This window comes from Flavobacterium sp. RSB2_4_14, from assembly GCF_051547085.1.
GTDB lineage: Bacteria > Bacteroidota > Bacteroidia > Flavobacteriales > Flavobacteriaceae > Flavobacterium.
On the sequence record NZ_JBPTTL010000009.1, the window covers coordinates 1 to 107,947 of the forward strand.

Consider the following 107,947-nt stretch of genomic DNA (forward strand, 5'->3'; position numbering starts at 1 on the left):
ATTTAAACCCAATAGTTTTTGATTGAAATGAGAAAGGGAAAATCCCGAAAGTGCAAGTCGAAGTGAAATAATAAGTTACTTTTTTGACGCTTTTTCATGCCAAAAATCAGTAAGTTCATCTATATCTAACGGATTAGCAGATTTTTGAGCAACGAGTCTTCCCCTATTGAAAGCTCTATCTAAAATGCTTTCTATTAAAAAATCCTCGTTTACTTCATATGGAAGGTACTTTGTTTTAAGATTTATATCAAAAAGCTTAGCTGTATTGTTTGACCAAAACGCTTTCCATCCATTTTTATAATCTTTAATAAGATCGTAAGTAGTAAAACCTGTTTGGCGGTGTATTAGTTTAACTAATATTTGTCCTTGTTTGCGTGAAAGTTTTTTTAGTTGACCTGTAAATTCATTCTCCATGTAATCTTCAACTATTTTAAAGTATTTCTTTTTTTCTTTATTTGTTTTTAACTTATCCATGTTCTTGTTCATTATGGTAAGCCTTTCTGCTGCAGTCTTTGCAAAAGGGTAAACTTTATAAACTCTATTTTGAAGAAGAAGGAATTGTTTTTTTTCTTCGGGAGTTAATTTCTCTTTATATACAATGACTTCTTCTAATTGGATTGGTTCGTCAAGAATGGTATCACTCTCTTCAACACTTAGCTCTTTTTTTTGAATAGAATCTTTCGCAATTTGTGCATTTGAATAAGATGAAATCAGAAATAACGAAATATAAAAAAACAACTTTTTCATGTAAAATAATTTTATGGTAAAAATATAGAATATCCTTAACAACTGTAATGCCAAATTTATATTTTAGCAAAAAAAAATTTATGGCAACAAAATCAATACTTACTAAAACATCATTATCATTTTTAGAAAATTATTTAAATAATGCATCACCTACTGGCTACGAGTCTGCTGGACAAAAACTATGGATGAACTATTTAAAACCATATGTAGATACATTTATTACAGATACATATGGTACCGCAGTTGGAGTTATAAATCCTGAAGCCAAATTCAAAGTAGCAATAGAAGGTCATTCCGATGAAATTTCATGGTATGTGAATTATATAACTGCTGAAGGATTAATATATGTTATAAGAAATGGTGGCTCAGATCATCAAATTGCACCTTCAAAAAGAGTAAATATTCATACCAAAAATGGAATTGTAAAAGGCGTTTTTGGTTGGCCAGCTATCCATACCCGAAATCGGGGCAAGGAAGAAAATGCTTCTTTACATAATATATTTATTGACTGTGGTTGTTCGACTAAAGAAGAGGTTGAGAAATTAGGCATTCATGTTGGCTGTGTGATAACGTATCCTGATGAATTTATGATTTTAAATGAAAATAAATTTGTTTGTCGAGCTATCGATAACAGAATGGGTGGCTTCATGATTGCTGAAGTGGCACGTTTATTAAAAGAAAATAAAAAGAAATTACCGTTTGGTCTTTACATAGTTAATTCTGTTCAAGAAGAAATTGGTCTTCGTGGTGCCGAAATGATTACCCAAACTATAAAACCAAATGTCGCCATTGTCACTGATGTTTGTCATGATACAACAACACCAATGATTGAAAAGAAAATCGAGGGCGATTTACAAATGGGTAAAGGACCAGTTATAGCTTATGCTCCAGCCGTTCATAATACATTAAGAGACTTAATTGTTGAAACTGCCGAAAAAAATAAAATTCCTTTTCAACGACATGCAACTTCCCGCGTAACAGGAACAGATACTGATGCTTTTGCTTATAGTAATGGCGGTGTTCCATCATCATTAATTTCACTACCTCTTCGTTATATGCATACCACAGTTGAAATGGTTCACCGTGATGATGTTGAAAATGTGATTACATTAATTTATGAGAGTTTATTGAGAATTGAAACAGACCATAATTTTTCTTATTTCAAATAACAGAAAAAGAAAAAAGCATCCCGATTTAGTTGGGATGCTTTTTGCTATTTTAGTTTTCTATTAAATTTCAATAATCTAAACTTATAACTTTAAATCTATTATAATTGTTGCGTTGTTATTTGAAACTTTAACACATTGAATTGAACGATTGATTTTTTCAAAGTCTAAAGGATAAACCTCATTTGTATCATTACTTTCAATAATTTGATTGTATTCATAAATATCATCTTCAAGTGTTCTTTCTAATGAAATTGGTTGAAATATTTCTTTTTTTGCTTCAGTAATCAAGTTGTTTTCTTCAATAACGTCTTCAACTCTAATTTTATAAGACGAACTTATAACCGTATTTGGATCAAAAATAGCCGATTCGTTTGAATTACTCTCATCAAAATTGTATAGAATTTGCTGTTCTGAAGTGTCTTTTTTACTTTCTAGAAGTATATTTTCATAAACCTCAGTCTTAAATTCTTTTTGCTGATTAAACTCTTGTTCTTTTAATTCATTAGCCACTATTGTTTGATTAAAACTTAAAGCAACTAGTCCTAAATAAATAAATGTTGTTTTCATGATGATTAATTTTTATTGTTGATTATATTTTTATACTTATTAATATTCTATGCAAATATATATCTATAAACATGTATCTTGTATTGCATAGTACTTAATTTTAACATAAATTTAACTTTTAAAACAAAATACCCTAATAAAGATATTTATGTCTATAAGACTATTAAAAGTTTCATTAGTTTCATTAATAATCAACAATTAACGTATTTTTAACAAACAAAAAAAAACCACGCTTACACGTGGTTCTTATTTTTTTGGACTAGGAACTGTCTTATGATTTCAAAAATTGCAATACATTGTGTTCAATACGTTCATAAATATTTGAAATATCTGCTTTTATGAATTTTTCTCCAAGTATTTTTTCATACAATTCAATGTAACGCTCTGAAACTGTTTCTATGTATTCATCTGTCATATTAGGAATATCTTGTCCTTCTTTTCCTTGAAAACCATTTTCAATAAGCCAACGACGAACAAACTCTTTTGATAATTGTTTTTGTTCTTCTCCTTTATCCTGTCTTTCCTTATAACCTTCTGCGTAGAAATAACGAGAAGAATCTGGCGTATGAATTTCATCGATTAATACTATAACACCGTCTTTGGTTTTTCCAAATTCATATTTAGTATCTACCAAAATCAAACCTCTACTAGCTGCTATTTCAGTTCCTCTTTGATACAAAGCTCTAGTGTATTTTTCTAAAACTAAATAATCTTCTTCTGAAACAATTCCTTTTGTTAAAATTTCTTCACGAGAAATATCTTCATCGTGAGAACCATTATCAGCTTTTGTAGTTGGAGTAATTATTGGTGTTGGAAATTTGTCATTTTCTTTTAATCCTTCAGGCATATTTACTCCACAAATGGTTCTTTTACCTAAAGCATATTCACGAGCAGCATGACCTGAAAGATATCCTCTAATAACCATTTCTACTTTAAATGGTTGACAAAGATGTCCTACAGCAACATTTGGATCGGGAGTTGCGATGAGCCAATTGGGTACAATATCAGCCGTAAGATGCATGAACTTGGTAGCGATTTGGTTTAAGATTTGTCCTTTATAAGGAATTCCTTTTGGCATTACGACATCAAAAGCAGAAAGTCTATCAGTCGCTATCATAACTAACAACTCATCATTGATGTTATAGACTTCACGGACTTTGCCACGATAAACAGATTTTTGATTTGGAAAATGAAAATTAGTAGTTGTAATTGTGTTCATTATAATGTGTTGTTGTGGATGCAAAAATAGGAATTTGAGATTACTTTTTTAGTCATCAATTCAAAATAAAAAAAGAAACCCTATCAAATTATACTTGATAGGGTTTCACTTTCGATATTACTAGAAACTAATAATCATTATTTTCTATGCTCTTATACGCATCAATTACTTTTTTAACTAATCTGTGTCGTACAATATCTTTATCGTCTAGGTAAATGATACCAATACCTTCAATATCCTTCAAAACCAAAATTGCTTCTTTTAAACCCGAAATAGTTCGGCGTGGTAAATCTACTTGTCCTGGATCACCGGTGATGATAAACTTCGCATTTTTACCCATACGCGTTAAAAACATTTTCATTTGCGAATGTGTCGTATTCTGTGCTTCATCCAAGATTACAAAAGCGTTATCCAACGTTCGACCACGCATGAACGCTAACGGAGCAATCTGAATGATACCTTTTAAAATATAATCTTCCAAAGTTTGCGGAGGCAACATATCTCGCAAAGCATCATATAAAGGTTGCATGTAAGGATCTAATTTTTCTTTCATATCACCAGGAAGAAAACCTAAATTCTCGCCAGCTTCAACCGCAGGACGCGTTAAAACAATTCTTTTTACCTGCTTTTCTTTCAGTGCTTTTACCGCTAAGGCAACTCCTGTATAGGTTTTCCCCGTTCCGGCTGGACCAACAGCAAACATCATGTCATTTTTTTGAATGATATCTACCATTTTTTGTTGATTAGGTGTCATAGCTTTGATAAGCTTTCCTCCTATTCCATGTACCAAAATTTTATCGCTATCAGGCATACGTTGCTCTTCATGTGAATTGCTATGTATCACTCTTTCAATGACATTGTCATCAATATTATTATAGCGTGTAAAATGCAACATCAAGCGATTGAAGCGATTTTCAAACTCATCAAGTTCTTCTTTTTCGCCAAATGCTTTCAGAGTTGTACCTCGTGCTACAATTTTGAGTTTTGGATAGTACCTTTTAATCGTTTCAAGATGTGCATCTTGAGCGCCCCAAAATTCTTTTGGTGCGATGTCGTGTAATTCAATGATACGTTCGTTCAAAAGCGGTAGTATTAAATTAAAATAATTCGCTAGATAATTATTAGCTTTGCATTCAAATTTAATTAAATAAAAGAATAGGTTTTACAATTTTGAAATCCTATTTCCACCAAGTTATAAACAATTTATGTCAATAATTACCTTAACGACCGATTATGGATTAAAAGACCACTTTGTAGGTGCTTTAAAAGGTAAATTGTTATCAGAGTTTCGTGAAGCTACAATTATTGATATTTCACATAATATAGATGCTTTTAATGTTGCAGAAGCTGCCTACATAATAGGTGCAGCTTACAGTAGTTTTCCAAAAGGAACTGTTCACTTAATTGGTGTTGACATTGAATTAAATTCCGAAAACCAACACATTGCCATGCAATGGAACGACCATTACTTCATTTGTGCTGATAATGGAATTTTAAGTATGTTAATTCAAAAAATTATTCCACAAAAATTGGTTACCATTACTATTCATGACAGATTACCCAGTGATGCAACTGATTTGGATGTATTTGTAAAAGTGGCATGCCATTTGGCTAAAGGAGGTTTACTGAATGTTATTGGCAAAGAAATAAAAATGATAAAAGAAGTCACCGAATTACAAGCAATAGTTCAGGATAACCAAATAAAGGGTTATGTTATTTACAGTGATCATTTGGGCAATGCCGTGACTAATATATCTAAGAAATTATTTTTAGAAATAAGTAAAAGTCGACCTTATGAAATCCAATTTAAGAACAAAACCATAAAAACCATTTTACCAAAATACTCAGATATTGGCATATCTGATAAATATCCTATAAAACATTTTGAGGGAGAAAAACTTGCTATATTTAATGAAGCAGGTTTTCTGGAAATTGCTATTTTCAAAAGCAACCCTAACACGGTGGGTTCTGCAAATAGTTTATTGGGATTAAGTTATAGAGATGTAGTGACAATAGATTTTAAAAATTAGATAAAAATATGTTCATCAGAATAGTAAAAATGAGCTTTCACGAAGAAAATATTCCGAAGTTTTTGGAAAATTTCGATAGTATCAAAGAAAAAATAAGAGGTGCAGAAGGGAATCGTTTATTAGAATTATACCAAGACCAAAACAATCCTTGTATTTTCTTTACCTATAGTTATTGGGAAACTGAAGCTGATTTGGAGAATTACAGAAAATCGGCGTTATTTGATGAAGTTTGGACATTTACCAAAAAATTATTCAATGACAAACCCGAAGCGTGGAGTGTAAATAAATTAGTTTCTTTGGTTTAAAGTTTAACGTTCCAAGTTAAAAAACCTGAAACTTTAAACCTGAAACTTTAAATAATTATAATTTAAATGAAATCAATCGCATTACGAGAAATAAAATCCTTCTTTGGTTCGCCTATTGGATATATGGTTATTGCCGTTTTTCTTTTGCTCAACGGCTTGTTCCTTTGGGTTTTTGATGGAGAATACAACATTTTACAAAGCGGTTTTGCTGATTTAAGTCCGTTTTTCACTTTAGCACCATGGATATTGATTTTTCTCATTCCAGCGGTAACGATGCGCAGTTTTTCGGATGAAAAAAAACAAGGTACTATTGAGTTATTGTTGACCAAACCATTATCAATTTGGCAAATTGTAAACGGAAAGTTTTTAGGTTCGTTTCTATTAATTGTCATTGCTTTAGTACCAACGTTGGTTTATGTTTACGTTATATCGAGCTTAGGATTACCCGAAGGAAATATTGACTTAGGAAGCACAATGGGTTCCTATTTTGGCTTATTATTTTTAGTCGCTGCCTACACCGCTATTGGGATTTTTACTTCAACACTTTCAGAAAATCAAATTGTAGCTTTCTTACTTTCGGTGTTTTTGTGTTTTATTTTTTATTATGGTTTTGAAGGAATTGCAAACTATGTCAAAGGTTTTGAAGATGCCATTGCTAGAATTGGAATGGATTATCACTTCAAAAGTATGTCGCGAGGTGTAATTGATACAAGAGATGTTTTGTATTTTATCAGTGTGGCATTTTTGTTTTTATCATTCACTGTTTTTAAATTAAAATCCTTAAAATCGTAATGAGCGCTACTAAAAATAACTTTAAAAAAATTCTAACTACAGTTGCACTAATTGTGGTCTTGAACTTGGCAGGTCATTTTGTTTTCAAACGATTTGATTTGACCGCAGATAAAAGATATACATTATCTCAAACCTCATTAAACATCGTTAAAGAAGTAAAAGAACCTCTTTACGTTGATGTTTTTTTAGAAGGAGAATTTCCGGGTGAATTCAAGAAATTACAAACCGAAACCCAACAATTACTAGAGGAATTCAAAGCCGAAAATCCGAATATCATCTTCCAATTTGTAAATCCATTAGAAGAGGAAGACGAGAAAGAAGCAACCATGCAATCCTTTATTGAACGTGGTTTAACACCTGTGAATGTTACTGTAAATGACAAAGGCCAACAAACTCAAGAAGTTGTTTTTCCATGGGCAGTGGCCACTTGTGCAAACCGTTCTGTGAAAGTACCCCTTCTTAAAAATATGATGGGTGCTTCAACCGCAGAAAAAGTAGTAAGTTCTGTGCAACATCTTGAATATGCTTTTGCAAATGCAATTAACACTGTAGCCAAAGCAAAGCAAAAGAAAGTAGTGATTATGAACGGAAACGGTGAACTTCCTGATCGTTATATCGCTGATTTTATTCGTTCTGTAAAAGACAATTATTATATTGGACCATTTACATTGGACTCTGTAGCCAAAAGTCCGAATGAAACTTTAAAATACCTAAAAAAATATGATTTGGCTATAATTGCCAAACCAACAGAAACCTTTACCGATGAAGAGAAACAAGTCTTGGATCAATTTATCATTAACGGCGGAAAAACACTCTGGCTTGTTGACCAAGTCAATATGGAAATGGACAGTTTGTATAATGAAACTGGTTCCAATTTGGCTTTTCCGAGAGATTTGAATTTGAACGACATGTTCTTCAAATATGGCGTTAGAATGCGACCAGATTTGATTTTTGATTTACAAAATACCCCAATCGCTTTGGCTACTGGAGAACAAGGAAGTGCTACACAATACACCCAATATCCTTGGTTTTTTTCGCCAATGATTTATCCAACAACAAACAATCCAATAGTGAGTAATCTAGATGGAATAAAATTTGAATTTGCAAGTCCGATTGAACCGTTGAAAAACGATATTAAAAAAACTATTTTATTACAATCGTCAAAATATTCAAAATTGATGGGAACACCATCGGAAGTCAATTTGAAAATGGTAACTGCAAGACCAGAACCAAAGGATTTCGTCAATCAAGGAAACTTTCCAGTGGCTGTTTTATTAGAAGGAAAATTTCGTTCCATGTATGAAAATAGAGTGTTACCTTTTAAAGATGATACTTTTAAAAACAAAGGAAAGAGCAATAAAATGGTTGTGATTTCTGACGGTGACGTAATTAAAAATCAATTGGATAAAAATGGCCAACCCTTGGAATTGGGTTATGACAAATGGACTAATAATTTATATGCCAATAAAGAGTTTTTGATGAATTGCGTCAATTATCTCTTGGATGATAATGGACTTATTAACATTCGCAGTAAAGAAGTTGATTTACCTATTTTGGACAAACAAAAAGTGTATGACAATTATACTCATTCGCAAGTCATAACTGTTGCAGTTCCAATAGTTATTCTGTTGCTTTTTGGTGTAGTTTTTACCCTTTTGCGCAAGAGAAAATACAGCAAGTAATGTTAATAAAAAACTTTTTGAAATCTCTTTGTTTAAGATATATTTGTAAAAATTAAATTTATATGAAATGCGTAGCATTCCATCATTAAAAAAATAAATAAAAATTCAGATGAAACGTTCACGTTCCATCTTCCATTAAGAAACAAATAAAAACCACGGATGAAATTTATAGTATCGAGTTCCTACTTATTAAAACAACTACAAGTTCTAGGTAGCGTTATCAATAGCAGCAATACTTTGCCTATTTTAGATAATTTTCTATTCGAATTGGATAGCAAAACGTTAACAGTATCAGCTTCTGATTTAGAGACAACCATGTCGGCTACATTGGAAATTGATTCTACTAGCAAAGGAAGTGTTGCTGTTCCTGCAAAATTATTATTGGATATTCTAAAAACATTTCCAGAGCAACCATTGACTTTCACTGTTGAAGAAAACAGTACTATCGAAATTAGTTCTAATTCAGGGAAATATGCCATTGCTTATGCTCCAGGAGAAGAATTTCCAAAATCAGTAAGTCTAGACAATCCGTCTTCTACTGTTGTTCCTTCAGATGTTTTAGCAACTGCCATTAGCAAAACTATTTTTGCTGCCGGAAATGATGATTTACGTCCTGTAATGAGCGGTGTCTTTTTTCAATTTTCTCCCGAAGGTTTAATTTTTGTAGCCACAGATGCTCACAAATTAGTGAAATATGCTCGTACAGATGTAAAAGCTTCTGAAGTGGCTGATTTCATAATGCCTAAGAAACCTTTGAATATTTTGAAAAGCATTTTAGGAACTTCTGAATCTGATATTACCATTGAATACAATGATTCGAATGCTACTTTCAATTTTGATAGTTATGTATTGACTTGTCGTTTAATTGATGGGAAATATCCAAACTACGAAGCGGTAATTCCAAAAGAAAATCCAAACAAATTAATGATTAACAGAGTTTTATTATTGAATTCTGTGCGTCGTGTTGCCATTTTCTCTAACAAAACTACACACCAAATTCGTTTGAAAATTGCTGGAGCTGAATTGAATATTTCTGCCGAAGATATTGATTATTCGAACAAAGCTGAAGAGCGTTTGACTTGTGATTATCAAGGTGATGATATGCAAATTGGGTTCAACTCTCGTTTTCTTTCGGAAATGTTGACCAATTTAACTTCAGATGAAATTATGCTAGAAATGTCAATGCCAAACCGCGCTGGAATTTTAACTCCAATAGACGGTCTTGATGAAGGAGAAACCGTTACTATGCTTGTAATGCCAGTAATGTTGAATAACTAAATAAACTAACCGAAATAAAACCAGAAAGCGTTTCAATTTATATTTGAGACGCTTTTTTTATTCTGTTGGATGTAGAAACTCCATTTTAACTTTTGGATCTGTTTTCATTCTCTCTTGAGCACTTCTATGGTTTTCTTCGAAAGTTTCTAAATCAGTTCCTTTACAAATTCCATAGGAATAATGATATTTTAATAACTCAATATCCTTTTCAGTTAATTCCTTATCTACTGAAAAACAAGTAGAAAAATAACTTTTACAATCCGAATTTTGTATACTATAAAAATTACCTAATGAAAATAGAAAATCTTTCTTTAATGTAGTAATCTGTTGCTTTTGGTTAAATATTTTTTGAGTGTCTAGTTTCAATGTACCATTGTATATTCTCTGTTTTCCATCCCAATATATATAATATCCATTCGTAGGTTTTATTCTCTCTTCCCAATTAATATCAGTTGGTTTATTCATGAAATAAATAAAATAATTTGATTTTGATTTAGCATTCACAACCGAAATTTTAAGAGAATCTATTTCTTCATCTAAGTATTTAAAAAATTTAATTAACTCTCTTTTATTTGTATAAGTTACTGTTGAGTCAAAATAAACTTTTATTTCAGTTTTCCAATGTCTCATATAGACTTTTCTTGTTGGAATTAGCTTTTGATTGTTTCTATTATAAACCAACTTCTTATATTCGTTCAAAAAGATACTGTCTTTGTATTCATAAGGGACACTTACACCTTTTCTATCCAATGGAGTAATCTCAACTAATGTATCATTATTAAATATCCTAAAACCCAAGGAGTCAATATTAACTTCTTTCTTCTCTTTTAACCTTTTATAATCATCATATCTCAAAAAAGAATTTTTCGAAATTGTGGAATGCTGCGCTGATAATAAAAACGAAAAAACAAAGAAAAAAAAAGAGAGTAATAACTTCATTTGACTAACTATTAGTTTAACAAATATAATTAATTTATTAAAACCAATAATTTTCTTTTATTTAGATAGATTATTCGTGAAATGCTAATATTGGTGTTTTTAAATGATAAGATAATTTTTGAGTGGTAGTATTGGTGAAAAGCTCCACAAAAAAGTTTCTTTTATAGGTAAGCATTGCCAATAAATCAATATCTTGAGTGACTAGAAAATCTTCAATCGTTTCATTTACTTCATCACTAGGAATTATAAAAAATTGCAAGTTTTCCTCATCTTCAAAATGAGATTTCCATCTATTGATAGTATCGGTATTCACATCTGAATCAGAAGTTTTAACGTGTAAACATTTCACTTTAGCATGAAGTTTTTTGGCCATCAATACTACTTTAACCAAAGCTTCGATGTCTTTTTTTCTAAAACGTGTGGTAAAAGCAATGTTTTCAAATTTACTGAACTTAGCACCAATTGGAACACTCAATACAGGAACTGAAACATCTGAAATAACAGAACCTGTATTCGTTCCAAGGAAAGAGTCTAACCAACCTTCGGCGCCTTTAGTTCCCATTACTACAAAATCGATATTTTCTTGTTTGACCACTTTTTTAATATTATAAACCAAATCGCCGTCCATTAAAATATGACTCATTGCGATATGACTCAAATTTCTTTGCTCTGCAATAGTGTGTAATTTCGGCATTTTCTCTTTAAAATGATCAAAATTAGTCAACTCAATGGTTTCATAAATCATAGCATAATTCAAAGGAAGCGATTGACTATCAACTATCGGCAACTCAAACGTATGCAATAAAACCAACTCGGCTTTGAATATTTTAGCCATTTCAAGAGCATATACAAAGGCATTATCTGAAGTTTCAGAAAAATCTATTGGTAAAAGAATTTTTTTCATGGTGATAGAATTTATGTACTCTCAAATTTACGATTATTATAAGGAATTAAAAATGATAATTATCAGATAATAAATTATTTACCAAAATTGTAGTTGTTGTTTTTTAATTAAATCAATACTTATTTAGTTTTAGTAACTTTGACAAAAATTTAAAAATGATTTCACAAGAAACTATTGTTGCCCTTGCTTCACCTTCTGGTGCTGGAGCTATTGCTGTAATTCGAATTTCGGGTGTAGCTGCTCTAACCATTGCAGAGCAAGTATTCCAATCGGTTTCTGGAAAATCTATTGCCAAACAAAAAACGCATACTATTCATCTTGGACATATTGTTGAAAATTCAAAAGTATATGACCAAGTTTTACTTTCAATTTTCAAAAATCCACATTCTTATACTGGTGAAGATGTAATTGAAATTTCCTGTCATGGTTCAACTTACATTCAGCAACAAATTATACAATTATTATTGCGAAAAGGTTGTAGAATGGCACAAGCTGGAGAATTTACTTTACGTGCTTTCTTGAACGGAAAACTTGATTTATCACAAGCAGAAGCTGTTGCCGATTTAATTTCTTCGGATAATGAAGCTAGTCATCAAATAGCAATGCAACAAATGCGAGGTGGTTTCAGTAATGAAATTGCTAGATTGAGAGAAGAACTGTTGAATTTCGCATCGCTTATCGAATTGGAATTAGATTTTGCCGAAGAAGATGTTGAGTTTGCAGACAGAACACAATTCGCAGCTTTATTAAACCGAATTGAGTTTGTTTTAAAACGATTGATAGACTCTTTTGCCGTTGGAAATGTTATAAAAAACGGAATTCCTGTAGCCATTGTTGGCGAACCCAATGTTGGGAAATCCACGTTGTTAAATGCTTTATTAAATGAAGAACGCGCCATAGTTTCCGAAATTGCAGGAACTACACGCGATACTATTGAGGATGAATTGGTCATCAATGGTATAGGATTTCGTTTTATTGATACAGCGGGAATCAGGGAAACGATAGATGTTGTAGAAAGTATTGGTATCAAAAAAACCTTTGAAAAAATCGAACAAGCGCAAGTAGTCATTTACTTAATTGATAGTTCTCAATTGACCTTGGACAATGAAAATTTGAAAGAAGTTCAAGTTGAACTGGAAAAAATAAAAAATCAGTTTCCATTAAAGGCACTAATTGTTATTGGCAATAAATCAGACAAACTTTCGAAGAAAGAAGTATTAAATCTTACCACTCAAATTCCAAATATTTTATTGCTTTCTGCTAAAGAAAAACAAGGAATTGAAGATTTAAAAAACCAATTATTTTCGTTTGTAAATACTGGTGCTTTGCGCAATAATGAAACGATAGTTACCAACACACGTCACTACGATTCACTTTTAAAAGCATTGGAAGAAATTCAAAAAGTGAAATTTGGACTAAACAGCGGATTACCTTCAGATTTAATGGCAATAGATATTAAACAAGCATTGTATTACTTCGGCGAAATTACGGGAGAAGTGACCAATGATGAACTTTTAGGAAATATTTTTGCTAACTTTTGTATCGGAAAGTAAAACTAATGTGGAGAAAATTAATTTTATGACCTTGGCTTATTGATTCCTCTATCATAAAGCACTATACTTCCTGCAACAGAAACATTTAAACTTTTCTCTGATTTAAATTTTACTAAAAAATGACATTTTTCAATAGCTTGTTTACTTAATCCATTATCTTCAGCACCTAGTAAATAAACACATCTTCTTGGATGTTGAAAAGTTTCTAAATCTTCGGCAGTTTCATCTAATTCTACACCAACTAGCCTTGCACCTTTTGGTAAATTTTTAAAAAAATCCTCAAAATCTTCATAATGAAAATACGGTATTGATTTCACCGCATTATGTGTGTCCGAAGCTTGTTTGGCATATCTGTTTCCAATAGTAAAAATAAAACTTGCTCCAAAATTTTGAGCTGATCGCCACAAAACACCAAGGTTTTCAGGAGTTTTTCCATTTTGGATTCCTATTCCAAAAAATTCATTTAGGAAATTATCGTTCATATTGCAAGAATACATTTTTTTTCAATGGATAATTGTCCATAATTACTCCACGATAATTTTCCTAACAATTGATTTAGAATCAGATGATATTTTAGCAAAATAAATTCCTGAAGCAACATCAAGTGCAAAAGTCTGTTGTGAGTTAAACTTAGTTTCTAAGACTTTCGCTCCTAAGCTATTGAAAATTTGTATAGTGCTTTCAGTATCAACTCCAGAAATCGTAAATGAATTCCCTACAGGATTTGGATAAAGAACAATTTTACTTTCATCGAAACTAGTATTGGATAAAGTTGAAAACCATGGTTGACCAAAATTAGCTCCAAAAACATAATCGGCCAAGTTTGGATAATCAATAAACGGATTTCTATTCACTTGCCAAGTATAGATGTAATTATTTCTATTCATTTCAAAATCATCTCTTGGATCAGTTTGATTCCATTGCAATAGTAAGGCTAAATCCCCAATTTGTCCCACTGTAGTATTAGCAGGATTTCCATTCACAACACTCAAGGCATTGTAACGAACTGCCATATAAAAAAGTGCTCTTGCAACATCACCACGCCAACTTCCTTGTGTACCAACTGGACCAAGATATTCACCATAATCTCTATTTCCTCGTAAACTGTTTTCAGCACCATCTTCAACTCGTAAGTGATGTGCATCGGCATGACCAGCAAGAATATCATCAGCGTTAGTTGGCAACCAAACATTTATTCCATCAGGAATAGAAGAAGTTCCATCGGTAAATCCACCGCGTGATTGAGGATAAATATGTTCTCTGTTCCATTTTCCTGTATTGATACCTGTTTCTTGAAAATCTAGTTTAGATCGAGGTTGTTCAACATACATTAACCAAACTTGATTACTGTTTAAAGGGTTTTGATCTGCTTTTTTCAAAATAGTTTCAATATCACCATAATTATGTGCTCGAACCACACTTGGATTGGCTATAATATCTTGAATGGCTTGTTTTAAAACACTACCTGATTTTCCTTCTAATGATGAATAATAACCAGTAGGTGCTGTACTTGTTACTATTCCATAAGTTGGATTTAAAGGTGTTCCCCAAGCTGCAACAGTAAAATCATTATCTATAATTCTAATTTCAATATTATCATTACGTCTGTTGTATCCAGATGGCAATGTTCCAAATTTTATTTTGGCTATTTCGTCTCCTTCATCATTTGTATCATCAACTAATTGTATTGTTGCTGTATAACTATTGGAACCAACAGGGATGGAAACAGCTACACTTCCTGTGTAATCCGAAGTATTAAAATTACCGCTTGAAAGTGAGAAATTAAAATTAAGATTACTTCCAGTTACATTAGTTTGAGTAATAAAAGTAATTGTAAATAATTGTCCTTCATTGAACTGGGTTGCTGTTGTGGAAATAGTAATTCCATTATAAACAAAACCACTACCATCATTATTTGTTCCTGGTGTTGGAGTTTTGGCTTCCCAAGTTCCATCATTTTTTCTCTGAATAGATTGTGTTGTTTGTGCACCGTTTGCATTTTCGTCTATTTGAATGGTTACTCCCAATGCAGCCATTAATGCAGTTGCATCTGGATCGGTAGTTTCATAGACAATTGCGTCAATTATATTGGTTGTTGTAGCTGGAGAAAGATTTGGGAAATCTGTTGAATTTCCTATATATAAACCAACACCATCGGGACCATTTTGGAAAATATTATCGGGTAAAAGCCTAGTTGGAACTGGAGAAACTAAATTATTTCCAATGACTACTATACCATTAACATCGGTTGTTAGACCATCTAAATCAATGACATAATAACTCAAATTAGCTTGGCTTCCTGAACCATTAAATAACACTAAAACATAACCATCAAGGGGAAAATTGGGAATTGTAGATTTTAATTCTATGAATTCTTTGTCATCAGTACTTGGCGTATCGGAGTCTAATTCATTGATGAAAACTTGAGCATTTGAAATTGAAAAAACAAGAACTAAAAGGAACGAAAGTAAATTTTTAAACATTGTGGTATTTATTAAGCATCAAATATATTTACATGTCTACCAAAACTAACAAAACGAACTATAAATTAACAATTAATTGCTATTTAGTAAAGAAAAAACTTTAAGAAAAGTGATTTCGTAATAAATAATTCAAATAAAATAAAGTCTTCTTCTGAAACAATTATGTTATTTTTACACTATGATTTTTACACTAAATTAATGTTAGAAATTTTAGGTTTCTTTGGTGCGTTTTTAATTGGAATTGTTTTAGGAATTACTGGTGGTGGCGGTTCAATATTAACCGTTCCTGTTTTAGTTTATATTTTAAATTTAAATCCAATAATTGCCACAGCTTATTCTTTATTTATAGTTGGAACCACTTCCGCTTTTGGAAGCATTCAAAATTTTAGAAAAAAATTAATCGCACCAAAAACGGCCATTCAATTTGCCTTTCCTTCTGTAATTGGTGTATATCTTACTAGAAAATTTATAGTCCCAAAAATACCCGATACTATCTTCTATTTTGGTTCTTTTCAATTATCAAAAGAGACTTTTTTGATGTTATTGTTTGCCATAGTAATGTTTATGGCAGCTTATTCTATGCTAAAAGACAAAAAAGAAACTACTGCTATTGAAGAAAAAAACAAATCCAAAATTGCAGTTTTTGTTGAATTATTTTTTGTTGGAATACTTATAGGTTTGATTGGTGCTGGTGGCGGATTTTTGATAATTCCTGCGCTCATAAAGCTGGCAAAATTACCCATGAAAAAAGCCATTGGAACATCACTTTTAATTATCACAATAAATTCATTGATTGGCTTTCTTGGTGATGTTCAAAATACAACTATGGATTGGTCGTTTCTATTATTTTTTACTACAATAGCCGTTGTTGGAATTTTCACTGGACTTTATATTCAAAAATATATTAATGAAAAATTACTAAAAAAAATATTTGGCATCTTCGTTTTAGTGATGTCTCTGATTATTCTTTACAAGGAAATTTTTTCATAAAGTATTCTAAAAATCTTTAATTCTAGTCATCTTATCTTTAAATTTGTATAAAATTTACAACTATGAAAATAGAACAAATATACACCGGTTGCATTGCCCAAGCTGCTTATTATTTAGAGAATAACGGTGAAGCGGCAATATTTGATCCACTTCGAGAAGTTCAACCTTATATTGATAGAGCTCAAAAAGATAACGCCAAAATAAAATATATTTTTGAAACCCATTTCCATGCCGATTTTGTTTCTGGTCATTTAGATTTAGCACAAAAAAGTGGTGGGAAAATTGTTTACGGACCAACTGCTAATCCTGAATTTGATGCTATTATCGCTACTGATAATCAAGAATTTAAAGTAGGTAATTACACTATAAAAGCAATCCATACACCAGGACACACACTCGAAAGCACTTGTTATCTTTTGACTGATGAAAATGGCAAACAACATGGAATTATAACTGGAGATACTCTTTTCATAGGCGATGTTGGTCGCCCAGATTTAGCGCAAGCATTGACTGAAGAATTAACCCAAGAAAAATTGGCTTCCTATCTTTTTGACTCATTACGTAACAAAATCATGCCTTTATCGGATGATTTAATTGTTTACCCAAGTCATGGAGCAGGAAGTGCCTGTGGCAAAAACATGAGCAAAGAGACTACCGATACTTTGGGCAATCAAAAGAAAACCAATTATGCCCTTCGTGCCGATATGACCAAAGAAGAATTCACTAAAGAATTACTGGATGGTTTAGGACTTCCACCTGCCTATTTCCCTCAAAATGTAATGTTAAACATCAAAGGGTATGATAGTTTAGATTCTATAATTAACAAAAGTAATATTGGCTTATCACCAACTGAATTTGAAACTGTTGCCAATCAAGATGATGTAGTCGTTTTAGATGTTAGACACGAAAATGATTTTGTAAAAGCGCATATTCCAAACTCAATTTTTATAGGAATTCAAGGAAATTTTGCTCCTTGGGTTGGTTCATTGCTTAGAGATGTAAATCAAAAACTACTATTGATTATTCCTGAAGGAAAAGAAGAAGAAACCATTACAAGATTATCTCGAGTTGGTTTTGATCATGTTTTGGGGTATTTAAAAGGTGGAATTGCCGAATGGAAAAAAGCAGGTTTTGAAACTGACTCAATAGATTCAATAACACCAGAAGATTTTTCAAAACAATTAACTAAAAACAGTATTATTGTTGATGCCCGAAAACCTAGTGAATTTGAGGCAGAGCATGTAGAAAACGCGATCAACATTCCACTTGATAGCATAAATGAAAACTTTCAAACCGTGCCAAAAGACAAAAATTTCTTTTTGCATTGCGCTGGAGGTTATCGTTCCGTAATCATGGCTTCTATCTTAAAATCAAGAGGGATTCACAATTTAATCAATATAGAAAAAGGGATGAGTGGCATCAAACAAACGGATGTACCTTGCACCAAATTTGTTTGTCCTTCAACCTTAAAATAAATCTTTAAAAAAATCATTAAAAATTTATTTAAAACACTGCAATTTAAATACATTTGCAATCTTTAAAAATTTAAATCAAAAAAATGAAAAAAATTATTCTTTTAGTAACCATTGCTGTAGTTTTATTTTCTTGTAATAAACTTGCTGAAGGTGAATATATTATTACAGGAACCGTAAAAGGTATGAAAACAGGTCTTGTTTATCTAGAAAAACAAAGTCCAATGGGAATGGGAATTACAGCTCTCGATACAGTTAAAATAGTAGATGGAAAGTTTGAAATTAAAGGAAAAACTGGTGAGCCAGAAATTCATTTTATTCAAGTTGATAAACTCAATGGAAAAGTACCAGTAATTCTTGAAGGTGGAGAAATAACCGTTGAAGTTGATAAAGACAGTGTTTTCAAATCAAAAATGGGTGGAACTTATAATAATGATGAGTTTTCTAAATTTGGTATAGAATCAAACAAAATCCAGAAAAAACTACAAAAAAGTGTGATGGACTTTCAAATCAAAAACAAAACTATCATTGAAGAAGCACAAAAAACCAATGATACTGTTGTTATGAACAAGTTGAAAAAAGAGTATGATATCATTCAAAAAGAAATGACTGATTATACTTTCAATTATCCTAAAACACATCCAAAATCTTTCATTAGTGTGTTGATTACACAAGCAATGTTCAACAATAGAAACTTTACTGAAAAAGACGTAGAAAAAGTATTCAATTCATTGGATGAGTCATTGAAAAATACTAAACCAGGTAAATCTATTAAACAAAACCTTGCTCTTTTAAAAAAAAAACCAGTCCTAAAGTAAGCATTACTATTGGTGATATTGCACCAAATTTTAAAGCACCAACTCCCAATGGAAAATTAATTTCTTTAAAAGAAAGTCTGGGTAAAGTTACTTTAATTGATTTTTGGGCATCTTGGTGTCAACCTTGTAGAGAAGCAAATCCAGAAGTTGTCAGTCTTTACAATGAATTTAATAAGAAAGGCTTAAACATTATAAGTGTTTCTCTTGATGATAATGCCGAGAATTGGAAAAGTGCAATTGCAAAAGATGGATTAACTTGGACGCAAGTATCAAATTTGAAAGAGATGAAAGATCCAATTGCATTACAATATGGAATAACTCAAATTCCAACAACTTTTTTACTAGATTCTAATGGAAAAATAATTGCAATAGATTTGAATGGAGAAAGTTTAAAATCAAAAATCAATGAACTTTTATCAAAAAAATAAGGTATTTCAAAAAATATAAATCAAATCTCCCTCGGGAGATTTTTTTATTTCACTCAAAACCAAAAGATTAAAAAAAGAGTGAACGAAATAAGTTTATTTTGTTTGTGAACATCAAAAGTGTTTTTATATTTGCAGTCGCTGTTAGCGATGGGGAGATACTCAAGCGGCCAACGAGGGCGGACTGTAAATCCGCTGATTACATCTTCGCAGGTTCGAATCCTGCTCTCCCCACAAATAAATATTATAATAAGGAAAAACGCTAAATTCATTTGAGCGTTTTTTTTGTTTTAAAATGAATGAACTCATTTTTAGTGAATTTGTTCTTTTGTTTAAAAAAGTTATATTTGATAAAAAAAATATATATGAAATCAAAACTTGTCTTTAATTCGCTAGTATTATTTGCTATTCTATTCATTTCTTGTAAAAAAGAAGAAGAAACTGTGAGTGACTCTCCAAGTAATACACCAAAAGAAATAATTATTCCGAGAGTACAGGCTATTCCTGCTCAGGCAAACATGCAACAAGCTGTTTCACAAAATGTGGCTCCAGTTCAAAATCAAAATGCGCCGCAAAATATTCAAACAGTTACACCAAATCCTGTGGTCACTAAACCAGGAATGAATCCACCACACGGACAAGCTGGACATCGATGTGACATAGCGGTTGGTGCTCCACTAAATTCCCCAGTAAGTAAACCAAAGCCTGGAGCAACTATTACGCAACAGCCTACATTTACAACTTCGACAACTACAAATGCACAAACAACGCCAGCATCAGCTCCTGCTATTTTAAATCCAAATGCGGCAACTACAGTTACAGCACCAGGAATGAATCCACCTCACGGTCAGGCTGGCCATGATTGTGCGGTTGCCGTTGGTGCACCATTACCTAAAAAATAAAGTTTTCCTATAAAAAAAATTCCCTTTTTGAATATTCAAAAAGGGAATTTTCATAAGTTGTTGTTTGACTTATTCCAAAGCAAAAGTCACGCTTACATTAGTATTTATTTCTATTTCACCTACTGCTAAAGTTTCTCTTGGTGCACTTTTATCTTCAGCCATAGCCATCATATTTCCTTTGTACATCGGCTGTGGAATATAAACTTGCGAATTATCTGTTATCAATAAAGCTTTGCCCACTTTTTGTCCTAGCACAGAAACATAATCAGCTGCTTTTTGTTTGGCATTGATCATGGCTTTTTTTCTAGCCTCTTTTTCATACTCTTCCATTTTGGATGATTTGAATTCTACACCTTGAATAGAATTCACTCCAGCATCATTCAAACCCATCATGATATCATCATATTTTGTCAAATCTTTAAGTGTTATACTCAACGTTTGATTAGCTTGAAAGTTGTATTTCTTTTTTTCGTAATCATAACTTTTATTTAAGCTAACAGTATTTGTTTTATAGTCAGTAGCTGGAATGCCGCTTTTTTTAAGAAACTTAATTACTTTGTCAACTACTTCATCATTTAATGTTTTTACCTCTTTGGCATCTTTGCCTGAGTTTTGAAAACCGACGGTAACAATGGCTTGGTCAGGAATTACTTTTACTTTACCCTCACCTGTAACAGAGATTTGAGGAACTTGAGGTCTTTGCTCTTGGGCTTGAACTGCCAAAGCAAAAAATACTGCGATCATTACAACTGCTTTCTTCATGACTTTTTATGTTTTTTGATTATAGATTACTAATTTCAAAAGTTGTGCCATTTACAATTTTCCCATTTTAGCCATTACAAAAAGAATAACTATAGGAATGGCTAACAAAATAACCATCAATAAATTATCTTGTAGAAGAGACGGCATTTTTAACAATGTTATAACATATCCACCAACAGCACCACCGAAATGAGCCGTGTGACCAATGTTATCATTTTTGGCTTTCATTCCGTAGATGGAATATAACAGATACAATATTCCAAAAAGATAGGCCGGAATAGGAATGATAAAAAAGATACCTAACATCATGTCAGGTTGCAACAATATAGCGGAATATAAAACACCTGTCACTGCTCCAGAGGCGCCAACAGCGCTGTAACTATAATCATCTTTATGAAACAACATGGTCAACAAACTACCAAAAATTAAACTTCCAAAATAAACCAACACAAATGAAAAATTGCCTAAAAAACTATAAACTACAGGCGCAAAAAACCATAATGTCAGCATGTTAAAAGCTAAATGGACAACATCAACATGAAGAAATGCCGAAGAAATCATCCTAATTTGTTCACCAGCTCGAATACTACCTACATGAAATTGGTATTTTCTAAAAAAGGAAACATCATTAAATCCTTTCATACTGAAAAGTACATTGGCCAAAATTATAGCCAATAAAAAAAGGTTATCCATATTGATATATTTTTTACTTCGTACAGTTCGACCTAAAGGTCTCGAGTGTAAAAATAACAATACTTCTTTAGGTTTTGTTAATGTTAAAGTATTAAAATAACAATTAACTTTATATTTGCATAAATATATTCCAATGCAATTCATCGCTTTCATTTTATTGTATCCCATAATCTGGCTAATATCCATTTTGCCTTTCAGATTATTATATTTTTTTTCAGATACTGTCTATTTCTTAGTTTATTATATCATAGGGTATAGAAAAAAAGTCGTTCGCAACAATATTGCCATGGCATTGCCTCATTTATCTGAAAAAGAACGATTAGAAATAGAGAAGAAATCATACCATCACTTGTGTGATATGTTTCTTGAAATGATAAAAACCTTGTCAATTTCAAGAAAAGAAATTGAAAAGAGGTATTTATTTACCAATATGAATCTGTATTTAGATTTAGAGAAAAAAGGAAAAAGTATTGCCGTGATGATGGCTCATTATGCTAGTTATGAATGGGCAATATCTATGAATTATCATATCCAATTTCAAGGATATGGAATTTATAAAAAAATAGCCAATTCGTATTTTGATAAATTAGTAAAAGATATTCGAGGAAAATTCAAAGCTACTTTAATTACCACCAGAGAAACAATTCCTGTAATTCAAGAAAATGCAAGATTAGGACATCTTGGCGTATATGGGTTTGCAAGTGATCAATCACCTCAGTTAAGCAAAACCTATCATTGGACAGCATTTATGGGAATAGAAACACCTGTTCATACTGGTGCTGAAATGCTTGCCAAGCGATTTGACATGAATGTTGTATTCCTAAGAGTTAAGAAAGTAAAACGAGGTTATTATGAAGCTACTTTTGAACTTATGTGTGACAATCCCAAAGATGTTCCTAACTATGAAATCTCAGATGAGTTTTTGAGAAGAGTGGAAAAACAAATTTACGAAGTTCCTGAATATTATTTGTGGACACACAAACGATGGAAACACAGAAAGCCAATTACGACTTAAACCAACTTTTCACCATTACTTCTTCGCTGTTTTTGGCATCTTTATGAACAAACTCATTTGTTTTTGAATTGTATTCATAGTCTTTTGCCCAAGTTTCATGATGTTTAGCTAATTTTTTAATGCTATCACAAACCATTTGAATTTCTTCATTTGTGGTAGTTGGATGTATAGACATTCTAATCCATCCTGGTTTTTTGATTAAATCGCCCGAACTAATTTGGCAAACCAAATCATTTGAGGTTTCTTGGTCAACGTGCAACAAATAATGCCCATAAGTACCTGCACAACTGCAACCGCCACGTGTTTGAATGCCAAACTTATCGTTCAATAATTTTACACCCAAATTAAAATGTAAACCATCAATATAAAAAGAAATTACCCCTAACCTATCTTGATGTTGGCTGGCCAAAATATGAATATTTTCAATGGAATTTAGCTCTGAAAAAATGTATTCCACAATTTCATGTTCACGTTCCAAGATATGCTCAACTCCCATTTTTTCTTTCAACTGAATTGCCAAAGCCGTTTTAATCACTTGAAGAAAACCTGGTGTTCCACCATCTTCTCTATCTTCAATATTGTCAATATATTTATGTTCTCCCCAAGGATTTGTCCAACTCACTGTTCCTCCACCAGGACAATCGGGTACATTATTTTTATATAAATTTTTATTAAAAATCAAAACTCCTGAAGTTCCTGGACCACCCAAAAATTTGTGTGGAGAAAAGAAAATAGCATCTAAATAACTTTCGTTATCAGGATGCATATTGATATCAACATAAGGTCCAGAACAAGCGAAGTCAACAAAACAAACTCCTCCATGTTGGCGCATAATTTTTGCAACTTCATGATAAGGTGTTCTTATTCCAGTAACATTTGAACAAGAGGTGATTGAAGCAATTTTAAAACTTCTGTCTTTGTATTGTTCAACTAGTTTTTGAAATTCATCAATACAAAACAATCCATCTTCTGTAGCAGGAATAACCACTACATCAGCAATAGTTTCCAACCAAGAGGTTTGATTAGAATGATGTTCCATATGAGAAATAAAAACTATCGGTTTTAATTCCTTTGGAATAATGGTAAATTCTTTTAAATTTTCTGGAATGCGTAACCCTAAAATACGTTGGAATTTATTTACCACACCTGTCATTCCGGTTCCATCAGTAATTAAAACATCATTATCGTTGGCATGAACATGTTTTTTAATTATGTGTCTTGCTTCATGATAAGCCATGGTCATAGCTGTTCCTGAAACAGTAGTTTCAGTATGCGTATTCGCTACAAATGGTCCAAACTCATTCATCATTTTTTCCTCAATAGGACGATACAATCTTCCGCTTGCAGTCCAATCAGTATAAACAATTTTTTTTCGTCCAAAAGGCGAATCAAATTCTTGATTTATTCCAATAATATTTTGACGAAATTGTTGGAAATACTGTTCTAGTTCGGTGTGCGTTTCTGAGGTAATCATTTGATAGAAATTTGGTTCCAAAGATACATTATTTTTATTTTTAGTTACTAAAAATTGATATTCCTTGTCAAATTCACAAAATATCATTTTACATTTAAACCTAATAAGAATATTTAAGTCCAATATCAAAGTTTATCATCATGAACAAATACACCCTTTGGTCTTTACGATTAGGATTTTCAGGAAAACAAAGTAGCAAAATAGAAAAATTAGGCCTACCTACATTTCTTGAAAAATCCTTCGCTTCTCCTTTTGATAAAAAAGTTCCTCAATTATTAGATAAAAGTCCTAAATCTTTAGAAGAATTAAAATCAAAACGGCAAGAAATAAAGAATTCTAATTCAGAACAAGCAAAAGAACTATTAAAAGTAGAATTCCAAGTTTCTCAGGAAATGAAAGCTTGGTGGCTCCAAAAAATGATAAACGATGAGTTTCCTTTGAGAGAAAAAATGGTGTGTTTCTGGCACAATCATTTTGTGTGCACTTTTCAAAAAGTAAAAGTCAATTATTGGATTTACCAACACAATCAAATACTACGAGAAAATGCCTTTAGCAATTTCAAAACATTGACCAAAAAAATCATTCAAACCAATGCCATGGTGCGCTATTTGGATAATGTAGATAATAAAAATGATAAAATTAACGAAAATCTTAGTAGAGAATTACTAGAATTATTTACTCTAGGAATAGGAAATTATAAAGAAGAAGATATAAAAAATGGCGCAAAAGGTTTAGCAGGTTTAAACATTGGTGAGAATAGTGCACAATACCGACGATTTTTAGAAAATAATGATACAATTTCCTATTTTGGTAAAACTGGAAAATTCAAAATTGACGAAATGGTTGACATCATTTTTGAGCAAAAAGCAATTCCTTATTTGATTACTCGAAAAATATTACAGTGGTTTATATATGACAATCCATCGAAAACTTTGGTTACTTATTACGGTGATTATTTTAGGAAAGTTAATTTTGAAATAAAGCCATTATTAATTAAAATATTTACAGAAGAATTCCCGAAAGACAATGCAGGAAGCAAGATTAAAGACCCGTTAGTTTATATTATGCAAGTGATGAATGAGCTGAATGTGGAACAACTAAGTCCAAAACTATTGGCTTTTTATTTGAAACAACAAGGCATGGATTTATTCAATCAACCCAATGTTAAAGGTTGGAATGGTGGAAAAGAATGGCTTACATCACAAATTTATTTACAACGCAACAATGTAGCCGATTTATTGTGCAACGGTAAAAACATCAGTCGGAAAGCACAGTTTATGGATAACGACATGGTAAAGGAAAACATCAATCAATTGGTTAAAGTATCTTTGAACTGGACAAAAGCAGGCAATAACAAAACTATTATAGCCGAACTACAAGACCGATTGTTATTTCAGACTAATGAAAACCTACAAAAAGATTGGGAAACAATTTTAAAGTACGATTTCAATCCAAAAGCCGATGGTGCGGACAACGCCGTGATGCGCTTGTTTAATAACATGATAAAAACTCCAGAATTTCAAATCGTTTAGCCATGAACAGAAGAAACTTTCTCACGCTTACAGGAACATTCACCGGCGGAACCTTGCTTCTACCCGATTTCCTTCATGCATTTGGTTCACAAACCAATTTAGTTATTGGCGAACAGTGCTTAGTTTTTATCCAACTAAACGGTGGCAATGATGGATTGAATACTTTTATCCCTTTTGATAATCCGTTATATTATGATTTACGAACTAAAATAGCGATTTCAAAGAACGATGTACTAGCCAAAAATAATGGCATGGGTTTTCATCCTGCGCTCAAAGATTTTGCCAAAATTCAACAAAATGGCGATTTGTCTGTTGTTCAAAATGTGGGTTATCCCGAACCTAATCGTTCTCATTTTCGGAGTCAAGAAATTTGGCAAACCGCTTCCAATCCCAACCAATATTTAAATGAAGGTTGGCTTGGTCGTTATCTCGATTTACAATGCAAGGAACACCAACCCACAGCAGGAATAAATTTAGACAATATAGATAATCTGGCGTTGAAAGGAAACGAACCCAATGCTATTACTGTAAAAGACCCAAACCGTTTCAAAATTAGAACAGATACTGATGAAACGATAAAACTGTCTGATAATCCACAACTTGATTTTGTGCGCAAAATAGCCAATTCGGTTACCGAAGGGTCAGATGAAATTCAAAAAGCTTTGGCAAAATCAACTGCGGAAAATAGTTATCCAAAAACCGGGTTGGGTAAAAATCTTGAATGGATTGCACGATTGATTAAAGGAAATTTAAATTCGAAAGTGTATTACACTTCCCAAAACGGGTATGATACCCATGACAATCAAGTAGCCATTCAACAACGCAATTTAACCGAGTTGAATGATGCTATCTTTAGTTTTTATACCGATTTGAAAAAAGCAAATTTGCTTCAAAATGTAACCATAGTAGTCTTTTCGGAATTTGGTCGAAGAGTAAAAGACAATGGTAATGGCACTGACCACGGAACTGCAGCTCCCATGTTTATTATTGGTGGAAACACAAAAGGAAAAATAGTAGGTAATAATCCAAACCTTACTGACTTAGATAATGGCGATTTAAAATATGAAATCGATTTTAGAAGTGTTTATGCTACGCTATTAAAAGAAAAAATGAACTTTGATTACACTAAAATTGGTATTAACAACTCACCTTTGAAAGGATTATTTTAAGAAATTGTTTATTAGAGGGATTTATTTCAAAAAAGCATCTTAATGTCTTTCACTTCATAATGATGTATCTTATCATCATCATGCCATATAGCTAATTTTCCGTCTCGTGTAACATACTTTACAAAACCATTAAAACGATGACCGTTTTTATCCTGAAAATGAGATGGCCTATTTAATTGAAATAAACTCTCGTTGTATATGTTCCAAAGAGTATCCATATTTTCATTAGCTATTAGTAAATAACTTTCTATGGAACGTTGCAGCAATTTTGCTACATCTTCAAGATTATCAAATTCTAAATCGGAATGTTGGCACAAAGAAGTAGCATTTGGAATTCCATCAAAATTGGTTTGATTTACATTAAGCCCAATTCCAACAACGGCTGTGATACTGCCATCCGATTTAATTACATTTTCTATAAGAATACCAGCAATTTTTTTTCCATCTGCCATAATGTCGTTAGGCCATTTCACCTTCACATTAGAAACTTTCATCAGCTCTAAAAGTTTAGCAACTGCAAGGGTTATTGTCACATTAAAATCAAAAACAGAGTTTTCCTTTTGAACAACATCTTTAACCAAGATGCTCATGAGCAGGTTTTTACCAGCCTCAGAATGCCATTCAGCACCCATCTGACCTTTGCCCTTTGTCTGAACATTTGCCATTACAACGGTTAGGTTTTCCAATACTTTATCTTTGGACAATTGTTTCAAATAGTCATTTGTCGAATCTATGGCATCGAGTTTGATTATAGTCATGATAGTAAAGTAAATATTAACGAATTTTAAACTTTTGTTGAGCAAAAATAATAACAAAAAAGAATACCTTTGCAAAACATACATAAAAAGTACATGACGAAGAAAAAAGTTAATACCGATATTCTCCTAGCGAATATCATCAAAGGCATTGAAGAAGTAAAAGGAAATGATATTGATATCCTCGATTTAAGAGCAATTGACACTGCAGTTTGTGATTATTTTATCATCTGCAATGGAAATTCAAATACCCAAGTTAACGCAATAGTTAACTCCATCCAAAAACTAGTATCCAAAGAATTAAAAGACAAACCATGGCACGTGGAAGGAACGGACAATGGCGAGTGGGTACTAATGGATTATGTAGATATTGTAGTTCATGTGTTTCAAAAACAAATAAGAGAATTCTATAACATCGAAGGACTTTGGGGTGATGCTCAAATTACAACAATACCAAACAACTACTAAAAGTTTTAAAAAAAATGGCTGACGAAAAGAAATCTAATAATTTCAAATTTAGTCCTTGGTGGATATATGCCGGATTAATTGTAGTGTTTTTTGCACTCAATTTTTTTGGCGGTTCCAATTTTCAGGACGCAACCAAAATATCCTCTTCCAAATTCAACGAATACCTTGAAAAAGGACAAATTGAAAAAGTTATTGTTTACAACAAAACCGAAGGAGAAGCTTTTTTAACTGCTGCTGCCTTAAAAGAAAAAGCACATAGCAAAGTGGCCAAAGACATGTTGGGTAATGCCAACAAAGGACCACATTACACATTTGACCCAGGAAATGATGAAGTTTTTCAAAATAAATTGGAAAAAGCAAAACTAGAAGGCAAAATAAAAGACTACGATTTCAAAGCCAAAAGCAATTGGTCAGAGATATTTATAAGTCTTTTACCGATTATAGTAATTATTGGACTTTGGATTTTAATCATGCGCAGAATGTCCGGCGGTGGTGCTGGCGGCGGTGGAGGTCAAATCTTCAATATTGGAAAATCAAGAGCGAAACTTTTTGACGAAAAAACAGATTTAAAAACGACTTTCAAAGATGTTGCTGGTTTAGAAGGTGCAAAAGAAGAAATCCAAGAAATTGTTGAATTCCTTAGAAACCCTGAAAAATATACAGCGCTTGGTGGTAAAATTCCAAAAGGAGCATTACTCGTTGGTCCTCCAGGAACAGGAAAAACATTATTAGCCAAAGCCGTTGCAGGTGAAGCTAAAGTTCCATTCTTTTCCCTTTCGGGTTCAGATTTTGTAGAAATGTTTGTGGGAGTTGGAGCTTCACGTGTGAGAGACTTGTTCAAACAAGCCAAAGACAAAGCACCGGCAATCATTTTTATTGATGAAATAGATGCTGTAGGTCGTGCTCGTGGAAAAAATAATTTTTCTGGCGGTAATGATGAAAGAGAAAATACTTTAAATCAGTTACTTACTGAAATGGACGGTTTTGGTACTAATACTCATGTAATTGTATTGGCTGCAACCAATAGAGCAGATGTTTTAGACAAAGCCTTGATGCGTGCCGGAAGATTTGACCGTCAAATTTATGTTGACTTACCAGACATTAGAGAACGTAAAGAAATTTTTGAAGTACACCTTGCGCCTCTAAAGAAAGTAGAAGGATTAGATATTGAATTTTTAGCCAAACAAACACCTGGTTTTTCTGGTGCTGATATTGCAAATGTGTGTAATGAAGCCGCTTTGATTGCAGCTCGAAATAACAAAACAGCTGTTGACAAACAAGATTTTCTTGATGCTGTTGACAGAATAGTTGGTGGACTTGAAAAGAAAAATAAAATTGTAACTACCGAGGAAAAACGTGCTATTGCAGTTCACGAAGCTGGTCACGCCACAGTAAGTTGGATGCTTGAACACGCTGCGCCTTTAATAAAAGTTACCATAGTTCCTAGAGGTCAAAGTTTAGGTGCTGCTTGGTATCTACCTGAAGAACGCTTAATTGTTCGTCCAGAGCAAATGCTAGATGAAATGTGTGCCACAATGGGTGGTCGTGCTGCTGAGAAAGTAATGTTCAATAAAATTTCTACAGGAGCATTAAGTGATTTAGAAAAAGTAACCAAACAAGCTCGTGCCATGGTTACCATTTATGGCTTGAGTGATAAGCTTGGAAACATTACATACTATGATTCGTCAGGACAAAGTGAATATAATTTTTCAAAACCCTATTCTGAGGAAACTGCTCAAGTTATTGACAAAGAAATTTCAAGTCTTATTGAAACCGAATACCAAAGAGCCATTAAAATCTTAGAGGATAACAAAGAAAAACTTGAACAATTAGCTAGTATTTTAATTGAAAGAGAAGTAATTTTCAAAGACGATTTAGAGACTATTTTTGGTAAAAGACCCTTCGAAATTCCTGCAGAAGAAACAGATATAGTATAGTCAAATAGGTTTTTTAACATTTTTTTAAAATCTTAATTCAAAACATGCTTTTGAATTAAGATTTTTTTATCTTTGGAGGATTTCAATTTCCAAACTAGATTATATAAATTGTAGCATGAGTCTTTTCAGAAAAATTTTTGGCACGGGTAATGATGCCTCTGACGAAGAAAGTCAAAGCGAATTCAGCAATATTCCATCCAGCTTTTCATTACTTCCTGTAGATGAAAAGTTTACTTATAATTTCAAAAAAAATGGCGGAAAGTTTTTATATTGTGAAAACTTAAGCGAGGTTAAAGACCATTTTGAACACATATTAGAAGAGAATGATTGGTTCGAAAGTGAAGCTATTTGTTACGAACCAAAGCTTTACAGCATGTTGGACGAAAACAAAATAAATTACGACAAACCTACTAATCCTAAGTTTTTATTTGCCAGTTGCGAAAATCTTTTAGCAGATGAAGGTTCAGTGCTTTTTTCATCAAATCAAATCAAACAAAATAAACCAAACGATCTTCCCACAAATATTATCATTTTAGCTACTACAAGTCAAATTCTTGAAACAAAGAGCGATGGTCTTAGAGTCATTAAAAAGAAATATGACAAAGATTATCCTACCAACATTACTACCATAAAATATTTCGAAAAAGCAAAAGATGAAAACTTCCTTCAATATGGAAGTACAGCCAAAAACTTGTATCTTTTGCTTTTAGAAGATTTATAGCATGAACACTACCCTAACAAGAGCTTTGTCTGGAGCAGTATATGTACTGTTACTGGTTTCTGCCACATTATATTCTCCTTATAGTTTTTTGTTGTTATTTGGGTTGTTGCTACTATTTTCTGTTGTTGAGTTTTGTAAATTAATACATTTAAAAAGTATAGTTCCCATACTATTGGCCACCATTGCCTTTGTGTTATTTAATTTAAACAACACAATAAAAACAAACGAAATTCTTTTGCTAATAGCAGCATTATTAGTGTCAATCAGGTCAATTTTATTTCTTTTCGAAAAACATAACAAACCATTAGACCGAACATCAAAATATGTTTTTCTTATAGGATATCTTGTGTTACCGATTATTATTTTTACGAAAATTCCATTTTTAAATGCTGATGATCAATTCATAAATATCCATTCAGATAATTATAATCCTAAAATCATTATTAGTATCTTAGTAATAATATGGACAAATGATACTTTTGCCTATTTAGTAGGAAGAAGCATCGGTAAAAACAAATTATTTGAAAGAGTGTCACCAAAAAAAACCATCGAAGGATTTTTAGGCGGTGCCGTGTTTGCCATTATTGCAGGTTTTTTATTGGCAAAATTTTACTTGTCAGCTTCAATTATTCATTGGGTAATTATTGCCCTAATAATTGGAATGTTTGGTACTATAGGCGATTTAATAGAATCTAAGTTTAAGCGAAATGCTGGCGTAAAAGATAGTGGTGCTATCATGCCTGGACATGGTGGTTTTCTAGATCGACTAGATAGTATTATATTTGTTGCACCATTTATCTATTTATTTTATCAAATTATATATTATGTTTCATAAAGAAGGCGGAAAAATCATTTTAACTGCAACCTCATTAACCGTAATTATTTTTCTTTTATCTCATAAATTTCTTTCCGATATTCTATGGTTAGAAAAAGGAATTCAAGTGGTTACATTGGTATTTCTAATTTTGGTTCTACAATTTTTTAGAAATCCTAAACGTATAGTTGCTATCAATGATGATCACATTATTGCCCCAGTTGATGGAAAAGTGGTAGTGATTGAAGAAGTTTTTGAAGAAGAATATTTCAAAGACAAACGCATGCAAGTTTCGATTTTTATGTCGCCTTTAAATGTACATGTCACTCGATATGCTGCTAATGGAAAAATAAAATTCAGCAAATACCATCCTGGTAAATATTTAGTGGCTTGGCATCCAAAAGCTAGTACCGAAAACGAAAGAACAACTGTGGTTATAGAAACCGTTGAATTTGGAGAAATTTTATACCGTCAAATTGCTGGTGCCGTTGCTCGAAGAATTGTAAACTATGCCGAAGAAGGTATGCAAGTAGTACAAGGTGAAGACGCCGGTTTTATTAAATTTGGCTCAAGAGTTGATTTATTTTTACCATTAGGAACAAAAATTAATGTAAATTTGAATGATAAAGCTATTGGAGGAAAAACAATAATAGCTTCTAAATAATACAAATTACAATGTCTGAAAAAGAATTAGAAATTCGTTTTCAAGAAGCTGTTGAAAAAGCTCTAGAAATCCCGCAATCATCTTTACCTCAAGATGAACAATTGCGTTTGTATGCCTATTATAAGCAGGCAACTTCTGGCACTGTTGACTATAATACCTCTTCCAATTTTGACTTAAGAAATGCTTTCAAAACTAATGCATGGATGCAAATAAGTCATCTTAGCGTTGAGGAAGCAAAAGAATTATATATCGAAGCCATCAATTCCATTGCAAAAGACAAAAAATAAAGTATGAAAAAGATTTTTTTATTGTTTTTCTGTATTTCGTTTATTGTTATAATTCCTTCCTGCAAGAGAAAAAAACTAACCGAAGTTGTCGAAGTTCCACTGCCTTCCGCTGAGGAAAAAGTAACTATTGGACATCCTGATGATGTTAGAGCTGATGAAGGACAATTTTCTTTGCTACCCTTACCTTATGAATATAACGCACTTTCGCCAAGTATTGACATACTAACTATGAATGTACATTATTCAAAACACTATTTAACTTATACTAATAATTTAAATAAATTGGTCGCTGCCGACCCAAATATGGTTGATTTGACCATTGAAGATATTCTGAAAAAATTAGATATCAATAATGCCGATTTAAGAAACAATGCTGGCGGATATTATAATCATGGTTTCTTTTTTGAAAGTATGGCTCCAAAAGCTGGCGGACAACCCAAAGACACTTTAGCCACAATTATCAATAGGGATTTTGGTTCTTTTGAAGTTTTTAAAAACCAATTTACAGATACGGCCGAAAAACAATTTGGTTCAGGTTGGGCTTGGTTAGTGGTTGACAAATCAGGAAAATTAGTGGTAACCAGTACTCCAAATCAAGATAATCCATTGATGCCAAAACAAACCATTTCGGGAACACCTATTTTGTGTTTGGATGTTTGGGAACACGCTTATTATTTAGATTATCAATACAAGCGAAAAAAATACATTGAAGCTTTCTTTAAAGTTATTAACTGGAAAAAAGTTTCCGAACGGTATGAAGAAGCGACTGCTAAAACTTAAATAAAAAAAAATCTCTAACCTTTCGATTAGAGATTTTTTTATTACCAAATAACAACCCGTTCGCTGTCTGATCTTCTCATTTTACTTCCAGGCTTGATGTTGAAAGCCTTATAAAAATCAGGATTGTTTTCCAAAGGACCGTTAATTCTATATTTTGCTGGTGAATGAACATCCGTAAGTAATTGTTGTGCCAATGACTCTGGTTTTATATTCACCATCCAAGCATAACCATACGCTAAAAAGAAACGCTGTTCAGGAGTTAAACCACTAATTATTTCTTTGTTTTTGTACTGAGACGTTTTCTTGAAAGCTTCAAATCCCATTACTACACCACCTAAATCAGCAATGTTTTCTCCTTGAGTAGCATCACCATTGACAAATTTCCCAGGTAAAGCTTCGTATTTAGCAAACTGCTCAACGATTAATTTAGTTTTTGCCTTAAATTTTTTCAAATCTTCTGCTGTCCACCAGTTATTTAAATTTCCTTTTTCATCATATTGACTTCCTTGATCATCAAACCCATGCGTGATTTCGTGTCCAAAAGTTGAACCACCTATAATTCCATACAATACTGCATCATCGGGCATTCTACCTTCAAATCCTGGCACTAAAATGTTGCAAGCAGGAACACATATTTCATTATTACTTGGATTATAATAAGCATTATAAGTTTGCGGATACATTCCCCATTCTGTTCTATCTACAGGTTTTCCGTATTTTGAAATCATATCGTTGATTGCCCATTTGTTAGCTGCTTTTACGTTCTCTAAAAAAGAATTTCGGTTGATAGTAATACTACTCAAGTCTTTCCATTTGTCAGGATAACCCACTTTCATAACAATTTTGCTTAATTTGAATAGTGCTTTCTTCTTTGTTTCTTCACTCATCCAATCCAAATTTTTTATACGCTCTGCATAAACCGTTCGAATATTATTTCCTATTTCGAGAAGTTTTTCTTTGGAACCTTTTGGCAAATAATCTTTTACATATACTTGGCCTATTAACTCACCAAGTGAACCATCTGTTTGTTCAACAATTCTTTTCCATCGTGGTTTTTGCTCTTTAACACCACTCATTATGGTGGAGAAAAAATAGAAATTTTGTTTTTCAAAAGCTGCATTCAAATAGGAAGCATAGGAATTAACTAAATCCCATTCTAAATAGGTTTTCCAATCTTCAATGGAATAGCTTTTAATCATTTGATGTAATGCTGTATAAAACTCCGGTTGACCAACAATTACAGTATCTACGTTTTTAATTCCGATAGTTGCAGTCATTGTCTTCCAATCCACATTTGGTGTTGCTTTATTCAAATCACCAATGCTCATTTTGTTGTAATTTTTTATTGGATCACGCAAAGCCTCTAATTTTCGAGAATTTTTAGCCAATTCTGTTTCCATTTTCATAATGGAAATAGCATTGTTTTTTGCTATCTCTTTAGAATTACCCATCAATTCAGACATAGCTTGAAGATGCTTCACATATTCATTTCTAATGTTAACTGTTTCTTTATCGGTATTGAAATAATAATCTCGATTACCCATTCCTAATCCACCTTGAGAAAGAAAAACAGCATATTTTGCACTATTCTTATCATCTTGACTAACATACATTGAAAAAGCAGGATTGGCACCAATAGTGTGTAAATAACCAATGGTAGAAAGTAATGAAGGAATATCTTTTATGGCCTTTATTTTATTCAAATCTTCTTTCAATGGTGATAATCCTAATTTTTCAATAGTTAATGTGTCCATTCCTGACGCATAAAAATCGCCTATTTTCTGTTCGTTACTACCTTTTACTGCGTCAGTTAGCGCAGCCGATTTTTCACAAATTTGCTTAATTTGAGAATTGATAGTATCGCCGATTGTTCTGAAAATTCCATTACTCCTTTCGCTAGCTGGAATGGGATTTCTTTTGAACCAACCGCCATTGGCATACATAAAAAAGTCATCACCTGGATTGATCGTAGTATCTCTATTAGTAACTAATGGGTCTTCGAATTGAATTTCTTTTTTACTACAGTTTAAAAATAATAAAGCAGAAAATAAGCTGAGGGTAAGTTTTGTTCTAAATCGCATAATATTTTTGTTTTTTTATTGGACTTTAAAAATTGAAAAATGTTACCAAATGTAGCTAATCTATTGAATATAAAAATAGCTTATAAAAAAAAGCTCCCTTTTTATTGGAGCTTTTCTAATAAATGATAAAATAGTACAGCTATTTTACCATCACTTTTTGGGAAACATAAAATTTATTATCAAAAATAAATGTAATAATTACGGTTTGATTTGAAATTCCATCTAAATCAAAAGTCATTTCATTTTCACCTTGATTGGTATCTGAAATTTCACCATCAGAAATTATTTTACCATCTAATGACGAAACAAAATAATCAATTGTGGTAACATAAGCCATTTTAAAATTGATTTTTACCTTATCATTTTGAGTTGGATTTGGAGAAACAATCATTGAAAATGGATTTTTACCGTTAATTTCATAGATACCTAAAGGTTGATTTTTAATGAGTTTTACTTCATATATTGTAGCATTTGCTGATGTAGTTGACGTTTGATTACTCGTAAACGGATTACTAGAAGGACTAGTTATACCACCAACAATATGACCAATCACAAATTCATTTGCTGTAATTTCATTTAATTTTAGCACCTCATTATCATAGTGTGGCAAAGTATTATTAGGAATAAATTCAGCACTCGCTCCTTTCAAAGCTGGCATCGTTTCTGGTAGTTGGTATTCTTGCAATGAACCGTCAGCAAAACGAGTTGTTCTACTAATTGTATTTACAAATGGTACATTATTATCTTGAACTAATGTCGTTCCGTTATAATAATACTGACTTATGCCACCAAAAAACAAATTATGCATTCTATTTTCAGTAGCATCATAAAGAGCCGAAACGGCACTGTGGTAATTACTCAAATATTGATTAAAATTAGTTTGCGGAAAATAACCATTTTCTTTAATGTCAACAGGATACAAGAAAGGTAAATCGACATTGATTTGAAAAACTCCAGAAGAAATAGTATAACCTTGCGTTCCATCAGGAAAAATTTGTGGCAATAAATTATAATCTCTTCTGTGCAAATGAACTGCATCAGTAATAGTTTGATAGTTAGAAATACTTAATTGAGTTCCAGAATTATCAATAGAAAATTTTCTAATTTGGTTGGAGTAGGTTTGTGTGAACGTTGGATTGTTCATCGGATTGTATCTTCCATCAAATCGATGACCGCCAATTAGATAAAATGTTGAATTAATTTTTGCTAAATGTCCGCCATTTATGGCTAAATTTTCATTTGACATCTGTTTAAAATAGCTTGAAACTGGAGAGCCATTAACTATAGCAGTTATTAAATTGGGCACATCAACAGAGGTCAATTTATTAAATGTAATATGATCGTTTGCTGAAGCAGAAAAAGCATAACCGCCTACAAGATACAAGGTATTACCATCTTGATAGAAATTGAAATTGGTAGCTTGCAATTGCTCTTTTAAAGGAGTTGATAAAGTAGTAATTGATGCCGACCAAAACTGATTTGCAGCAATATCAACAACATAAATAGATGTATTATTACTCGCTGCCGGAAAAGCATTGAAAGGTTGACGAGCGTGAATTCCATCTACTCTTCCACCTATAATTAGCCATTTTCCATTATGTTGTGCAAAAGCAAAAGAATGAATTCCGGGAAAATTTGGAATAGTTACTGGATTTAATTGTACTTGGTAATCAAAAGTAGATTGAGAAAAAATGAGCCAAGAAAAGGACAACAGACAAAAGGTAAAAAGTGATTTCATTTCTATAATTTTCATCAAAGCTACTCTTTATTAATCAACATTTTTGTAACATATGTTACAAAAAAAAGCGCCTCATCACTGAGACGCTTTCTATCATAAAAAAGCAATTATTATGCTTTTTTTTCATCCATTTTTTTAGAAGAACAACAACCTGCTTTTTTCTCAGTGCTGCATTCTTTTTTCTCCTCAGTTGAGCACGATTTCTCTGTTTTTGCTTTTTTCTTTTTTTGTTTAGGATCAGTTGTATTTGCATTTACATTCAAGGTAAATAAAAAAGCTACTGCAGCTAAAGTGGAAACTAATTTTTTCATTTTTATAAATTTTTATTGATTACTAATTTTAATATAGATCAAATATATGTATTTTTTTTTACCCAAACAAATGGCTGTCTTAATTATACCTTAAACTTAGTGAACTCTAAATCAATACGATATTTATTAATAAATTGGTATGAAAATGGATAATATTCTTATTTTCTTTCATTTGTTTTTATCAAAAGTAATACTCCACATTCCACGAATTTCATTTTCGCTATAGCCAACAGCTAAATCATTTGGATACAATTTCAAAATTTGTTTTTGAATTTCTGGTTTTATTTGTTTTCCATGGCACTGTAAACACATAGTGTTGGTAGGAATAGGATAATAAAACTGAACTTTATTTCCTTTTTCGATTACCACTGGTTTTGAGTCATTTTTAGAGAGTAAATCAGCTTTAAACTGTGCAATATATTTGAGTTCTTCGACATTTGCTTTATTATTGGGATTTCTATTTTTATCGGAAACTCTTTTAATTATTGCATTGTGCTTGGTCGCCATACTATCTGTAAGAGGCATTGCTTTGATGTTACAAAATTCTAAAGCTGCCAAAGTTCCTTTTTTCTGTATTGCACCCATAAGGTTTTTACCTAATACTTTTTTAGTAGAAAGTGCATATTCTAAACCAATTTCATCTACTGTTTTGGGATTCTCTTTTTCGGCTAATTTTTTGCCCGATTGTGTCCATTTTTCGTTTCCATGACTTTCCCAATGAGATTTAAACCATTCGGGTTCTTCTATTTGATAATCAAACATATAATTCGCAATTTTATCAAGACTTTCCTCAGGAAAAACTTGTTTTGGCATTAATCCGTGTTTTTTTACTGCTCCAAACATGAGTGCTTTATCTTCGGTTGGATTTTCAACAAATGATTTTAGAGCTGTAATAAATTCTTCTTTGTTAAAACCTTCTTTATTAATATATCTAGCTTTTATGGCAACCATTGGTGGCGCAATTCTTCCTTCACCTTCGGGTGCATTTGGACTGTGACACAAGTAACAATGGGTTTCTATTAGCTTTTTGCCCTCAAGATTATCAGAAACTTCTAATTTGTCTTTTTCATTAACAGGTTTGTAATTTTCATTTTTCTTATTGCAAGAAAAAAAAGTAATAGAAGCTAAAAGTAGAATTGTTTTTTTCATTATCAACTTATTTTAAACAAAAATAGAAAGTATCGATTTAGAATAGTGTAACCATTGTTACTTTAGAAATAAATAACAATATAATTAAAATCTATTAAAATAATAATACAATAATAAAATCCTATTATTTGTAACAAATGTGACAAACCCAAAGTATTAATACATCTAGATTTGCCATATCAAATAAATACTAATTTTAAAAATTATAAAATGGAAGAAAATTTTTCAATGCCAAGAATAGGTGACGAAGCACCTGAATTTAGTGCAGTAACAACACAAGGAACAATTAATTTTCCGAAAGATTATGAAGGTAAATGGGTTATCTTTTTTAGTCATCCTGCTGATTTTACACCAGTTTGTACATCTGAGTTTATGACATTTGCAAGTATGGAAAATCAATTTAAAGAAGTTAATTGTGACTTGGTTGGTTTATCCGTAGATGGTTTATACAGTCATATTGCTTGGTTGCGTTCCATTAAAGAAAAAATTGAATACAAAGGGATGAAAGATGTTGAAGTGAAATTTCCTTTGATTGAAGACATTACTATGGAAGTATCTAAAAAATACGGAATGATTATGTCGGGTGAAAGTAATACTAAAGCTGTAAGGGCTGTATTTTTTGTAGATCCAAAAGGAATTATCAGAACCATCATTTATTATCCTTTAAGTATAGGAAGAAACTTTGATGAGCTTTATAGAGTGTTAATTGCTTTACAAACTGCGGATGCTTTTGAAGTTGCTTGTCCTGCTGATTGGAGACCTGGCGATGACGTAATTGTTCCACCTGCTGGTTCTTGTGGAGTTGCAAAAGAAAGAATGGATGATGATTCTGAATTAGATTGTAAAGATTGGTATTTCTGTACCAAAAAACTGGATAAAGATTTAGTTTTTAAAACGGTTTTGAAAAAATAATTAAACTAACAAAGGTTGTCTATTAAAATAGACAACCTTTGTTAGTTCTTTTTTGAGTTTGTGACGAACATATTAAACAGCAATCCACCCATCAAACTACCATATAAAGTACTGTTTAATGGTTTGGAAGTTATAGCACAAGTTCCACTGACACAACCTACATAATGATAATAGACATATCCGGCAATTGCTCCAACCACAACTCCAACTGTTGTAAAAATAATTATTTTTTTGTTCATATTAATTGTATTCTAAAATTCTTCCTTTAGCAAAATTTAAATAAGATTTAGCTTTTTTGGTTAACGAATTATTCTCTTTTTCTGGATAACTTAATTCGTTAAGCATATCCCTTTCAAAATTTCCGGTAACAAAAATAGTATTGATTACTTTATAAATAGTTACTTCATTTTCAATTTTTTATAATGTAGTTTAAATGCTTTTCATACAACCACCTCATTTTAAATTTTCAAATTCTTATTACATTACTTAAAAATGGTTAATTTGTTTTATCTAAAATAACTTTCAATAATTGCTCTTTATTCAGAACGCCAGATTGACGCCATAATTGTTTTCCGTTTTGAAATAAAATCATGGTTGGAACACCTCTAACTTGATAATTTGATGCTATCATTTGGTTTTTGTCCACATCTATTTTGATAATCGAAACTCTATCACCCAAACTGTCTTTTACTTCTTTTAAAACTGGAGCAAGTACTTGACATGGTCCACACCAAGTGGCAAAAAAGTCAACTAAAACGGGTTTATCCGAATTGATAATATTACTAAAACTACTGTTCATATTTATAATAATGTGGTTGGACATACAAATTCAGTCCGTGGTAAGTTTGTTAATTTTATTTCGTTAAAACCTCCAATGACATCCGCAAAATTTTTAAATCCTTTTTGCTTAAGTATCGAAGCAGCTATCATACTTCTGTAACCGCCAGCACAATGCAAAATAAAATAATCGTTTTTAGGAAACTCAGCTATTCGATTACTGATCTCGTTCAAAGGAATGTTGATAGCTCCAGCTAAATGCTCTGACTCATATTCACTTTTTTTTCTAACGTCAATAATGGGTGTTTCATGAATTTCTTCTAAATCTTGCAAATCGTGCGCTGTAATTCTATCAACTGTTTCAACTGGTTTGTTGTTTTTTATCCAACTTTCAAATCCACCTTCGAGATATCCAATGGCATGGTCATATCCTACTCTTGACAATCTAATGATTGCCTCCTCTACTTTTTCATGATTATCGGCAATAATTAGTATTTGTTGTTTTAAGTCGGGAATCAATTCTCCAACCCACATAGCAAAATTGCTTTCCAAACCTATGTTGATGCTATTAGGAATAAATCCTTTAGCAAATTCTGAAGCTTTTCTCGTGTCGAGGAGTAATGCTTTTGTTTCTTTGGCAACAGCTTCAAAGGAATCAACATCAAAAGATTTTAAACCTCTGTGCATCACGGTGTCCAAACTTTCATATCCTTGAATATTCATCAAAACATTTTTTGGAAAGTAAGCTGGTGGCGCAGTTAAACCCGATAAAAGTGAAGTTACAAATTCATCCTCAGTTAATTTTGGATTTAAAGCATAATTAGTTTTCTTTTGGTTTCCCAAAGTATCGGTAGTTTCCTTACTCATGTTTTTACCACAAGCACTTCCCGCACCATGATTGGGATACACAATCAAATCATCTGATAAAGGCATTATTTTTTCTCTCAAGGAATGGTATAATAACCGTGCTAATTTATCCTCTGTCAAGTCGGCAATAACATGCTGAGCCAAATCGGGACGACCAACATCACCAATAAATAAAGTGTCGCCAGTAATAATCCCATGTTCATTTCCTTGTTCATCAATAATTAAATAGCACGTACTTTCCATAGTATGTCCTGGAGTATGAATGGCTTTCACCTTACAATTTCCAACTGAGAAAACTTGATTATCTTCTGCAATTAAAGCTTTAAAACTTGGTTTAGCTGTTGGACCATAAACAATGGTAGCTTTTTGTTTTTGTGCCAAATCCAAATGTCCTGAAACGAAATCAGCATGAAAATGGGTTTCAAATACATACTTAATTTGGGCATTATCTTTTTTTGCTCTTTCAATATAAGGTTGAACCTCACGCAATGGGTCAAATATGGCCACTTCACCATTACTTTCAAGATAATAAGCGGCGTGTGCTAAACATCCGGTGTAAATTTGCTCTATTTTCATTTTTTATTAATTTTTCTCAAAGTTAGCTTGTATAACATTCATCACCTATGATAAATGTCATTGGAATGATGTTACAAAATTAAATTGATGAAATTAAATAGTCAGTATCAAAAGTTACACACTCAAAAAAGTTACTGTTTTATCAATTCAATTGATGCCCTATGAAGTTTAATTTTCCCATTGTTTTCCAATGATTTGAGTAATCTTGAAATAACTACTCTTGAAGTATGTAAATCAAATGCTATTTCCTGATGCGTATTTTGAATAAAATTGGAATTATTGATTTTTACTTTTTCTAAAAGATAATTGAATAGTCTTTCATCCATATTCATAAAAGCCAAATTATCAATAGCGGTTAACATTTCTTTCATACGATTATTATAGCTATTGAAAACAAAATTTCTCCAACTTTTATACTTTCCTAGCCATTCTTCCATTTTAAAAACGGGTATCATTATAACTTTTCCTTTGGTTTCGGCAATGGCTCTAATTTCACTTTTGGTATCACCAATACAACAAGCCATAGTCATAGCACACGTATCGCCTTTTTCTAAAAAATAAAGCAATAATTCTCCTTCATCAAAATCTTCGCGAAGAATTTTTATAGCACCCGAAATGAGTAATGGCATACTTTTTATATAATCGCCAAAATCAATCAAAACATCGCCTTCTTCAAATTCTCTAAGTTTTGAAACTTGAGCAATTTCTTCTAGTAGTTTTTCTTCAAAAATAGAACCATAAGAGTTTTTTAATAATTGTATCATTAGTGAGATATTTATCCAGTAAATTTCGTTTAAAATAATCTTATTTAAAAGTATGTCATGTTAATCATATAAATATAAACCAAATCTACTTAACTTTACTCTAATCTTTTTTATTAAAAATCAATTAATTACATTTTATTATGAAAAAAAATATGGGTGGTTTAGACAAAGTTCTTCGAGTTTTGGCAGCAATTGTTTTTATTTATTTGTTTTACAGTGGAATAGTAACTGGAACATTGGGCTATGTATTATTGGCTTTTGGAGCAATATTTATTCTCACTAGTTTGATTAGTTTTTGTCCGTTGTATACTTTATTAGGTATCAATACTTGTAAAACAAAATAAATCAAAAAATTGAAATTTAGCATTCAAGCGCTTCAATTTTGTAGCGCTTTTTTGTTTAAAAAAGATTTTGATTTTTTATACTAATTTTAATATTACTACGTTTTATAAAATAGTAATTTGCACGAAATAATATAAAACTATGAATCCTATCAAAATACTTTGGGTTGATGATGAAATTGATTTGCTCAAACCACACATCCTATTTTTGGAAAAGAAGAATTATAAAGTTACCACCTATAATAATGGTCGTGATGCCATAGATGCTTATGAAGATGGCGATTTTGATATTGTTTTTTTAGACGAAAACATGCCAGGAATGAGTGGTTTGGAAACGTTGCAGGAAATGAAAGAAAAAAAATCTTCAACACCTGTAATTATGATTACAAAGAGTGAAGAGGAATATATCATGGAAGAAGCTATTGGCTCCAAAATTGCCGATTATTTAATAAAACCTGTGAATCCAAATCAGATATTGTTGAGTTTGAAGAAAAACTTAGATCATTCCCGATTGATTTCTGAAAAAACCACGCTTGATTATCAAAAAGAATTTCGAAAAATTGCCATGGACATGGCCATGGTTAAAACCTACGAAGATTGGGTTGAATTGTATAAAAAACTACTCTTTTGGGAATTAGAATTGGAGAACATCAACGACCAAAGTATGTCTGAAATTCTAGAAAGTCAAAAAGTGGAAGCCAATGTTCAATTTGGAAAATTTATAGAGCGAAATTACGAAGATTGGTTTGAACCCAAAGTAGACAAACCTATACAATCGCATACACTTTTCAGAGAATTAGTGGTTCCTGAATTGGTAAAAAAAGATAAACCTGTATTGTTCGTAGTAATCGACAATCTGCGTTATGACCAATGGAAAGCAATGGAAAGTGTTGTAGCCAATCATTACAAATTAGAAAAAGAAGTTCCCTATTTTGCTAGTTTACCAACGGCAACCCAATATGCTCGAAACTCTATTTTCTCGGGATTAACGCCATTGGATATGGAAAAACAGTTTCCTCAATATTGGAAAAATGATGTAGAAGAAGGCGGAAAAAATTTGCATGAAGCTGAGTTTTTAACCGCACATTTAAAACGACTAGGGTTAAACATCAAGCAAGAGTATTTTAAAATCACTAATTTAAGTAATGGGAAAAAATTAGCCGAAAACTTTAAAGGACTAAAAGATAATGATTTGGTTACCGTAGTGTACAACTTTGTGGACATGCTTTCGCATGCTAAAACCGAAATGGATGTGGTTAAAGAATTGGCTTCCGATGATAAAGCATATCGTTCTTTGACGTTGAGTTGGTTCAAAAATTCTCCACTTTTAGAAATAATTCAACAAGGTCAGAAACTTGGTTTTAAATTAATTATTACCACAGACCACGGAACAATTAATGTCAAAAATCCAACAAAAGTAATAGGTGATAAAAACACTAGTTTGAATTTGCGTTACAAAACTGGTAGAAGTTTAACCTATGAAGATAAAGATGTTTATGCAGTAAAAGATCCAAAGAAAATTGGATTGCCAACCATCAATATGAGTAGTTCTTATATTTTTGCCAAAAACGATTATTTTCTGGCCTACGTAAACAATTATAATCATTATGTGAGTTACTATCGAAACACCTATCAACATGGCGGAATTTCTTTAGAAGAAATGATAGTACCTTTTTTAGTTTTTAATCCGAAATAAACAATGGAAATCATCTTTTCAATTGATGAAATAAACGACGTCGCTAAAAAAATTATAAGTGAAAATCCAAATAAAGTTATCCTCTTTCATGGTAGTATGGGAGTTGGCAAAACAACTTTAATCAAAGCTTTGTCTAAGGAACTTGGTGTTAAAGATGCTACAAGCAGTCCTACTTTTTCTTTAGTAAATGAATACAAAATTGATAACAATAACTTTGTTTACCATTTTGATGTTTACCGTTTAAAATCAGAAACGGAAGCATTGGATATGGGTATTGATGACTATTTGTATTCAGGGAATTGGTGTTTTATTGAATGGGCTGAGAATATTCCGAATTTAATTCCTGAGAAACATTCAACTATAAATTTATCACAAACAGTTGATGGCAAAAGACATTTAAGTTTTAAATAATTGAATAAAAATTTGTAATTTGTGCCTTAATTCAATTACGCATTATGTCTTTAACTCCTTTCACAAAGCAACAACTTTTACCTCAAGAGGAAAAATTAGAAGTATATCGTCATAAAAGTGAACTTTTTATTGGTATTCCAAAAGAAACATCCTACCAAGAAAGACGTATTTGCTTAACTCCGGATGCAGTAAATTCCCTTACTTCACACGGACATAAAGTTATGATTGAATCTGGAGCTGGATTAAGTTCTAGTTACACCGACAAAGAGTTTAGTGATGCTGGAGCAAGTATTACAAATGACACTAAAAAAGTATTGAGTTGTCCTATTATTCTAAAGGTCGAACCTTTAACAATGGAAGAAATTGCTTTAATCAAGCAAAACACAATTGTTATTTCTGCCATCCAACTCAAGACAAGAAAAAAGGAATACTTTGAGGCATTGACTAAAAAGAAAATAACGGCACTTGCTTTTGAATATATCAAAGACGAAGACGGTTCTTATCCTGCGGTAAAATCGTTGAGCGAAATTGCCGGAACAGCATCTGTACTAATTGCTGCTGAATTGATGATCAATAATCAATTCGGAAAAGGATTATTGTTAGGAAATATTACTGGTGTTCCGCCAACCGATGTTGTCATTCTTGGAGCAGGAACTGTTGGAGAATTTGCAGCAAAAACAGCTCTTGGACTAGGTGCCAATGTTAAAGTTTTTGATAACTCAATAACCAAATTGCGTAGGCTACAAAATAATTTAAACCAAAGAATTTTCACCTCAACCATTCAGCCTAAATCTTTGTTAAAGGCATTGCGAAGATGTGATGTCGCTATTGGTGCTATGCGAGGAAAAGACCGTTGTCCTGTTGTTGTGACAGAAACTATGGTGGAACACATGAAAAAAGGCGCTGTGATTGTTGATGTCAGCATTGATACTGGTGGTTGTTTTGAAACTTCAGAAGTAACCACTCATGAATGTCCAACATTCATTAAGAACAATGTAGTTCACTATTGTGTTCCCAACATCCCATCTCGCTATTCCAAAACAGCTTCTTTATCTATAAGCAATATTATTACGCCTTATTTGCTACAAATTGCTGAAGATGGCGGTTTGGAAAGCGCTATTCGCTGTAATAAAGGATTGAAAAACGGTGTTTACTTATATCATGGAATTCTAACCAACAAAGCTATTGGTGATTGGTTCAACTTACCCGATAACGATATTAACTTAATCGTATTTTAAAATAAATCTCTCTTTATAATTTATTGAACATATAACATTGTTTACTTTTGCCAAAAAAGTATTCAATTATGAAATTATACCAACGTTTAGCTTACTATCTAGTAGGCTTTGTCATCGGGCTCTTTTTTGTCGCTATGGTTTTAAGCGGAAAAGACACACGATGCAATTATTTCCCCAATGCAAGAGTTTTGAATGATCTCCGAAACAAACCATTTAATTATGATACTATTGCCTCTATACAAATGAGTAAAAAATGGGTTGATACATCCGATATAAAAAATATTTTAACACATGGAGATGTTGATTTTGATAAAAGTAACAAACCATTTGAAGGCGGAAAACTATATGTGATTGAAGGAAAGAATAAAAAGAATGAAGAAATTATTTTAGAAGTTATTAATTATTCTGATAAAGCAGTTTTAAAAAATATCATAAAAAAATAGTGAAATATTTTCTATAAAAAAAGGGTTGTCTATAACAGACAACCCTTTTTTTTATTTTTATACTAATGCTTAGTTACCATGTCTTTTTTCAATATCATCAATAGCAACTTTGTTCATTGTATCAACTAACACTGGTGTAGCAATAAATAATGAAGAGTATGTTCCCACTATAATTCCAATCAACATGGCGAAAATAAATCCTCTAATTGATTCTCCACCAAAAACAAACATAATTAACAACACTAAAATCATCGTCAATGAAGTATTCAAAGTTCTAGACAAAGTAGAATTAATCGAGGCATTAACCACATCTTTAAAGTGACCTTTTCTGTCTCCAGCTAAATATTCTCTAATTCTATCGAATACAATAACGGTATCATTCATAGAATATCCAATAACTGTTAAAATCGCAGCAATAAAGTGTTGGTCCATTTCCATGTGGAAAGGCGCATATTTATAAAACAACGAATAAATTCCTAATACAAAAATAACGTCGTGCAAAACAGCTGCAATAGCTCCAAGTGAATATTGCCATTTACGGAATGATATTACAAGGTATAAACCAACAACAAACATAGCACCTAATACTGCCCAGAAAGAGTTTGTTTTTATATCTGCAGAAATTGCTGCACCAACTTTTGAAGCTTGTAATACTCCTACTTTTTTACCATCATAAGTATTGATGAATTTTTCATAGGTTTGATCTGCACCATAATATTTTTTCAAACCATTAAATAGCTTTTCATTTACTTCTTTATCAACATCAACACCATCTTCTTTGATTTTGTATTTAGTTGTAATTTTCAACTGGTCATTTTTACCGAAAACTTTTGCTTCAACAACAGTTCCAAATTCAGCTGATAACTCGTCAGATACTTGAGTTGGCTCTACAGGTTTTTCAAATTTCACTTGGAAAGTCCTTCCTCCAACGAAATCTACACCTTCATCCAAACCATTGAAATAGAAAGAAACACAACTTACTACAACAACAACAGAAGAAAATAAATAAGACCATTTTTTTATTCCAATAAAATCAAAATGGAAACCAGTAAACCAGTTCTTGGTTAAATTTGTTGTAAAAGTTAGACTTCTGTTATGAGCAATATCTCTATCGATAAATATTCTTGCTATAAAAATAGACGTAAATAAAGAGGTAAAAATACCAATTAACAAAGTAGTTGCAAATCCTTGAATTGGACCAGTTCCAAAAATGAATAATATAGCTCCAGTTAAAACGTGAGTAACATTGGCATCAATAATAGAACGCATTGCACCTTTCCAACCGTAAGAAGCTTTCACAGCATCGGGTAAAGATTTACCTTCACGCAATTCTTCTTTTGCCCTTTCGTAAATAATGATATTCGCATCAACCGCAGTACCTAATGTCAATACAATACCTGCAATACCAGGCAAAGTTAATACAGCACCTAAACTAGCTAAAATTCCAAATAAGAAAAGTAAGTTTACTAATAATGCGATGTTAGCGTACCAACCAGCTCTACCATAATAGAAAACCATCCACAAACAAACCAATAGGAAACCTACGATTGACGAAGTGGTACCAGCATCAATAGCTTCTTGACCCAATGATGGTCCAACAACTTCCGACTGTACAATTTCAGCAGCAGCAGGCAATTTACCAGCTCTTAAAACATTAGCTAAATCTTTGGTTTCTGTCACATCAAAGTTTCCAGAAATTTCAGATCTTCCTCCAGCAATTGGTCCAGAAGTAACTCCTGGTGCAGAATAAACTACATCATCTAACGCTATAGCAATAAAACTCTTTTGAGAAAATGCTCTTCCTGTTAATTCTTCCCAAGTTCTTGCTCCAGCACCATTCATTTGCATTGAAACTGCTGGTTTACCCATTTGGTCAAAAGTATCTCTAGCATCAACAATAACACCACCACTTAGCGGAGCAATATCATCTCTATTTCCTTTTAACGCATATAAATCTACTGTTTCAGTTTCTTTCTTAGTTTTTTCATCAACAGTAACGGTTCCTTTACCCCAAACAAATTTTGCATAACGCTTGTCTGCTGGTAATAAGGCACGAATTTCTTGTCTTTTTAAATAACCATTTATTGTAGCTGTATCTTTTGACAAAGCAACAATCAAAACTGGTCCACCACCTTGAGAAACAAATTTGTCAAACAAAGGATTGTTCCCTTTTTTTGCAGCTGTAGAATCTTTATCCTTATCCGTTAATAATTTACTGATCGAATCCGCTGGTTTAGTTGCAGCAACTTTTTCTTCAGGTTTTACAGTAGCTTTCAAAGCTTCGTTTGCAGAACTTAAAAAGCCCATTAACTCTTCCGCTTTGTATGTTTCCCAAAACTCTAATTCCGCTTTGCTAGAAACTAATTTTTTAATACGGTCAACATCTTTTGCACCTGGTAATTCAATTAAAATTCTACCTGTTTGGCCAAGTTTAGCAATGTTTGGTTGTGTAACACCAAATTTATCGATACGACTTCTCAATACTCCAAAAGCTGATTCAACTGACTCGTCAACTTTTTTAGCCAAGACTTTTTTCACTTGGTCATCAGTCATATTGAAATCTATTTCGCCTTGAAGATTTCTATTGGCAAAAATATCAGGAGAAGCTAATTTAGTAGTTCCCTTGTTAGCATCAAATGCTTCAAAAAAGGCATCAAGATAAGATTGATTTCCTCTTTGATTTAATTTGGCATCTTCTAACGCTTTGTTGAAAACAGGATTTTTAGAATTATTAGATAATCCTTTCAAAACATCTTTTACAGATATTTGCAGAATTACGTTAATTCCTCCTTCAAGGTCAAGACCTTTATTGATTTGTTTGTCTTTTACTTCATTAAAAGTAAAGTCGGTAAAACCTAAACTGAATACTTTTTCTTTTCCAATAGAGTCAAGATATTTTACTTCTTTCTCAGGATTATTTCCCGCAAAAGTTTTGGCATCATTTTTTACTTTATTGGCCACAAATGTGAATGAAAGTTGGTAGATACTTACCAAAGCAAATAAAATTGCGAAAAATTTAACTAGTCCTTTATTCTGCATTATTACTAAAAATTAATTAATTCTGTGTTATTGTTAGATCTTTTTTAAAAATAAAATCACTGAAATTCAAAACGTTATATACTAAAGCATTGAATTTACAATAATTCTCTTTTTTTTGAAACGTGCAAATATATAATTATAGATAAGATTAACCAATATTTTATTGATTAATATCAAAAAAAAAGACTGCGGATTTTGCAGTCTTTTTTTATATACCTATATATATTATGCTAAATGAGATTTTAAATCGTTATTCATATTACGAACCGCATCTGCACTTTTTGCAAAAGACGCTTTTTCAGCATCGTTTAATTGGATGGTAACTATTTCTTCTAAACCGTTTTTACCAATGATACATGGAACGCCAATACAAATATCGTTTTGTCCATATTCGCCTTCTAAAAACACGGAACATGCAATCATTTTCTTTTGGTCATTTAAAATACTATCTACCAAATAAGCCACAGAAGCACCTGGAGCATACCATGCAGAAGTTCCTAAAAGTCCAGTTAAAGTAGCACCACCAACCATAGTATCGGCTGCCACTTTTTCTAGTTGTTCTTGGGATAAAAACTCAGAAACAGGAATTCCATTGTAGGAAGCCAAACGTGTTAACGGTATCATCGTAGTGTCACCGTGTCCACCAATAACCATCGCCGAAACATCATTAGCAGGTTTGCCTAACGCTTTTGACAAATAATATCTAAAACGAGAACTATCTAAAGCACCACCCATTCCGATGATTCTGTTTTTTGGTAAACCCAAAGATTTAAAAGTAAGGTAAGTCATAGTATCCATAGGATTGGATACAATTACAAATGTGGCGCTTGGAGAATGTTTCAACAAGTTTTCAGCAACTGATTTTACGATTCCAGCATTAATTCCAATTAACTCTTCACGAGTCATTCCTGGTTTTCTTGGAATTCCCGAAGTGATTACTACCACATTACTGTTAGCTGTTTTAGAATAATCATTGGTAACACCAGAGATTTGTGTATTAAATCCTGTATTGGTGGCACATTGCATCAAATCCATTGCTTTACCTTCGGCAAAACCTTCTTTGATATCTAATATTACTACTTCACTGGCAATACCTCTGTATGAGATAACATCTGCACAAGAAGCTCCTACATTTCCTGCTCCTACTATTGTAACTTTCATTTTTAAATATGTTTTGTTGTTTGTTTTAATTTTTAAGCATCAATTTTAGCATATACTGCATTTTTCTCGATGAATTCTCTACGTGGTGGTACTTCATCACCCATTAGCATAGAGAAAACTCTATCGGCTTCGGCAAGACTATCAATGGTAACTTGTCGTAGTGTTCTGAAATTTGGATCCATCGTGGTTTCCCATAATTGCTCTGCGTTCATCTCTCCAAGACCTTTATAGCGTTGGATAGCGGCACTTCCGCCCATCTTTTCATTAGCAATATCACGTTGATCATCATTCCACGCATATTCTTTTTTGTTTCCTTTTTTAACTAAATATAAAGGTGGCGCAGCAATATAAACATGTCCGCCTTCAATCAATTCTTTCATAAATCGGAAGAAGAAGGTTAATATTAGAGTAGAAATGTGACTACCATCGACATCGGCATCACACATAATAATTACTTTATGGTAACGCAATTTTTCTAAATTCAATGCTTTAGAATCTTCCTCTGTTCCAATGGTTACACCTAGTGCAGTGAATATATTTCTAATCTCTTCGTTTTCAAAAACTTTGTGGTGCATCGCTTTTTCAACGTTCAAAATCTTACCTCTTAATGGTAAAATCGCTTGAAAATTTCTATCACGACCTTGTTTTGCTGTTCCACCAGCCGAATCTCCCTCGACTAAGTAAACCTCACATTTTGCTGGATCTTGTTCTGAACAATCAGACAGTTTTCCTGGTAATCCGCCGCCACCAAGAACGGTTTTGCGCTGCACCATTTCACGTGCTTTCTTAGCAGCATGACGTGCTTGTGCGGCCAAAATTACTTTTTGAACAATGATTCGGGCATCATTTGGATTTTCTTCCAAATAATTTTCGAGCATTTCTGCCACCGCTTGTGAAACTGGAGAAACAACTTCTCTGTTTCCTAATTTGGTTTTAGTTTGTCCTTCAAATTGTGGTTCTTGAACTTTTACCGAAATAATAGCCGTTAATCCTTCACGGAAATCATCACCAGAAATTTCAAATTTTAATTTTTCTAATAAACCAGAAGCATCAGCATATTTTTTCAACGTACGCGTTAATCCCATACGGAAACCTTGCAAGTGCGTTCCACCTTCGTGTGTATTGATATTATTTACATAAGAAAAAATATTCTCTGCATAACTGTCGTTATAAATCAAAGCTACTTCAACAGGAACTTCGCCTTTTTCATTTTCCATATTAATTACATGGCTAATGATTGGAATACGATTACCATCTAGGAAACGAACGAATTCTTTCAATCCTTCTTTCGAATGGAAAATTTCGCCTTCAAAATCTCCATTTTCTTTTTTAAATCTTCTATCAGTAAGCGTAATAGTAATTCCTTTATTCAAGAAAGAAAGTTCACGCATACGACCTGCTAAAGTATCATAAGAAAACTCAAGTGTTTGGGTGAAAATAGTAGAGTCTGGACGAAAGGTAACCATTGTCCCTCTTTTTGTAGACTCTCCAATTTGTTTCACCGGATACATCGCCTTACCTCTTTCGTATTCTTGTTCATATATTTTACCATCGCGGTAAACCGTAGCACGTAAATGGTCAGAAAGTGCATTCACACAAGAAACTCCAACACCATGCAAACCTCCAGAAACTTTATAGGAATCTTTATCAAATTTTCCTCCAGCACCAATTTTGGTCATAACCACTTCCAAAGCAGACACACCTTCTTTTTTGTGCATGTCAACCGGAATTCCACGACCGTTATCTTCAACGGTAACTGAATTGTCTTCATTAATAATTACACTAATCGTATCACAATGTCCAGCCAATGCCTCATCGATAGAGTTATCTACAACTTCGTAAACTAAATGATGTAAACCTCTAACTCCAGTGTCTCCGATATACATGGAAGGACGCATTCTAACATGCTCCATTCCCTCTAATGCCTGAATACTATCGGCTGAATAACTGTTCTTTTTAATCTCGTCGCTCATATTATTTTATCGTAAAAAATCTATTTTTTGTCTAACACGCAAATATAACAAAACACATAGGATTTCCTATTGAAAATGGACTTTAAAACCTTTAAGTTATTAACATTTTCAAGAGGATTTCAACAAAAAACGTCCGCCAAAAATGACGAACGTCTTTAAACAAACAAACTAAACATTAATCCGAACACAAATCGTAAAACTTGGTTCAATTTTTTACCCTTTTTTTATGCTTTTACATAGGCATCATCATGCACATTGGCCACTGCTCTTCCCGATGGATCATTCATGTTTTTAAACGCCTCATCCCATTCTAATGCAATTTTGGTACTGCAAGCGACACTCGCTTCTTGAGGCACGCACAATGCTGCAGCGTCACTAGGGAAATGTTCGTTGAAAATGGAACGGTAATAATATTCTTCTTTGGATGTTGGCGTTTGCAATGGAAACTTATATTTCGCATTGGCCAATTGTTCATCCGAAATTTCAACCGCAACAGTAGCTTTTAACGTATCAATCCAACTATATCCCACACCATCACTAAACTGCTCTTTTTGTCTCCAAGCCACACTTTCTGGAAGCATGTCTTCAAACGCTTTGCGAAGTACCCATTTTTCCATTGGGTGTTCTTTGTTAATCATTTTATCTTTTGGATTAATGCGCATGGCTACATCCATAAATTCTTTATCTAAAAACGGTACACGACCTTCAATTCCCCATGCCGCTAAACTTTTGTTGGCTCGCAAACAATCGTACATGTGTAATTTGCTCAATTTACGAACGGTTTCTTCATGGAATTCTCTAGCATTTGGTGCTTTATGAAAATACAAATAACCGCCAAACAATTCATCGGAACCTTCGCCTGAAAGCACCATTTTTATTCCCATTGACTTTATAACTCTTGCCATTAACCACATTGGAGTAGATGCTCTTATCGTGGTAACATCATAGGTTTCAAGATTGTAAACCACATCACGAATGGCATCTAATCCTTCTTGGATTGTGAATTTAATTTCGTGGTGAATGGTTCCAATATAATCCGCTACAACTTGAGCCGCAGCTAAATCGGGCGAACCTTCTAAACCAACCGCAAACGAGTGCAATTGTGGATACCAAGCTTCTTGTGTATCATCTGATTCAATTCTTTTTTGGGCATATTTTTTGGCTATAGCGGAAGTTATTGAAGAGTCTAATCCTCCAGAAAGCAACACGCCATAAGGCACATCACTCATTAACTGACGGTGAACCGCAGCTTCTAAAGCAACTTTTATATCATTGATATTAGTTTCATTGTCTTTTACCGCATCATACTCTGTCCATTCTCTTTTATACCATTGTACAAATTCGCCATCTTTACTCGACATATAATGTCCTGGAGGGAATAATTGAATTTTGGTACAATAGCCTTCTAACGCTTTCAATTCGGAAGCTACATAAAACGTTCCGTGTTGATCCCAACCGATATATAAAGGAATAATTCCCATGTGGTCACGAGCTACAAAATACTCGTCTTTCTCCACATCATAAATGGCAAATCCGAAAATCCCATTCATTTCATCAATAAAATGAACGCCTTTTTCTTTGTATAATGCCAAGATAACTTCGCAATCACTTTCGGTTTGGAATTTATATTTCCCTTCAAATTGTTTGCGCAATTCTCTGTGATTGTATATTTCGCCATTGGCAGCCAAGACTAGTTTTCCGTCCTGACTGAACAAAGGTTGTTTCCCCGAAGCTGGATCAACTATCGCTAATCTTTCATGCGCCATAATGGCTTTATCGTTACTGAAAATCCCACTCCAATCTGGTCCGCGATGACGGATGATTTTGGACATTTCCAATACTTTTGGTCTTAGTGTTTCTGCTTTTTGCTTTAAATCAAAGGCGCATACAATTCCGCACATATTTTTTATATTTTAATTCGTTTGTGGAAGCAAAAATGATATAATACTATCAATACTTAAACTAAAAAAATATAATTAGCTATAATTTATAACTTTATTAAACAATTAGATATAAATATGAAAGTGTAATTATTAGAATTGGTTGTTTTCGGTTTGAGATTGTTATGACTAGGATTTTTGTAAAGAGAGGAATGGAGGTTTAATTGCTAGAATTTGATGTTTATAATTGGTCTTTGTTATAGATACCAATTCAGCTCTCCATTAATTTCAGAACAAATTCCGATTGCATTTTTTCCTTCATTAAATGTTATATGGTATTCGGTCGTCAAATTATTTAGAGAAATTAAACTATCAAACTCCTCAAACTGCGACTTTAAACTCATAAAATATTGTTTTAAATTTTCCAATTCCAAAAAAGATTTTACTTTGGTAACATTCTCTAAGTAAAAAGTATTTGTCCAACCGATTACTAGTAATTTACCCGCTCTATCTATTCTAATTGTTACGTTTTCTATTGAAAGCGGAACACCATCTGTAATCAACCAAATTCTTTTTCTTATTTGCTCGGAATCCATTTAAATTTGAGTTTAAGTTTTTGTGTATTACCTTCCGCTAAGATATAATAATTAGCACAAATAAGGCAAATAACCTCACCAACCAAGTTAATAACCTCATGCAAGAAGCAAAAAACCTCGTCGAACACGTTAATAACCTCTTCGAAGATGCAAATAACCTCACTGTTGAAGTTCAGAACTTCATCGAGCAAGCAAAAAGCCTCGTCGAGCAGGTTCAGAACCTCTTCGACGAAGCAAAAAGCCTCTTCGATGAAGCAAAAAGCCTCGTTTTCTTATTTTGATAGGGTGATTCGTTCGTTTTGGAGGTGATTCGTTCGTTTTGAAGGTGGGAAGTTCGTTTTGAAGGTGGGAAGTTGGTTTTGGAAGTCGTTTTTTGATGCATTAAAAAATTATACAACACTCCATTTGGATTAGGATAAAATTGCTTTTCTTTGGATACCTAATAAGATAAATAAACTGAAATGAACAAAGGAAAAATCTCTAATATACTTCGAAAGCTAAGATTAATATATTGGGCAGATTGGTTGCATTTCTATATTGAGAGATACAAGAACAAAAAAAGCAATAGTCATTTCAAAAAAAATAATCCAGAAGTAAAACTACCGCCCGATTATCTTATTTATGAATCTTTTCAGATTGATTATGAAAAGTATTTTACGGAAAGCATAAATACCGCAAAATGGGTAAGCGATTATTTCAGCAAGTATATCGAGTTAAAAAATAAAAAAATACTCGATTGGGGTTGCGGTCCAGGCAGAGTAATACGTCATTTACCAAATGTGATTGGCAATAATTGCGAATATTATGGTACCGATTACAACAAACAAACGATAGAATGGTGTTCCAAAAACCTTATCGAAATTAATTTTAATTGTAATACTCTAGAAGCCAAATTACCCTATCAGGATAATTTTTTCGACGCCATTTATGGGATTTCTATATTCACCCATCTTTCCGAACAACTGCATTATGATTGGTATAATGAGTTATACAGAATTTTAAAACCAAATGGCATCATGCTACTAACTACTCAAGGGGATAATTTCAAGTCAAAACTCATAGATTCAGAACTTTCAAAGTATACTAATAATGAATTGATTGTGCGTGATAAAGTAAAAGAAGGGCACAGAATGTTCTCGGCCTTTCATCCTACAGCATTTATGAAAAACTTATTTCAAAACGCCGAGATTTTAGAACATTATGCAGAACCTATTCCTGAAGAGGGAAATTGGATTCCACAAGATACTTGGATTATAAAAAAGATAGTCTAGAAAATTTCTTCTATCAAATAGTTCTTTCCATTCATATCAAATGAAACCCCAACTTCTTTACCCATCAACTGATTGCCCAACGGCGATTGTGGCGAAAGCGCAAAGATGTTTTTGTTGTCTATCGTGATTTTGGGTAACGCTGTGGAAATAAAAAGTGTCATGCCATTGGCTTGCACTACGCTTCCCAAAGCTACTCGTTTGTGTACAGCAGTCGCGTCTATTTTATCGAGGATATTTTTTTGCTCAATCACTTCTTTGAGTTTGTGATTGAGTTTTTCTTGTTCGATATGCATCATCGATAACGCCGTTTCGTGCTTATCGCCTGCGGAACCTTTGGCATCGTTTTGTGCATCAATCGTCAGTCCCGAAATCATGTCTTGAAAAACATCAATTCGGTCTTGAACAAGTTCTTTGTAGCGATGGAGGATATTTTCTTTTATAGTCATATTTGTTCTTTGCCACAAAGACACTAAGACGCAAATTCAATTACATCTTTGTGACTTTGAGCCTTTGTGGCTGATTTTAAAAATCAAATTTATAACTCGCACCAGCCAATACTTGAATTCCCTGCACTGGATAATTCAACCAACGTTGGTAATTTTGATTGGTTAAATTGTTCCCTTTTAGGAAAAATGTCATGCGCTCACTGTATTTATAACCAACATGCATATTCAAATCGAAATAACTTTTTAAGGTTATATTTTCAATTGGATAAGGAAAAACTAGTGAACTTGTGATAAACTGGTCTTCTCTTTCTCCTACGTAAAATAAACTTAAACCTGAATACCATTTTGGTGTAATGTCAACATCAAGTGTAGCTCCTAATTTTACAGCTGGTAAATTCCATGCTTCCTTTTGAACATCCATCGAATAACTGCTAAAAGTTCCGTTCAGTCCAAAGGAAACATTTTTGGAAAAATCGGCTTTCAACTCTCCGAAAAAACTAATGGTTTTTACATTGTCATAAACTACATTAAAGGAGTTTCCAAAGACGTAACCATCAGTATTGGCATTGCTTTCATCAAATCCGTTACTTTTAAAAAGTGCTTTGTTTTCTTCGTTTAAATAAGAACCACGAATATTATAGCTCACACTATTGGCCAATTTTCCTTTCAATCCCACATAAATATCATATTTCTGATCGGTTGGAGCGACAGCCAATGTTGGTGAAACAAAGAAGTTTTCCTGAACAAATTCGTTGTAGGAGTTTTGCTTTAATGTTCCTTCTAATCCGGCATACAAAATCATCAAATCGCCCACGAGTTTGTATGAACCCGTAACTTGTGGATAGATGAAAAATTTATTTTCGCCAGCTTCTTGCGCTGCACTGTAGAAAAATCCAACTCCGGCAATAACAGATAAATTGTCTTTTTGAATTTTGACACTTGGTTGAAAACCGATATTTGTAAAACCATATTTAAAAGAATTACCGCCAAAAAACGTTTTATCAAAAGATCCACTGATATAATCTATTACAAAATCGGTTTTGATTTTTTGATCGACAATATCAAATTCCAAAGCTGGTTTGGCAACAAAACGATTTTCTGCCGAGCCATAAGTATCCCAAAAACGACTGAACTTGATAGTACTTTCTTTTAAAATACTTTCGCCCAAATCCAATCTTCCACCTACATATAATGTATGATACGTTTGCTGCTCGTCAATAGCATTTATTACGGCTTGGTCAAAATAATTTGGTATAATTCCATACCAATTATAAATCTGATTTTTATAGCCCAAATCAGCATTCCATGACAACGCTCTTGTTCTGCTGCCATAAGTAAAATCCAAAGCAGTGTTGAAAAATTTATCGTCTAAAACTACGTCTTCTATTTCTCCTTGCGATGAACTGTGACGCAACATACCACCAAAATAATCAGTGTTGCTAACATTTTCAGTTACGAAAAGCTCCACGTTAGCTGTTCCATAATTTCCTGCTCCAAGTGTCAAATAATTACTGAATATTTTCTCATCTGGTGATTTATCCACATTGGCAGCTCTTCCTTTGGAAGGCGTAAAAGTTGAAGCTACAGGAAAAGAAAAAATATTGTATTGAATGTTTTCTTTCTTTGATGTTTCCTCATCATCCAAACTTGGTGTTTCTTTTACTTTAAAAGCATCCGAAATAGTTGGCGTATAAGGTTTCACCACATTCACAACTTCTGTCCCAATGTTTTCATCTTTCTTTTGGGCAAAAGAAAATTGGGTTAAACAAACGATGGCAAGTATATATTGTATTTTTTTCATATCTTTTTTAAATTACACAGAGATTCACAAAGAAACTCAGAGATTCACAGAGATTTTAATTAGTAATTGATGAATTTGTTTTAGAAATTTCAGCTTTGATAAAATCCAATTCGGTTTGCGCTTCTGTTACAACATCCGCATAAGTGGAAAAGTTTTTAATCACACTATCCAAAATGGAAGTGGCACTAAAATTATCTTTCAATTGATAATAATTTTTGGCCATTACAATTAATCCTTTGGCTCCAAAATATTTATATCCTGAATAATCCTTAGCTAATTTTTGAACCGTTTTATTAGATTCTTCATACTTGCCATCTTTGTTTTTAAAATAAGCATCATAATACAAAGCTTCGGCAGCCAATTCTCCTTTGGCTATAGTTAATAATTTGGCGTAAGCCGTTCTTGCTTTAGCTTCATCATTCACCTGAATTGCCGCACGAGCGACAATAATTTGTGCATCACTTTTTACTTTGTTATCTGTTTTTGGATTAGCCAATACTTTGTCGGCATAGACAACTGCATTCGCATAATCTTTTTGTTCGTAATACGCACGCATCAAATTGGCCTGAGCAAAAGTCACGTTTTGAGGAAAATCAGCTTCAGTTTCTAATCGTTGTAATACAGGAATAGCTTTAGTATAATCCTCTTTCTTCAAATGAATTTCACATAAACGGGCTAAAGATTGTTCTGTGAATTCACTTCGTGGTTTGTTTACTACAAACTCATAATTTGGAATGGCATTACTTTCCAAACCATCTGCAAAATAGGATTGTGCTAAATAGAAATTAGCTTTCAAGGCGTGAATTCCGTTTGGAAATTTAGAAACATAACCACTTAAACTTGAAATGGCTTGCTTGGTATTGTTTTGCAAAAATTGCTTTTCTGCCGCTTCGTATGTGTCATTATCCAAATCGGTATCAGTGACAGCTACAAAATCCAACGTTCTTACCCATGAAGCATATTCATCTACTTTTCCGTTGTCCATGTAAATTAATCGTGCCGTAGAAACCGCTTCCAAAGCTTCGGGAGTTCTTGGATATTCAGCAGCTACTTTTTTGAATTTAGCAATCGCCAATTCATCTTTTTGTCCATTATAATAAACCAATCCTTGACGCAAAGTAGCTTTTGATGCAAACGAACCGTTTTTGAATTCGGTTAACAATTGGTCATACGTTTTAATTGCCAAATCTGCTTTGTTTTCCGTAACATACGTATTTCCTAATTCAAACAAAGCATCATCTCGATATTGAGATGTTTTGAAATTCTGTAAAAACTTAATAAAATCTTCAATTTTCTTGTCATTTCTAGAAACAAAACCATAACTCAATGCTTTTTGGAATGCAGCATAATCAGCATCAATTCCTTTCATTTCGATGGCTTTATTGTAAGCATCCATAGCTGGCCAATATTTGGAAGTTACAAATCGGCTGTCGCCCAAACGCAAGTAAGCATCATTCAATCTCACTTTATCGTCTTTACTTCCATCGATAAATTTTTGGAAATAATTTCCAGCTTGTTCGTATTCTTTTTGCTTGAAATAGGCATACGCAATATTATAATTGATGTTCTTATACTCAGGTGTGTTTTTGGCTTCGGTGTATCCAACAAATTGTTTGAAACTCAACAATGCCTCATTGAAATTATCTAAACCATATTCGGTTTCAGCTTTCCAAAAAGTGGCTCTGGCTGTAAATTTTTCATTTCTTGGCGTTGCAATAGATTTTTTGAACATTGCCAAAGCTTCTTGATAATTGCCATCAGTATATAACTCTACACCACGATAGAACGTTACTTTTTGGTACGCCACTTTGTTTTCGGCTGCATTATTTTTTTCTAATAATGTCAATGCTGCGGCATAATTTTTAGACGTGATATAGGAATTAATCAACAAGGTTTCAATCTCGTTTTTACTTGGCGAATTTGGATATTTTGCCAAAAATGAGGACAATACATCAGGAACAGATTGATAGGAATTTCCAATTTCATAACTCAATTTGGCGTAATTCAAATTAGCATCTTCTTGAATTTTTTTATCAAAATCCATTTCAGAAGCACTTTTAAAAGCGTTCAGTGCTTGTTGTTTTTTATCGGTTTTGAAATAACATTCCCCTAAATGGTAATATCCATTTTGGGCAACAAAATCATTTCCATCAATGATTTTATTGAATTGTAAAATGGCGTTTTCGTAATCTTTTTGTTGATAATAAGTATAACCTAGTTGGTAAAAATCGGTGTTATTCCACTTTCCTTTTTTCCCTTTGTATGCTGACAAATAAGGTAATGCTTTGTCGTATTGCTGCAAATTAAAATAGCTTTCGCCAATAATTTTATTCAATTCTGATTTTTCGGAAGCATTAGATTTTGGTATTGCAGCAATTCCTGCATCAATGGCTTTTTGGAATTCGCCTAACTTAAAGTGCATATCGGCTTTGAAATAGGATAATTTCTCCGAATATTTTTCTTCTCCTTCAACCTGTTGGAAATATTTATTGGCTTCTTTGTAATTATCGCCTTCATAGGCCATAAAACCCAAATAATATTTGGCCTGAGAACCATATTCTTTGGAATTCAAAACTTTATTAAAATAACTGGTAGCTTCTTTTTTATTTCCTGCGGAGAAGTAAGCATATCCTTTTTGGAACGTAAATTTCTCCGTTTCTTCATAGGTTAGCGCACTTTCATCTACTTTATCAAAATATTCTAGAGCTTGTGGAAACTTTCCTTGCTCAAAATAATATTGCGCCACTTCAATATAGGCTTGATTTTGCTTAGAACTTGTTGGATAATCTGCCACAAATTTTTCGATCAATTCATCAGCATTATTTTGGTTCAAATGAATAGCACAAATCCCAATATAATAGGCACAATCTGCTTGAACATCTTGGCTGATATCAGCTTGTTTAATACGTTCAAAAATAATTTGAGCCGATTGGTATTGCTTGTTTTTATATAACAAAACAGCATTGTCAAAATCAGATAAAGTATGAGTATAAATCTCGGATTGTTGTCCTGAAACCGATGAAATTCCTACTATGAAAAGTAGAAAAAGTAACATTGAAACTCTTTGCATGGTTTTAATTTTTAATTACCCAAAAATAGTACGCTACAGTCTATAACGTAAAAACGTCCTTATTTATTATAAACATTGTTGTAAACAATTTGAATTTTAGATTTAGGAATTAGGATTTGGGAATTAGAATTTATATTTATTACTTTTACCCAATAAACAACATACTCATGTCAGCTACTGTTTTATCTCTAAAAAATGTTACGATTTATCAAGAAAATAGAGTGATTTTATCACAAGTAAATCTTGAAGTAAAAGAAGGCGAATTTCTATATATCATTGGTAAAACTGGAACCGGAAAAAGTAGTTTTATGAAAACGCTGTACGGTGATTTGCCATTAACTGAAGGTTTAGGAACGGTTGTTGGATATGATTTAGTGAATTTAAAAGAAGACGATATTCCATTTTTGAGAAGAAAAATTGGAATTGTTTTTCAAGATTTTCAATTATTACCCGATAGAAGTGTAAATGAAAACATGTTGTTTGTACTGAAAGCAACTGGTTGGACAGACCAACAAGCTATGCAAGATAAAATTGATGATGTTTTAGAAAGAGTTGGATTAAAAGGAATTGCTAACAAAATGCCTCACCAACTTTCGGGTGGAGAACAACAAAGAGTGGCTATTGCTAGAGCTTTATTGAATGATCCAGAATTAATCCTTGCCGATGAACCAACGGGAAATCTTGACCCACAAACCAGTGTTGAAGTATTAGGTGTTTTGAAAAAAATCAATGAAAACGGCAAAACAGTAATCATGGCAACTCACGATTATGCTTTGTTGATGAAATTCCCGTCAAAAACATTGAAATGTGAAGACAGCACTATTTTTGAAGTAGTTCAGAAGTCGGTTTAAAATAGTTCTTTGTGCTTAAAAATTTTGCTAAAAGCAAAAACATAAAAGGAAACGTAACGAGGTGAAATCTATCGCCTTGACCGCACGATATTCCGGATAAAATCATAATGTAAGCAACAAAAAAGGCAACAAAAAAGTATGCGTTTTCTTTTTTAAATCCTTTGAATAAAAAGAAAACTGATAGCACTAATCCAAGTAAAGTAAATAGTCTGTTTTGCCATTTGGTGATGTCGAAAACAAATGCTTTCCAAAACGAAAAATCAACTTTATTGTCATAATTTTTTAAATCTTCAATACACGAATTACCCGATTTTGAGTTTTCTGCGACATCCGAAAAATAAGCTTTAACTAGATTTGGGAAATTAGTTTTGATTTGATGTTTAAAGTCTTCTAAAGCAACTCTTTTTTGTTCTGTAAAATCTAAACTAAACAAATATTCTGCTCTTGGATTATTCAACTGACTATATTCTTTGCCATTTTTAAAACATTCCGCTTTACTACATAAATAATTGTGATAGGTAACGCCGTCAATGTAACTAATGGTAAAATCACCATATTGAACACGCATACCAACCACTTGAATTAATATCATTAACAGACTTCCGTAAAGAAAAATCATGCTTTTTGACTTGTAATTTCTGAAAATTTCTTTGATAAAAAATAAAGTGATAATTATGGCTAAAAACTTGGCACCAGGTTTTATCAACATACTTGACAATAGCAACGACAATGACAATGACAAGTACCAAAATGTATTTGATTTATAATATTGGAATAAAAAATAGAACGCCAACATGATAAAAAAGACAAAAATGTTTTCGGTCAGCAAATGAAAGTTCAAAATAATATTTCCTAAAATAAAAAAAGGAAGAATGGCAAATACAAAGGCTAATTTTTCTTTAACAAATTGCTTTAAAATTTCTAATAAAAGTATAGAAGTACCAAGCCAACAAAAGATATTTACAAACAAACTCCATTGAAAAATCCCCGTATCCGAACTTCCAAACAAATAAGGAATTCCTGTAATGAAAGCCATTAGCATCGGGCGATAATAATGTCCTGTGAATTTGTGATACATTTTTTGAGCCGACTCAAGATAGTTATCACAATCAGGATAAATCAACGTTTGTTTGTCTAATTGAAGAAGAAAATTAAGGATTTCCAAACAAAATAAACCTACGAGAATAATGAATAAATGATATCGATATTTCCTAAAAAAAGTGCTCACTATTTATCTTTCTTGTAAACATGCGGATTTTCCTTGATGCCTTTTCTGAAAACTTTTCTCAAGGACATTCGTAAAAAAGTATCAACTCTCAACACTAAATCAACTATTTTATTTTCGGGTCTTCCTCTAAACGAAGTGACGTGAAATCTATCAGAATCCAACAAAGGAGAAAGCGAAAAATAATAATTGGAAACACATCGTCTGTAACCTTCAAAAACAACTGGAGAAACTGAATGCAACGAACTATTATGTGTTTCCATAATAGCCAATCTATTGAATTTACTGTGAATAGTGATTTGTTTTTCTTTCAAACCATTAGGCCAAAGTTCCAAATTACCACCATATTCTTCTTTCCAATCAGGAGTTACATAATAGAGTAAGTTCAAAACACGCCACAAATTGCGGTCTTTATCATGCGAATTGTCCAAATGTGGATTTAAGAATTGCTTGTTTCCCATCATGGAAATACCGCCAGCATAAAGGTTTTCATCGGGAATTGGGTTTTTGATGTCGCAAATTTCACCCACTACTTCCACTACTCTTTTATCCTGAAAAGCATATATAATTTCTTCTAACAAAGGATTATACAAATTCATTTGAGCGGCAACATATTTATCTTCGCGAATGCTTTTCTTTAAAACCATTTCGTTAGGTTGTGGAAAAGCTTGTGTAATTTTATGAGCAATTTCTTCAGGCAAAAGATCATCTACAAAAAAATAGCCAATACTTGAATCAGAATTTTGAAATTGAACTTTCAGAGATTCTTTATGGGTATTAAGTTTCTCAAAAATGAGATTTGCTAAATCAATTCGGTTCATAATGTTATAATTGCCAAAAAATATATTTTCTTTGTAAAGGTATTATTTAATTCCATTTTTTCTAAATGATTTCAATTCTAATTCCAACCTACAACTATAACACTTTGCCATTGGTTAAAGCGTTGCACAATCAAATCGTTTTGGAAAACATCGATTTTGAAATTATTGTAGCCGATGATGCTTCGCCAATAAACGAAAATACAGAAGTAAATAATAAGATTAACGAACTCACCAACTGTCGATTTGAGCGAAATGAAACCAATCTTGGTCGTGGACAAAACAGAAATTCATTGGTTACCAAAGCCAAGTATGACTGGATATTGTTGATGGATTGTGACATGTATCCAAAAAGTAAAAATTTCATTAAATTGTACTTGCAAAGCATTAATAACAATAAAGAAAAAGCATTTTTTGGAGGTATCATTTACTATGATGAAAAACCAAAAGATGATGAAGTATTACGATGGTATTTTGGCAAACATCGTGAAGAAATTCCACTTATAAAAAGATTTAAAAAACCTTATCATTACACGTTAATCTCTAATATTTTAATCCGAAAAGAATTATTGGTTTCACATCCATTTGACAGTGAAATTTACAATTATGGATATGAAGATATTGTATTTATTTTGGGTTTAAAAAATCATAACATTCCGATACATCATATCGAAAATCCTGCTTTTCATTTGAACTTAGAAAAATCGGCCATTTTTCTGGAGAAATTTCACAGTTCGCTACAAAATTTAAAACAGCTTTTAGACCGAAAAATTATTGTTAAAGAAGATACTGCTTTGACCAAAATATATGGCAAAATAGAAAATTTAAACTTAGTGAAATTTGCCGCTTTTCTTTTCGGTTTAGTCAAAAAAAGGTTTACCAAAAATTTACTTTCCAAAAATCCCTCTATTTTTATTTTTGACTTGTACCGATTGGGCTATTTTTGTCAATTAAACTCGCGCTGATGCCTAAATTTTCTATAGTCATACCCGTTTATAACAAAGAAAAATTTGTTGTCAAAACAATAGAAAGTGTTTTGAGCCAAACGCATACTGACTATGAAATTATTATTGTAAACGATGGTTCAACTGATAACAGCGAAGCCCTAATTCAAACTTTTCAAGACGATAGAATTAACTATTTTTTCAAGAAAAATGAAGGTGTGGCTGTCGCCCGAAACTTTGGAATTGATAAAGCCAAAGGCGATTACATTTGCTTTCTTGATGCTGATGATTATTGGTTTCCCACGTTTTTAGAAACAATGAATCAATACATTCTTAAACTTCCCGAACAAAAAGTTTTTGCTTGCGCCATTGAAATTGAAACCAAACATAAATCCTTTGCTGCTCACTATTCTATCGAAAAAAAATCAGATTATGAAGTGTTGGATTTCTTTGATGCGAGCCAAAAAGAATGTGTGCTTTGGACCTCAAGTGTTGCCATTCACAAAAGTGTTTTTGAGAAAGTGGGCAATTTCGACACCAACATAAAAAAAGGAGAAGATACCGAACTATGGATTAGAATTGGACTACAATTTCCTGTAGTTTTTATTTGGAAAGTATTGGCCAAATACGTTTATGATGAAGAAAGTGTTTCTAGAAATTGGAATTATTATTTTGACTACTATACTTTCGAAAAATATGCTTTGGAAGAAAAACAAAATCCAAAATTGAAACAATACCTAGATTTAAACCGGTTTTCGGCAGTTATAAAATGCAACCTTAGTGGCGATTTGAAAACAGCAACAGAAATTTATGCAGCAATTGATTTGAGAAATCTATCTAAAAATAAAAGAATTTTGCTCCAATTACCGCCAATCGTATTGAAATTGTTATTGCAATTGCAATTGCAATTGACCAACTTAGGTTTAGGAAATTCCGTTTTTAGATAGTAAAAAAGCATCATACTCTCGGATATAATCTTCTTCTTCAAAAACTTCGGAAGCAAAAACCAAACAAACAGAACCTGAAGAAAAATTTTCCAATTCACGCCAAATACCATTCGGAATTAACAATCCTTGATTGGGCTTGTTTAAAATAACTGTCTTTTTCTCATTACCATCATTTAAAACCACATTAAAACTGCCACTCAACGCTACCAAAAATTCTTGTTGCACTTTATGCGAATGTCCACCACGTCTTGCACCACTCGGAATATCGTATAAATAATACACACGCTTCATTTCAAACGGAATGGCATTTCCTTCAATCACAGAGAGATTGCCTCGCGTGTCGTGGACTTTAGTAATTTCTACACAAATGGCGTCGTGAATTGTTGTCATTGTTCTTCTAGTAATTGTTTCCATTGTTGTGCAATGTTTTCCAAAGATAAATGTTCTACGCTTTTCTTGGCATTATTTTTACACCTTTGATATAAATTTTCATCTGTTGCCATTGTGTTCATTGCTTCAGCCAATGCTTTTGGATTGTGATTTTCGACCAATAATCCGTTATAGTTATTTATGATAATTTCCCTTGGACCAGTTTCACAATCTACTGCTATTACTGGCGTTCCAGCTGCTAAAGATTCTACTAAAGACATTGGAAATCCTTCAAAACGACTAGTCAAAACAACACATCTTGCTTGCTGAATATAGGGCAAAATATTTTTCTGAAATGGTATAATATGAACAAAATCAGTTAGGTTTTTACTGTTGATAGTATTTAATAGTAGCTCTTTGTCTGAACCTTCACCTAGGATAAGCAAGTAAATATTTTTCTCTTGTAGTTTTGAAATTTCGTATGCTTTAATCAGCAAAGATAAATTCTTAATTTTATCCTCTAATCTTCCGAAGAAAAGGAAGTAATTATCAGGAATTCCAATAGGTTTTTCAAATTGAATTTCAGGAAATACCACCGGATTATAGATGGTTTTGGTATTAGCAAAACCATAGTTGGCTTTTACTTTTTCTTCAATTTCTTTGGAAACAAAAACCAATTTTGCCGCATTTCCATATAGATATTTTGCCCAAAAAATAGACTTTGGCAAATACATTTCCAAATTGGAACTATGAATCATGAAATAGGTTTTTCTGTTGCCATAAATCCATTTAGTGAAAATTTCTCTGGATAAAATTGGTCGGGAACGAATATCAATTATAGTTTCAATACTGTTCTTTTTTAAATAATTAGAAATATAAAATCCTTTTTTACTTCCTCTAAAAAGGAAATTTTCATTCTCAAATAGTTTACCGAGATTAATTAATTTTCCTTTGTATTCATAATCTACAATATCCATAATAATAATATGATGGACTTCATAACCCAAACTAGTGAGCATCAAACCTAACAAACTAGCAAACCGTTCTGCTCCACCAAGACCAAGTGATGCGGAAACTATTGCTATTGCATTGTTGTTTTTCATTTCTTACTTATATTGCAGAGATATTTGTCAAAACGGTATAAATTTTCTCTGTAAATATAGATTGAAAAATTTAAATGGAGTTTACTTCTGATTTTTGACAACCACTTTTTTTTACAGAAGAAATATAGCAGGAAATGAAGATTTTACTCCTTGGAGAATACAGTAGGTTGCATAATTCTTTGAAAGAAGGATTGCAAAAACTAGGACATGATGTTACTATTCTTGGTTTTAAAGATGGTTTCAAAGATTTTACGGTAGATTTTCCTTTGGAGAAAAAATGGAATTCTGGACTACTCAAGAAATTAAAAATTGTTGTTTTACGACTTACAGGCTTTGATATTTCTTCCTATTTGACTTACCAACAATTTAAAAAAAATCAAAAGATTTTTAAAGATTTTGATGTTGTTCAACTCATTAATGAAAACAGTTTTTTTTGTGATTTTCATTATGAGAAAAAGATATTAAGATTTCTCTTTAAACATAACAAAAAAATATTTTTACTATCAGCTGGCGATGATTATCCTTATGTAAATTATAATTTTAATCATCCTGAAAATCCATCAATAGTACAACCTTATTTGGCTGGGAAAATTGAAGACAAAAACTTCTCTAATGTTTTAAAATTTAGAACTAATTCCTTTGAAAAACTACACCATTTTATTTATGCAACTATTCAAGGTGTAATTGCAACCGATTTAGATTATCACATTCCGTTACAAAATCATCCCAAGTATTTAGGATTAATTCCAAGTCCGATGAACCTTGATTTATTTCCAAAAACAGAAATGGAAATCAAGGATAAAATTATAATTTTCCATGGTATCAACAGAGAAAGTTATTTCAAAAAAGGCAATGATTTTTTTGAAAAAGCATTGGATATTATCAAGGAAAAATATCCTGACAAAGTGGCAATTATAGTAACTGAAAATGTTCCCTATAAAGACTATATTAAAAGTTACAATCAAGCGCATATTGTATTAGACCAATTATATGGTCACGATCAAGGAAGCAATGGATTAGAAGCCATGGCAAAAGGAAAAGTAGTTTTTACTAATGCAAGTGAGCTATTTGAAAAGCATTATAATGTAACAGAAAAAGTAGCCATTAATGGTTTACCTGATGTGGATTATTTAGTCGAACAATTATCGTTTTTAATCGAAAATCCTAATGAAATAATTGCCATTGGTAAACGCGCTCGATTGTTTATTGAAAAAGAACATGATTATGTTAAAATTGCTGAGAAGTATTTAGAGGTTTGGCAGTCAGCATACTAAAAAACGCTCTTTCTAAAATAGAATAACAAGGTTAGAAAGTAAACAAAATAAGTTATTGTATGCGCGATAACCACACCTTCAATACCAAAAACAGAGATAAAATAAGTACTAGAAACCCAAAGCACAGTCAAGGAAAACAACTCTGTCATAATAAAAGCTTTTGTCATTTTTTTGGCAAAAAACTGATATCCTAAAATAAGAGACATCGCTTTAAAAGCATCTCCTATTAATTGCCAAAAAAACAACAATGAAACAGGTTGGAATGATTTAGCGAAGAGTATAGGTATTAAAAAATCTCTTATCGAAAATAAAACAATCAACCCAAAAAGAAAGATTGGAAATATCCCTTTAAAATAGGACCAAAATATTTTTTTTGTTTCTTCTACTTCAACTGCTTTGGCTAATTTAGGTAAGAAGTAAACAGTGAGAATTGTTGATAAAAAGAGAAAATAATAAGATGAGATTCGCAACATCGCTTCCCAATATCCAGCATTGTCATAACCCAATTTCAGTATAATGTTATTTCTAATTAGAAGATAAACTAAAGGTCCTAAAACTGCAGAAACCACTGCCATTAATGAATATTCAGATAGATTTTTAATTATAGTAAAATCAAAATAATTTAAAGAAATATTTAAAAAATAAAGTTTAGAATTGACAAAAAACAAGGTAATGAAAAACAAAATTGCAGGAGCAATTATTACAGATAACAAAGCGCCAAACTCATGATAGTAATAAATTAAAGAAACAGACAAAAGCAACCCTATAATATTACCATAAATATTGATTCTGATTACTTTCCTGAATTCCCCATAACCATTTAAAACAGCAACCAAAACCATTGAAGCAATGTACCAAGGTAAACACAAGGCAAAAACTTTGAAAACGGACTGATATTGAAAACCTAGACCAAATATTTTATCATTCAAATAATCAGAGGTCAAAAAGATAATCGCAGAAAGGAGCAACACAACAAAAACAATAGAAACAGTAACCGTTCCTAAAAAAGATTTCAGTTTCTCTTTATCATGTTCATAATCGGCTACATATTTTATAATTCCATTTTGAAAGCCCAATGTTCCGATACTTTCAATGGAGGTAATAAAATTTCTTAAGTTTCCAACCAATGCCATTCCTGATGGTCCGACAAAAACAGAAATTACTTTTGATGTTATAAACCCAATAGCAATTTTAATTAAAACACTAATGCCATTCAAAGACATAACTTTGAACAACTCCTTTTTCAGTATCTCGTTAATAAAGCCCAACTAATACTGATTTAAAATTTGAATAACATAATCTACTTCATCATTTGTCATTACAGCACTTATGGGCAAACTCAATACTTCTTGGTGTATTTTTTCGGTAATTGGAAATGAAACTGTATTCCATCCCGAAGTTTCGGGAGAAAAAGCTTTTTGCTTGTGAGGCGGAATGGGATAATGAATCAGCGTTTCAATGTTGCTTTGTTTCAAATATTCTTGTAATTCGTCTCGATTTGCTGTTCGAATGACAAATAAATGAAAAACATGATTATGAGTTTGGTTCCAAAAAGGCAAAGTAATTTTATCGTTTTTTATTTCATTTATATAACGCTTAGCAATGTTTCGTCGTAATTCATTTTCGTTGTCTAAATGGGGTAATTTTATATTCAAAAAAGCAGCTTGCAGCTCATCCAATCTTGAATTTACGCCAATATATTCGTTATAATATTTTTGTTCCGAACCATAATTACGAATGGCAAAAAGTACTTTTGCGAGTTCATCATCATTGGTAGTAATCGCACCAGCATCGCCAAGCGCACCCAAATTTTTACCAGGATAAAAACTATATGCTGCGCACGATTTCTGATTGTTGATAACTGAATTTTGATTTTTGATTGCTCCATGACTTTGGGCTGCATCTTCAATTACCAATAAATTATATTGGGTTGCAATTGTATTAATTTCATCCATTTCAGCTAATTGTCCGTACAAATGAACGGCTAAAATTGCTTTGGTTTTTGGTGTTAGTTTTGCAGGAATTAAATCGGGGTTTATGTTATAGGTTTCTAATCTTGGTTCTACCAAAACAGGTACTAAATCGGCTTGAAGAATAGCCAAAATACTAGCAATATAAGTATTAGCAGGTACAATGACCTCATCGCCTTTTTGGAGTTTTCCGAGTTGAATATACCCTTTAAAAATTAAAACCAAAGCATCTAAACCATTTCCAACACCAATGCAATGTTTGGTTCCACAATAGTTAGCAAAGTTGTTTTCAAATGCTTTAACTTCATCTCCCAAAATAAACCAACCTTTATCAAGCACTTGTTGCATTTTCTGATGAAATGCAGCTTGATAAGGTAAATTGATTTTATGTAAATCGAGGAATTTTATCATATCAAAACATTTTCTAATAATTCATAATTTTTTGTTTCCACTTCATAAAAATCTTGAACTACTGATTTTGCTCCAAAACTTTCTTTCCAAAAATTGATAGAAGCCACAATATTTTGTCCATAATTTTCATGTGAAGGTCCAAAATCAAAATAATTTTTCCCTTTTGAAAAAGTATTTATCAGAAAATCATATAAAAAATCCAAACTTCCCAATTCATTATTGTTTTCATTTCCTGAAATATATTGTGGTTTCACAACTTTATCGGTAATGAAAACAGTAGTTCCACAAACTAATTCATTCTCGTGATACACATTAAAATGACGAATATTATCTGGAAATCTTTTTTGCAAAAGCGAAATTTCGGCAGCGGTATGAACAGGAACTGCGTTGTATTTTTCTTTTAAATTTGGAATAAGCAATTGATTCCAAAAAACTTCAAAATTTGTTTCTTCTTTAATGATTAAATTATTCTTTTTGCCTCTATTAATACATTCTCGTCGTGACTTGGAAATAGCAACATCTTGCTTTAAAGAAATGACAGAAACGGCATGTTTCATTAGCAATTGCGACTTACAAATGTGTGACAGATAATTTACTTCATCTGAAAAAACATTACAATAAATACTTGGTATTTCTTTCAATGACAATTTTACAATATTGTTTTCAAATAGAAATTTCAAAACCGATTTATAGACTTCAATAGTGGAAGATAATTTTGCCTTTTTATCCAAAACCAATCCACCATAAGTCAACCCTTGATGAGAGTAAACAACATTATTAACCTTATTCGCTGAAAGCACCGCCACTAATTTTTCATCTTCAAAAACCAGCAAAGAATAATCCTGAAATCTATCGGCATGATATTCCATAAAATGACGGTGAAAAAGAAAAGTAGCATTTTTGGCAGTGCTTATAAAAGCATTCCAAAGTTCAAAATGTTCCGAAGAATAGCGTCTGACAGTATAGTTTTTCACAAGTTTGGTTTAGACATGGGAAAATTAAACATTTATTTTCTAAAAACATTACTTGCAAGGTAATTTAGAATTTCAATATAATTGTTTATTTTTATAGCTATCAAATTTTGAATTGCTTTGAGATTAAAACGAAAATTATATTTTTTTATTGCTTTTTGGCTCAACATATATTGTGTGAGTGGCCAAGATATTAGTATTTTTCAGCAATTCAATGGCCGATTTGATTTCAAATTTATTGGCAACACGATGAATAGTGCCGAAAATAATACAATAGCTAGCTTAGTGACTGGTACTTCCTCTTCGGCAACATTAACATTAAATCCGTCTGATGTAATTGAAAAAGCCTATTTGTATTGGGCAGGAAGTGGTGATGGTGATTTTGAAGTCAATTTAAATGATGATGTCATTACACCAGAAAGAACTTTCAGTTTTAGTAGAACTTTTAATGATGTTGAATTCACCTATTTCAGCGCTTTCAAAGATATTACTACTATCATCCAAAATACTGGTAGTGGAAATTATACATTATCTAATTTAGATATTTCTGCCTTCGAAGTATTACACTATTCTCGCAGAACCAATTTTGCAGGTTGGGCTATCTTAATTATTTATAAAAATGACGCATTGCCTTTGAACCAAATTAATGTTTACGATGGTTTAGAAGGTGTTCCTGATGATTTATCCATAACGCTTGATGTTTTAAATGTAATTGATAACAACAATTCAAAAGTTGGATTTTTAGCTTGGGAAGGCGACTCTGGTTTAGCCACCGAAGAATTTAGTTTTAACGGTGTGCTATTAAGTAACTCACTTAATCCATCAAACAACGTTTTCAATGGAACAAACTCATTTACTGGAAGTAATACGCTTTACAACATGGATTTGGATGTTTACAATATTGACGATATTATACAAATTGGAGATACATCAGCAGAAATTGCGCTCACTTCTTTTCAAGATTTTGTGATGATAAACACGGTTGTAATCAAACTTAATAGTCAATTGCCCGATGCGACAGTGGCAATAAATTCTGTTGAACAACAATGTGATTCACGTCTAATCAAGTTAAACTATAGCGTGTCTAATATAAATGCAACCAATCTACTTTCATCAGGTACACCTATTTCAATTTATATAAACGATGTTTTTGTTGCTTATGATGAAACTACACTTCCTTTGCAAATTGGCGAAACTGAAAATTTGCAAACCTCTTTTATTGTTCCAGATGAATTTTCTCAAGAATTTACGCTCAAAATTGTAGTTGATGATACAGGTAATGGAACAGGAATTGTCGCCGAATTAGTGGAAAACAACAACACCTTTTCTACAATTGTGACTTTGTGGGTTTCACCTACTTTCAATACTTTGGAAACTTTAATATCCTGTAACGAAGGTTTTACAAAAGGAACATTTGATTTTTCTAGCTATGAAGAATTAGTAAAAACAAATCCAAACGATACCGTTCATTTTTATGAGAATTTTGAAAATGCCAATGCCGCAATCAATCCTATTTTGATAACTTCAAATTATATTGCGACAACAACCCCAAAAGAAATTTTTGTTAGAGTTGCTAATGAAAATTGTTTTAGTATCACTTCATTTTTGTTAACTACAAGAAATTGTCCACCAACAGTTTATAATTATATCTCTGCTAATAACGACTCTCTAAATGACACATTGATTATTGATGGATTATATAATATTTTTCTAAATTTTAAATTAGAAATATTCAATCGTTGGGGACGATTAGTCTGGACTGGAAATCAAAATACCGAAAGTTGGAATGGGTATATAAAAAATGGAATTGGGAATGAAAATGCACCCGATGGTACTTATTTTTACATACTTTTTTTGAATGATACCGATTATCCAAAACCAATAACTGGATTTTTGTATTTAGTAAACTAACAGAAACTCCAAAAACTCAATATCTTTGGTGCTTTGAAATGCTATGATGAAACAAATAACTTCTGCTCAAAATCCTTACATAAAATCGTTAGTTCAGCTTCAAGAAAAAGCCAAAGTTCGAAAACAATCAGGTACTTTTTTGATTGAAGGTATGCGCGAAATTGAGTTAGCCATCAAAGGAAACTATGAAATTGAAACGATACTTTTTCTCCCAGAATTAGTAACCGAAAAACAAATTAACAAATTCACTACAAATCCAATTGACCAAATCGAAATCTCCAAAGAAGTTTATCAAAAACTAGCGTATCGTGATACCACAGAAGGAATTTTAGCCGTTGCCAAAACCAAATCTCTTACCTTATCAGATTTAAAACTACCTGAAAATCCCTTGATAATGGTAATGGAAGCCATCGAAAAACCTGGAAATATAGGTGCAATGCTTCGCACTTGTGATGCTGCCAATATTGATGCCGTAATTATTGCTAATCCAAAAACCGATTTGTACAATCCCAATATTGTTCGCTCTAGTGTAGGTTGTTTATTTACCAATCAAATTGCTACTGCTTCTACAGAAGAAACAATTGATTTTTTACTCAACAATAACATCAATTTTTATAGTGCAACGTTACAAAATTCTACTTCCTATCACAAGCAAGATTATACAAGACCCACAGCATTAGTCGTTGGAACAGAAGCTACTGGTTTATCAAAACTTTGGCGAGAAAAAGCGACACAAAACATTATCATTCCCATGCAAGGCGAAATTGACAGCATGAATGTGTCGGTTGCAGCTGCTATTTTGATTTTTGAAGCCAAGAGACAAAGAGGATTTTGATTTTATATTTTCAAATTCACTTTTCATATTTATAATTTTCTTTTTGCACATCTCGTTTGGAATTCCTAATTTTAGGAATTCAATAAAAATGCTATGATTGAAATTGATTTAGAAGAAGAAAAAAAAGCAATTGCTCGAGAGTACAAAGAATTACTTCGCATAAGTTATCAAACGCTAACCGATTCTGATAAAAAACTAATCCGAAAAGCGTTCAACGTAGCTGTTGATGCACACAAAGACCAGCGACGAAAGTCGGGAGAAGCTTATATTTTCCACCCTATTGGTGTTGCTAAAATTGTGGCTTCCGAAATTGGACTTGGCGCCACGAGTATTGCAGCGGCTTTGATGCACGATGTGGTAGAAGACACACCTATTACAGTTGAAGAAATTGAAAAAATGTTCAATCCAAAAGTAGCCCATTTGGTAGAAGGTTTGACCAAAATTTCTCAAGTAAAAAAAGACATGAACATTTCAATGCAAGCGGAAAATTTCCGTAAAATGTTATTGACACTCAATGATGATGTTCGTGTTATCCTTATCAAACTAGCTGATCGATTGCACAACATGCAAACGATGGATTCCATGCCCGATTACAAACAAATAAAAATTGCCTCCGAAACCCTTTATATTTACGCTCCATTGGCACATCGATTAGGTTTATATAATATTAAAACAAAGCTTGAAGATTTGGGATTAAAATATACCGAACCCGAAATTTATAAAGAAATTGTCAGTAAAATTAAGGAAACCAAAGAGGAACAAGATGCCTATATTGCCACAATATCGGATGTTTTAAAAAAATCTTTAGACGAAGAAGGCGTAGAATATGTCATGAAAGGCAGACCAAAATCCATTTATTCCATCAGAAGAAAAATGGCTGCTCAAAATGTAACCTTCGAAGAAGTATATGATAAATTCGCTCTACGAATTATCTACAAATCCAATCTTCACGATGAAAAATTCTTGGCTTGGAAAATCTATTCAATAGTAACCGACCATTATCGTCCAAGTCCAAGTCGTTTGCGTGATTGGATATCATCACCAAAATCAACAGGTTATGAAGCGCTTCACATTACAGTAATGGGACCAAAAGGTCGTTGGGTAGAAATTCAAGTGCGAAGCGAACGCATGGATGAAATTGCCGAAAAAGGATATGCGGCACATTACAAATATAAACAAGGAGCAACCGAAGAAAGCGGTTTAGACACTTGGCTCAACCTTTTGAAAGAAGCACTTGAAAGTTCTGAAACCAATGCGGTAGATTTTGTAGAAGATTTCAAAATGAATCTTTACGCTAAGGAAATATTTGTTTTTACTCCCAAAGGTGAAATAAAATCATTGCCCAAAGGTGCCACTTCACTCGACTTTGCGTTTAGTATTCACTCCGAAATTGGCATTAAAACAAGAGGAACACGAGTAAACGGAAAGCTTGTTCCTTTAAACTACGAATTAAAAAGTGGTGATCAAATTGAAGTAATAACTTCTGTTCATCAAAAACCAACCATCAACTGGCTTGATTATGTAACGACTTCGAGAGCTAAAAATAAAATCAGGAACGTTCTCAACGAAAATACCAAGAAAATTGCTGAAGACGGAAAAGAATTATTGACAAGAAAACTAAAACATTTAAAAATTACATTGAATGAAAATGTAGTCAATGAATTAGTGAATTTTTTTAAACTCAAAACCAGTCTGGATTTATTTTATCGCATGGGAATTGGTTCTATCGAAAACCAACAACTTAAGGATTATGCTGCTCAAAAAAGTAATACTTTAATGAATTTCTTTAAGAGTAAAATTAAACGTTCCCCGAGTTCAAATCCAGAAGACATTAATAAGCAAGAACTAAACAAGAATTTTGACATGCTTGTTTTTGGTTCGGAGCAAGATAAATTAGACTATAAATTATCGTCTTGTTGCAACCCAATTCCAGGAGATGATGTGTTTGGTTTTATCACTATTAATGAAGGAATCAAAGTGCATAAAAAAGATTGTCCCAATGCTATTACGCTACAATCCAATTATGCTTACCGAATTATGCAAGCCAGATGGATTGACTCTTCACAACAAGAATTTAAAGCCATATTGAAAATTACAGGAATGGATAGTTTGGGATTGACCAATGAATTGACCAAAGTAATTTCCAATAATATGCACGTTAATATTCAGAGTATTTCACTGAGCGGAGAAGCTGGAATTTTCAACGGACAAGTGGCTGTAGTAGTTCAAAACAATACCATTTTAAAAAAATTAATTGATAACATAAAAAAAATTGATGGCGTTGATAAAGTAACAAGGGTTTATACCAATTGATAAATGCTTTGTTATCAACAAATCGTTTAAAACTTTGCCCTAAGTTTTGAGATTAAACTTTTAAACTTTTAAACTAAAAACTATCTTTGTCCCATGACACTAATTGCCACTGATAATTCAAAAAATCAAGAGACTGTAAAAAATGTTTTTACATTATATCTTGAGAACAAAGGCCACCGAAAAACGCCTGAGCGCTATGCTATTCTTCAGGAAATTTACGATAGCGAAGAGCATTTTGATATTGAAAATTTGTATATCAAGATGAAAAACAAGAACTATCGCGTTTCTCGTGCTACTTTATACAATACTATCGAACTTTTATTAGATTGTGGTTTAGTGCGCAAACACCAGTTTGGCCAAAATCAAGCGCATTATGAAAAGTCTTATTTCGACAAACAACACGACCACATCATCATGACTGACACAGGCGAAGTTATTGAATTTTGCGATCCAAGAATTCAAACCATCAAACAAACTATAGAAGAAATATTTGGAATTGAAATTCACAACCATTCTCTATACTTCTACGCTAACAAAAAAGAATAATTTTTACTTATAATGAGACTGAAACATAAGCACTTTTTATCTATTGCATTTTTATTATTTTTTTTAATATATTTTTCAATAAACTGCTCAGCTCAAAGACTCCCTTCTGAGGAAGAAACCCTAAGATACCATAAAGACCACACCGAAAACGGATTGATTTTCGGCACCATTACGTTTCCAACAAAAAAAATGAGGTTTGACAACTATAGTCTTCTAGTTAATTTCATCACCTCTGATAAAAAATTGCGTCGTAAATATTCAGAAAACATTAAAATAGATCCTACTATGTTTGTTGGTGAGCATTATGGAGAACTCGAAGGAGGTAAAACGTACCTTTTTGTCATGGAAAAAGAACCTGGAAAATATGACATTCCTTACTTAAAATTTACCATTTTTAAACTCTTCGATGCTGCCCCAAGTTTTACATCAATTTCAAATTTCTCTATTCCATTTCAAGTTAATAAAGGAGAAATAACTTATATTGGAGAAATAAAAATAAATGAATATGCTCAAAATAATGAACGTATAATAACCCTCGAAGATAAATTTGAAAGGGATAAAAACGCTATGAAAAATAGATTTAAAATGGTTAACTGGGATTTAGCAGTAAACTCTAAATTAGAACTCGTTCATCCGAATGGTGATGAAAAAATAAGCAACTACTAATAAAATACAACAACACGACAATGACTGTAGATTTACTACTCGGATTACAATGGGGCGATGAAGGCAAAGGAAAAATAGTTGACGTACTTACTTCAAAATATGACATTATCGCTCGTTTTCAAGGCGGACCAAACGCAGGACACACTTTAGAATTTGACGGAATTAAACACGTTTTGAGAACAATTCCTTCTGGGATTTTTCACAGTAACAATATTAATATAATTGGAAATGGTGTCGTAATTGACCCAGTAGTTTTCAAAAGCGAAGTAGATGGTTTGGCAAAATTTAATCTTGATTTAAAATCAAAATTGATTATTTCTCGTAAAGCGCATTTGATTTTACCAACACACCGTTTGCTCGATGCGGCTTCTGAAGCATCAAAAGGGAAAGCCAAAATTGGTTCAACTTTGAAAGGAATTGGTCCAACTTATATGGACAAAACGGGTAGAAACGGAATTCGTGTAGGCGATATTGAACTAGCTGATTTCAAAGAACGTTACAGAGCTTTGGCAGACAAACATGAAGCCATGATTGCATTTTATGATGTAAATATTCAATATAATTTGGCAGAAATGGAAACAGAATTCTTTGAGGCCATTGAAGATTTAAAAAAATTAAACTTCATTGATAGCGAAGAATATTTGGCACAAGCACAGAAAGCTGGAAAATCTATTCTTTGTGAAGGTGCGCAAGGTTCATTATTGGACGTTGATTTTGGAACCTATCCATTCGTAACCTCATCCAATACTACGGCTGCTGGTGCTTGTACAGGTTTGGGCATTGCTCCAAATAAAATAAAAGAAGTTTTTGGAATTTTCAAAGCTTACACCACACGTGTAGGTTCTGGTCCATTTCCTACGGAAGATTTTGGCGATGCTGGTGATGTGATGGCAAAAGTGGGCAACGAATTTGGTTCTGTTACCGGAAGAAAACGTCGTTGTGGTTGGTTGGATTTAGTGGCCTTGAAATATGCTATACAAATTAATGGTGTTACCCAATTGATGATGATGAAAGGCGATGTGCTTTCTGGGTTTGAAACGTTGAAAGTAGCTACAGCTTATAATTACAAGGGCGAAATCATCAAACATTTACCTTATAACATCGAAGAAGAAAATGTAACCCCAATTTACACCGAGTTCAAAGGATGGCAAGCTGATTTAACTGGTATGACAACTTATGAAACTTTACCAAAGGAACTTAAAGAATACATTGAATTCATAGAAAAGGAAGTGGAAGTACCAATAAAAATAGTATCGGTTGGACCAGATAGAAAGCAAACGATAACAAGATAAATTATAAAAGCCAAACTAATAAAAGTTTGGCTTTTTTCATATTACTTCAATTTTATCAATTAGTAGTTTGAAATTTTCATTTCGTTTATTACTGATTAAAAAAGCAATCTCTGCTAAACTTGCACCATCATAATTAGGAATATCCAATGTTCTTCCTCTGAATGAGGCATACATTTCAGAAATAGGTATTTCAATTCTTTGCCAATCGGTTGTAGTTTGAAATTCATAAATATAGGAATAATAATCTCCACGTTTTGATTTCGCTCTGAACTGGTATTTTTTGCCATCACCTTTCAATCGGATATAGAAAAATTTATTTTCCTTTATCGAAATTGGCTTGAGATAATATTTTACCGAACAAAATCCACCATTGTTTTCAGTTGTAACGCTTCCGCTAAACACAGCATTACCATTACCATCAATAGAAAATTCGCTTGATGAAAGTCCACCCATAACTCCGTCATCAACAATATTCCAATTATCAATATTGCTTTTCTCGCTAAAATCAAAAAGTAGAACCGGATTCATAATAAAAGAGACTAAAATAAATAAAAACATAACACCAATATTTTAAAAAATAAAAATAATGCAATTACAATTTCAGCTCATAACTTTAACATAATTAAGTTGATAAATAACAATTGTTTAATCACAATAAAAACTAGGCATTAATTTTTCTCAACACAAAACCCATTTCAGTTGAAATGGGTTGTTGATAATTGTAAATTGAATTTATAATTTAAAAATAAAACTCTCACTTGGTTTTACACTAAGCTTTAGATTTCCGACTCCGTTTGTCACATTTAGTTGTGCTGTACTTCCATACAGTTGGTCGGTAACAGTATAATTTCCGTCAGCTAAGCTCCATATTGAAATAACATCTGCTGGAACAATGAGGTCAAAATTACTAGTAGTTACCCAAGAAAAATTGACTACTACAATAAGTTTTTCATTGTCAGTATAACGAACATAAGAATACATTCCGGCATCGTAATTTTTAGTTTCATTTCGGTTTGTAGTTTGTATTTCTTGAAACTTCCCCATCAAGGCATCACTTTTCAGAGTGAAATTGAGCAAACGAGAATAAAAATCGCGTAAGTCTTTTTCTTTTGGCGTTAATTGTCCACCGTCAAACTTGCCTTCATTCATCCAACGTTGATGACTTGGAACACCAACATAATCAAAAATTGAAGTCCGTGACCGATTTCCAAAACCGCCATTTTCATTACCTGCTTCACCTACTTCTTGTCCAAAATAAATCATCGTTGGTGAAGAACTTATTGTTGCCGAAACTACCATCAAGGGCTTTCCTTTTTCAGGTGATCCAGCAAATTCAGGGCTTGCTAATCGTTGTTCATCATGATTATCCAAAAAGTGTAACATGTTATGCTCAATATCCATCATGCCTTGTTGTATTTCCGAAAGTGGATCAGGCATTGCATTTCCTTGAATTACGGCTTTTAAATGGTCGTAAGTTTCCACTTTATCATACAAATAATCCATTTTACCAAGCTTAATGTAATTTCTATATTCCTTCGGATTATAAACTTCAGCTAGTAAAAAAGCATTGGGATTTTTCATCTTGATAGCTGAATTCATGTAACTCCAAAATTCGTAAGGCACCATTTCGGCCATGTCATATCGGAAACCATCTACACCTTTAGCTGTCCAATACAAAGCAATATCTTTAAATTTTTTCCAAGAATTAGGAACATCTTTGTCTTGCCAATAAGCAAAATGCGCTTTGTAATCTTTGTTATCATAGCCAGCTGGCAATTCAGGGAAATCTTTGGAACCATCAGGTTTGATACCGTAGTTTACTTTCACGGTTTCATACCAATCGTTGATATCGGGTTTGGCTGCGCGTGATCCATTTCCGGTCCATTTGGCTGGAAATTCTGTGAACTTACCATCAATCAACGGATTTTTTTCACCACCAAGAGGTTTATAATTGTCTGATGTTGGCACTTCAAATGCTTTACCTGGAATGTAATAAAAGTTGTTGTTGCGAGCATATTCTACCGAAGTATCATCATCAGCACCAAAGTCTTTCACACCTTTAGGATTGCTCAAACTATTATAATTTCTAGCAATATGATTGGGAACAATATCAATAATAACTTTCAAACCATTCTTATGCGAACGGGCAATCAAGGCTTCAAACTCTTCCAATCTTTTGGCTGGATTTACGGCTAAATCAGGATTGACATTATAATAATCCTTTACAGCATAAGGTGAACCTGCACGACCTTTCACCACATCGGGATCATCATTGGAAATGCCATATTTTGTATAATCTCTAATAACGCCATGATGCGGAACTCCAGTATACCAAATATGGGTTACTCCCAGTTTCTTGATTTCCTGAAGTGCTTTATCTGTAAAATCGTTGAACTTCCCAACACCGTTTTCTTCAATTGTTCCCCAAGGTTTGTTGGTCGTGTTTTTGTTCCCAAACAATCTTGTAAAAACTTGATAGACTACTGCTTTTTTGGGTTGCACAACAACCTCGGTTTTATTCTTCATAGGGGTTTTTGATTTTTTTTGGGCAAAAGTTATACTCACAGCACAACACAAAGCCAATACTAATAAAACTAATTTTTTCATATCATTTATACTTATCAATTTTAGCGACAAGACATAGACACAAATATAAAGATTTGATTGAAATAACGAGTAACATAAATAATTCTTAATAAAGAAAATGATTGTCTCTAATTTCATAAATTTGCAAACTCGAGACCATAAGGTCGAACTGAACGAAGTTAAATCAAAACACTTGAAAAAGTTACTTTTTTCCATCGGATTATTGCTTTTTGTCTTGACAAATCTTCAAGCACAAAAATCATCCAAAATAAACGTAGAATACTCCGATTTTGCAGATAGAAATCAAGATGAAATTCCCGATGCTTTGCTCTTGCGTGGCAATGTCAGAATAAGACATGAAGGCGTTTTATTCACTTGTAACAAAGCTTATTTTTTTGAAAAAGAAAATTATTTAAAAGCTTTTGGTGAAGTACAAATGGTTCAAGGTGATACACTTTTCTTGAACAGTAAATATGCCGAATATAGTGGTGAAGTAAAGAAAGCGTATGCAACAGGTAATGTAATTATGCGTTCGCCCGAATCGACCTTAGTAACTGATACCATTAATTTTGATAGAAATACTCAAGAAGCTTATTACAATTCTCTTGGGATTATAACGAATAAAGATAATATACTGAGAAGTAAATCAGGAAAATATTATGCTAATGAAAAAAAGTTTAAGTTCTTGACAGCCGTTTCTATTACCAATCCTAAATACACCATTAAGTCTAATCATTTAGATTATTATACCAATTCTGGTCACTCTTATTTGTTTGGTCCATCAACCATTACAAGCAAAGAAAATTTCATTTATACCGAAAAAGGATTTTATGATACTAAGAAGAATTTCGCTTATTTCAAAAAAAACTCCTATATCAAATACAAAGACCGACGCATTGAAGGTGACAGTTTATATTATGATCGAAACCGAGAATATGCCTCTGCAACCAACAACGTAAAAATCACCGACACGATTAACAAAGGTATCATAAAAGGACATTACGCGGAAATTTTTCGAAATCTGAAAACCGAAAAAGACTCGATGATGATTACCAAAAGAGCTGTAGCGATAACATTAGTTGACAAAGACTCTATGTATATTCATGGTAAAAAAATGTTGATTACTGGCAAACCAGGTGAACGAATCGTGAGAGCATTTAATAATGTTCGTTTCTACAAAACAGATATGAGCGGAAAATGTGATTCCATCCATTCCGACCAAAAAACAGGTTTGACCAAACTGATAAAAAATCCAATTCTGTGGAATTACGAAAACCAAATGACAGGTGATATCATGCATCTCATTGGAAACAAACAAACAGAAAAACTAGACTCGCTCAAGGTGTTAAACAATGCTTTTATTATTTCAAAAGATACACTAAGCACTGGATACAATCAGGTGAAAGGACAAAATCTGTATGGGAAATTTGAAGATAACAAATTAAGAGAAGTGGATATCGTCAAAAACACCGAAGTCATTTATTACATGCGAAATGACAATCAAGAATTGATAGGAATTAATAAAAGTGTGAGTAGTAAAATCAACATGATTTTGGATAAAAATACTATTGAAACCATAACAAATTTCAATCAAATTGATGGTGATATTTATCCCGAAAAAGATTTACCCGAAAATGCTCGGAAATTGCGTGGCTTCATTTGGCGTGGTGATGAACGAATAAAAACCAAAGAAGATATTTTTCCTCCAGAAGAAAATGAACTCGATGCCAAAATTCAGGCCGAAAAAAAAGTAGAAATGGCTAAAGAGAATAAACCATTAGAACCCAGTGCAGCAACGTTGAACTACGATAAAAAAAACACAAAACCAAAAGTAAAAAGTAAAGAAGCTAATTCTAAACCAATGGTCAAGTAATGGTAACACAAATTTGCCCTAAGTGTAAAAAAGATGCTTTCACATGGCATGAAAGTGATGTATTACCTAATATAACGGTTTGGAGTTGTAATGCTTGTCCGCTACAAATATTTGAAGACGACAGCGACGAGGAACTTTGTGAAAATTGCAACGAAGTAACTAAAACCTTTTTGAGAAGCCAGGAGGAACAATTCAATTGGTGTTCAAATTGTAATACGGTAACGAATTACCAAAAAAACGAATAATACGATTGTCTAAAAGTTCGTCATAATGAAAGAAGATTTCCTAAAATACCAAGCACAAACATCGCCTTATCCACTTGGGATGAGTGTTTTTTATGCCTTAGGTTCATATATATATAGTTGCGATAGTAAAAAATATTTAGATTTTGTGGCTGGTGTTTCGGCATGTAGTTTGGGACATCAACATCCTAGAGTTAATCAAGCCATCAAAAATCAATTAGACAAATATTCACACGTTATGGTGTATGGCGAATATACACAACATCCTGCGGTTGCGTATTGTAAATTATTAGTAGAAAATTTACATCCAAGTTTAAACAAAGTATATCTAGTAAATTCTGGAACCGAAGCTTGCGAAGGAGCATTAAAATTAGTTCGCAGAGTTACTGGCAGAAGTCAGTTGATTTCCTGTCACAATGCTTATCATGGCAATACCATGGGTTCGATGAGTGTGATGGGATTTGAAGAACGCAAACAAATTTTTCGTCCTTTAATTCCCGATGTAGATTTTATTACGTTCAATAACGAAGAAGATATTCAAAAAATAACCACTAAAACTGCTGGAATAATTTTGGAAAGTATTCAAGGTGGCGCAGGTTTTATCGAACCTCAAAATGATTTCTTAGCCAAAGTTAAAAAACGTTGTTCCGACGTTGGAGCATTAATGATTATTGACGAAATCCAACCAGGTTTTGGCAGAACCGGAAAACTATTTGGCTTTGAAAACTACAATGTGGTTCCTGATGTTGTAATTATTGGAAAAGGAATGGCTGGCGGAATGCCTGTTGGCGGATTTATAGCCAATGATAAATACATGGATTTATTAAGCCATGATCCAAAACTAGGACACATTACTACTTTTGGCGGACATCCTGTCATAGCTGCAGCTTGTTTAGCTACTTTAGAAGAAATATTAGAAAAAGATTACGCTAATCAATCCTTAACTAAAGAAAAATTATTTCGAGAGCTTTTGGTACATCCTTTGATAGAAGAAGTTAGAGGAAAAGGATTAATGCTAGCGGCGATGACAAAAAATCCTGAAATTACCAATAAAGTAATTTTTAAATGCCAAGATAAAGGGTTGATTTTATTCTGGTTATTATTCGAAGGTTGCGCTATCAGAATTACTCCTCCATTAACTATATCTGAAGATGAAATCAGAGAAGGTTGCGCTATAATTATAGAGGCGATGAATGAAGTTATGAATGAAGAGTTAAGATTAACGAATTAAGATTGCAGATTTTTTTACTTCTAAAATCAAAAATCGTTACTCATCAATCACAAATCAATTGTTAATTAAATTGTTTACAACAATAATTGCAATTCACTAAAAAAAGCACACTGATTATCTACTTTTATTAAGGATAATTTTAAAACCTACTATTATGCACTTGGATCACGACGAAGAAGATTACAACTTATCCTTATCGAAATTCGAATCCATGTTGAAAACCAACAAAGTATTCTTTTTTGACTCGGAGGAATTTGAGGAAATCATTCTGCATTACCTCGATATGGGCAAAGCCACTTTGGCAAAAAAAGCGCTAAAGTTGGGATTAGAACAGCACCCAAAATCTACAGGATTAAAATTGGTTCAAGTAGAAATGTTGGTTTATGATGACAAGTTGGATCAAGCAGAAAAATTATTGAATGAGCTATTTGCTATTGAACCTACTAACGAAGAAATATTTATCCAAAAAGCCAATATTTATTCCAAAAGAGACCAACATGACAAAGCAGTAGAGTTTTTAAAAACAGCGCTGAAGTACACTGAAGATTTTGCTGATGTGTATAACTTAATTGGTATGGAATATCTTTTTATGGACAATTTAGAATTGGCAAAAGAGAATTTCATTAAATGTTTGGAAGAAGATTTTGAAGACCAATCGGCATTATATAATGTAGTGTATTGTTTTGAATTTTTAGACCAAAATCTAGAAGCCATTGAATATCTAAAAACCTATATAGATAGAAATCCATATAGCGAAATTGCATGGCATCAATCTGGCAGACTTTATTATGGTGTGAAAGATTATGAAAATGCCGTTCGAGCTTTTGAATTTGCCACCTATATCGATGATGAATTCATTGGCGCTTTCATGGAAAAAGGTAAAGCTTTGGAAAGATTGAAACGATATGAAGAAGCGATTGAAAGCTACAACCGAACAATAGAATTAGATGATCCAACTTCTTATGCACTACTTCGCATTGGGAAATGTCATGAAAAATTAGGGCACAAAGCAGAAGCTCTAAAATATTTTAATAAAACAGTTCATGAAGATCCGCTTTTAGACAAAGGTTGGATAGCTATTACTGATTATTATGTTCGCCAAAAAAATTATCAAAAAGGACTCTATTATGTAAACAAAGCGTTAGCCATAGATGATCAAAACCGTTTATATTGGAAACGATTTGCTACCATCAATAAAGCGATGGATAATTTTGAAGAAGCGGAGTTTGGCTATAGAAAAGCGGTTGAACACGGCGATTATCAATTAGATACTTGGTTGTTTTGGGTAGATATGATGAGAGAAATGGGTGAATATAATAATGCTATTCTAACTTTGGTTCAAGCTGCAGAATATTTTCCTGAAGAATATGAAATCGAATATCGTTTGGCTGGATTGCATTTAATGCTTAATGAGGAGGAAAAAGGAAACTTTCATTTGAGTAATGGTTTGCGATTAAATTTTAAACACAACACTATGCTTTCATCATTATTTCCAATGGTTTGGGAAAGACAATCTGTTCAAGACTATATTGCAAAACACAAAAAATAATATGAAAAAGAAAATTCTATTTTCTTGTTTAATACTTTTAGTAGTAGCACAAGTACAAGCTATTGTTTCCAATTCAAAAACTATAAGTTACCCTAAACTATCAAAAGTAAAAAGTAATAAAAATATTCAAAAAGTTAACAAAGTAACTTCGGAAAATATTGAATTATTTAAGAAAACAGAAGACACCACAGTATATGCTGAAACTAGTCTAAAAGTTAAACCTGAATATCCTGGCGGAGTTGAAACGTTTAAAGCCCATATTAATATTGTTTTAGAAAACCCAAAAAACATAAAAGGAGAAATAGTAGTTTGCTTTATTATTGAGAAGAATGGGAGCTTATCCAAAATTAAAGTTTTAAAAGGAATAGATGATGAAACAGATAAAGAAATTTTAAAAGTATTAAAACATTCTCCCAAATGGAAACCAGGTGAAAAAGACGGACAAAAAGTAAGATGCATGATTCCATTATTTTTAACTATAAATGGACAATAACCAAAGACTTTATGGTCTCATCGGAAAAAATATTTCCTATTCCTTTTCTAAAAAATATTTTAGTGAAAAATTTGCTTTAGGAAATCTTGTTGAATGTTCTTATGAAAATTTTGACATTCAAACAATCGAAGAATTTCCCAATTTAATTGCCAATAATCCTAACTTAAAAGGATTAAACGTTACTATTCCTTATAAAGAAGCTGTAATTCCTTATTTAAATAAATTATCTAAAAACGCAGCTCAAATTGGCGCCGTAAATGTTATTCGTTTCACCAAAAAAGGGAAACTTAAAGGTTATAATTCTGACTATTACGGATTTATGAAATCTTTAAAACCATTATTACAACCACATCACAAAAAAGCACTAATTCTGGGAACTGGTGGTGCTGCAAAAGCAGTCGCCTTTGCACTAGACCAACTCGAAATTCTATACACCTTTGTAACTCGTGAAGAAAAAGCTGGCATGATTGATTATGATCGAATTAATGTTACAACCTTTGACAATTACCATATTTTCATCAATTGTACACCTTTAGGAACAAGTCCAAACATTGAAGAATTCCCACCAATTCCCTATAATTTCTTCACCGATAAACACATCGCCTTTGATTTAATATACAATCCAGAGGAAACACAATTTTTGAAAAAAGCAAAGAAAAAAGGTGCCGTTACAAAAAATGGTTATGACATGTTAGTACTTCAAGCAGAAAAAGCATGGAAGATTTGGAATAAATAATTTAATAACACTTAAAACTTAAACCATGGAACCAAAAAGTAGAAGAAGAAGAATTTTTTTAGCCCTTTTATTTTTATTTTCAGTATTGAATTTTAATAGAATGGATGGAAATGAAAATATTAGAACCGTACAATTTTTATCCATTTTTGCTATGGGAATTTTATTTGGACTGCTAATAAGAGAAATTGTGGAAGCCTATAAAACCAAGCAACAGGAGTAATTTCTATGAATATTAAGCTTATTGCTATTGGCAAAACCGACAATAAATCATTACAAACGCTGATTGACGATTATACAAAACGTTTGTCTTTCTATATCAAGTTTGATTTAGAGATTATTCCCGATATTAAAAACGTAAAAAATCTTTCGGAAAGTCAGCAGAAAGAAAAAGAAGGCGAATTGATTTTATCAAAACTTGCTCCAACCGACCAATTGATTTTATTAGACGAAAACGGCACCACATTTTCAAGTATAGGATTTTCCGATTATTTGCAAAAAAAGATGAATTCTGGTGTGAAAACATTAGTTTTTGTAATTGGTGGACCTTATGGTTTTAGCGAAGAGATTTATAAAAAAGCACAAGGAAAAGTTTCACTCTCCGAGATGACTTTTTCACACCAAATGGTACGGTTATTTTTTATTGAACAATTGTATCGTGGGTTTACTATTTTAAAAAATGAACCCTACCATCATCAATAAATATAATCCAAATTGTAATTAATAGTTATTCCTTTTTTGGTCAATAACTTTTTTACAAAAAATTTTGTTTCGATATATCTCCCAAAAGACATCTGTTTATCGTAAGCAAAACAAACTTTCATGCTCCTACTGTTTGACAAAGTATCTAAAAATCCTTGTAACTCATTTTTAGAAAAAATGTCATTCCCAACTCTAACCAAGCCATATTTATTCATATAAATATTAAAAGAATTGGGATTTTCTAATTTGTATTTGACTTTCGTAAAAGGGAAAAAAGCCATAGTTTTCTTTACGGTATCATTATAAGTAAAATAATTTTCAGAAGTTTCGCTTTTATGCATACTTCCTTCTTTTTTTGATTGTAATTTTTTTACCTCCAAAATTACCTTTCGCAACGGCAACCTTTTATCAACATTGAACAACCAATTGGTTGAACTAATCGTGCTTTTTCTATTTACATCCACAAGCGTATCTTCTCCTTGAATTTTGAAAAATAAATAAACCGGCGAATGATCTTTCACATCTGCAACAACAGTTTCAGCTGCCATTGGCAATAATACTTCTTTATCTTGGCAAGCAAACAAAAAACAACAAAATCCTAGTAGGAAGATTTTTTTCATAATTGTGATACTAATTTTATACATTCTACAGCTTCTTTTACATCATGAACTCTTAGAATATTAGCACCTTTTTGCAGCGCTATTGTATTCAAAACTGATGTGCCATTTAATGCCAATTCAGCTTTAGTTTCCAAGGTTTTATATATCATTGATTTTCTGGAAACACCAACCAATATTGGCAATTCGAGCATTTGAAATAACTCTAAATTACTCATAACCTCAAAATTTTGTTCCAATGTTTTAGCAAAGCCAAATCCTGGATCGATAATTATATCATTTATTCCAAAACTTCTCGCTTTTGCTACTTTTTCGGAAAAATAAAACAACATTTCTTTGACTATATTTTCATACTGTGTTAGAGTTTGCATCGTTTGTGGATTGCCTTTCATGTGCATCATAATATAGGGCACTTGAAGGTCAGCTACCGTTTGCATCATTTTTTTGTCCAAACTACCAGCCGAAATATCATTTATAATGCATGCACCACTATTAATAGCACTTTTGGCAACATTAGCACGAAAAGTATCTATAGAAATTAAGGTTTCGGGAAAATTTTTCAAAACCAATTCAATGATAGGAAGCAATCGGTTAATTTCTTGTTCTTCAGAAACGAATTCTGCATTAGGTTTACTTGAATAAGCTCCGATATCAATAAAAGTAGCACCTTCCAAAAGCATTTTCTCTACTTGTAAAAGAATGCTATTTTCATCGGAATATTTGCCACCATCATAAAAAGAATTGGGCGTAACATTTAATATCCCCATAACTTTAGGCGAAGACAAATCAACCAGATTTCCGAGACAATTGATGGTCATTTTTATTCTTAATTGAGTTATAAGATTTTGTACTTTGTACTTCAATCTTTATTCTTTACTTTTGACACGCGGCGTTTTGGTAGAACAGTACGTAGCAAAAAAATTTGATACAAATATACACTGAAATGAGTAATACTTCTCAAGAATATGACAAGGTTATCGCGATTTGTCGACAACTGTATAGCAACAAAATGAAAGACTACGGAAGTGCTTGGAGAATCTTGAGACTACCTTCGTTGACCGATCAAATCTTTATAAAAGCACAACGTATTAGAAGTTTACAACAAAACGAAATTCGTAAAGTAGATGAAGATGAAACGGGAGAATTTATTGGAATTATCAACTATTCCATCATGGCTTTAATTCAATTGGATTTAGGAGTTGTAGAACAACCCGATTTGGAGATAAATAAAGCCATGGAATTATATGACGAAAAAGTAGCTTTAACAAAATCATTGATGGAAGATAAAAATCATGATTATGGCGAAGCTTGGCGCGACATGCGTGTTAGTTCCTTAACTGATTTGATTTTACAAAAATTGCTTCGTGTAAAGCAAATAGAAGACAATAAGGGAAAAACTTTAGTTTCAGAAGGAATTGATGCTAATTATCAAGATATGATAAACTATGCTGTTTTTGCATTAATTTTAATGAAATTTGGACAATAAAAATTTAACATTATGAGTGTTTCAAAAAACAATATTACTTGGGGAATTCGAATTTTAATTTCCTTTTTATTTCTACTTTCGGCTGTCGCCAAATTGTATCCTTCACCCTATTTTGCCATTTCAACCTTTGAAGTAAAGCAACTTTATCCAATGGGATTTTCGGAGAGTTTTGCTCCTTATTTTTCTAGAATTCTCATAGGGATAGAATTAGCTTTAGGATTATTGCTATTACAAAAAAACTTCTTGAGAAGTTTAGTAATTCCTGCTACCATTCTACTATTGGCAGTTTTTACAACCCATTTAACTATTGAAACCATTCAAAATGGTGGTAATGCTGGAAATTGTGGTTGCTTTGGAAGTTTACTGCCAATGACACCTATTGAAGCTATTATTAAAAATGTTATAGCCATGATTTTATTGGGTTGGTTATTCATAATTATGCAAAAAACTTCCGAAAGAAAAGATAACTTTTGGGTATTAACTACAGTAACTTTTGCCTCTATTTTATTGTTATTTATGATTGCTCCAATACAACCTATAGAAAGCAAATTTACTGTTTCAACTCCAGAAGAAACTATAACAGATACTGTGCCAGTAACAACTATTGATACATCAACCGCTATTAAAGTTACTGATACTATAAAAAAAGTTTCTGCTACCAAAGAAGTTGTGAAAGTTGAAAGTAATGAACCAGAAAAAAAGAAATCAGGCTATGCTCAATATTTTTCATCTATTGATAAAGGTAGAAAAACACTTTGTTTCTTCGTTCCTGGTTGTGACCACTGTCGCGTAGCCGCAAAAGAATTGACCGAATTAAGAAAAACAACTAAAGACTTTCCTGAAATTTCAATCATTTTTATGAATGAAGAAGCCGACTTAATTCCTGCTTTTTTTAAAGAAGCTGGAGCTGAATATCCTTATAAAATAATTGAAGTTATTCCTTTTTGGAATGTGCTTGGATCAAAAAGAGATACACCAGGCATAAAATATCTTTGGAATGGAAATGAACTTAAATATTATGATGGCATAAATGCCAATAAATTTGATGTCAAAGATTTTCAAAAATTGATAAATAAATCCTATTCTGAACTGAAAAAATAATTTTTTTCACTACATTTATTTATTACAAAATCTGTTTATTATGCTAAAATATATAATGTCTAAAAGTTTATACCATAGAGGACTTATAGGAATAGGATTCTGTGTAGTTGTTTTTATCATAGGATATTTTATACTCAATCATATATCTACAATGGAAGATCCACCATTAGGCAATACTATATATATTTTGGTTGGTAGTGCATTAACTTTTTTATCGGTTCTTGGTGTTATTTTGATTTTAAAATATATGTATGATAGCAAAAAGAAAAAGGAAAGACGCCAACGAAGAAGAAAAAATCACAGATTATTTTATTTAAAAGACTCTGCTAAAAATCAAAAAACCTAATTTTAATAATTGAATTCAAATAAAAATGAAAAAAATATACCTATGTATGATTGTTGCTATCACTAGTTTTGCATGTTCTAATGCACAAAAAAAAGAGTTTTCAAAAGAAAGCTTGACCAAAAAAATGACTACTTTAGAAAATACTGAAATTACATTTAAAGAAGTATTAAAAAAACACAAAGGAAAAGTAACTGTAATTGAAGTTTGGGCTTCATGGTGTAGTGATTGTGTAAAAGCTATGCCAAAAGTGAAAGAAATGCAAGCCAATAACCCAACGGTTGACTACATTTTTATTTCTATGGATAAAGCTTTTGACAAATGGCAAGCCGGAATTGAAAAACACGAACTAAAAGGAGATCAATATTGGGTAAATGATGAAAAAATGATGAAAGGAGAATTTGGAAAATCAATAGATTTAGACTGGATTCCTCGATATATTATTTTGGATAAAAATGGTAAAATCATTACCTATCGCGCTATTGAAACAGATTTTGAACAAATTAATGAGACTTTAAAAAAATTAGAATAATGAGACAAAAGATTGTTGCTGGAAATTGGAAAATGCATAAAAATGCTGAAGAAACAGAAGATTTATTAAATGAATTAATTGATAAATTACCAAACGATATCGAGGCACAGATTATTGTTGCGCCAACATTTGTAAACCTTTCATCGGCTGTTGATCATTTAGAATTTACAAACATTGGTGTTGCAGCACAAAATATGCATCAAAATGAAAGTGGTGCTTTTACTGGTGAAATTTCGGCAGATATGTTGAAAAGCATTGGTGTGAATATTGTAATCCTAGGACATTCAGAGCGTCGCGCCTATTTTCATGAAACTGATGCCATTTTAGCTCAAAAAGTTACTACAGCTTTAAAACATGATATGACTGTTATATTTTGCTTTGGCGAAGAATTAAAAGACAGACAAAACAAACAACATTTTAATGTAGTAGAAAATCAATTGCGAGATGGTTTATTTCATCTAGAAAATAAAGATTGGGAACAAATAGTCTTGGCATACGAACCTGTTTGGGCTATTGGAACAGGTGAAACTGCGTCTCCAGAACAAGCACAAGAAATGCATGAATTTATTAGAGAAACCATCCGAAAAAGATTTGGAAGTGATGTAGCCGAAGATGTTTCTATTTTATATGGTGGCAGTGTAAAACCTGATAATGCAAAAGAGATTTTCTCAAAACCAGATGTTGATGGTGGTTTGATTGGTGGTGCTGCACTTAAAGCTGAAGATTTTGCCGCAATCGTAAAGTCTATTTAAGAAAAAAAATATAATTCAATTTAAAAACCTTTCATATATGAAAGGTTTTTTTTATTAAAAAAATCAATTTAATGCATTTTATCGATTTTATTTGCTTTTAATCGAATTTAATTAATATTTTTAACCCCAATAAATGTCAAGCAAATCAAATGAAAACAAAAATCCTCTTTCTACTCTTTTGCCTATTCAGTTTGAATGCGCAATCACAAATTGATATCCAAAAACGTTTCCAATCCGATTCTAGAAAATACTACATCTGGAATAGTGATCATGATAAATATGAACTACAGGAAACAGAATATGAAAATTCAGTGATTGATATTCGAGAAATCGGTTCAAAAACTAATGGTTATATAATTATATCAATGATTGACAATGGGCAAAGCAGATTGCACCATGGCTCAATTTATAATTATTCAAAAGACAGTGATAATGAAGGTTCGTGGTCAATACAATCTAAATTTATAAGAGCTAAACTTACTTATAATCCTAAAGATAATACCATCACCTATCTTTATGATGCAGACAGTAAACGATACCGAAAATTAATGATTTTTAATGTGGCACCAGATGATTTGCCTAATGCAAGTTTGAAAGCAATTGTAAAATCAGATTAAATTTCTTTTTGCAAAACACTTTATAGTAAGTCTTTCGATTATTACCTTTGCAAAAAAAATAATCGATGTCAAATATTTATTTAGGGTACCATTTTTCGGTTGAACCCAAAGAACTAGGTTCAGAAATCCTTATTGCTGAGCTGGGTGAAAAACCGTTTGAAAGTTTTATTGAAACCGATAATGGTTTTAGTGCGTACATTCAAAAAGACCTTTGGACCGAAGATATTCTGAACGATATTTATCTTTTAACTTCACCCGAATTTACTATTTCTTACACCGTTGAAGAGATAGATCAAGTGAACTGGAATGAAGAATGGGAAAAAAACTTCGAACCTATTGATGTGGATGGAAAATGCCATGTTCGCGCACCATTTCATCCCAAAACTAATGCAGAATTTGATATCATTATCGAACCAAAAATGAGTTTTGGAACAGGTCATCATGAAACTACACACATGATGATACAACATCTATTGGAAACTGATGTTGAAAATTTAAAAACACTCGATATGGGTTGTGGTACTGCAATCCTTGCCATCCTTGCCGAAATGAAAGGTGCAAAACCCATAGATGCTATTGACATTGATAACTGGTGTTATTTAAACTCCGTAGAAAATGCGGAACGCAACAATTGTAATCAAATTTCTGTTTATGAAGGAGATGCAGCTTTACTGAAAGGCAAAAAATACGACTTAATTATTGCCAATATCAATCGCAATATTTTGTTGAATGACATGCAACACTATGTTGATTGTTTGAACAAAAATGGTATTCTATTATTAAGTGGATTTTACCATGAAGACATTCCTTTTATAGATGCTTCTTGTACCGAAAAAGGGTTAACTTTTGTTAAAAAATTCGAAAGAAATAATTGGGTTTCTTTGAAATATGTAAATTAGCTACTGAAATTTTACAATAAGTAAAACTAATGAAAATGAGCACTATAGAAAAAATTCAAGAAGACGTTTTAGTTGAAGAACAGATTAATGTTAATAACGAAATAGTATTGTATAATGACGATGTCAATACGTTTGACCATGTGATTGACACTTTAATTCGTGTATGCAAACATACCTCAGAACAAGCAGAACAATGTGCTATTCTAGTTCATTATAAAGGCCAATGTACTGTAAAAACTGGAAGTTTTGATGAGTTAAAGCCACAATGTACTCAACTATTGGAAGCAGGTTTGAGCGCAGAAATCATTTGATAGAAGATAAAAGTTTAACGAACGTTTATTTAAGAACATAAAATCTGCAATCATAAATCATCATCCTTAAATCATAAATCTAAAACTTCCAATCAAATTCATCGTTATCTTTGATGATAGCGCCAATTTCTATTCTTATAATTACTCCAAATTCCGACTGTAGGATTATCCAATTACTCTCGTTAAAGTGATTTTCGGTGCTGTCAAAATCTTCTTGTTCCCATGATTTAAAAGGCAATTCGTTTATTAACTCTTCAACATTTTTCCCAATGACTTTTTTATCCAAAAGTGTCGCTTCAGGATTGGATATAATAATATAGCCCAAACGAAATTCTTCATCTTCATAAAAAGTTAATCGTAACTTTTCGTTATAATACAAATAAATACAATTGCCGTCATCGTCTTTAAACTGCTTATTTGGTTTGCCATAAATAGCCTCTACATGGGATTGTTTCATGCCAAAAAGCAATTGATCTACACCGTTTTTGGGGTTTATTTTCATAGTGTTTGGGAATTATAATTTAAATTATTACTTAAATTTATTGTTTTGTAAAGGTCGCAAAGTTTTTAAAAATTTAGATAAGTTTTATTATATTTACTTGTATTTACAAATATTTTAGATTTTTAACAAAATTATCAATTACGATAACCTATAAAAGAAAACAATATAAAACATGCAAAACGATATTCTCATCCAAGTTGAATCGTGGCAAATCTCGCTAGTCCTATTTATTTTGATGATTATTTTAACTTTTATAGGGAAAATGATTGGGGACAAAATTCGAATAAACAAACATTCTGAAAAGAATTTAACTGAAACTTCTGGGCTTATTGCCTTGTTGTTTTTTTTACTGGCCTTTACGTTTGGTATGAGTGGTAGTCGTTATGATTCAAGGAGAACCATTGTAGTGGAAGAAGCAAACGATATTGGAACAGCCATTTTGCGAAGCGATTTGTATCCCGATAATGAAAAAGCCTTATTCCTAAAAGATTTCAAAGACTATGTTGAAGCTAGAATTCAATATTATGAAGTTGGACCAAATGTAAAAGGGATTTTAAAAGCCGATAGTTTATCACAAGCAATTTCTGCAAGATTATGGAAACGAGCAAGCGACTTATCCAAAGATCCAGCTAATCTTGCTGCCACACAACAAATGATTCCTGCTTTGAACACCATGATTGATGTTACTACAACACGTCTTGCCGGAGAAAAAGCAAAAGTACCTGAAAGCATTTTAATCATGCTGTTTCTACTCGCTTTGATTAGTGCCTTTTATAGTGGCTATTCCGAAGGTCGAAAAGGTAAAATCGATTGGTTAGTGCAAACTGGATTTTGTATGTTAGTTTCATTAGTGATATTGTTCACCTATGACTTAGACCGACCACGAAGAGGTTTTGTCAATCTTGATGGACCAAATCAAACGATAATCGAATTGAGAAAAAATTTTAATTAATATTCAAATGTACCAAACTCACTTTCAATAGTGAGTTTTTTGTTGGAACTAGCTTCTACTCTACCTACAATTTGAGCATCAACACCAAAAGATTTTGAGATTGCAATAATATCATTAGCAATTTCATTGGGAACATATAATTCCATGCGATGCCCACAATTGAATACTTGGTACATTTCTTTCCAATCCGTTGATGATTGTTCTTGTATCAATTTAAACAAAGTTGGAATTGGAAATAGATTATCCTTAATAACGTGAACATTATCTACAAAATGCAAAACTTTTGTTTGTGCACCGCCAGAACAATGCACCATTCCGTGAATGTCTTTTGATGTATATTTATCAAGAATTGTTTTGATAATTGGCGCATACGTTCGAGTTGGAGAAAGAACTAATTTTCCAGCGTCAATTGGGGCATTTTCAACTTCGTCAGTCAATTTCACATTTCCAGAATACACCAAATCGTTGGGCACAGCAGAATCAAAACTTTCAGGATATTTAGTAGCTAAATAGTTGGCAAAAACATCATGCCGTGCCGAAGTTAGTCCGTTGCTTCCCATTCCGCCGTTATAACTTTTTTCATATTTGGCTTGACCAAAAGAAGCTAAACCTACTATCACATCGCCAGCTTTGATATTGGCATTATCAATCACATTGCTGCGTTTCATTCGAGCGGTAACAGTGGAATCTACAATTATGGTTCGCACTAAATCACCCACATCCGCAGTTTCTCCACCAGTAGAATGAATGGTAACGCCAAAGGTTTTCAACTCGGCAATCAATTCTTCTGTTCCATTGATAATGGCTGAAATCACTTCAGCTGGAATAAGGTTTTTATTTCTTCCAATCGTCGAAGAAAGTAGAATATTATCAGTTGCACCAACACATAATAAATCGTCAATATTCATAATCAATGCATCTTGAGCAATGCCTTTCCAAACCGATAAATCACCAGTTTCTTTCCAATACATATAGGCCAAAGACGATTTTGTTCCTGCACCATCAGCATGCATAATGAGGCAATACTCATCATCATTGGTCAAATAATCGGGAACGATTTTGCAAAAAGCTTTAGGGAATAATCCTTTATCGATGTTTTTGATGGCATTGTGCACGTCTTCTTTGGATGCAGAAACTCCGCGAAGGTTGTAGCGTTGACTGTTATCAGAGCTCATTTTTAGTAGTTAGTTGTGTTGGGCAAAGATAACTAAAGATTGTAGATTGTAGAAAGTAGATTGTAGATTTTTGAACTTAGTTTTCAATGATTAAAATTTCAACTCTACGGTTTTCATCTGCTTCGGTTTCGTTTCTTTCAGGAATTTTGTGAATAGGTCTTGAAGTTCCATATCCTTTGTAAGTCATCCGCTTTCTATCGATTTTATTTCTTATCAAATAGGAATAAATAGCTTTAGCCCTTGCCGTAGAAACATCGTTTATATCGCTTACCAATTGGCAACAAATATGTCCTTGTATTTCAATTTTCAACTTCTTGTTTTCTTCCATAGCACAAAGTAAGTCATACAATGTTGATTGTGATTTGGGCACTATTCTGGCTGAATTATTAAAGAAATAAATATTAGGAAGTTTTATGGTTTCACCAACTTTGGAATTTCTAATAAGTTTGGTCAGCTCACTTTCAATAGGTTTTGATTGCTCTTCGATGTAAAAAATGGTTACTTTTCTATTCTCTGCTTGAATTTTTGATTGTTTGAAATCTTTTCCAAAAGCAATTTTTTCCAAGTCTTTACTAAACTTCAATCCGCTTTTTTCCAATAAATCTCGAACATTTTCTATACGTCTTTCAGCTAATTTTTTGTTATAATTTTTAGTATCTACACTATCACAATACCCTAAAAGTTTGACAATTTCAATATTCTTGTTGGCAGCAATCCATTCGTTTGTAGCCAAAATGGAACTTTGGTTTGGAAAGTCTTTATTGAAATCAAAGAAAACTTCAAATTGTTTTTGTCCCATCGATTTGATGGAAATTAGAAAAAATAATATGGTTATTTTTAGTCCCATTGTTTAGCAACAATTAAAATTTCAACTCTGCGATTTGCAGCGCGTTCTTTTTCATTTCTTTCTGGTAAACGATAAATTGGGTCGTTGCTACCATATCCTTTAAAATTCATTCTGTTTACTGGAATTCCTTTTTTTGTCAAATATTTCAAAATAACAAGCGCTCTTCGGTAAGATAACTTGGTGTCATTCGGATTTGGATTGCAACAAATATGTCCGTGAATTTCTATTCTCAACTTTGGATTAGCTACCATAATTTGATACAACTCTTCCAAAAGCGGTTCAGATTGCTCCATCACTTTTTCGGAATTGAAATAAAAACTGATATTATTTATCCTTACCAAATCTCCTTTTTTTGCCTTGTCAAATTTTGATGCTAATGTTGATTTTTCTTCTGCCACTAATGTTGAAAGCTGAGTGAACTGAAAATCGCTTTCCACTAAAGCGTCCTTTGGATTTTTAACTTCTAATACTGTGTAAAACACTTCTACTTTCCTATTTTCACTTTGATTTTTGGAATAATTAAAATCTTTTCCAAATGACTTCAACTCTACTTTGTCATTAATTTTAATAGCATTGTCTTTGAAAAAAGCAATCATTGTGTTTACCCTTCGCATGGCCAATTCTTTATTATACTCACTATCATCAACACTATCACAATAACCTAGAACTCGGATTATTTCAGCATTTTTATTCTCCAAAACCCACTGATTAATTTTGCTTTGAGATAATTCATTGGGAACATCTTTATTAAAATCAAAAAAAACTTCCAGCTTGTTTTGAGTGAAAACAGTAACCGAAAACAAAAAAAACAAACACAAAAGATAGTTCCGCATCTTTAATTTTCTAGAATTAAAATTTCAACTCTTCGGTTAGCGGCACGCTCTTTTTCATCTTTTTCAGGTAACGGATAAATAGGTTGTGTACTTCCAAAACCTTTGTAGGACAATCTGCTTTTATCGATTTCATTTTGTATCAAAAAATTATAAATGGCTTTGGCGCGTTGAGTTGACAAATCAGTTCTATCCACTGGCATACAACATAAATGTCCGTGAATTTCAATTTTCATTTGAGGATTTTTTTGTAAAACTAATAACAGCTCATACATTTTTCCTCGAGATTCATTTACTACAGCAAAAGTATTGATGATGAAATTAAGGTTTTCAATTTTTAGTTTTTCACCAGGTTTTGCTTCACCCACTTTCTTCATAAAAGCCCTATCAAGTTTGAACTCTGATTTAGTTCCGTTTGGATTTTCAAATACTAATTTCTCAGGATATACTATTTCGGGTTTAGGTTGTTCCTCTTTTATTTCCTTTTTGATACCTAAAATTTCTTCTTCCAGATGTAAATCTTTTTCCAATAAATAGTGAATTACAGCTTTTCTATTTTCTGCATTATTATCAGAAGTCGCTCCTTTTTCACCTAGACTTATCGTTTTAAAATCTTCGCGTATTTTTAGTTTCCCGATTACTTTAGAATAAATAAAATTGACCCGTTTTTGTGACAGTGTATCATTATATCCTAATGAACCAATCTCATCAGTTGAACCAGTTATAGATACAATTTTTGACGTTTTATTATCTGAAATCCATTTGTCAAGTTTACCTTGTTCCGAAGGATTTAGCTCAAACTTGTTATTATTAAAATAAACTACAAATCGTTCTTGGGAAAATCCCTTAACTATTGAAAGTAAAAAAAATAGAGATACAATTTTAAGGTTCATTAAAATAATTTTAGTACAATACAACTCAAAAGTAGTCAAATTTAATTATAAGTAAGAGTTTGGTCGTCTCATCTTTTTAATACAAATACCACACCAACAGTGATAATTTCTGAAACCAATTAAAATTTCAAAAATCATACAATTAGCGAGATTTTTTTTTATTTATACACCTGCATTTCTAACCTTTCAACTTCATAATAATATCCAGTTGCGCTTTCAGAATTTTGTTTTCTTCTTCAAGGTCGGTAATGCGTTGTTCTTGTGCTGTTTTTTGAGTTTCTACATTGATATTTCTAAATTCTTCTGGCAACTGATTGGCTACTACTTGAAAAATATTGTATTTCATTGCATAGCACAAATCAATCAATATATCGGTTTGAATGCTTTCATTTCTAAAGTATTTATACATGGCACTCCCTTTTCTGCCAATGGCTGTTTGAATTTCGGAATTGGATAAATTCAATTCTTTCATCAAATTTTTGATGATGACGCCTGTATTGATGGTGTGTTTGCTTTTTTTCATTGCTACAAAGGAATTTATTTCCAACAAAAATAGTAAATTATGGGTTCAAATTTAGTAAAATTATACTTTAATGATGTTAAATAACACTTTTTTATTGTATAAAGATACTTTTTAATTTTTATTAATTACTTTTTTATTTTTATTTAATACTTATAAGTATTCCAAACATATTTTTTTATTATCCGAATATACTTTGTAGCTGTACGAAGATACTTTGTAGTTATCCGAAGCCACTTTCAGGGCATAAAAACATATTCTGGATAAACGCAAGACCTTTTTACATTTAAAAATCAATTTATAAAACAAAAAAAACCTGCTTTTATCAAGCAGGTTTGGTCTTTATTTTAAAATCTGTTATCTATATTCTAGAAAAACTATCTCGTAAACAACAATTCTCTGTATTTAGTCAACGTCCAAATTTCGTCATCAACCAATAACTCTAATTTATCACAATGTTCTCTGATGACATCAAAGTAGGGTTTTACTTTGTCGCAATAGGCTTCAGCCATTTTTTGAGCATCGGTTAGCGCATTTGCTTTTTTACGAGCTTCTGTCATGGCTTCTACATTAGAATTAATGCCTTCGATATGATGTGATATTTCTTTGATTAAGGAGATTTGCTCTTTGGCTATTTTCTCAAAATCTTTACCGAAGATTTCTTTCAATCCACGAACGTTTTCAATTAATGTATTTTGATAACGAATAGCTGTTGGAATTACGTGATTACGAGCAATATCGCCAAGAACTCTTCCTTCTATTTGGATTTTCTTAGTATATTCTTCCAATTCGATTTCGTAACGTGCTTCCACTTCTACATGGTTCATTACGTTCAAATCTTTGAATAAGTCTAGTGCTTTTTTAGAAACTTTAGCTTTCAAAGCAGCTGGAGTTGTTTTGTGATTACTCAATCCGCGTTTTTTAGCTTCTTTTTCCCAAGCTTCACTATAGCCATCACCTTCAAAAAGGATGTTTTTTGTGCCTTTGATGTATTCTCTCAATACATTGAAAATAGCTTCGTCTTTTTTCAAATCGTTTTTCTCGATTAAAGCATCCACCTCTTTTTTGAACTCTTTCAATTGTTTTGCAACGATAGAATTCAGCGTAGTCATTGCATTTGCACAGTTTGCAGAAGAACCCACTGCTCTAAATTCAAATTTATTTCCTGTGAAAGCAAAAGGAGAAGTTCTATTTCTATCGGTATTATCCAACATTACGTCTGGAATTTTTCCAACAACATTTAATTTCAAATCGGTCTTTTCTTCAGGAGATAATTTCCCTTTAGAAACGCCTTCTAATTCAGCCAAAACTTTTGTCAATTGTTCTCCAATGAAAACTGAAATAATTGCTGGTGGCGCTTCATTTGCGCCTAGCCTATGGTCATTACTTGCAGTTGCAATCGCTGCACGAAGTAATTCTTCATATTCATTTACCGCTTTAATCGTGTTGATAAAAAACGATAAGAATTGTAAGTTACTCATAGGCGTTTTTCCTGGCGAAAGTAAATTCACACCAGTATCTGTAGCCATCGACCAGTTATTGTGTTTTCCAGAACCATTTACACCTTTAAAAGGTTTTTCGTGAAAAAGGACTTTAAAATCATGACGTTCACCCACTTTTGACATCACATCCATTAACAATGAATTGTGGTCAACCGCTAAATTAGTTTCTTCAAAAATTGGAGCCAACTCAAATTGATTTGGAGCAACTTCATTATGACGCGTTTTTACTGGAATTCCTAACAACATACATTCTTCTTCCAATTCTCTCATATAGTTCAAAGCACGAGAAGGAATAGAACCAAAATAATGGTCATCCAATTGTTGTCCTTTGGCAGAAGTATGACCCAATAATGTTCTACCTGTCATTACTAAATCAGGACGAGAATTGGCTAAAGAGGAATCAACCAAGAAATATTCTTGTTCCCAACCTAAAGTTGCAGTTACTTTTTTAACGTTTTTGTCAAAATATTTACAAACTTCTGTTGCCGCTTCATCCACTGCATTCAAGGCACGTAAAAGTGGTGTTTTATAATCTAATGCTTCACCTGTGTATGAGATGAAAACCGTTGGAATACAAAGTGTTGTTCCAAAAATAAATGCTGGAGAAGTTGGATCCCAAGCAGTATATCCACGAGCTTCAAATGTATTTCTGATTCCACCATTTGGAAAAGAAGAGGCATCTGGTTCTTGTTGTACTAATTGTCCACCACCGAATTTTTCAACTGGATCAGAACCATCATAAGACGTTTCAAAGAATGCATCGTGCTTTTCTGCAGTTGTTCCTGTTAAGGGTTGAAACCAATGCGTGTAATGAGTTACGCCTTTCGACAAAGCCCATTCTTTCATACCCATTGCTATATAATCAGCTAATTTTCTGTCAATTTTAGTTCCATGTTGTACCGCATCTTTTACTCCTTTATAAGCATCTGAAGTCAAATATTGCTTCATTGCTTTGTCATTAAACACATTTGAACCAAAAAGAGCTGATTTTTTTCCAGCTTCTTCAAATTTTACAGGTTTTCTACCTGATGCATCTTTTAATGCTTGAAAACGTAAAGTTGACATAAAAATTTATTTTTAAAAGTTATACCCCATTAATTTGATGCAAATATAATATTAATTTTATTTTAAAATAAATATGCCCCATTTTTTTAGGGGTAAAATTGTCTTATTAATAATATTTAGATTTTAAAAAAAGTAATATGGGAATTGTTAATAATTATAATTTGAAAAGTCAATCAACTATATTTGTACCAATTAAATAAAACATCATGTTCGTTTGGATCATCTTTCTGGCCTTAATTTTCCTTTTCCTGGCACTTGACTTAGGAGTTTTTAACAAAAACCCACATATAATTAAACCAAAAGAAGCTGGAATTTGGACAGCAATATGGGTTTCACTCTCATTTGTTTTTTCCTTGGTTGTCAAATGGATTTATACAAACGGCTACATAGATAACCCAACTAACATAACTCCAACAGTAGCAACCCTAAAATTTATAACAGGCTATTTAATTGAACTTTCTTTAAGCATCGACAATATTTTTATTATAGCCGTGATTTTTGCTTCGTTTAAAATTCCACAAAAATACCAACACCGTGTTTTGTTTTGGGGAATTTTAGGAGCTATTGCATTTAGAGGCTTGATGATTTTCTTTGGCGTGATATTAATAAATAAGTTCAGTTGGATGACTTATCTATTTGGCGCATTTTTAATTTTCACGGCAGTCAAAATGTTATTCAAAGGAGAAGAAAAAGAATTTAATCCAAAAAAATCCTTTGTTTATAGAAACCTGCGCAAAATTATTCCAGTTACTACTCATGCTGAAGGGGAACATTTTTTTGTAAAAAGAAGACATATAACTGCGGCCACACCACTTTTTGTAGCGCTTATTGTTATTGAAGTAATGGATATGCTATTTGCGTTGGATAGTGTTCCTGCGATATTAGCCATTACCTCTGACCCGTTTTTAGTGTTTAGCTCCAACATTTTTGCTATTCTTGGACTTCGTTCTATGTATTTCTTTTTAGCCAATATGTTAGAAAAATTTAGTTTTTTAGAATACAGTTTAATTGCTATTTTAACTTTTGTTGGTATTAAAATGTTACTTGTACACTATTATAAATTTCCAGAATTAGTTTCGCTTGGCTTTATAGCTTTATCGTTATTGGTAGGTATTGTTGTTTCAATTAATAAAAACAAAGTAGAACACTAAAACATTTCATAAAAAAAGGTAACTCAATAGAGTTACCCTTTAATTTACAACCATATTTGCAAGCTACCAAGAGGCAGATGCCGTATTTCCTTGACTATCAGTAACCGTAATTGAGAAACTTCCTAAACCTAAATTACTCAAGTACACGTAAGGCTCATTAGAATTAATAACAGAGGTTAAGACATTGTCTTTGTATATTTTAAAAACATATCCTGGTACTCCTCCTGTCACTGTAATATTTAGCAAATTATTTCCACTTTCACATAAATCGGGATTAACTCCTACTCTTACTTGAATTGAAATACCTCTGTTACAGTTAACAAAACCATTATCTATAGTACCGTTATCAAAATTTTCATTCAAAGCAGTAGCCACTTCATTAATTGCTGATAATGAATATTGGCTTGAACAACCTCCAATAATATTATTCGCTAATTGTAAAAAACTAGAAATACTCATACCTGCAAAAACTCCATTTTTGATAGTTAATGAACCTAAACTTGCGCTACTTGCTGAAAAGTTAGAATCATATGCATCAAAGCCAACCGATAGCGTAAGTGCAATTAATTGAGAAGATAAAACACCTCTGGAATTAGTTGGATTTACAGCACTTGAAGTAAGTATTGCTGAATCGCCTCCTGCTGGTAAATAATTTTGAATTGCTAATGATGATGTAAAGGTGAGTGTATTGCTTCCACATCCTATAACTAAACCATTTGGAAAAGCTCCAGCGAAATTTGCATTTGTATAACAACCAGGATTGTTTCCATTACAAGCTGTTCCATAACCTCCTTGCGTGTATGTTTTAAATTGTCCTGAACAACCTTGACCGTATACTGAACTTATACCTAACACTATTGTTAGGATAAAACTAATAAGAGTTCTTTTTTTCATAATATAAATTATTTTTATTTAATCCTAAAAATTTCTGAACTTAGATGTAATTAAAAGGATGTGTTGAAATTTTTTGAAATTAATCTAAACAAGAAGATCATAACCCTTCAAAAATCTGAAGGGTTATTTGATCCTCTTTAATTATCTCTTAACAACTCGAAGCGTTTTAACTTCAGTTCCTTGAGTTACAATTACATTATAAACCCCTGTTGGGTAACGATCTCCGATTTGAATACTTTGTATATCACTTGAATTAACTTCTCGTTGTTCAATTAATTTTCCAGTCATATCATAGATAGCAACTCCTACTTTATCTTCACTTGAAGTTGTAAGGTCTAATTTAAAGCTTTCGGTGTATGGGTTTGGATAAACTTTTACGCTCATTCCTTTAACTAAATTATCAGAAGGTATTGAAGTTTCAGGTCCTTTTGATGTACAATTATTACAATTAACACGTCTAGATACTGTAAAGGTTGCACTAACAACATCTTGATTACAGCTTCCAGCAATACTATAAGTAACTCTCACACATCCACCATTAAATAAACTAGGCGCTACTCTTGGATCACCACTAAATACAGCAGTTGCTCCACCAGAAGATGTACCACAATTTGAAGATGAACTACAACCTGAACTTACTGTTTGAAATTGAGCTAACCAATTATTAAAGGCACAATTAAGCGCATACTGGCTTGTAAAATTACATCCATTATAGGAAACGTTTGATGGGCCAGTTACATCAACTCTGCCACCACTTGTAACGGTAAATGTTTTAGTACAAGATTGTGTTTGCCCACAGCTTCCTGTATATGTCCATGTTACATTTACACTTCCTCCACATGCTGATGGTGGGTTTGATGGTGCATTATTTGTTAACACTCCATTAATACCTCCACTAACTGTTGTTGAACATAAGAATGATGTCCAGGCAGCGTTAACTTGCGATTGTGTGCTACACGCTGGAACCGTAACATTGTTTCCGCATTTGAATGTTACTAATGGTGCAGTTGCTACAGTAAATCTCTTAGTGCAAGTAACTCTACCATTTGAGTCACATCCTGATGGATATGAACCACATGCATTACTAACTGTATATGTCCATGTAACATCTCTAAATCCTCCACATGCTGATGGTGGAGTCGTTGCATTGTTTGCCAATACACCGCCACAACCGCCACTTGCAGTAGTTGATGCTAAGAATGCTGTCCAGGCAGCG

At 32.4% G+C, this 107,947-nt stretch carries 106 protein-coding genes and 1 tRNA gene; 59 read left to right on the forward strand and 48 right to left on the reverse strand.

From position 1 onward, the window contains the following. Window positions 1-75: 75 nt before the first annotated feature. Window positions 76-747: a DUF4294 domain-containing protein gene (locus tag ACSVH2_RS12920; RefSeq protein ID WP_438093596.1), complete on the reverse strand. Its 672-nt coding sequence runs from the start codon at window positions 745-747 to the stop codon at window positions 76-78. 80 nt (window positions 748-827) lie between these two features. On the opposite strand from ACSVH2_RS12920, the gene ACSVH2_RS12925 reads away from it, so the two are divergent. Beyond that, on the forward strand, window positions 828-1,916 hold the full coding sequence (locus ACSVH2_RS12925; RefSeq protein ID WP_438093597.1) for a M42 family metallopeptidase: 1,089 nt from the start codon (window positions 828-830) through the stop codon (window positions 1,914-1,916). An 81-nt stretch (window positions 1,917-1,997) separates the two neighbouring features. Here the strand turns inward: ACSVH2_RS12925 and ACSVH2_RS12930 are convergent, their stop codons facing one another. From ACSVH2_RS12930 to ACSVH2_RS12940, 3 genes are all read right to left on the reverse strand, one after another. Next, complete coding sequence (locus tag ACSVH2_RS12930) at window positions 1,998-2,483, reverse strand: hypothetical protein (protein ID WP_438093598.1); 486 nt, start codon at window positions 2,481-2,483, stop codon at window positions 1,998-2,000. 271 nt (window positions 2,484-2,754) lie between these two features. After that, window positions 2,755-3,702, reverse strand: coding sequence for a phosphoribosylaminoimidazolesuccinocarboxamide synthase (locus ACSVH2_RS12935; RefSeq protein ID WP_438093599.1), 948 nt, complete (start codon window positions 3,700-3,702; stop codon window positions 2,755-2,757). Between the two features lie 127 nt (window positions 3,703-3,829). Continuing rightward, window positions 3,830-4,783 (reverse strand): PhoH family protein, encoded by a 954-nt coding sequence (locus tag ACSVH2_RS12940; RefSeq protein ID WP_438093600.1) that lies wholly within the window; start codon window positions 4,781-4,783, stop codon window positions 3,830-3,832. Between the two features lie 124 nt (window positions 4,784-4,907). Here ACSVH2_RS12940 and ACSVH2_RS12945 point away from each other — a divergent pair, with 124 nt between their 5' ends. The 5 genes from ACSVH2_RS12945 (at window position 4,908) to dnaN (ending at window position 9,789) form a co-directional block, all read left to right on the forward strand. Then, window positions 4,908-5,732, forward strand: coding sequence for an SAM hydrolase/SAM-dependent halogenase family protein (locus ACSVH2_RS12945; RefSeq protein ID WP_438093601.1), 825 nt, complete (start codon window positions 4,908-4,910; stop codon window positions 5,730-5,732). Window positions 5,733-5,740: 8 nt separating this feature from the next. Next, on the forward strand, window positions 5,741-6,037 hold the full coding sequence (locus ACSVH2_RS12950; RefSeq protein ID WP_438093602.1) for a putative quinol monooxygenase: 297 nt from the start codon (window positions 5,741-5,743) through the stop codon (window positions 6,035-6,037). 66 nt (window positions 6,038-6,103) lie between these two features. Next, window positions 6,104-6,829 carry a gliding motility-associated ABC transporter permease subunit GldF gene (gene gldF / locus ACSVH2_RS12955; RefSeq protein ID WP_438093603.1) on the forward strand — a complete coding sequence of 242 codons (726 nt, stop codon included), beginning with the start codon at window positions 6,104-6,106 and terminating at the stop codon, window positions 6,827-6,829. Continuing rightward, complete coding sequence (gldG, locus tag ACSVH2_RS12960) at window positions 6,829-8,511, forward strand: gliding motility-associated ABC transporter substrate-binding protein GldG (RefSeq protein ID WP_438093604.1); 1,683 nt, start codon at window positions 6,829-6,831, stop codon at window positions 8,509-8,511. Before gldF ends, gldG begins: the two co-directional genes overlap by 1 nt. 159 nt (window positions 8,512-8,670) lie before the next feature. Next, a complete protein-coding gene (gene dnaN / locus ACSVH2_RS12965) occupies window positions 8,671-9,789 on the forward strand; it encodes a DNA polymerase III subunit beta (protein ID WP_438093605.1) in 1,119 nt (372 codons plus the stop codon). 57 nt (window positions 9,790-9,846) lie between these two features. Here the strand turns inward: dnaN and ACSVH2_RS12970 are convergent, their stop codons facing one another. Both ACSVH2_RS12970 and ACSVH2_RS12975 read right to left on the reverse strand, forming a co-directional pair. Further along, entirely contained in the window at window positions 9,847-10,728 is an 882-nt protein-coding gene (locus ACSVH2_RS12970) for a hypothetical protein (protein WP_438093606.1), read from the reverse strand. Window positions 10,729-10,798: 70 nt separating this feature from the next. After that, on the reverse strand, window positions 10,799-11,632 hold the full coding sequence (locus ACSVH2_RS12975) for a universal stress protein (protein ID WP_438093607.1): 834 nt from the start codon (window positions 11,630-11,632) through the stop codon (window positions 10,799-10,801). Window positions 11,633-11,787: 155 nt separating this feature from the next. Here ACSVH2_RS12975 and mnmE point away from each other — a divergent pair, with 155 nt between their 5' ends. Then, on the forward strand, window positions 11,788-13,185 hold the full coding sequence (gene mnmE / locus ACSVH2_RS12980; RefSeq protein ID WP_438093608.1) for a tRNA uridine-5-carboxymethylaminomethyl(34) synthesis GTPase MnmE: 1,398 nt from the start codon (window positions 11,788-11,790) through the stop codon (window positions 13,183-13,185). A gap of 23 nt (window positions 13,186-13,208) precedes the next feature. Here mnmE and ACSVH2_RS12985 read toward each other — a convergent pair whose 3' ends face one another. Further along, window positions 13,209-13,667 carry an RNA methyltransferase gene (locus tag ACSVH2_RS12985; protein ID WP_438093609.1) on the reverse strand — a complete coding sequence of 153 codons (459 nt, stop codon included), beginning with the start codon at window positions 13,665-13,667 and terminating at the stop codon, window positions 13,209-13,211. Between the two features lie 42 nt (window positions 13,668-13,709). Beyond that, window positions 13,710-15,668, reverse strand: coding sequence for an endonuclease (locus ACSVH2_RS12990; protein WP_438093610.1), 1,959 nt, complete (start codon window positions 15,666-15,668; stop codon window positions 13,710-13,712). A gap of 198 nt (window positions 15,669-15,866) precedes the next feature. Here ACSVH2_RS12990 and ACSVH2_RS12995 point away from each other — a divergent pair, with 198 nt between their 5' ends. The 6 genes from ACSVH2_RS12995 to ACSVH2_RS13020 all read left to right on the forward strand — a co-directional run bounded on the left by ACSVH2_RS12995 (window position 15,867) and on the right by ACSVH2_RS13020 (window position 20,275). Beyond that, window positions 15,867-16,658 (forward strand): sulfite exporter TauE/SafE family protein, encoded by a 792-nt coding sequence (locus ACSVH2_RS12995; RefSeq protein ID WP_438093611.1) that lies wholly within the window; start codon window positions 15,867-15,869, stop codon window positions 16,656-16,658. Window positions 16,659-16,720: 62 nt separating this feature from the next. Further along, complete coding sequence (locus ACSVH2_RS13000; protein WP_438093612.1) at window positions 16,721-18,133, forward strand: MBL fold metallo-hydrolase; 1,413 nt, start codon at window positions 16,721-16,723, stop codon at window positions 18,131-18,133. 83 nt (window positions 18,134-18,216) lie between these two features. Next, a complete protein-coding gene (locus ACSVH2_RS13005) occupies window positions 18,217-18,948 on the forward strand; it encodes a DUF4369 domain-containing protein (protein WP_438093613.1) in 732 nt (243 codons plus the stop codon). A 17-nt stretch (window positions 18,949-18,965) separates the two neighbouring features. Further along, window positions 18,966-19,376, forward strand: a complete 411-nt coding sequence (locus ACSVH2_RS13010; RefSeq protein WP_438093700.1) for a TlpA family protein disulfide reductase — start codon at window positions 18,966-18,968, stop codon at window positions 19,374-19,376. A 149-nt stretch (window positions 19,377-19,525) separates the two neighbouring features. Beyond that, window positions 19,526-19,607 (forward strand) — tRNA-Tyr (locus ACSVH2_RS13015). A gap of 131 nt (window positions 19,608-19,738) precedes the next feature. Further along, window positions 19,739-20,275 (forward strand): hypothetical protein, encoded by a 537-nt coding sequence (locus ACSVH2_RS13020; RefSeq protein WP_438093614.1) that lies wholly within the window; start codon window positions 19,739-19,741, stop codon window positions 20,273-20,275. Between the two features lie 69 nt (window positions 20,276-20,344). Here the strand turns inward: ACSVH2_RS13020 and ACSVH2_RS13025 are convergent, their stop codons facing one another. Next, window positions 20,345-21,037 (reverse strand): SIMPL domain-containing protein, encoded by a 693-nt coding sequence (locus ACSVH2_RS13025; RefSeq protein ID WP_438093615.1) that lies wholly within the window; start codon window positions 21,035-21,037, stop codon window positions 20,345-20,347. 51 nt (window positions 21,038-21,088) lie between these two features. Further along, entirely contained in the window at window positions 21,089-21,730 is a 642-nt protein-coding gene (locus ACSVH2_RS13030; RefSeq protein ID WP_438093616.1) for a rhomboid family intramembrane serine protease, read from the reverse strand. A 133-nt stretch (window positions 21,731-21,863) separates the two neighbouring features. Between ACSVH2_RS13030 and ACSVH2_RS13035 the strand changes: the two genes are divergently transcribed. Continuing rightward, the gene (locus ACSVH2_RS13035) at window positions 21,864-22,745 is read left to right on the forward strand and encodes a lysophospholipid acyltransferase family protein (RefSeq protein WP_438093617.1); all 882 of its coding nucleotides are present in this window, start codon (window positions 21,864-21,866) and stop codon (window positions 22,743-22,745) included. Here the strand turns inward: ACSVH2_RS13035 and ACSVH2_RS13040 are convergent. Then, window positions 22,735-24,219 (reverse strand): aminotransferase class V-fold PLP-dependent enzyme, encoded by a 1,485-nt coding sequence (locus tag ACSVH2_RS13040; protein ID WP_438093618.1) that lies wholly within the window; start codon window positions 24,217-24,219, stop codon window positions 22,735-22,737. The two genes, ACSVH2_RS13035 and ACSVH2_RS13040, sit on opposite strands and share 11 nt — an antisense overlap. Before the next feature lie 140 nt (window positions 24,220-24,359). Here ACSVH2_RS13040 and ACSVH2_RS13045 point away from each other — a divergent pair, with 140 nt between their 5' ends. After that, window positions 24,360-25,751, forward strand: coding sequence for a DUF1800 domain-containing protein (locus ACSVH2_RS13045; RefSeq protein ID WP_438093619.1), 1,392 nt, complete (start codon window positions 24,360-24,362; stop codon window positions 25,749-25,751). 2 nt (window positions 25,752-25,753) lie between these two features. Further along, a complete protein-coding gene (locus ACSVH2_RS13050) occupies window positions 25,754-26,920 on the forward strand; it encodes a DUF1501 domain-containing protein (protein ID WP_438093620.1) in 1,167 nt (388 codons plus the stop codon). 26 nt (window positions 26,921-26,946) lie between these two features. Here ACSVH2_RS13050 and ACSVH2_RS13055 read toward each other — a convergent pair whose 3' ends face one another. Next, on the reverse strand, window positions 26,947-27,678 hold the full coding sequence (locus ACSVH2_RS13055; RefSeq protein ID WP_438093621.1) for a biotin--[acetyl-CoA-carboxylase] ligase: 732 nt from the start codon (window positions 27,676-27,678) through the stop codon (window positions 26,947-26,949). Window positions 27,679-27,771: 93 nt separating this feature from the next. On the opposite strand from ACSVH2_RS13055, the gene rsfS reads away from it, so the two are divergent. The 7 genes from rsfS (at window position 27,772) to ACSVH2_RS13090 (ending at window position 33,346) form a co-directional block, all read left to right on the forward strand. Further along, a complete protein-coding gene (gene rsfS / locus ACSVH2_RS13060) occupies window positions 27,772-28,143 on the forward strand; it encodes a ribosome silencing factor (RefSeq protein ID WP_438093622.1) in 372 nt (123 codons plus the stop codon). A 14-nt stretch (window positions 28,144-28,157) separates the two neighbouring features. Beyond that, entirely contained in the window at window positions 28,158-30,080 is a 1,923-nt protein-coding gene (gene ftsH, locus ACSVH2_RS13065) for an ATP-dependent zinc metalloprotease FtsH (RefSeq protein ID WP_438093623.1), read from the forward strand. Window positions 30,081-30,195: 115 nt separating this feature from the next. Continuing rightward, on the forward strand, window positions 30,196-30,801 hold the full coding sequence (locus ACSVH2_RS13070; RefSeq protein ID WP_438093624.1) for a lactate utilization protein B/C: 606 nt from the start codon (window positions 30,196-30,198) through the stop codon (window positions 30,799-30,801). A gap of 1 nt (window position 30,802) precedes the next feature. After that, window positions 30,803-31,636, forward strand: coding sequence for a phosphatidate cytidylyltransferase (locus ACSVH2_RS13075; RefSeq protein WP_438093625.1), 834 nt, complete (start codon window positions 30,803-30,805; stop codon window positions 31,634-31,636). After that, on the forward strand, window positions 31,626-32,279 hold the full coding sequence (locus tag ACSVH2_RS13080) for a phosphatidylserine decarboxylase family protein (protein WP_438093626.1): 654 nt from the start codon (window positions 31,626-31,628) through the stop codon (window positions 32,277-32,279). Before ACSVH2_RS13075 ends, ACSVH2_RS13080 begins: the two co-directional genes overlap by 11 nt. 11 nt (window positions 32,280-32,290) lie before the next feature. Further along, window positions 32,291-32,566, forward strand: a complete 276-nt coding sequence (locus ACSVH2_RS13085; protein WP_438093627.1) for an acyl-CoA-binding protein — start codon at window positions 32,291-32,293, stop codon at window positions 32,564-32,566. 3 nt (window positions 32,567-32,569) lie between these two features. Continuing rightward, window positions 32,570-33,346, forward strand: a complete 777-nt coding sequence (locus tag ACSVH2_RS13090; protein ID WP_438093628.1) for a superoxide dismutase — start codon at window positions 32,570-32,572, stop codon at window positions 33,344-33,346. Window positions 33,347-33,387: 41 nt separating this feature from the next. Here the strand turns inward: ACSVH2_RS13090 and ACSVH2_RS13095 are convergent, their stop codons facing one another. The 4 genes from ACSVH2_RS13095 to ACSVH2_RS13110 all read right to left on the reverse strand — a co-directional run bounded on the left by ACSVH2_RS13095 (window position 33,388) and on the right by ACSVH2_RS13110 (window position 38,625). Beyond that, window positions 33,388-35,427 carry a M13 family metallopeptidase gene (locus tag ACSVH2_RS13095; protein WP_438093629.1) on the reverse strand — a complete coding sequence of 680 codons (2,040 nt, stop codon included), beginning with the start codon at window positions 35,425-35,427 and terminating at the stop codon, window positions 33,388-33,390. Between the two features lie 139 nt (window positions 35,428-35,566). Then, window positions 35,567-37,165 (reverse strand): hypothetical protein, encoded by a 1,599-nt coding sequence (locus ACSVH2_RS13100; RefSeq protein WP_438093630.1) that lies wholly within the window; start codon window positions 37,163-37,165, stop codon window positions 35,567-35,569. A gap of 110 nt (window positions 37,166-37,275) precedes the next feature. Next, the gene (locus tag ACSVH2_RS13105) at window positions 37,276-37,476 is read right to left on the reverse strand and encodes a hypothetical protein (RefSeq protein WP_438093631.1); all 201 of its coding nucleotides are present in this window, start codon (window positions 37,474-37,476) and stop codon (window positions 37,276-37,278) included. 168 nt (window positions 37,477-37,644) lie between these two features. Next, a complete protein-coding gene (locus ACSVH2_RS13110; protein WP_438093632.1) occupies window positions 37,645-38,625 on the reverse strand; it encodes a c-type heme family protein in 981 nt (326 codons plus the stop codon). A 210-nt stretch (window positions 38,626-38,835) separates the two neighbouring features. On the opposite strand from ACSVH2_RS13110, the gene ACSVH2_RS13115 reads away from it, so the two are divergent. Further along, the gene (locus ACSVH2_RS13115) at window positions 38,836-39,537 is read left to right on the forward strand and encodes a peroxiredoxin (protein WP_438093633.1); all 702 of its coding nucleotides are present in this window, start codon (window positions 38,836-38,838) and stop codon (window positions 39,535-39,537) included. 41 nt (window positions 39,538-39,578) lie between these two features. Here the strand turns inward: ACSVH2_RS13115 and ACSVH2_RS13120 are convergent, their stop codons facing one another. The 4 genes from ACSVH2_RS13120 to ACSVH2_RS13135 all read right to left on the reverse strand — a co-directional run bounded on the left by ACSVH2_RS13120 (window position 39,579) and on the right by ACSVH2_RS13135 (window position 42,521). After that, a complete protein-coding gene (locus ACSVH2_RS13120) occupies window positions 39,579-39,776 on the reverse strand; it encodes a DUF6132 family protein (protein WP_438093634.1) in 198 nt (65 codons plus the stop codon). Between the two features lie 257 nt (window positions 39,777-40,033). Beyond that, the gene (gene trxA, locus ACSVH2_RS13125; RefSeq protein ID WP_438093635.1) at window positions 40,034-40,336 is read right to left on the reverse strand and encodes a thioredoxin; all 303 of its coding nucleotides are present in this window, start codon (window positions 40,334-40,336) and stop codon (window positions 40,034-40,036) included. Between the two features lie 2 nt (window positions 40,337-40,338). After that, window positions 40,339-41,757, reverse strand: a complete 1,419-nt coding sequence (locus ACSVH2_RS13130) for an MBL fold metallo-hydrolase (RefSeq protein WP_438093636.1) — start codon at window positions 41,755-41,757, stop codon at window positions 40,339-40,341. Between the two features lie 131 nt (window positions 41,758-41,888). Further along, window positions 41,889-42,521 (reverse strand): Crp/Fnr family transcriptional regulator, encoded by a 633-nt coding sequence (locus ACSVH2_RS13135; RefSeq protein WP_438093637.1) that lies wholly within the window; start codon window positions 42,519-42,521, stop codon window positions 41,889-41,891. Between the two features lie 140 nt (window positions 42,522-42,661). Here ACSVH2_RS13135 and ACSVH2_RS13140 point away from each other — a divergent pair, with 140 nt between their 5' ends. The 5 genes from ACSVH2_RS13140 to ACSVH2_RS13160 all read left to right on the forward strand — a co-directional run bounded on the left by ACSVH2_RS13140 (window position 42,662) and on the right by ACSVH2_RS13160 (window position 46,650). Then, entirely contained in the window at window positions 42,662-42,865 is a 204-nt protein-coding gene (locus ACSVH2_RS13140) for a YgaP family membrane protein (RefSeq protein WP_438093638.1), read from the forward strand. Between the two features lie 139 nt (window positions 42,866-43,004). Further along, window positions 43,005-44,558 carry a response regulator gene (locus ACSVH2_RS13145; RefSeq protein ID WP_438093639.1) on the forward strand — a complete coding sequence of 518 codons (1,554 nt, stop codon included), beginning with the start codon at window positions 43,005-43,007 and terminating at the stop codon, window positions 44,556-44,558. A gap of 3 nt (window positions 44,559-44,561) precedes the next feature. Continuing rightward, window positions 44,562-44,969 (forward strand): tRNA (adenosine(37)-N6)-threonylcarbamoyltransferase complex ATPase subunit type 1 TsaE, encoded by a 408-nt coding sequence (gene tsaE / locus ACSVH2_RS13150; RefSeq protein ID WP_438093640.1) that lies wholly within the window; start codon window positions 44,562-44,564, stop codon window positions 44,967-44,969. 44 nt (window positions 44,970-45,013) lie between these two features. Next, the gene (locus ACSVH2_RS13155) at window positions 45,014-46,207 is read left to right on the forward strand and encodes an alanine dehydrogenase (RefSeq protein ID WP_438093641.1); all 1,194 of its coding nucleotides are present in this window, start codon (window positions 45,014-45,016) and stop codon (window positions 46,205-46,207) included. Between the two features lie 68 nt (window positions 46,208-46,275). Then, window positions 46,276-46,650, forward strand: coding sequence for a DUF4258 domain-containing protein (locus ACSVH2_RS13160; RefSeq protein WP_438093642.1), 375 nt, complete (start codon window positions 46,276-46,278; stop codon window positions 46,648-46,650). 69 nt (window positions 46,651-46,719) lie between these two features. Here the strand turns inward: ACSVH2_RS13160 and secDF are convergent, their stop codons facing one another. From secDF to ACSVH2_RS13185, 5 genes are all read right to left on the reverse strand, one after another. Then, window positions 46,720-49,689, reverse strand: coding sequence for a protein translocase subunit SecDF (gene secDF, locus ACSVH2_RS13165; RefSeq protein ID WP_438093643.1), 2,970 nt, complete (start codon window positions 49,687-49,689; stop codon window positions 46,720-46,722). Between the two features lie 225 nt (window positions 49,690-49,914). After that, window positions 49,915-50,850: a malate dehydrogenase gene (locus tag ACSVH2_RS13170; RefSeq protein ID WP_438093644.1), complete on the reverse strand. Its 936-nt coding sequence runs from the start codon at window positions 50,848-50,850 to the stop codon at window positions 49,915-49,917. A 32-nt stretch (window positions 50,851-50,882) separates the two neighbouring features. Further along, window positions 50,883-52,823 carry a DNA topoisomerase (ATP-hydrolyzing) subunit B gene (gyrB, locus tag ACSVH2_RS13175; RefSeq protein ID WP_438093645.1) on the reverse strand — a complete coding sequence of 647 codons (1,941 nt, stop codon included), beginning with the start codon at window positions 52,821-52,823 and terminating at the stop codon, window positions 50,883-50,885. Window positions 52,824-53,047: 224 nt separating this feature from the next. Next, window positions 53,048-54,724: an asparagine synthase B gene (asnB, locus tag ACSVH2_RS13180; RefSeq protein WP_438093646.1), complete on the reverse strand. Its 1,677-nt coding sequence runs from the start codon at window positions 54,722-54,724 to the stop codon at window positions 53,048-53,050. A 236-nt stretch (window positions 54,725-54,960) separates the two neighbouring features. Further along, window positions 54,961-55,299: a hypothetical protein gene (locus ACSVH2_RS13185; RefSeq protein ID WP_438093647.1), complete on the reverse strand. Its 339-nt coding sequence runs from the start codon at window positions 55,297-55,299 to the stop codon at window positions 54,961-54,963. Between the two features lie 98 nt (window positions 55,300-55,397). On the opposite strand from ACSVH2_RS13185, the gene ACSVH2_RS13190 reads away from it, so the two are divergent. Both ACSVH2_RS13190 and ACSVH2_RS13195 read left to right on the forward strand, forming a co-directional pair. Then, window positions 55,398-55,580, forward strand: coding sequence for a hypothetical protein (locus ACSVH2_RS13190; RefSeq protein ID WP_438093648.1), 183 nt, complete (start codon window positions 55,398-55,400; stop codon window positions 55,578-55,580). A 180-nt stretch (window positions 55,581-55,760) separates the two neighbouring features. Further along, the gene (locus tag ACSVH2_RS13195) at window positions 55,761-56,570 is read left to right on the forward strand and encodes a class I SAM-dependent methyltransferase (protein ID WP_438093649.1); all 810 of its coding nucleotides are present in this window, start codon (window positions 55,761-55,763) and stop codon (window positions 56,568-56,570) included. Here ACSVH2_RS13195 and ACSVH2_RS13200 read toward each other — a convergent pair. The 3 genes from ACSVH2_RS13200 to ACSVH2_RS13210 form a co-directional block, all read right to left on the reverse strand. Further along, window positions 56,567-57,016, reverse strand: a complete 450-nt coding sequence (locus ACSVH2_RS13200; protein ID WP_438093650.1) for a hypothetical protein — start codon at window positions 57,014-57,016, stop codon at window positions 56,567-56,569. The genes ACSVH2_RS13195 and ACSVH2_RS13200 overlap by 4 nt on opposite strands. Window positions 57,017-57,092: 76 nt before the next feature. After that, entirely contained in the window at window positions 57,093-58,817 is a 1,725-nt protein-coding gene (locus tag ACSVH2_RS13205) for a TonB-dependent receptor (RefSeq protein ID WP_438093651.1), read from the reverse strand. A 55-nt stretch (window positions 58,818-58,872) separates the two neighbouring features. Beyond that, entirely contained in the window at window positions 58,873-61,887 is a 3,015-nt protein-coding gene (locus ACSVH2_RS13210; protein ID WP_438093652.1) for a tetratricopeptide repeat protein, read from the reverse strand. Window positions 61,888-62,054: 167 nt separating this feature from the next. Between ACSVH2_RS13210 and ACSVH2_RS13215 the strand changes: the two genes are divergently transcribed. Next, entirely contained in the window at window positions 62,055-62,738 is a 684-nt protein-coding gene (locus ACSVH2_RS13215; RefSeq protein WP_438093653.1) for a cell division ATP-binding protein FtsE, read from the forward strand. Here ACSVH2_RS13215 and ACSVH2_RS13220 read toward each other — a convergent pair. After that, a complete protein-coding gene (locus tag ACSVH2_RS13220) occupies window positions 62,707-63,903 on the reverse strand; it encodes a hypothetical protein (RefSeq protein ID WP_438093654.1) in 1,197 nt (398 codons plus the stop codon). The genes ACSVH2_RS13215 and ACSVH2_RS13220 overlap by 32 nt on opposite strands. 62 nt (window positions 63,904-63,965) lie before the next feature. Beyond that, a complete protein-coding gene (locus ACSVH2_RS13225) occupies window positions 63,966-64,784 on the reverse strand; it encodes a 2OG-Fe(II) oxygenase (RefSeq protein WP_438093655.1) in 819 nt (272 codons plus the stop codon). 65 nt (window positions 64,785-64,849) lie between these two features. On the opposite strand from ACSVH2_RS13225, the gene ACSVH2_RS13230 reads away from it, so the two are divergent. Continuing rightward, the gene (locus ACSVH2_RS13230; protein WP_438093656.1) at window positions 64,850-65,746 is read left to right on the forward strand and encodes a glycosyltransferase family 2 protein; all 897 of its coding nucleotides are present in this window, start codon (window positions 64,850-64,852) and stop codon (window positions 65,744-65,746) included. Then, window positions 65,746-66,672 carry a glycosyltransferase family 2 protein gene (locus tag ACSVH2_RS13235; protein ID WP_438093657.1) on the forward strand — a complete coding sequence of 309 codons (927 nt, stop codon included), beginning with the start codon at window positions 65,746-65,748 and terminating at the stop codon, window positions 66,670-66,672. The genes ACSVH2_RS13230 and ACSVH2_RS13235 overlap by 1 nt, the downstream gene beginning before the upstream one ends. Here the strand turns inward: ACSVH2_RS13235 and ACSVH2_RS13240 are convergent. Together ACSVH2_RS13240 and ACSVH2_RS13245 are read right to left on the reverse strand one after the other, a co-directional pair. Next, window positions 66,649-67,086: a sugar 3,4-ketoisomerase gene (locus tag ACSVH2_RS13240; protein ID WP_438093658.1), complete on the reverse strand. Its 438-nt coding sequence runs from the start codon at window positions 67,084-67,086 to the stop codon at window positions 66,649-66,651. The genes ACSVH2_RS13235 and ACSVH2_RS13240 overlap by 24 nt on opposite strands. Further along, window positions 67,059-68,144 (reverse strand): glycosyltransferase, encoded by a 1,086-nt coding sequence (locus ACSVH2_RS13245; RefSeq protein WP_438093659.1) that lies wholly within the window; start codon window positions 68,142-68,144, stop codon window positions 67,059-67,061. The genes ACSVH2_RS13240 and ACSVH2_RS13245 overlap by 28 nt, the downstream gene beginning before the upstream one ends. A 134-nt stretch (window positions 68,145-68,278) precedes the next feature. Here ACSVH2_RS13245 and ACSVH2_RS13250 point away from each other — a divergent pair, with 134 nt between their 5' ends. Beyond that, on the forward strand, window positions 68,279-69,418 hold the full coding sequence (locus ACSVH2_RS13250) for a glycosyltransferase (protein WP_438093660.1): 1,140 nt from the start codon (window positions 68,279-68,281) through the stop codon (window positions 69,416-69,418). Here the strand turns inward: ACSVH2_RS13250 and ACSVH2_RS13255 are convergent. Genes ACSVH2_RS13255 through ACSVH2_RS13265 form a run of 3 tightly spaced genes read right to left on the reverse strand, consistent with a single transcriptional unit; the run spans window position 69,415 to window position 72,773 of the window. Next, on the reverse strand, window positions 69,415-70,686 hold the full coding sequence (locus tag ACSVH2_RS13255) for an O-antigen translocase (protein ID WP_438093661.1): 1,272 nt from the start codon (window positions 70,684-70,686) through the stop codon (window positions 69,415-69,417). The genes ACSVH2_RS13250 and ACSVH2_RS13255 overlap by 4 nt on opposite strands. After that, window positions 70,687-71,799 carry a DegT/DnrJ/EryC1/StrS family aminotransferase gene (locus tag ACSVH2_RS13260; RefSeq protein ID WP_438093662.1) on the reverse strand — a complete coding sequence of 371 codons (1,113 nt, stop codon included), beginning with the start codon at window positions 71,797-71,799 and terminating at the stop codon, window positions 70,687-70,689. Continuing rightward, window positions 71,796-72,773, reverse strand: a complete 978-nt coding sequence (locus ACSVH2_RS13265) for a GNAT family N-acetyltransferase (protein WP_438093663.1) — start codon at window positions 72,771-72,773, stop codon at window positions 71,796-71,798. Before ACSVH2_RS13265 ends, ACSVH2_RS13260 begins: the two co-directional genes overlap by 4 nt. Window positions 72,774-72,947: 174 nt before the next feature. Here ACSVH2_RS13265 and ACSVH2_RS13270 point away from each other — a divergent pair, with 174 nt between their 5' ends. The 6 genes from ACSVH2_RS13270 to ACSVH2_RS13295 all read left to right on the forward strand — a co-directional run bounded on the left by ACSVH2_RS13270 (window position 72,948) and on the right by ACSVH2_RS13295 (window position 80,333). Then, complete coding sequence (locus ACSVH2_RS13270; protein ID WP_438093664.1) at window positions 72,948-74,681, forward strand: gliding motility-associated C-terminal domain-containing protein; 1,734 nt, start codon at window positions 72,948-72,950, stop codon at window positions 74,679-74,681. 46 nt (window positions 74,682-74,727) lie between these two features. Further along, window positions 74,728-75,516, forward strand: a complete 789-nt coding sequence (locus ACSVH2_RS13275; protein ID WP_438093701.1) for a TrmH family RNA methyltransferase — start codon at window positions 74,728-74,730, stop codon at window positions 75,514-75,516. Between the two features lie 93 nt (window positions 75,517-75,609). Further along, window positions 75,610-77,829, forward strand: coding sequence for a RelA/SpoT family protein (locus tag ACSVH2_RS13280; RefSeq protein WP_438093665.1), 2,220 nt, complete (start codon window positions 75,610-75,612; stop codon window positions 77,827-77,829). Between the two features lie 93 nt (window positions 77,830-77,922). Continuing rightward, window positions 77,923-78,375 carry a Fur family transcriptional regulator gene (locus ACSVH2_RS13285; RefSeq protein ID WP_438093666.1) on the forward strand — a complete coding sequence of 151 codons (453 nt, stop codon included), beginning with the start codon at window positions 77,923-77,925 and terminating at the stop codon, window positions 78,373-78,375. Window positions 78,376-78,564: 189 nt separating this feature from the next. Beyond that, window positions 78,565-79,041: a hypothetical protein gene (locus tag ACSVH2_RS13290; RefSeq protein ID WP_438093667.1), complete on the forward strand. Its 477-nt coding sequence runs from the start codon at window positions 78,565-78,567 to the stop codon at window positions 79,039-79,041. Between the two features lie 20 nt (window positions 79,042-79,061). After that, on the forward strand, window positions 79,062-80,333 hold the full coding sequence (locus ACSVH2_RS13295; RefSeq protein WP_438093668.1) for an adenylosuccinate synthase: 1,272 nt from the start codon (window positions 79,062-79,064) through the stop codon (window positions 80,331-80,333). 36 nt (window positions 80,334-80,369) lie between these two features. Here the strand turns inward: ACSVH2_RS13295 and ACSVH2_RS13300 are convergent, their stop codons facing one another. After that, complete coding sequence (locus ACSVH2_RS13300; protein WP_438093669.1) at window positions 80,370-80,861, reverse strand: CIA30 family protein; 492 nt, start codon at window positions 80,859-80,861, stop codon at window positions 80,370-80,372. A gap of 204 nt (window positions 80,862-81,065) precedes the next feature. Continuing rightward, window positions 81,066-82,940: an alpha-amylase family protein gene (locus tag ACSVH2_RS13305; RefSeq protein WP_438093670.1), complete on the reverse strand. Its 1,875-nt coding sequence runs from the start codon at window positions 82,938-82,940 to the stop codon at window positions 81,066-81,068. Between the two features lie 172 nt (window positions 82,941-83,112). On the opposite strand from ACSVH2_RS13305, the gene ACSVH2_RS13310 reads away from it, so the two are divergent. From ACSVH2_RS13310 to rlmH, 8 genes are all read left to right on the forward strand, one after another. After that, entirely contained in the window at window positions 83,113-84,792 is a 1,680-nt protein-coding gene (locus ACSVH2_RS13310) for an OstA-like protein (protein ID WP_438093671.1), read from the forward strand. After that, complete coding sequence (locus ACSVH2_RS13315; protein WP_438093672.1) at window positions 84,792-85,037, forward strand: hypothetical protein; 246 nt, start codon at window positions 84,792-84,794, stop codon at window positions 85,035-85,037. The genes ACSVH2_RS13310 and ACSVH2_RS13315 overlap by 1 nt, the downstream gene beginning before the upstream one ends. 25 nt (window positions 85,038-85,062) lie before the next feature. Next, the gene (locus tag ACSVH2_RS13320; RefSeq protein ID WP_438093673.1) at window positions 85,063-86,265 is read left to right on the forward strand and encodes an aspartate aminotransferase family protein; all 1,203 of its coding nucleotides are present in this window, start codon (window positions 85,063-85,065) and stop codon (window positions 86,263-86,265) included. Window positions 86,266-86,419: 154 nt separating this feature from the next. Continuing rightward, window positions 86,420-87,814: a tetratricopeptide repeat protein gene (locus ACSVH2_RS13325; RefSeq protein ID WP_438093674.1), complete on the forward strand. Its 1,395-nt coding sequence runs from the start codon at window positions 86,420-86,422 to the stop codon at window positions 87,812-87,814. A gap of 1 nt (window position 87,815) precedes the next feature. Next, window positions 87,816-88,307: an energy transducer TonB gene (locus tag ACSVH2_RS13330; protein ID WP_438093675.1), complete on the forward strand. Its 492-nt coding sequence runs from the start codon at window positions 87,816-87,818 to the stop codon at window positions 88,305-88,307. Beyond that, window positions 88,297-89,043 carry a shikimate dehydrogenase family protein gene (locus tag ACSVH2_RS13335; protein WP_438093676.1) on the forward strand — a complete coding sequence of 249 codons (747 nt, stop codon included), beginning with the start codon at window positions 88,297-88,299 and terminating at the stop codon, window positions 89,041-89,043. Before ACSVH2_RS13330 ends, ACSVH2_RS13335 begins: the two co-directional genes overlap by 11 nt. A gap of 25 nt (window positions 89,044-89,068) precedes the next feature. Continuing rightward, complete coding sequence (locus ACSVH2_RS13340) at window positions 89,069-89,263, forward strand: hypothetical protein (protein WP_438093677.1); 195 nt, start codon at window positions 89,069-89,071, stop codon at window positions 89,261-89,263. Between the two features lie 5 nt (window positions 89,264-89,268). After that, window positions 89,269-89,742: a 23S rRNA (pseudouridine(1915)-N(3))-methyltransferase RlmH gene (rlmH, locus tag ACSVH2_RS13345; protein WP_438093678.1), complete on the forward strand. Its 474-nt coding sequence runs from the start codon at window positions 89,269-89,271 to the stop codon at window positions 89,740-89,742. Here rlmH and ACSVH2_RS13350 read toward each other — a convergent pair. Beyond that, a complete protein-coding gene (locus ACSVH2_RS13350) occupies window positions 89,736-90,362 on the reverse strand; it encodes a hypothetical protein (protein ID WP_438093679.1) in 627 nt (208 codons plus the stop codon). The two genes, rlmH and ACSVH2_RS13350, sit on opposite strands and share 7 nt — an antisense overlap. Next, on the reverse strand, window positions 90,359-91,177 hold the full coding sequence (gene folP, locus ACSVH2_RS13355) for a dihydropteroate synthase (RefSeq protein WP_438093680.1): 819 nt from the start codon (window positions 91,175-91,177) through the stop codon (window positions 90,359-90,361). Before folP ends, ACSVH2_RS13350 begins: the two co-directional genes overlap by 4 nt. Window positions 91,178-91,302: 125 nt before the next feature. On the opposite strand from folP, the gene ACSVH2_RS13360 reads away from it, so the two are divergent. The 8 genes from ACSVH2_RS13360 to ACSVH2_RS13395 all read left to right on the forward strand — a co-directional run bounded on the left by ACSVH2_RS13360 (window position 91,303) and on the right by ACSVH2_RS13395 (window position 96,400). Continuing rightward, window positions 91,303-91,845, forward strand: a complete 543-nt coding sequence (locus ACSVH2_RS13360; RefSeq protein ID WP_438093681.1) for a DUF1599 domain-containing protein — start codon at window positions 91,303-91,305, stop codon at window positions 91,843-91,845. Between the two features lie 12 nt (window positions 91,846-91,857). Further along, window positions 91,858-92,946 carry a MauE/DoxX family redox-associated membrane protein gene (locus ACSVH2_RS13365; protein WP_438093682.1) on the forward strand — a complete coding sequence of 363 codons (1,089 nt, stop codon included), beginning with the start codon at window positions 91,858-91,860 and terminating at the stop codon, window positions 92,944-92,946. Between the two features lie 40 nt (window positions 92,947-92,986). Further along, window positions 92,987-93,292 (forward strand): hypothetical protein, encoded by a 306-nt coding sequence (locus ACSVH2_RS13370; RefSeq protein WP_438093683.1) that lies wholly within the window; start codon window positions 92,987-92,989, stop codon window positions 93,290-93,292. Window positions 93,293-93,317: 25 nt separating this feature from the next. Then, on the forward strand, window positions 93,318-93,821 hold the full coding sequence (locus ACSVH2_RS13375; protein ID WP_438093684.1) for a TlpA family protein disulfide reductase: 504 nt from the start codon (window positions 93,318-93,320) through the stop codon (window positions 93,819-93,821). Next, window positions 93,821-94,573, forward strand: coding sequence for a triose-phosphate isomerase (gene tpiA / locus ACSVH2_RS13380; RefSeq protein ID WP_438093685.1), 753 nt, complete (start codon window positions 93,821-93,823; stop codon window positions 94,571-94,573). The genes ACSVH2_RS13375 and tpiA overlap by 1 nt, the downstream gene beginning before the upstream one ends. Window positions 94,574-94,722: 149 nt before the next feature. After that, window positions 94,723-95,190 (forward strand): hypothetical protein, encoded by a 468-nt coding sequence (locus ACSVH2_RS13385; protein WP_438093686.1) that lies wholly within the window; start codon window positions 94,723-94,725, stop codon window positions 95,188-95,190. 65 nt (window positions 95,191-95,255) lie between these two features. Next, window positions 95,256-96,089 carry a 50S ribosomal protein L11 methyltransferase gene (prmA, locus tag ACSVH2_RS13390; RefSeq protein ID WP_438093687.1) on the forward strand — a complete coding sequence of 278 codons (834 nt, stop codon included), beginning with the start codon at window positions 95,256-95,258 and terminating at the stop codon, window positions 96,087-96,089. Window positions 96,090-96,124: 35 nt separating this feature from the next. Further along, window positions 96,125-96,400: an ATP-dependent Clp protease adaptor ClpS gene (locus ACSVH2_RS13395; protein ID WP_438093688.1), complete on the forward strand. Its 276-nt coding sequence runs from the start codon at window positions 96,125-96,127 to the stop codon at window positions 96,398-96,400. Window positions 96,401-96,479: 79 nt separating this feature from the next. On the opposite strand, the gene ACSVH2_RS13400 is transcribed toward ACSVH2_RS13395, so the two are convergent. After that, the gene (locus tag ACSVH2_RS13400) at window positions 96,480-96,902 is read right to left on the reverse strand and encodes a hypothetical protein (RefSeq protein WP_438093689.1); all 423 of its coding nucleotides are present in this window, start codon (window positions 96,900-96,902) and stop codon (window positions 96,480-96,482) included. A 172-nt stretch (window positions 96,903-97,074) separates the two neighbouring features. Between ACSVH2_RS13400 and ACSVH2_RS13405 the strand changes: the two genes are divergently transcribed. After that, window positions 97,075-97,854 carry a hypothetical protein gene (locus ACSVH2_RS13405; RefSeq protein WP_438093690.1) on the forward strand — a complete coding sequence of 260 codons (780 nt, stop codon included), beginning with the start codon at window positions 97,075-97,077 and terminating at the stop codon, window positions 97,852-97,854. Here ACSVH2_RS13405 and ACSVH2_RS13410 read toward each other — a convergent pair. The 6 genes from ACSVH2_RS13410 to ACSVH2_RS13435 all read right to left on the reverse strand — a co-directional run bounded on the left by ACSVH2_RS13410 (window position 97,851) and on the right by ACSVH2_RS13435 (window position 104,686). After that, a complete protein-coding gene (locus ACSVH2_RS13410) occupies window positions 97,851-99,029 on the reverse strand; it encodes an AIR synthase related protein (RefSeq protein WP_438093691.1) in 1,179 nt (392 codons plus the stop codon). The two genes, ACSVH2_RS13405 and ACSVH2_RS13410, sit on opposite strands and share 4 nt — an antisense overlap. A 76-nt stretch (window positions 99,030-99,105) precedes the next feature. Then, complete coding sequence (locus ACSVH2_RS13415) at window positions 99,106-99,876, reverse strand: OmpA family protein (RefSeq protein WP_438093692.1); 771 nt, start codon at window positions 99,874-99,876, stop codon at window positions 99,106-99,108. Further along, window positions 99,867-100,709, reverse strand: a complete 843-nt coding sequence (locus tag ACSVH2_RS13420) for an OmpA family protein (protein WP_438093693.1) — start codon at window positions 100,707-100,709, stop codon at window positions 99,867-99,869. Before ACSVH2_RS13420 ends, ACSVH2_RS13415 begins: the two co-directional genes overlap by 10 nt. A gap of 2 nt (window positions 100,710-100,711) precedes the next feature. Continuing rightward, entirely contained in the window at window positions 100,712-101,599 is an 888-nt protein-coding gene (locus tag ACSVH2_RS13425; protein ID WP_438093694.1) for an OmpA family protein, read from the reverse strand. A 178-nt stretch (window positions 101,600-101,777) separates the two neighbouring features. After that, window positions 101,778-102,122 carry a hypothetical protein gene (locus ACSVH2_RS13430; RefSeq protein WP_438093695.1) on the reverse strand — a complete coding sequence of 115 codons (345 nt, stop codon included), beginning with the start codon at window positions 102,120-102,122 and terminating at the stop codon, window positions 101,778-101,780. 374 nt (window positions 102,123-102,496) lie between these two features. Beyond that, on the reverse strand, window positions 102,497-104,686 hold the full coding sequence (locus ACSVH2_RS13435) for a glutamine synthetase III family protein (RefSeq protein ID WP_438093696.1): 2,190 nt from the start codon (window positions 104,684-104,686) through the stop codon (window positions 102,497-102,499). Window positions 104,687-104,892: 206 nt separating this feature from the next. Between ACSVH2_RS13435 and ACSVH2_RS13440 the strand changes: the two genes are divergently transcribed. Next, entirely contained in the window at window positions 104,893-105,837 is a 945-nt protein-coding gene (locus ACSVH2_RS13440) for a TerC/Alx family metal homeostasis membrane protein (protein ID WP_438093697.1), read from the forward strand. 63 nt (window positions 105,838-105,900) lie between these two features. Here the strand turns inward: ACSVH2_RS13440 and ACSVH2_RS13445 are convergent, their stop codons facing one another. Further along, window positions 105,901-106,731, reverse strand: a complete 831-nt coding sequence (locus ACSVH2_RS13445) for a hypothetical protein (protein ID WP_438093698.1) — start codon at window positions 106,729-106,731, stop codon at window positions 105,901-105,903. Window positions 106,732-106,872: 141 nt separating this feature from the next. After that, window positions 106,873-107,947: T9SS type A sorting domain-containing protein (locus ACSVH2_RS13450; RefSeq protein WP_438093699.1), on the reverse strand; the 1,075-nt coding region annotated here is incomplete at its 5' end.

Coding starts and splice junctions, on each gene's coding strand:
- ACSVH2_RS12920 (WP_438093596.1), bottom strand. CDS start 747: ATGAAAAAGTTGTTTTTTTATATTTCGTTATTTCTGATTTCATCTTAT.
- ACSVH2_RS12925 (WP_438093597.1), top strand. CDS start 828: ATGGCAACAAAATCAATACTTACTAAAACATCATTATCATTTTTAGAA.
- ACSVH2_RS12930 (WP_438093598.1), bottom strand. CDS start 2,483: ATGAAAACAACATTTATTTATTTAGGACTAGTTGCTTTAAGTTTTAAT.
- ACSVH2_RS12935 (WP_438093599.1), bottom strand. CDS start 3,702: ATGAACACAATTACAACTACTAATTTTCATTTTCCAAATCAAAAATCT.
- ACSVH2_RS12945 (WP_438093601.1), top strand. CDS start 4,908: ATGTCAATAATTACCTTAACGACCGATTATGGATTAAAAGACCACTTT.
- ACSVH2_RS12950 (WP_438093602.1), top strand. CDS start 5,741: ATGTTCATCAGAATAGTAAAAATGAGCTTTCACGAAGAAAATATTCCG.
- gldF (WP_438093603.1), top strand. CDS start 6,104: ATGAAATCAATCGCATTACGAGAAATAAAATCCTTCTTTGGTTCGCCT.
- gldG (WP_438093604.1), top strand. CDS start 6,829: ATGAGCGCTACTAAAAATAACTTTAAAAAAATTCTAACTACAGTTGCA.
- dnaN (WP_438093605.1), top strand. CDS start 8,671: ATGAAATTTATAGTATCGAGTTCCTACTTATTAAAACAACTACAAGTT.
- ACSVH2_RS12970 (WP_438093606.1), bottom strand. CDS start 10,728: ATGAAGTTATTACTCTCTTTTTTTTTCTTTGTTTTTTCGTTTTTATTA.
- ACSVH2_RS12975 (WP_438093607.1), bottom strand. CDS start 11,632: ATGAAAAAAATTCTTTTACCAATAGATTTTTCTGAAACTTCAGATAAT.
- mnmE (WP_438093608.1), top strand. CDS start 11,788: ATGATTTCACAAGAAACTATTGTTGCCCTTGCTTCACCTTCTGGTGCT.
- ACSVH2_RS12985 (WP_438093609.1), bottom strand. CDS start 13,667: ATGAACGATAATTTCCTAAATGAATTTTTTGGAATAGGAATCCAAAAT.
- ACSVH2_RS12990 (WP_438093610.1), bottom strand. CDS start 15,668: ATGTTTAAAAATTTACTTTCGTTCCTTTTAGTTCTTGTTTTTTCAATT.
- ACSVH2_RS12995 (WP_438093611.1), top strand. CDS start 15,867: ATGTTAGAAATTTTAGGTTTCTTTGGTGCGTTTTTAATTGGAATTGTT.
- ACSVH2_RS13000 (WP_438093612.1), top strand. CDS start 16,721: ATGAAAATAGAACAAATATACACCGGTTGCATTGCCCAAGCTGCTTAT.
- ACSVH2_RS13005 (WP_438093613.1), top strand. CDS start 18,217: ATGAAAAAAATTATTCTTTTAGTAACCATTGCTGTAGTTTTATTTTCT.
- ACSVH2_RS13020 (WP_438093614.1), top strand. CDS start 19,739: ATGAAATCAAAACTTGTCTTTAATTCGCTAGTATTATTTGCTATTCTA.
- ACSVH2_RS13025 (WP_438093615.1), bottom strand. CDS start 21,037: ATGAAGAAAGCAGTTGTAATGATCGCAGTATTTTTTGCTTTGGCAGTT.
- ACSVH2_RS13030 (WP_438093616.1), bottom strand. CDS start 21,730: ATGGATAACCTTTTTTTATTGGCTATAATTTTGGCCAATGTACTTTTC.
- ACSVH2_RS13035 (WP_438093617.1), top strand. CDS start 21,864: ATGCAATTCATCGCTTTCATTTTATTGTATCCCATAATCTGGCTAATA.
- ACSVH2_RS13040 (WP_438093618.1), bottom strand. CDS start 24,219: ATGATTACCTCAGAAACGCACACCGAACTAGAACAGTATTTCCAACAA.
- ACSVH2_RS13045 (WP_438093619.1), top strand. CDS start 24,360: ATGAACAAATACACCCTTTGGTCTTTACGATTAGGATTTTCAGGAAAA.
- ACSVH2_RS13050 (WP_438093620.1), top strand. CDS start 25,754: ATGAACAGAAGAAACTTTCTCACGCTTACAGGAACATTCACCGGCGGA.
- ACSVH2_RS13055 (WP_438093621.1), bottom strand. CDS start 27,678: ATGACTATAATCAAACTCGATGCCATAGATTCGACAAATGACTATTTG.
- rsfS (WP_438093622.1), top strand. CDS start 27,772: ATGACGAAGAAAAAAGTTAATACCGATATTCTCCTAGCGAATATCATC.
- ftsH (WP_438093623.1), top strand. CDS start 28,158: ATGGCTGACGAAAAGAAATCTAATAATTTCAAATTTAGTCCTTGGTGG.
- ACSVH2_RS13070 (WP_438093624.1), top strand. CDS start 30,196: ATGAGTCTTTTCAGAAAAATTTTTGGCACGGGTAATGATGCCTCTGAC.
- ACSVH2_RS13075 (WP_438093625.1), top strand. CDS start 30,803: ATGAACACTACCCTAACAAGAGCTTTGTCTGGAGCAGTATATGTACTG.
- ACSVH2_RS13080 (WP_438093626.1), top strand. CDS start 31,626: ATGTTTCATAAAGAAGGCGGAAAAATCATTTTAACTGCAACCTCATTA.
- ACSVH2_RS13085 (WP_438093627.1), top strand. CDS start 32,291: ATGTCTGAAAAAGAATTAGAAATTCGTTTTCAAGAAGCTGTTGAAAAA.
- ACSVH2_RS13090 (WP_438093628.1), top strand. CDS start 32,570: ATGAAAAAGATTTTTTTATTGTTTTTCTGTATTTCGTTTATTGTTATA.
- ACSVH2_RS13095 (WP_438093629.1), bottom strand. CDS start 35,427: ATGCGATTTAGAACAAAACTTACCCTCAGCTTATTTTCTGCTTTATTA.
- ACSVH2_RS13100 (WP_438093630.1), bottom strand. CDS start 37,165: ATGAAATCACTTTTTACCTTTTGTCTGTTGTCCTTTTCTTGGCTCATT.
- ACSVH2_RS13105 (WP_438093631.1), bottom strand. CDS start 37,476: ATGAAAAAATTAGTTTCCACTTTAGCTGCAGTAGCTTTTTTATTTACC.
- ACSVH2_RS13110 (WP_438093632.1), bottom strand. CDS start 38,625: ATGAAAAAAACAATTCTACTTTTAGCTTCTATTACTTTTTTTTCTTGC.
- ACSVH2_RS13115 (WP_438093633.1), top strand. CDS start 38,836: ATGGAAGAAAATTTTTCAATGCCAAGAATAGGTGACGAAGCACCTGAA.
- ACSVH2_RS13120 (WP_438093634.1), bottom strand. CDS start 39,776: ATGAACAAAAAAATAATTATTTTTACAACAGTTGGAGTTGTGGTTGGA.
- trxA (WP_438093635.1), bottom strand. CDS start 40,336: ATGAACAGTAGTTTTAGTAATATTATCAATTCGGATAAACCCGTTTTA.
- ACSVH2_RS13130 (WP_438093636.1), bottom strand. CDS start 41,757: ATGAAAATAGAGCAAATTTACACCGGATGTTTAGCACACGCCGCTTAT.
- ACSVH2_RS13135 (WP_438093637.1), bottom strand. CDS start 42,521: ATGATACAATTATTAAAAAACTCTTATGGTTCTATTTTTGAAGAAAAA.
- ACSVH2_RS13140 (WP_438093638.1), top strand. CDS start 42,662: ATGAAAAAAAATATGGGTGGTTTAGACAAAGTTCTTCGAGTTTTGGCA.
- ACSVH2_RS13145 (WP_438093639.1), top strand. CDS start 43,005: ATGAATCCTATCAAAATACTTTGGGTTGATGATGAAATTGATTTGCTC.
- tsaE (WP_438093640.1), top strand. CDS start 44,562: ATGGAAATCATCTTTTCAATTGATGAAATAAACGACGTCGCTAAAAAA.
- ACSVH2_RS13155 (WP_438093641.1), top strand. CDS start 45,014: ATGTCTTTAACTCCTTTCACAAAGCAACAACTTTTACCTCAAGAGGAA.
- ACSVH2_RS13160 (WP_438093642.1), top strand. CDS start 46,276: ATGAAATTATACCAACGTTTAGCTTACTATCTAGTAGGCTTTGTCATC.
- secDF (WP_438093643.1), bottom strand. CDS start 49,689: ATGCAGAATAAAGGACTAGTTAAATTTTTCGCAATTTTATTTGCTTTG.
- ACSVH2_RS13170 (WP_438093644.1), bottom strand. CDS start 50,850: ATGAAAGTTACAATAGTAGGAGCAGGAAATGTAGGAGCTTCTTGTGCA.
- gyrB (WP_438093645.1), bottom strand. CDS start 52,823: ATGAGCGACGAGATTAAAAAGAACAGTTATTCAGCCGATAGTATTCAG.
- asnB (WP_438093646.1), bottom strand. CDS start 54,724: ATGTGCGGAATTGTATGCGCCTTTGATTTAAAGCAAAAAGCAGAAACA.
- ACSVH2_RS13185 (WP_438093647.1), bottom strand. CDS start 55,299: ATGGATTCCGAGCAAATAAGAAAAAGAATTTGGTTGATTACAGATGGT.
- ACSVH2_RS13190 (WP_438093648.1), top strand. CDS start 55,398: ATGCAAGAAGCAAAAAACCTCGTCGAACACGTTAATAACCTCTTCGAA.
- ACSVH2_RS13195 (WP_438093649.1), top strand. CDS start 55,761: ATGAACAAAGGAAAAATCTCTAATATACTTCGAAAGCTAAGATTAATA.
- ACSVH2_RS13200 (WP_438093650.1), bottom strand. CDS start 57,016: ATGACTATAAAAGAAAATATCCTCCATCGCTACAAAGAACTTGTTCAA.
- ACSVH2_RS13205 (WP_438093651.1), bottom strand. CDS start 58,817: ATGAAAAAAATACAATATATACTTGCCATCGTTTGTTTAACCCAATTT.
- ACSVH2_RS13210 (WP_438093652.1), bottom strand. CDS start 61,887: ATGCAAAGAGTTTCAATGTTACTTTTTCTACTTTTCATAGTAGGAATT.
- ACSVH2_RS13215 (WP_438093653.1), top strand. CDS start 62,055: ATGTCAGCTACTGTTTTATCTCTAAAAAATGTTACGATTTATCAAGAA.
- ACSVH2_RS13225 (WP_438093655.1), bottom strand. CDS start 64,784: ATGAACCGAATTGATTTAGCAAATCTCATTTTTGAGAAACTTAATACC.
- ACSVH2_RS13230 (WP_438093656.1), top strand. CDS start 64,850: ATGATTTCAATTCTAATTCCAACCTACAACTATAACACTTTGCCATTG.
- ACSVH2_RS13235 (WP_438093657.1), top strand. CDS start 65,746: ATGCCTAAATTTTCTATAGTCATACCCGTTTATAACAAAGAAAAATTT.
- ACSVH2_RS13240 (WP_438093658.1), bottom strand. CDS start 67,086: ATGGAAACAATTACTAGAAGAACAATGACAACAATTCACGACGCCATT.
- ACSVH2_RS13245 (WP_438093659.1), bottom strand. CDS start 68,144: ATGAAAAACAACAATGCAATAGCAATAGTTTCCGCATCACTTGGTCTT.
- ACSVH2_RS13250 (WP_438093660.1), top strand. CDS start 68,279: ATGAAGATTTTACTCCTTGGAGAATACAGTAGGTTGCATAATTCTTTG.
- ACSVH2_RS13260 (WP_438093662.1), bottom strand. CDS start 71,799: ATGATAAAATTCCTCGATTTACATAAAATCAATTTACCTTATCAAGCT.
- ACSVH2_RS13275 (WP_438093701.1), top strand. CDS start 74,728: ATGAAACAAATAACTTCTGCTCAAAATCCTTACATAAAATCGTTAGTT.
- ACSVH2_RS13280 (WP_438093665.1), top strand. CDS start 75,610: ATGATTGAAATTGATTTAGAAGAAGAAAAAAAAGCAATTGCTCGAGAG.
- ACSVH2_RS13285 (WP_438093666.1), top strand. CDS start 77,923: ATGACACTAATTGCCACTGATAATTCAAAAAATCAAGAGACTGTAAAA.
- ACSVH2_RS13290 (WP_438093667.1), top strand. CDS start 78,565: ATGAGGTTTGACAACTATAGTCTTCTAGTTAATTTCATCACCTCTGAT.
- ACSVH2_RS13295 (WP_438093668.1), top strand. CDS start 79,062: ATGACTGTAGATTTACTACTCGGATTACAATGGGGCGATGAAGGCAAA.
- ACSVH2_RS13300 (WP_438093669.1), bottom strand. CDS start 80,861: ATGAATCCGGTTCTACTTTTTGATTTTAGCGAGAAAAGCAATATTGAT.
- ACSVH2_RS13305 (WP_438093670.1), bottom strand. CDS start 82,940: ATGAAAAAATTAGTTTTATTAGTATTGGCTTTGTGTTGTGCTGTGAGT.
- ACSVH2_RS13315 (WP_438093672.1), top strand. CDS start 84,792: ATGGTAACACAAATTTGCCCTAAGTGTAAAAAAGATGCTTTCACATGG.
- ACSVH2_RS13320 (WP_438093673.1), top strand. CDS start 85,063: ATGAAAGAAGATTTCCTAAAATACCAAGCACAAACATCGCCTTATCCA.
- ACSVH2_RS13325 (WP_438093674.1), top strand. CDS start 86,420: ATGCACTTGGATCACGACGAAGAAGATTACAACTTATCCTTATCGAAA.
- ACSVH2_RS13330 (WP_438093675.1), top strand. CDS start 87,816: ATGAAAAAGAAAATTCTATTTTCTTGTTTAATACTTTTAGTAGTAGCA.
- ACSVH2_RS13335 (WP_438093676.1), top strand. CDS start 88,297: ATGGACAATAACCAAAGACTTTATGGTCTCATCGGAAAAAATATTTCC.
- ACSVH2_RS13340 (WP_438093677.1), top strand. CDS start 89,069: ATGGAACCAAAAAGTAGAAGAAGAAGAATTTTTTTAGCCCTTTTATTT.
- rlmH (WP_438093678.1), top strand. CDS start 89,269: ATGAATATTAAGCTTATTGCTATTGGCAAAACCGACAATAAATCATTA.
- ACSVH2_RS13350 (WP_438093679.1), bottom strand. CDS start 90,362: ATGAAAAAAATCTTCCTACTAGGATTTTGTTGTTTTTTGTTTGCTTGC.
- folP (WP_438093680.1), bottom strand. CDS start 91,177: ATGACCATCAATTGTCTCGGAAATCTGGTTGATTTGTCTTCGCCTAAA.
- ACSVH2_RS13360 (WP_438093681.1), top strand. CDS start 91,303: ATGAGTAATACTTCTCAAGAATATGACAAGGTTATCGCGATTTGTCGA.
- ACSVH2_RS13365 (WP_438093682.1), top strand. CDS start 91,858: ATGAGTGTTTCAAAAAACAATATTACTTGGGGAATTCGAATTTTAATT.
- ACSVH2_RS13370 (WP_438093683.1), top strand. CDS start 92,987: ATGCTAAAATATATAATGTCTAAAAGTTTATACCATAGAGGACTTATA.
- ACSVH2_RS13375 (WP_438093684.1), top strand. CDS start 93,318: ATGAAAAAAATATACCTATGTATGATTGTTGCTATCACTAGTTTTGCA.
- tpiA (WP_438093685.1), top strand. CDS start 93,821: ATGAGACAAAAGATTGTTGCTGGAAATTGGAAAATGCATAAAAATGCT.
- ACSVH2_RS13385 (WP_438093686.1), top strand. CDS start 94,723: ATGAAAACAAAAATCCTCTTTCTACTCTTTTGCCTATTCAGTTTGAAT.
- prmA (WP_438093687.1), top strand. CDS start 95,256: ATGTCAAATATTTATTTAGGGTACCATTTTTCGGTTGAACCCAAAGAA.
- ACSVH2_RS13395 (WP_438093688.1), top strand. CDS start 96,125: ATGAGCACTATAGAAAAAATTCAAGAAGACGTTTTAGTTGAAGAACAG.
- ACSVH2_RS13400 (WP_438093689.1), bottom strand. CDS start 96,902: ATGAAAATAAACCCCAAAAACGGTGTAGATCAATTGCTTTTTGGCATG.
- ACSVH2_RS13405 (WP_438093690.1), top strand. CDS start 97,075: ATGCAAAACGATATTCTCATCCAAGTTGAATCGTGGCAAATCTCGCTA.
- ACSVH2_RS13410 (WP_438093691.1), bottom strand. CDS start 99,029: ATGAGCTCTGATAACAGTCAACGCTACAACCTTCGCGGAGTTTCTGCA.
- ACSVH2_RS13415 (WP_438093692.1), bottom strand. CDS start 99,876: ATGGGACTAAAAATAACCATATTATTTTTTCTAATTTCCATCAAATCG.
- ACSVH2_RS13420 (WP_438093693.1), bottom strand. CDS start 100,709: ATGCGGAACTATCTTTTGTGTTTGTTTTTTTTGTTTTCGGTTACTGTT.
- ACSVH2_RS13425 (WP_438093694.1), bottom strand. CDS start 101,599: ATGAACCTTAAAATTGTATCTCTATTTTTTTTACTTTCAATAGTTAAG.
- ACSVH2_RS13430 (WP_438093695.1), bottom strand. CDS start 102,122: ATGAAAAAAAGCAAACACACCATCAATACAGGCGTCATCATCAAAAAT.
- ACSVH2_RS13435 (WP_438093696.1), bottom strand. CDS start 104,686: ATGTCAACTTTACGTTTTCAAGCATTAAAAGATGCATCAGGTAGAAAA.
- ACSVH2_RS13440 (WP_438093697.1), top strand. CDS start 104,893: ATGTTCGTTTGGATCATCTTTCTGGCCTTAATTTTCCTTTTCCTGGCA.
- ACSVH2_RS13445 (WP_438093698.1), bottom strand. CDS start 106,731: ATGAAAAAAAGAACTCTTATTAGTTTTATCCTAACAATAGTGTTAGGT.